61 protein-coding genes, 4 tRNA genes and 2 pseudogenes are annotated in these 85,924 nt (G+C 59.8%); 35 read left to right on the plus strand and 32 right to left on the minus strand.

Annotated features, from left to right (window positions below; genetic code table 11):
* Positions 1-314: 314 nt before the first annotated feature.
* Positions 315-1,757 (plus strand): magnesium transporter, encoded by a 1,443-nt coding sequence (gene mgtE / locus BMY73_RS12095; RefSeq protein WP_062389386.1) that lies wholly within the window; start codon positions 315-317, stop codon positions 1,755-1,757.
* A 178-nt stretch (positions 1,758-1,935) separates the two neighbouring features.
* On the opposite strand, the gene BMY73_RS12100 is transcribed toward mgtE, so the two are convergent.
* The 5 genes from BMY73_RS12100 to BMY73_RS12120 form a co-directional block, all read right to left on the minus strand.
* Positions 1,936-2,655: a PA1136 family autoinducer-binding transcriptional regulator gene (locus tag BMY73_RS12100; RefSeq protein ID WP_092407297.1), complete on the minus strand. Its 720-nt coding sequence runs from the start codon at positions 2,653-2,655 to the stop codon at positions 1,936-1,938.
* Complete coding sequence (gene hchA / locus BMY73_RS12105; RefSeq protein ID WP_092407299.1) at positions 2,652-3,530, minus strand: glyoxalase III HchA; 879 nt, start codon at positions 3,528-3,530, stop codon at positions 2,652-2,654. The genes BMY73_RS12100 and hchA overlap by 4 nt, the downstream gene beginning before the upstream one ends.
* A 351-nt stretch (positions 3,531-3,881) precedes the next feature.
* Entirely contained in the window at positions 3,882-4,208 is a 327-nt protein-coding gene (locus BMY73_RS12110; protein WP_062389396.1) for an Arc family DNA-binding protein, read from the minus strand.
* A gap of 446 nt (positions 4,209-4,654) precedes the next feature.
* On the minus strand, positions 4,655-4,852 hold the full coding sequence (locus BMY73_RS12115; RefSeq protein WP_062389399.1) for a PA3371 family protein: 198 nt from the start codon (positions 4,850-4,852) through the stop codon (positions 4,655-4,657).
* A 52-nt stretch (positions 4,853-4,904) separates the two neighbouring features.
* On the minus strand, positions 4,905-5,156 hold the full coding sequence (locus BMY73_RS12120; RefSeq protein ID WP_092407373.1) for a hypothetical protein: 252 nt from the start codon (positions 5,154-5,156) through the stop codon (positions 4,905-4,907).
* A gap of 314 nt (positions 5,157-5,470) precedes the next feature.
* Here BMY73_RS12120 and BMY73_RS12125 point away from each other — a divergent pair.
* From BMY73_RS12125 to ada, 3 genes and pseudogenes are all read left to right on the plus strand, one after another.
* Positions 5,471-5,547 (plus strand) — tRNA-Arg (locus BMY73_RS12125).
* A gap of 317 nt (positions 5,548-5,864) precedes the next feature.
* A pseudogene (locus BMY73_RS12130) lies at positions 5,865-6,166 on the plus strand (2OG-Fe(II) oxygenase).
* A 98-nt stretch (positions 6,167-6,264) separates the two neighbouring features.
* The gene (gene ada, locus BMY73_RS12135; protein WP_092407301.1) at positions 6,265-7,356 is read left to right on the plus strand and encodes a bifunctional DNA-binding transcriptional regulator/O6-methylguanine-DNA methyltransferase Ada; all 1,092 of its coding nucleotides are present in this window, start codon (positions 6,265-6,267) and stop codon (positions 7,354-7,356) included.
* 149 nt (positions 7,357-7,505) lie between these two features.
* Here the strand turns inward: ada and mqo are convergent, their stop codons facing one another.
* The 3 genes and pseudogenes from mqo to BMY73_RS28855 all read right to left on the minus strand — a co-directional run.
* Positions 7,506-9,146 carry a malate dehydrogenase (quinone) gene (gene mqo / locus BMY73_RS12140; RefSeq protein WP_092407303.1) on the minus strand — a complete coding sequence of 547 codons (1,641 nt, stop codon included), beginning with the start codon at positions 9,144-9,146 and terminating at the stop codon, positions 7,506-7,508.
* Positions 9,147-9,631: 485 nt separating this feature from the next.
* A complete protein-coding gene (locus tag BMY73_RS28850; protein ID WP_370588397.1) occupies positions 9,632-10,510 on the minus strand; it encodes a methyl-accepting chemotaxis protein in 879 nt (292 codons plus the stop codon).
* Positions 10,490-11,272 (minus strand): annotated as a pseudogene (locus tag BMY73_RS28855) (MCP four helix bundle domain-containing protein); the annotation flags it as partial. The pseudogene BMY73_RS28855 and the gene BMY73_RS28850, both read right to left, overlap by 21 nt.
* 463 nt (positions 11,273-11,735) lie before the next feature.
* Between BMY73_RS28855 and BMY73_RS12150 the strand changes: the two are divergent.
* Both BMY73_RS12150 and BMY73_RS12155 read left to right on the plus strand, forming a co-directional pair.
* Positions 11,736-13,340: a response regulator gene (locus BMY73_RS12150; protein ID WP_092407307.1), complete on the plus strand. Its 1,605-nt coding sequence runs from the start codon at positions 11,736-11,738 to the stop codon at positions 13,338-13,340.
* A complete protein-coding gene (locus tag BMY73_RS12155; RefSeq protein WP_062390210.1) occupies positions 13,337-14,029 on the plus strand; it encodes a sensor histidine kinase in 693 nt (230 codons plus the stop codon). Before BMY73_RS12150 ends, BMY73_RS12155 begins: the two co-directional genes overlap by 4 nt.
* Before the next feature lie 639 nt (positions 14,030-14,668).
* Here the strand turns inward: BMY73_RS12155 and BMY73_RS12160 are convergent.
* Both BMY73_RS12160 and BMY73_RS12165 read right to left on the minus strand, forming a co-directional pair.
* Positions 14,669-15,391, minus strand: a complete 723-nt coding sequence (locus BMY73_RS12160) for a FadR/GntR family transcriptional regulator (protein ID WP_062390212.1) — start codon at positions 15,389-15,391, stop codon at positions 14,669-14,671.
* Positions 15,392-15,588: 197 nt separating this feature from the next.
* A complete protein-coding gene (locus BMY73_RS12165; protein ID WP_092407309.1) occupies positions 15,589-17,331 on the minus strand; it encodes an IlvD/Edd family dehydratase in 1,743 nt (580 codons plus the stop codon).
* Between the two features lie 221 nt (positions 17,332-17,552).
* On the opposite strand from BMY73_RS12165, the gene BMY73_RS12170 reads away from it, so the two are divergent.
* The 9 genes from BMY73_RS12170 (at position 17,553) to BMY73_RS12210 (ending at position 26,399) form a co-directional block, all read left to right on the plus strand.
* Entirely contained in the window at positions 17,553-18,866 is a 1,314-nt protein-coding gene (locus tag BMY73_RS12170) for an MFS transporter (RefSeq protein ID WP_062390216.1), read from the plus strand.
* A 182-nt stretch (positions 18,867-19,048) separates the two neighbouring features.
* Complete coding sequence (araD1, locus tag BMY73_RS12175) at positions 19,049-20,041, plus strand: AraD1 family protein (RefSeq protein WP_062390218.1); 993 nt, start codon at positions 19,049-19,051, stop codon at positions 20,039-20,041.
* Between the two features lie 161 nt (positions 20,042-20,202).
* Complete coding sequence (locus BMY73_RS12180) at positions 20,203-21,786, plus strand: aldehyde dehydrogenase (NADP(+)) (protein WP_092407311.1); 1,584 nt, start codon at positions 20,203-20,205, stop codon at positions 21,784-21,786.
* A 183-nt stretch (positions 21,787-21,969) separates the two neighbouring features.
* Positions 21,970-23,295 carry an MFS transporter gene (locus tag BMY73_RS12185; RefSeq protein ID WP_062390222.1) on the plus strand — a complete coding sequence of 442 codons (1,326 nt, stop codon included), beginning with the start codon at positions 21,970-21,972 and terminating at the stop codon, positions 23,293-23,295.
* A gap of 225 nt (positions 23,296-23,520) precedes the next feature.
* Entirely contained in the window at positions 23,521-23,820 is a 300-nt protein-coding gene (locus BMY73_RS12190; protein ID WP_062390224.1) for a DUF5629 family protein, read from the plus strand.
* A 109-nt stretch (positions 23,821-23,929) separates the two neighbouring features.
* On the plus strand, positions 23,930-25,096 hold the full coding sequence (locus BMY73_RS12195; protein ID WP_062390226.1) for a lactonase family protein: 1,167 nt from the start codon (positions 23,930-23,932) through the stop codon (positions 25,094-25,096).
* 189 nt (positions 25,097-25,285) lie between these two features.
* A complete protein-coding gene (locus tag BMY73_RS12200; protein WP_092407313.1) occupies positions 25,286-25,468 on the plus strand; it encodes a hypothetical protein in 183 nt (60 codons plus the stop codon).
* Between the two features lie 512 nt (positions 25,469-25,980).
* Positions 25,981-26,172 (plus strand): hypothetical protein, encoded by a 192-nt coding sequence (locus tag BMY73_RS12205; protein ID WP_062390229.1) that lies wholly within the window; start codon positions 25,981-25,983, stop codon positions 26,170-26,172.
* The gene (locus tag BMY73_RS12210) at positions 26,169-26,399 is read left to right on the plus strand and encodes a hypothetical protein (RefSeq protein ID WP_092407315.1); all 231 of its coding nucleotides are present in this window, start codon (positions 26,169-26,171) and stop codon (positions 26,397-26,399) included. The genes BMY73_RS12205 and BMY73_RS12210 overlap by 4 nt, the downstream gene beginning before the upstream one ends.
* A gap of 47 nt (positions 26,400-26,446) precedes the next feature.
* Here the strand turns inward: BMY73_RS12210 and BMY73_RS12215 are convergent, their stop codons facing one another.
* From BMY73_RS12215 to BMY73_RS12260, 10 genes are all read right to left on the minus strand, one after another.
* A complete protein-coding gene (locus BMY73_RS12215; protein WP_092407375.1) occupies positions 26,447-27,043 on the minus strand; it encodes a glutathione S-transferase in 597 nt (198 codons plus the stop codon).
* Positions 27,044-27,045: 2 nt separating this feature from the next.
* A complete protein-coding gene (locus BMY73_RS12220; RefSeq protein WP_092407317.1) occupies positions 27,046-30,687 on the minus strand; it encodes an AAA family ATPase in 3,642 nt (1,213 codons plus the stop codon).
* Positions 30,684-31,925, minus strand: a complete 1,242-nt coding sequence (locus BMY73_RS12225) for an exonuclease SbcCD subunit D C-terminal domain-containing protein (RefSeq protein ID WP_062390235.1) — start codon at positions 31,923-31,925, stop codon at positions 30,684-30,686. Before BMY73_RS12225 ends, BMY73_RS12220 begins: the two co-directional genes overlap by 4 nt.
* A gap of 187 nt (positions 31,926-32,112) precedes the next feature.
* Positions 32,113-33,795 carry a BatD family protein gene (locus BMY73_RS12230; RefSeq protein WP_092407319.1) on the minus strand — a complete coding sequence of 561 codons (1,683 nt, stop codon included), beginning with the start codon at positions 33,793-33,795 and terminating at the stop codon, positions 32,113-32,115.
* Positions 33,792-35,525 carry a vWA domain-containing protein gene (locus BMY73_RS12235; RefSeq protein ID WP_092407321.1) on the minus strand — a complete coding sequence of 578 codons (1,734 nt, stop codon included), beginning with the start codon at positions 35,523-35,525 and terminating at the stop codon, positions 33,792-33,794. Before BMY73_RS12235 ends, BMY73_RS12230 begins: the two co-directional genes overlap by 4 nt.
* Positions 35,522-36,589 carry a vWA domain-containing protein gene (locus tag BMY73_RS12240; RefSeq protein ID WP_092407324.1) on the minus strand — a complete coding sequence of 356 codons (1,068 nt, stop codon included), beginning with the start codon at positions 36,587-36,589 and terminating at the stop codon, positions 35,522-35,524. The genes BMY73_RS12235 and BMY73_RS12240 overlap by 4 nt, the downstream gene beginning before the upstream one ends.
* Positions 36,582-37,076 (minus strand): DUF4381 domain-containing protein, encoded by a 495-nt coding sequence (locus tag BMY73_RS12245; protein WP_092407325.1) that lies wholly within the window; start codon positions 37,074-37,076, stop codon positions 36,582-36,584. The genes BMY73_RS12240 and BMY73_RS12245 overlap by 8 nt, the downstream gene beginning before the upstream one ends.
* The gene (locus BMY73_RS12250; protein WP_062390245.1) at positions 37,073-38,017 is read right to left on the minus strand and encodes a DUF58 domain-containing protein; all 945 of its coding nucleotides are present in this window, start codon (positions 38,015-38,017) and stop codon (positions 37,073-37,075) included. Before BMY73_RS12250 ends, BMY73_RS12245 begins: the two co-directional genes overlap by 4 nt.
* Positions 38,018-38,021: 4 nt before the next feature.
* Positions 38,022-38,981 carry an AAA family ATPase gene (locus BMY73_RS12255; RefSeq protein ID WP_062390247.1) on the minus strand — a complete coding sequence of 320 codons (960 nt, stop codon included), beginning with the start codon at positions 38,979-38,981 and terminating at the stop codon, positions 38,022-38,024.
* Positions 38,982-39,167: 186 nt separating this feature from the next.
* On the minus strand, positions 39,168-39,530 hold the full coding sequence (locus BMY73_RS12260) for a hypothetical protein (RefSeq protein ID WP_092407327.1): 363 nt from the start codon (positions 39,528-39,530) through the stop codon (positions 39,168-39,170).
* A gap of 1,016 nt (positions 39,531-40,546) precedes the next feature.
* On the opposite strand from BMY73_RS12260, the gene BMY73_RS12265 reads away from it, so the two are divergent.
* Positions 40,547-45,403, plus strand: coding sequence for an NAD-glutamate dehydrogenase (locus BMY73_RS12265; RefSeq protein WP_092407329.1), 4,857 nt, complete (start codon positions 40,547-40,549; stop codon positions 45,401-45,403).
* Positions 45,404-46,516: 1,113 nt separating this feature from the next.
* Here the strand turns inward: BMY73_RS12265 and acnB are convergent.
* Positions 46,517-49,117 carry a bifunctional aconitate hydratase 2/2-methylisocitrate dehydratase gene (gene acnB / locus BMY73_RS12270; RefSeq protein WP_062390253.1) on the minus strand — a complete coding sequence of 867 codons (2,601 nt, stop codon included), beginning with the start codon at positions 49,115-49,117 and terminating at the stop codon, positions 46,517-46,519.
* Positions 49,118-49,521: 404 nt separating this feature from the next.
* On the opposite strand from acnB, the gene BMY73_RS12275 reads away from it, so the two are divergent.
* Positions 49,522-49,989 carry a DUF1289 domain-containing protein gene (locus BMY73_RS12275; protein WP_062390256.1) on the plus strand — a complete coding sequence of 156 codons (468 nt, stop codon included), beginning with the start codon at positions 49,522-49,524 and terminating at the stop codon, positions 49,987-49,989.
* Between the two features lie 67 nt (positions 49,990-50,056).
* Here the strand turns inward: BMY73_RS12275 and BMY73_RS12280 are convergent, their stop codons facing one another.
* The gene (locus BMY73_RS12280) at positions 50,057-50,932 is read right to left on the minus strand and encodes a universal stress protein (protein ID WP_092407331.1); all 876 of its coding nucleotides are present in this window, start codon (positions 50,930-50,932) and stop codon (positions 50,057-50,059) included.
* Positions 50,905-51,042, minus strand: coding sequence for a hypothetical protein (locus BMY73_RS28320; RefSeq protein ID WP_162770568.1), 138 nt, complete (start codon positions 51,040-51,042; stop codon positions 50,905-50,907). Before BMY73_RS28320 ends, BMY73_RS12280 begins: the two co-directional genes overlap by 28 nt.
* A gap of 82 nt (positions 51,043-51,124) precedes the next feature.
* Here BMY73_RS28320 and BMY73_RS12285 point away from each other — a divergent pair, with 82 nt between their 5' ends.
* The 5 genes from BMY73_RS12285 to BMY73_RS12305 all read left to right on the plus strand — a co-directional run bounded on the left by BMY73_RS12285 (position 51,125) and on the right by BMY73_RS12305 (position 56,965).
* On the plus strand, positions 51,125-51,733 hold the full coding sequence (locus BMY73_RS12285) for a MiaE family protein (protein WP_062390260.1): 609 nt from the start codon (positions 51,125-51,127) through the stop codon (positions 51,731-51,733).
* A gap of 381 nt (positions 51,734-52,114) precedes the next feature.
* On the plus strand, positions 52,115-52,588 hold the full coding sequence (locus BMY73_RS12290) for a MarR family winged helix-turn-helix transcriptional regulator (RefSeq protein ID WP_092407333.1): 474 nt from the start codon (positions 52,115-52,117) through the stop codon (positions 52,586-52,588).
* Positions 52,585-54,081, plus strand: coding sequence for an efflux transporter outer membrane subunit (locus BMY73_RS12295; protein WP_092407335.1), 1,497 nt, complete (start codon positions 52,585-52,587; stop codon positions 54,079-54,081). The genes BMY73_RS12290 and BMY73_RS12295 overlap by 4 nt, the downstream gene beginning before the upstream one ends.
* A 10-nt stretch (positions 54,082-54,091) precedes the next feature.
* Positions 54,092-55,369 carry an HlyD/EmrA/EmrK family protein gene (locus BMY73_RS12300; protein WP_092407337.1) on the plus strand — a complete coding sequence of 426 codons (1,278 nt, stop codon included), beginning with the start codon at positions 54,092-54,094 and terminating at the stop codon, positions 55,367-55,369.
* A gap of 63 nt (positions 55,370-55,432) precedes the next feature.
* Positions 55,433-56,965 (plus strand): DHA2 family efflux MFS transporter permease subunit, encoded by a 1,533-nt coding sequence (locus tag BMY73_RS12305; protein ID WP_092407339.1) that lies wholly within the window; start codon positions 55,433-55,435, stop codon positions 56,963-56,965.
* Between the two features lie 66 nt (positions 56,966-57,031).
* Here BMY73_RS12305 and lpxH read toward each other — a convergent pair whose 3' ends face one another.
* Together lpxH and BMY73_RS12315 are read right to left on the minus strand one after the other, a co-directional pair.
* Positions 57,032-57,790, minus strand: a complete 759-nt coding sequence (gene lpxH / locus BMY73_RS12310; protein WP_092407341.1) for a UDP-2,3-diacylglucosamine diphosphatase — start codon at positions 57,788-57,790, stop codon at positions 57,032-57,034.
* Positions 57,787-58,290 carry a peptidylprolyl isomerase gene (locus BMY73_RS12315; RefSeq protein ID WP_062390272.1) on the minus strand — a complete coding sequence of 168 codons (504 nt, stop codon included), beginning with the start codon at positions 58,288-58,290 and terminating at the stop codon, positions 57,787-57,789. Before BMY73_RS12315 ends, lpxH begins: the two co-directional genes overlap by 4 nt.
* 271 nt (positions 58,291-58,561) lie before the next feature.
* Here BMY73_RS12315 and BMY73_RS12320 point away from each other — a divergent pair, with 271 nt between their 5' ends.
* Both BMY73_RS12320 and cysS read left to right on the plus strand, forming a co-directional pair.
* Positions 58,562-60,262, plus strand: coding sequence for a glutamine--tRNA ligase/YqeY domain fusion protein (locus tag BMY73_RS12320; RefSeq protein ID WP_062390274.1), 1,701 nt, complete (start codon positions 58,562-58,564; stop codon positions 60,260-60,262).
* Between the two features lie 9 nt (positions 60,263-60,271).
* Positions 60,272-61,654, plus strand: a complete 1,383-nt coding sequence (gene cysS / locus BMY73_RS12325; RefSeq protein WP_062390276.1) for a cysteine--tRNA ligase — start codon at positions 60,272-60,274, stop codon at positions 61,652-61,654.
* A 175-nt stretch (positions 61,655-61,829) separates the two neighbouring features.
* On the opposite strand, the gene BMY73_RS12330 is transcribed toward cysS, so the two are convergent.
* Positions 61,830-63,683 carry a sigma-54-dependent Fis family transcriptional regulator gene (locus BMY73_RS12330; RefSeq protein WP_092407343.1) on the minus strand — a complete coding sequence of 618 codons (1,854 nt, stop codon included), beginning with the start codon at positions 63,681-63,683 and terminating at the stop codon, positions 61,830-61,832.
* 342 nt (positions 63,684-64,025) lie between these two features.
* Here BMY73_RS12330 and BMY73_RS12335 point away from each other — a divergent pair, with 342 nt between their 5' ends.
* From BMY73_RS12335 to BMY73_RS12360, 6 genes are all read left to right on the plus strand, one after another.
* Entirely contained in the window at positions 64,026-65,120 is a 1,095-nt protein-coding gene (locus BMY73_RS12335; protein ID WP_092407345.1) for an ABC transporter ATP-binding protein, read from the plus strand.
* Positions 65,120-66,250 carry an ABC transporter ATP-binding protein gene (locus BMY73_RS12340; protein ID WP_092407347.1) on the plus strand — a complete coding sequence of 377 codons (1,131 nt, stop codon included), beginning with the start codon at positions 65,120-65,122 and terminating at the stop codon, positions 66,248-66,250. Before BMY73_RS12335 ends, BMY73_RS12340 begins: the two co-directional genes overlap by 1 nt.
* Entirely contained in the window at positions 66,243-67,109 is an 867-nt protein-coding gene (locus tag BMY73_RS12345) for a carbohydrate ABC transporter permease (protein WP_092407349.1), read from the plus strand. Before BMY73_RS12340 ends, BMY73_RS12345 begins: the two co-directional genes overlap by 8 nt.
* Positions 67,110-67,119: 10 nt before the next feature.
* A complete protein-coding gene (locus BMY73_RS12350; protein WP_371914971.1) occupies positions 67,120-67,938 on the plus strand; it encodes a carbohydrate ABC transporter permease in 819 nt (272 codons plus the stop codon).
* A gap of 11 nt (positions 67,939-67,949) precedes the next feature.
* Positions 67,950-68,222 carry a DUF2160 domain-containing protein gene (locus tag BMY73_RS12355; RefSeq protein WP_062390287.1) on the plus strand — a complete coding sequence of 91 codons (273 nt, stop codon included), beginning with the start codon at positions 67,950-67,952 and terminating at the stop codon, positions 68,220-68,222.
* Positions 68,223-68,378: 156 nt separating this feature from the next.
* A complete protein-coding gene (locus tag BMY73_RS12360) occupies positions 68,379-70,184 on the plus strand; it encodes an ABC transporter substrate-binding protein (protein WP_092407351.1) in 1,806 nt (601 codons plus the stop codon).
* A 60-nt stretch (positions 70,185-70,244) separates the two neighbouring features.
* Here BMY73_RS12360 and folD read toward each other — a convergent pair whose 3' ends face one another.
* On the minus strand, positions 70,245-71,099 hold the full coding sequence (gene folD / locus BMY73_RS12365; RefSeq protein ID WP_092407353.1) for a bifunctional methylenetetrahydrofolate dehydrogenase/methenyltetrahydrofolate cyclohydrolase FolD: 855 nt from the start codon (positions 71,097-71,099) through the stop codon (positions 70,245-70,247).
* 308 nt (positions 71,100-71,407) lie between these two features.
* Here folD and BMY73_RS12370 point away from each other — a divergent pair.
* From BMY73_RS12370 to BMY73_RS12390, 5 genes are all read left to right on the plus strand, one after another.
* A tRNA-Arg gene (locus BMY73_RS12370) sits at positions 71,408-71,484 on the plus strand.
* Between the two features lie 61 nt (positions 71,485-71,545).
* Positions 71,546-71,621, plus strand: a tRNA-His gene (locus BMY73_RS12375).
* Positions 71,622-71,678: 57 nt separating this feature from the next.
* A tRNA-Leu gene (locus BMY73_RS12380) sits at positions 71,679-71,763 on the plus strand.
* Between the two features lie 221 nt (positions 71,764-71,984).
* Complete coding sequence (locus BMY73_RS12385) at positions 71,985-73,436, plus strand: hypothetical protein (RefSeq protein ID WP_092407355.1); 1,452 nt, start codon at positions 71,985-71,987, stop codon at positions 73,434-73,436.
* A gap of 52 nt (positions 73,437-73,488) precedes the next feature.
* Entirely contained in the window at positions 73,489-76,044 is a 2,556-nt protein-coding gene (locus BMY73_RS12390; RefSeq protein WP_092407357.1) for a hypothetical protein, read from the plus strand.
* Positions 76,045-76,081: 37 nt separating this feature from the next.
* On the opposite strand, the gene BMY73_RS12395 is transcribed toward BMY73_RS12390, so the two are convergent.
* The 5 genes from BMY73_RS12395 to BMY73_RS12415 form a co-directional block, all read right to left on the minus strand.
* On the minus strand, positions 76,082-77,182 hold the full coding sequence (locus tag BMY73_RS12395; protein ID WP_092407359.1) for a fimbrial protein: 1,101 nt from the start codon (positions 77,180-77,182) through the stop codon (positions 76,082-76,084).
* A gap of 66 nt (positions 77,183-77,248) precedes the next feature.
* Positions 77,249-79,768 carry a fimbria/pilus outer membrane usher protein gene (locus BMY73_RS12400; protein ID WP_256571171.1) on the minus strand — a complete coding sequence of 840 codons (2,520 nt, stop codon included), beginning with the start codon at positions 79,766-79,768 and terminating at the stop codon, positions 77,249-77,251.
* A 30-nt stretch (positions 79,769-79,798) separates the two neighbouring features.
* Complete coding sequence (locus BMY73_RS12405) at positions 79,799-80,551, minus strand: fimbrial biogenesis chaperone (RefSeq protein WP_175500175.1); 753 nt, start codon at positions 80,549-80,551, stop codon at positions 79,799-79,801.
* 130 nt (positions 80,552-80,681) lie between these two features.
* A complete protein-coding gene (locus tag BMY73_RS12410; protein WP_062390584.1) occupies positions 80,682-81,233 on the minus strand; it encodes a fimbrial protein in 552 nt (183 codons plus the stop codon).
* 377 nt (positions 81,234-81,610) lie between these two features.
* On the minus strand, positions 81,611-85,924 hold a 4,314-nt coding region (locus tag BMY73_RS12415; protein ID WP_092407363.1), incomplete at its 5' end, for an RHS repeat-associated core domain-containing protein.

The raw sequence follows: 85,924 nt of genomic DNA on the forward strand, positions 1-85,924 counted from the left end.
TCCTCCGTGACAGGTGTCGGTGCAGACTAGCCACGCAAATTTTTTCAGGCGAGCGTGTTTTCCTCTCCGGATGTGACGTCGGAGCAATGACGACTCGGACAATGGTTAACATTGTGTTGCAACCGATTGTTCCGCGTTGAATTTTTAACATGAAGACCCGGCAAGCGGTGTATGATTGCGCCCGTCAGCCCCGCCGGGGCTTGTGGAATACCTCCATGGACTTACCCAGTAGCAACTCAGCCTTAAGCTTTACCAATCAAGAATCGACTGATTGATCTTCCGGCGTGGTCCACTGCTGGGAGTGGAGTTCGCCTATGACCGAAATCGAAGTAAAAAAGACGCAGGAAAGCCTTCAGGACCGCCTTGCGCAGGTTGTCGACCTGCTGCAACGTCAACGTGTCGTCGAAGACTTGACTCATCGCCAGGAAGGCCAGCACCAGGACCGCGTTGAAAATCTGGTTCACCGGCAGAATCTGGTCGAGCTGCAACGCAAGCTCGATGATCTGCACTCCGCCGACGTTGCCTACATTCTCGAAGCGCTGCCGGTCGAAGACCGTCTGACGGTCTGGCAACTGGTCAAGGCGGAGCGTGACGGCGACATCCTTCTCGAAGTATCCGATTCCGTTCGTGAAACCCTGATCGCCGACATGGACGATCACGAGCTGCTGGCTGCCGCCAAGGAGATGGACGCCGACGAACTCGCCGACCTTGCACCTGAGCTGCCGCGTGACGTCGTCCATGAGTTGATGGAAGCGCTGGACAGCCAGCAACGCGAACGCGTGCGGTCAGCGCTGTCGTACGACGAAGACCAGGTCGGCGCGCTGATGGACTTCGAGATGGTGACCATCCGCGAAGACGTCAGTCTCGAGGTGGTGTTGAGGTATCTGCGTCGTCTCAAGGAGCTGCCGGGCCACACCGACAAACTGTTCGTGGTGGACTATGACGGCGTGCTCAAGGGTGTGCTGCCCATCAAGCGTCTGTTGGTCAACGACCCTGAAAAACAGGTGTCGGAGGTCATGGCCAGCGATCCGGTGAGTTTCCACCCGGACGGTGATGCCTATGAAGCGGCCCAGGCCTTTGAGCGTTACGACCTTATTTCCTCGCCGGTGGTGGACAAGAACGGCAAATTGATCGGCCGTCTGACCATCGACGAAATGGTCGACCTCATTCGCGAAGAAAGTGAGACCGAAGTCCTCAACATGGCCGGTCTGCGTGAAGAGGAAGACATATTCGCATCCGTGTGGCGCTCGTTGCGCAACCGTTGGTCATGGCTGGCGGTGAACCTCATCACGGCCTTCCTTGCCTCTCGGGTGATTGGTCTGTTTGAAGGCTCCATCGAGAAACTGGTGGCACTGGCTGCCTTGATGCCAATCGTTGCCGGGATCGGCGGCAACTCGGGCAACCAGACCATTACCATGATCGTTCGCGCCATGGCGCTGGACCAGGTCAGCACCGGCAATACCTCACGCCTGATGCGCAAGGAACTGGGCGTTGCATTGATTAACGGCCTTGTGTGGGGCGGGGTGATTGGCATTGTGGCTTACTTGCTTTATCACAGCTGGTCGCTGGGAGTGGTCATGACCGCTGCGATGACGCTCAACCTGTTGTTGGCGGCGTTCATGGGCGTGTTGATCCCCATGACACTGGCGCGGTTTGGGCGCGATCCTGCCATGGGCGCCAGTGTGATGATCACGGCCATGACGGACAGCGGAGGGTTCTTTATTTTCCTCGGTCTGGCGACACTGTTCTTGCTCTAGCCGCATCGGGCACACAAATACCGCCCTTGATAAGGAGTGGTGGTCGGTCAGACCCGCTTGCTTGACCTTCGCGGGAAGAAATCGAAATCCGATGCCTGAACGGGCATCGGATTTTTTATGCGTTCTGCTTGGACACGGGAGCTGGCCTAAAGCGCTGCTTTCTTCTTCAAGCGATACGTCAACCTTCAATCTCGCCATTACGGATCGCTATCCGGATGGCCTGTGCGGTCGTGGTGACGCCTAGCCGACGACGCGCTGAACGCAGGTGGTTCTCCACCGTACGCTCCGATAAGCCGAGCGTCGCTGCGATATCGGCTTGCCGTCGTCCGGCAGCGGTCCATGCCAGCATTTCACGTTCTCGGCGCGAGAGCGTTCTAAGAACGTCCCCGAGGGGCACTTCAAGTAATCGACGCGCCGAGAAAAAAGCCGCCGCTGCGACGATGCTCAATCCAAGGCGCACTCGCGCGCCCCCGTCCACCCGTTCACCGCCATAGCTCATTGCGCCTTCAAGCCCTTGGGGGCCAAAAACCGGGACCTGAAATCCCTGCACCCCCGGCCCACCTGGATAACGAATCACTTGATAGCATTCCTCTCCGTGTTTCTGCTCTTTCTTCCAGAAGAAGGGCTCACGTGTACTCAGGATATGGCGGGTGACCGGACAACGCCGAATATAAGTCAGTGCATCAACACCCTGACCTTCGTCGAACCAGTCACCTTCGACCCAGTACAGGCGTTCAAGTACGTCTTCACTGGCTGATGAAGCGGAAAACAGGACGAATCGATCATAGCCGCAGGGCGCTGCGAACTCTCGGACAGCGTTCTGGATAGATTCAAGGTCAAGCGCCGCCTCTATCTCGAGAGCGGCGCGCATGGCTGCCTCGGCAAGCCCGTTATTCACCTCGTAGCGACCTCTTTGAGAAGGGTGTCAGCGGCCAGCTTGCCGAGGTTATTACCCGCCAGCGGGCTGTCGCCGGTCAGCAACTTACGGTCTTTGAATGTCGCTCCGGAAATATCCTGATTGACGATCTCAACCCCTAACGCTTGCAGTCGCTCGCCGAATTTCCAGGTCAGATGCCCCGGCATGTAGCCGATATCAGGCGTCTTTGCATCAAGAGCGTCGGGAAACGCACAGATCTTATAGCCGTTGAACAGGTAGGAATTCTTAGATTCGCCGAGAGCCGCCGCCAACAGTGCCGCTGGGCCGTGGCACAAGGAAATTACAAACTTATCCTGGGCCATGGCCCACGCCAGAACGGACTTCACGTCAGCACTTTCCGGTAATCCGATGAGGGCGCCGTGCCCCCCTGGTATGAAGACGCCGATGTAGTCGGATTCCTCGCCCAATGCATTTTCAATCACGTCGGCCAGTTTGAGAGGCTTTTTGAACTGCTCACGGTACTTGGCGTAGAACCCTTTCACTTCGGTGTCTTCGGAGGGCATCGCCCACAACTCGAACTTCACGGGATTTCCCGACAGCGTAGCAACGTCAAAAGCAAAACCCGCTTTGTCGAGGTGGTACATGGGCAGCAACGTTTCGACCGGATGATTACCGGTTGAAAACATCGTTCCATTGTCCGTAAGCAGATAGCGCTCATCCGCACCAATCATCAAAACCTTCCACCGTCCTCCTTTATAAGGAGTGGGGTATTCAGCGTCACCGAGATCTGATTTAGGCGCGGTGAATTGGCTCAACGAATAGGGTGAGGGGAAAAACGCGTTGTCCTCCGCTTGATCCGGGGTGGGGCGTTTGTCTTCATTTTGCACGCTTGTCATGGTTTTCTCCTTCGGATGGGTGATTGCCTTGATCGATGCTAGTAGCGTGGTCTGGCCCTCGCAATGAGGGGATTCCCTCAATAAGACACGCCGACATCGGATAGGTGCGGGCTTCAATTGCAGCGCCAACTCTGTTGAAACGGACTGAATTAAGCCGTCTGCACCGGGGCGTACCCAGTGGTGGCCAGTCTGGGCTTGTTAACGGATGGTCGGTTCACGCTTCAAGCGACTTCGAAGGGATCAGCAATAAGGGACAGTGCAACGGGGGTGTGCGCGGAAGGCGAAGTCTCGAATCATGGGCACAAAAAAGCCAGCTCGACGCTGGCTTTTCTGGGGCTGGGAGGCGCCGACTTACTCGTCGTCGTTCCCCAGGCTGGTGTCGTGTGCAATCAGCGACACGAGGGCGTTCTGCTGGCGATGAGCGAGCTGGCGGAAACGTTGCAGCAATTCACGCTCATGCAGTGACAGCTCAGGGCTGTCGAGGCGCAGTTTAGGTTCGTCACCCAGAGCGCCTTCCTGAATCAGGCTTTGCTCAAGACGCGCGATGATTTCAGAGTTCATGCTGCGGTGGTTGTCTTTGGAAACCTCCGCAATGCGCTCGCGCATACCTTCCGGAAGACGGACAACGAACTTGTCAGCTGTGCGACTGGAATAATTGGCCTGTTTCATAGGGCTCATATATTTAACCGATTTAGTTCAAAGGGGGAGGCGGTTCATGCATTAGGCCGCGAGATGTCAACCTCTGACTGTCATTTTGGCTAAATGTTCAACCGTCCAACATAAAGGCCCGCCATCATGCATCAATCCGTCGGAACCTTGGCGTCAAATCTGTGACAAATATTGAACTAGATAAAGGCGTTTAGCCAGCACCAATTATCAGAAATGCGTTCTGGTTTGCAAAGTTCCCGACCACCGTTCATCCGATCAACGGCCGCCAAGGACGCGGGTTTGCGCGGTGATGGCTATCTGTCTTCAGCGTAGAGGGATCTGCAGATAATTTCGAGAAAGGTGGCAAGAAAGAGACGAAGGGTCAGTCAAGGGATGGAGCGGCCCTTACATTCGCGAGCAAGAAAGCCGGATCGGTGGGGGCTGCACGTACCCATCAGCCCGTCGGCACAGGAGGCTCAGGGCTTGGCTTGGCGCAACACCGGATCGAACTTGATTCTACGGCCTACGAACAACGCTGCAAGGAACAGGCTCGCGAACACGCCGCTGGCCGTTTTGGCTGCAGTGCTCAGCGTGTCCATCGAAGGTGGAAGCAATTGGTCAACGGCGATGGCCATGATGGCCAGGATCAGAAAGGACAGTGCTGCTTTTGACATGGCGGTTCTCTAAACGAAAGACTGACTGGCAAACCCGACTTCACAGACCGTATCAGAATACCCAGCGTTCGGAGCGTTCCACCGGGATCGCTTCATCGGTGTCGTTCGCCAGCATTGCATCCGAGCGATGCGCGGGTTGTGCGACGAAGCGCGGTGCCTGTTTGATGAGGTAATGCGGTTGAGCTTGAACAGCGACGCTTTCTGTATGGGCAGCATTGCTGGTCTTGTTGCCGTCGTCCTGAAAGTGGAAAGCCACGAGAGCGACGAGGGCTGCTGCGTTCAACAGAGAGAGAGTCATGTTCATCTCGATTACCTTCGCTTGGAATTCGGTTTTTGAAGGAGGGATTGCTCGAAGATGAGTAATGCAGCCTGCATGCCAAGCGTTAATCAAAAAAAATATCAACAAAATCAGAAGGTTATAGGTGAATTGGCTGGCCTTCAGGTTGCAGTTTGCAATGATGTCATTTTGCGGCATTGCAATTTGCATGGTGTCCTGAAGCTGCCGGGTTAGGGTGTTGTGGACTACACCCTAAAAAGACAATGACGACATGACAAAACAAGGGCTTGCCGTTAACATGCTCGCCGTCCCGCTGGCGCCATTCTGGGTGCCGGCCCCGTGTCTCAGTAGCTCAATTGGATAGAGCATCCCCCTCCTAAGGGGAAGGTTGCAGGTTCGAACCCCGCCTGGGACACCATATAATCAAGCCGTTTAGCTGGATTTCCTGATAGCTCGTCGATTGAGTCTTCTCACGAGTTCCCATTCTGGGTCCCACTTCCGTGGGCGTTCGGTATTCAGTCAACTTTTCAATGGAATCGGATTCTTCTGGTCGATTTCGAAATTGATGCCCTGGCCGTTCTCCCTCCCTGTGTAATCGAACCCCAATGGAAAAGTCATTGTGTATTCGACTGACCCCTGCGTCGGATTTGACCCGCACGCTGCGTAAAAATGATGACTGTTTCCTGCGGTGGCGCCAGGCTGTAATCGACCAAAAGCGAGCACAAGAGGTCGGTAATCCTGCACCGCGACCTCTATGGAGACATTATGTTTCCCGTGCAGATGGCTATCCTCCTGTCTGAGCCTGATGACGATTTTAGCGGCGGCGAATTCGTGCTGACCGAACAACGGCCACGGATGCAGTCCAGGGTCAGCGTAGTGCCGTTGCGCAAGGGCGATGCCGTGATTTTTTCTGTCAATCGCAGGCCCGTGAAGGGGGGGGTAGAGGCTTCTACTCCGTGTTCACCCGCCACAGCGTGAGCGAGGTGCGGGCGGGGGACCGGTTTACCTTGGGGGTGATATTCCATGATGCGCAGTGATGGAACGGCCAATGTGTCGGATTTGAAAGCAAGACTCGGAGTTTTAAGGCAGCTTATTAGCGATAGGTTGTTACAAATCGCGAACATAGGGCATTGCCATGGACTGCGTTGAAGACCAAACCATCCAACCGGTACTGAGGTCCGAGGACGATCCGCGCTGGAATATCCTCGTAAACCGTCAGGCTGACGCGAATCTCGATTTTGTCTACGGAGTTCTGACCACCGGGGTTTATTGCAGGCCCTTCAGTCCGACCAAGCTGCCTCGGCCAGAGAATGTCCTGTTTTTTGACACCGCAGCAGAAGCCGAGAGGGCTGGGTTTCGCCCCTCCAAACGCAACAGCAGCAACCCGGAGGTCGTCGCTCAGAAGCACGCCGCGGCAGTTGCCGAAGCGTGTCGGCTCATCGATACATCGGACACGGTACTCAACCTGGGCGATCTGGCCGAGCAGGTGGGCATGAGCAGCTTCCACTTCCACCGCGTGTTCAAGAAGCTTACGGGCCTGACGCCTAAAGCCTACAGCGTCGCTTCATTGCGTTCGCGCGTCAGAGACCAGCTTTCGCTGAGTGGCACCATTACCGACGCTCTCTATGAGGCTGGCTATAACTCCAATAGCCGATTCTATGAGGCGTCACAAAACATCCTCGGCATGAAGCCCTCCGAGTACCGCGCCGGGGGCGCCAACGTGGATATCAAATTTGCACTGGGCGAAAGCTCGCTGGGTTCGATTCTGGTGGCCACCAGTGCGCGTGGTATTTGTGCCATTTTGTTGGGCGATGACCCCAATGCGCTGGTAGAGAGCTTTCAGGACCAGTTTCCCAACGCCAACCTTATCGGCGGCGACGCCGAGTTCGAGGCGATGGTGGCCATTGTCGTCGGCTTTGTCGAATCGCCAGGTACAGGCCTTGCGCTTCCGTTGGATATCCGTGGCACCGTATTCCAGGAGCGGGTGTGGCAGGCGCTTAGGGATATTCCCGCGGGAACGACCGAAACCTATTCTCAGGTCGCCGCGAGAATAGGCATGCCTGCCGCAACCCGTGCAGTGGCCAACGCATGCGGGGCCAACAAGCTGGCGGTGGCGATCCCCTGTCACCGCGTGGTGCGCAGTGATGGATCGTTGTCCGGCTACCGATGGGGAGTGGAGCGTAAGCGCAAGTTGATCGAGCGCGAGAAGAGTATGCACACTTCATAGATGAACGAATGAGCAGCCCCGACAATGACCGCTACCCTCAGCGATTGTTGCCTTTCACTGATACGCACCGTATGAACAAAAAAGCCACGGGCTTTCAACCCGTGGCTTTTTCTTTACCGCGTATCAATGCCGGCAGGCGGCAGCGGGGTTTACAGTGCCATGTCGTTCGCTGGCTTGCTTTCAACCGGCGTGGACGGCGTCGCTGTGCTGGTGCCAACGCTCTGGTCAATGACCGGAGGCTTGCCCAGTTGCAGGACTTCAGCGGTGTAGTTCCACTCTTGCTGAACAGCAGCTGGCGAGTCGTTCAGCTTGGTGCCGTAGCTCGGCACGATCTGACGGATTTTCGCTTGCCACTCAGGTGTTGCTACCTGGGTTTTGAAGATCTTTTCCAGCACGTTCAGCATGATCGGAGCGGCGGTCGAAGCGCCTGGCGATGCGCCCAGCAGCGCAGCGATGGTGCCGTCCTGAGAAGAGACAACTTCGGTACCCAGCTTGAGCACGCCGCCCTTGTCCGCGTCACGCTTGATGATCTGCACGCGCTGACCGGCCTGCCACAGGCGCCAGTCTTCTTTTTTGGCGTGCGGGAAGTACTCCTGCAGCGCCTTGAAGCGGTCGTCGTCGGACAGCATCAGTTGACCAGCGAGGTACTCGACGAGCGGGTACTGGTCGATACCGACCTTGGTCATTGGCCAGAAGTTGTGTGTGGTCATGCTGCTGAACAGGTCCAGGTACGAACCTTCTTTCAGGAACTTGGTGGAGAACGTGGCGAACGGGCCAAACAGGATCACGCGCTTGCCGTCGAGCACGCGGGTGTCCAGGTGTGGCACCGACATCGGTGGCGCGCCGGTGGAGGCGATGCCATAGGCCTTGGCCATGTGCTGCATGGCGACGGTCGGGTTCTCAGTCACCAGGAACGAACCGCCGACCGGGAAGCCTGCGTAGTCGCGAGCCTCGGGGATGCCGGATTTCTGCAGCAGCTTCAGTGCGCCGCCGCCGGCGCCGATGAACAGGAACTTGGCATCGGTACCCGAGGTGGTGCCGTCTTTCAGGTTCTTGTACTCAACGTGCCAGGAGCCGTCTTCGTTACGCGTGATGTCGTTGACTTCGCTGGACAACTTCAAGTCGAAGTTCGGGCGGGTCTGCAGATAAGACACGTATTGACGGGTAACTTCGCCCCAGTTGACGTCGGTACCGATCGGGGTCCAGGTGGTCGCCAGCTTCTGGGAAGGGTCGCGGCCTTCCATCATCAGGGGAACCCACTTGGCGATCTGTGCCGGGTCTTCGGAGTACTGCATCGGGCGGAACAGCGGGCTGGCTTGCAGCGCGTCGTAACGCTTCTTCAGGAATTTGATGTTGTCATCGCCCCACACGAAGCTCATGTGCGGTGTGGTATTGATGAACGAAGGCGGGTTCTTCAGAACGCTCTGGCGCACTTGCCAGGACAGGAACTGACGCGTGACCTGGAAGGCTTCGTTGATCTCGATGGCCTTGGAGATGTTGACGTTGCCGTCTTTGTCTTCTGGCGTGTAATTCAGCTCGGCCAGGCCCGAATGACCGGTACCGGCGTTGTTCCAGCCGTTGGAGCTTTCTTCGGCGACGGCGTCCAGGCGCTCGACCATTTCCATCGACCAGCCCGGCTCCAGCTCGTTGAGCCAGACACCCAGGGTCGAACTCATGATGCCGCCACCGATCAACAGGACATCGACTTTCTTGCTTTCGGCAGCATGGGCTTGCAGGAAGGTTGCCGAAATCGCCAGGCCCAGCAGGGCCTTGCTCGTTTTCTTGAACATTGAGTCATCCAATAGATAGAAAGTTATCCACCTGCAACCTTCATCAGGCAACGTTCCGCCAGGCTGCAACCCTGTTCGGGGTACATGTGGCTGAAGGCTTCGCTCTCAGAAGACGAGGAGGCAGGGTCGGGAAGTCGGTGAATCGGGGACCTCCCGTTCTATGTCCCTCGGCGCTGGCTTTTTATTCGATCATTGGATTCAGCAGCTTGAGTAAACATCTATACCCCCTCAGGACTCGGTCATCAGGTCCAAGCAATCTGCGGGAGGGGCCGGGATTGTACCCGAAATGAGATTCGCGACAAATCAGACGACCATTTAGTCAATTAGCCAATTTGTCTCAGGGGGCTAAAGGGTGGCTGCGGTGTCTGCATTCACGCAGTTTTGTGGAAGCCGGCTTGCTGGCGAACGTATCCTTTCAGCCACATCGACAGTGGCTGACAGTTATCCATTCGTCAGCAAGCTGGCTCCCACAGGGCGACCGAGAATCAAAGGGTGAACTTGCCCACCATGGCGTTGAACGACACCGCCAGACGCGACAGTTCCTGGCTGGAGGCGTTGGTCTGGTTGGCGCCTGCGGCGGTCTGGGCCGACAGGTCCTGAATGTTCACCAGGTTGCGGTCTACTTCACGGGCCACCTGGGCCTGTTCCTCGGCGGCACTGGCAATGACCAGGTTGCGCTCGTTGATCTGGCTGACACCCTCGCTGATGCGTTCCAGCGCCAGACCTGCTTCGGTGGCCAGCGTCTGGGTATTGACGGCAATGGACTGGCTCTTGCCCATGGCCTGCACGGCCTCGTCGGCGCCATTACGCACTTGGGTGATCATCGATTCGATTTCGCCGGTCGACACCTGAGTACGATGGGCGAGGGCACGGACTTCGTCGGCGACCACCGCAAAACCGCGGCCCTGTTCACCGGCGCGCGCCGCTTCGATGGCGGCGTTGAGGGCCAGCAGGTTGGTCTGTTCGGCGATGCCGCGAATCACATCCAGCACCTTGGTGATGTCACGAATCTGGCCGGCGAGGGCTTCGACACGTTGCGTCGAATCGTTGATTTCCAACGTCATGGTGTTCATTGCGCTCACCGCTTGCTGCACCTGATGCTGGCCTTTCACCGCGTCGTCGGCGGTCTGGGCCGATACTTGCGAGGCGCTGGCAGCGTTCCGGGCAACTTCTTCCACTGCGGCGGTCATCTGGTTCACCGCGGTTGCCGCTTGCTGGATCTCGTCGTTCTGGCGCTGCAAGCCTTGGGTGCTGTCCTCGGTGACTGCGGTCAGCTCTTCCGCAGCGGACGCCAACTGATCCGACGCGTTGGCAATCTGCTGCACTGTGCCTTTAAGGTTGCCCTGCATGTTGGACAACGCCATGAGCAACTGACCGGTTTCGTCCTGTCCGCCCAGAGCGATGGCTTGGGTCAGGTCACCGCTGGCCACTCGTGCTGCGCTTTCCACGGACTGGTAGATCGGGCGGGTAATCATGCGCGTCACGATCAGGCCCAGCGCGATGGCGCAAATCACTGCGATCAGGGAGCCGACAATCAGCACCCAGGTGATCTGACGGTCCAGGTCTACCCCGGCCTGATTCGCTTCGGCGGCCTGACGAATGTTGGACTCGAGCATGACTTTCAGCTCACCGATGGTCTTGCGGTACGGCGGCGTGACGCTGCTGGCGGCCAGTCTGGCAGCCTGCTCGATGTCGCCGCTTTGCAGCACTGTCAGCGCGTTTTGTGCAGCATTAACGTAAGCGACCCAGTCACGTTCGAAATCGTCGCCAGCGGTTTTTTCATCAGCCTCCAGAGGCGTCGACCGATAGATGCGAAATTCATTCTCTGCCTGCGCCTGGTTCTCCTTGAACGATTGAAGGGCCGAGCTGATTTCTTCCGGACTGGCTTTGAGTGCGCTCAGGCTAATGGCCTTGAAAAAATCGCGGTTGGTGGCGATGACGTTGGCTTTAACGGAGTCCACCTTGACAATCGTTGTCAAATTATCGCTGACAGTGTTCTGAAACAGGTCGTACAGGCGCGACACACCATTCTGTCCCAACATTCCCACCGCGATGGTGATCAAGGCGCACAGGCTAAACGCGAACAACAGTTTGGACTTGAGTTTCAGATTGATTAGCCAGGTCATGACGATTACTCGGAGCAGGATAAGAGTGGGTGACGTAGAGACACCGCTTTCATCCCTATCGGCGGGGCAGTGAGGGACTTTACATAAATTGAGATTCTGTTGATGAGCGTCACTGTCCGGTCGCTTTAAACGTGATAACGGGTCCCTGCGCGCGCGTCGCTGCGGCGCTCATCTTTCCCGATTCGGGACTGAGATTGGCGTTACGGCGCTGTCGCCAGGATCGGAGTGCGGCGTCTGGCATTCGCATTTTCCCGCTGCGATCTCCTAAGCTTTACCCCCGCGCCGCCGATAACCCGGACAAGCGGCGTCTTGCCGCACCTGAACAGGCCAGAGCTTTCGTGAAATAGCTTGATGGCAAATTGATGTTGGCTATCATTCGCCCGCCAAAAAAACGGGAGCGATGAAGCTGACCCGTTGTGTAATTGCCCCTGGGCTGATTTTCTCTCCCGTGACAGGAATCTCGATGCTGGCGTGGAACCAAAAAAGCTTTCTGATCGTCGATGATTTCTCCGATTTCCGCAGTTCGGTCAGGTCGATGCTGCGCGAGTTGGGCGTCAAGGAAGTGGACACCGCCGACACCGGCGAACAGGCGCTGAAGATGTGCTCGCAGAAGCGCTATGACTTCATCCTGCACGATTTCAACCTGGGCGATGGCAAGAAGAACGGTCAGCAGGTGCTCGAAGACCTGATGACTGACAAATTGATCAGTCACGAAAGCGTCTTTGTCATGGTCACCGCTGAAAACAGTCAGGCGATGGTCATGAGTGCGCTGGAGTGGGAGCCCGATGCTTACCTGACCAAACCGTTCAACCGCGCAAGCCTGGCGCAGCGCCTGGAAAAGATCGTGCAGCGCAAGAACCTGCTCAAGCCGATTCTTCAGGCACTGGACCGCAGCAAGCCCGCCGAAGTGCTGGCAGCGTGTGTGAACCTGACCAAACAGGACCCACGGTTTGCGCCGCTGTGCCTGCGATACAAGGCTGACGCCCTGCGTGATCTGAACCAGCATGAGCCGCTGGAAGCGTTTCTCAAATCGATCCTGGCCGACCGACCACAACCTTGGGCCTACGCGGCACTGGGGAAATTGCTGTTCAAGCGCGGGCGCAACGCCGAGGCGCAGGCGGTCTACGAGGAAGCCATCCGTGCGTTCAACGCGATGCCAGTGTTGTTCGACGGTCTGGCCGATGTGCTGATCGCCAGCGGTGACAAAAAACGCGCACAGAAGATGCTCGAAGAGGCCGTCCGGCTTTCCCCTTACGCGGTACGGCGTCAACGCCTACTCGGCCAGTTGGCGCTGGAAAACCAGGATTTCGATGGCGCTTCCAAGGCGTACCGTCAGGCGGTTGCGCAAGGTCAGTTTTCGCGATTCAAGGACCCGGAAACCAACCTCGGCCTGGCCCAGGCGTTGATCAGTCGTGGCGGTGAGCGTGGTCTGGACGCGCGCACCCGTGTCGAAATCAACACGACGCTCAGTGAAGTCGCCAAGGAGCACACCCACGATGCCGGCCTGCAAGTGCGGGCACGTTTGATGAAAGCCACCAGCGTGGCGGGTTCCGATCCGGAAATGGCGGCCAAGCTGACCGAGCAGGCCATGGCGCGTCTGGAAGGCATGGAACAGTTTCTGAGCGCCGACGCGGCGCTGGCCGTGGCGGCGCAGCTTAAACAGCTGGGCCAGGAATCCGCAGGGGCCGGCATTCTGAAAAGCTGCGCGGAAATCTACGGTGACGATCCGCAGGTCATGCAGGGCATCGCCAGGCAAACCGACGATCCGGAAATCCTGAGCGCGGGCAAGGCCGCCATTGACCTGAACCTGCAGGGCATTCGCAGCTACCGCGCGGGCAAGCTCGGCGAGGCGCAGGACCTGTTCCGTCAGGCGCTGGCGCTGCAACCGAAGAACATCAGTATTGCGCTGAACATGGCCCAGGCGCTGCTGCACGTGGGTGTGCAGAACCTCGATACGGCCAGCCTGCTGGAGTGCCAGAACAGTCTGAAAATGGTGGGCAAGATGCCCGAGACCGATCCACGTTACGACCGTTATCAAAAACTGCGACTCAGGGCGTTTGGCGAATGAGCGATCAGGAAACGGGGCTCGATTTCTCCATGGTGATTGCCTCCACCGTGCATGACATGAAGAACTCGCTGGCGTCGTTGATTCAGGCGCATGGGCAGTGGGTCAAGGCGCTCCCCGAGGCGCAACGTGGCACGGCGGAGCAGGGCGTGATCGACTACGAGTTCGCGCACCTGAACGGTAAGTTGGTGCAGCTGTTGGGCCTGTACAAGCTGGGTATCAACCAGTTGCCGTTACGCCCGGACTACCACGAACTGGACGACTTCATCGAGGCACAACTGGCATTTCATCAAGAGGTGCTGGACAGCCGTGGCATCATTGCGCGTTTGCGCGTGGATGACTTCGGCTTGCCGGGTTTCTTCGACCGCGAACTGATCGGCTCGGTGGTGTCGAACGTGGTCATCAACGCGATCCGGTTTGCCCGTGAGCAAGTGCTGATCAGCGCACGTCAGGTCGGCGAGCAATTGGTGATCAGCATCAACGACGACGGCCCGGGTTTTCCAGAGCCGATGATCGAACACCAGACCGACTATGTGCTGGGCATCAATCCGAGCAGCGGCAGTACCGGCCTTGGTCTTTATTTCGCGGCGAATATCGCCAAACAGCATCAGCGCCAGGGCGTGAAGGGGCACATCGAGATCGCCAACGGCGGCGAGCTGGGCGGCGGGTTGTTCAGCCTGTATTTGCCGTAATTGAACCTATCTGCAAGGACGCGCTTGTAGGGTGTGCCTTTCCACTATTCGGGGTGACACCAATGGTTTGTCCTAACGGCCAAACTGTTCCGCCTTCGGCGGGTTACTTGAAAGGACACCCCTCTTTGTTTCAAGAGGCAGCCAAGTGTCCTAGCTCCCGGCTTGGCCCTCCTGCGTCGGGTTCCTTCACTCCGGCGACGCTCCGTGGGCCCGCGCCGAACGGACATCCATGTCCTGACGGCGCTCTCGCGGCATCCATGCCGCTCGGCCCACTGCGCGTCACCTGCGTTCAGCCTGCACCCAAGTCGCACTTTGTGGTGTCTGGCCTGCTGCGGTATGAAGATCAAAAGCCAGAGCGCGCTTTGCGCTGATAGATTCAACACCGAAATCGTTGAATAAACATAGAACCTGTGGAAGTCAGCTTGCTGACGAATGCGGTGTGTCATTCACCCTTGATGAAACTGACTCGCTCCTATCGCGAGCAACCTGATTGTTGCCCTGCTCCGCGTGGTAACAATATTCTATGACGCTCTGCGTCATCCGGGATGTGGTGCATGCTGCGAGGCTTTGCGACCCTCAAGAAACGGACTGACACCACTGGTTTGAGACCCACAGAACCTCCCACGGGAGCAATGCGGCCTACAGCTTCAATCCTTTGCCCAGCACCACGTTCAGGGCGTTACGCGCGTCGTCCAGTTGGACCAGCGTGGCGTGATGAGCGCCGAGGGCGTCGCGGTTTTCGATGGCGGTCAGAATTGCCTTGTGCCGAGGCAGGGCCAGTTCGTGCAGGTTTGGTCGCTTGTTGGAGTGCTTCAAGGCCTCGCGCAAGGCCAGCGACAGCATGTTGCACAGATGTGCCAGCAGATCGTTGTGGGTGGCGTCGGCAATACGGCTGTGAAAATCCAGATCCGGTTGCAGCACGGCCTCCACCGTCGGCGCGGCTTCCATCCGTTGATAGGCCTCGCCGATGGCGGCGATTTCATCGTTGGTGGCGTGTTGCGCGGCGAGGGCGGCAGCGGCGGGCTCGATGATGCTGCGCACGCTGGTCAGCAGGGCGAAGAATTCATTCTGCGGTGAGCTTTGCATCAGCCAGTGAAGGACGTCCGGGTCCAGGATGTGCCATTCACGACGCGGTTTCACCACGGTGCCGACACGCGGGCGGGAGTAGACCAGGCCCTTGGCGACCAGCACACGGGTGGCCTCGCGCAACACCGGGCGACTGACGGCATATTCTTCACAGAGCAAGGCTTCGGCGGGGAGCTTGTCGTCAGGTTTGAAACGGCCTGAAACGATCTGCATGCCGATGTCCTGGACAATGCGTGAGTGCATGCTTTTGCGGTCGGAGGGCTTACGGTAATCCATGGGGGCGCGGGGCGATCCTGAACGGTGAATGCCGCGCATCATAGCATTGGCGGGGAGTGGACGGCGCGACGCGAAATTCCATGGCACACCCGGACTGTAGGAGCGCGCTTGCCCGCGATCAGGGTGTGTCAGGTTCAACTGAGTGACCTGACACACCCTGATCGCGGGCAAGCGCGCTCCTACAGGTTCTGCGTCGGTCAGTGAGAATGCCTTGGCACTTCCGACCCGCGCGTCCCCACCAGGAAGTCGAAATCGCAACCCTGATCGGCCTGCATCACATGGTCGATGTACAGCTGACGATACCCGCCGATCAGCAGTTGCGGCGGCGCTTGCCAGTCGGCCAGACGCGCTTCCAGTTCTTCTTCCGCGATGTCCAGGTGCAGCCGTCCGGTTGCGCAGTCCAGCTCGATGTAGTCACCCTCCTGAACCACCGCCAACGGACCGCCCGCGGCCGCTTCCGGCGCAACGTGCAGCACGACGGTGCCATAAGCGGTGCCGCTCATGCGTGCATCGGAAATTCGCACCATGTCCGTTATACCCTGAGCCAGCAGCTTGGCCGGAAGGCCCATGTTGCCGACCTCCGCCATGCCTGGATAACCCTTGGGCCCGCAGTTTTTCATGACCAGAATGCTGTTGGCGTCGACGTCCAGATCCGGATCGTTGATGCGCGCCTTGTACATGTCGAAGTTCTCGAACACCACCGCACGACCCCGATGCTTCATTAGCGCCGGGGTGGCGGCGGACGGTTTGAGTACCGCGCCCAGCGGCGCAAGGTTGCCGCGCAACACGCAGATGCCGCCATCGGCCACCAAGGGATTGTCGATGGCCCGGATCACTTCATCATCGCCGTAGATCGGCGAGTTCTGCACGTTTTCCCAAAGCGTCTTGCCGTTCGCGGTCAACGCTTCAGGGTGGGGAATCAGGTTGTTTTCGCCCAGACGACGGAGCACGGCTGGCAGGCCGCCCGCATAGTAGAACTCTTCCATCAGAAAACGCCCCGAGGGCTGAAGATCGACCAGGGTTGGCGTGCCACGCCCGATGCGGGTCCAGTCGTCCAGTTCCAGGTCCACACCGATACGACCGGCGATGGCCTTCAAGTGAATCACGGCGTTGGTCGAACCACCGATGGCGGCGTTGACGCGAATGGCATTTTCGAACGCTTCTTTCGTCAGGATCTTCGACAGGCGCAGGTCTTCGTTGACCATCTGTACCGCGCGCATACCGGACATGTGCGCCAACACGTAGCGACGGGAATCGACCGCCGGAATCGCCGCGTTATGCGGCAGTGACGTGCCGAGCGCTTCCGCCATGCAAGCCATGGTCGAGGCGGTACCCATGGTGTTGCAGGTGCCTGCCGAGCGCGACATGCCGGCTTCGGCGGAGAGGAATTCATCCAGGCTGATCTGTCCGGCTTTATAGGACTCGTGCATCTGCCAGACGATGGTCCCGGCGCCGATGTCCTTGCCTTTGTGTTTGCCGTTCAGCATCGGTCCGCCGGTGACGACAATGGCTGGCACGTCGCAGCTCGCCGCGCCCATCAGCAGCGCAGGCGTGGTCTTGTCACAACCGGTCAGCAGCACCACGCCGTCAATAGGGTTGCCGCGAATCGCCTCTTCCACGTCCATGCTTGCCAGGTTGCGGGTCAGCATGGCGGTGGGACGCAGGTTCGATTCGCCGTTGGAGAAAACTGGGAATTCAACCGGGAAACCACCGGCTTCGATCACGCCGCGTTTGACGTGTTCGGCGATGGTGCGGAAGTGGGCGTTGCACGGAGTGAGTTCGGACCAGGTGTTGCAGATGCCAATGATGGGCTTGCCCTGAAACTGGTGGTCGGCAATGCCCTGGTTCTTCATCCAGCTGCGGTACATGAAGCCGTTCTTGTCGGCGGTACCGAACCATTGGGCAGAACGCAGAGCGGGTTTCTTATTGGAATCAGACATAAATCAGCACTCTTATTGTAAGACTAAAGGCATCGCGTGCTGACTAAAATAGGCCGAAAATCGGCTGAGTGGAAGTGTTGTAACGTTAAATAGTAATACTATATAGTCGGATTCCATCGAGGGACGACCCTGCCAGCCGACTCATTGCAGTAAGGCACACACGAAGGCAGAGGCGATCCCCGGAAAGCTTCCATAACAAAAACAACGTGGAGACCGCATACATGAGCCAGGAACTCAGGCTTATTCGCCGCATCACCTTGAAACTCATCCCTTTTTTGATCCTGTTGTACCTGATCGCGTATGTGGACCGTTCCGCCGTGGGCTTTGCCAAACTGCACATGGGCGCAGACGTCGGTATCGGTGACGCGGCCTATGGCATGGGCGCCGGGCTGTTCTTCATCGGCTATTTCCTGCTGGAAATCCCCAGCAACCTGATGCTCGAACGCTTCGGCGCGCGGCGCTGGTTCGCCCGGATCATGATCACCTGGGGTGCCATCACCATGGGCATGGCCTTCGTTCAAGGGCCCACCAGCTTCTACGTGATGCGCTTCCTGCTGGGCGCGGCCGAGGCGGGCTTCTTTCCGGGCGTGCTGTACTACATCACTCAGTGGTTTCCGGTGCGCCATCGCGGCAAGATCCTCGGCCTTTTCATCCTCTCCCAACCCATCGCGATGATGATCACCGGGCCGATCTCTGGCGGTCTGCTGGGCATGGAAGGCATTGGCGGCCTGCATGGCTGGCAATGGTTGTTCCTGTGCATCGGCGCCCCGGCGATCCTGCTGACCTGGCCGGTGCTGCGCTGGTTGCCGGACGGTCCGAAAGACGTGAAATGGATGGACCCGGTCGAGAAAGACTGGCTCGCCGGTGAGCTGAAAAAGGACCTCGAAGAGTACGGCCAGACCCGTCACGGCAATCCATTGCACGCCCTGAAGGACAAACGCGTGCTGTTGCTGGCGCTGTTCTATCTGCCGGTAACCCTGAGCATCTATGGCCTGGGCCTGTGGTTGCCGACGCTGATCAAACAGTTCGGCGGCAGCGACCTGGTCACCGGTTTCGTCTCGGCCGTGCCTTACATCTTCGGCATCGTCGGTCTGCTGATCGTGCCGCGCAGCTCCGACCGCCTGAACGATCGCTACGGTCACCTGGCCGTGTTGTATGTGATTGGCGCATTGGGTCTGTTCCTGTCGGCTTACCTGACCGTGCCGGTGCTGCAACTGGCTGCGTTGTCGCTGGTGGCGTTTTCCCTGTTTTCCTGCACTGCCGTGTTCTGGACCTTGCCGGGCCGTTTCTTCGCTGGCGCCAGTGCGGCGGCCGGTATCGCGCTGATCAACTCGGTTGGCAACCTCGGCGGTTATATCGGCCCGTTCGTCATCGGCTGGCTCAAGGAAATCACCGGCAACCTGGCCACCGGCTTGTATTTCCTGTCGGGCGTGATGATCTGCGGATTGATCCTCACCGGCGTCGTGTACCGCGTTCTGGAACGCAAACACGTCTTGCCGCAATCCGAATTCGCGGCCAGCGCGCGCTCGCGTTAACCGCACGACGTCTTGTAGGAGCGTGGCTTGTCCCGCGATCGGCGACGGAGTCGTCGTCAAATCAGATAGCCAGGTGTGTCAGGCATACCGCGTTCTCTGGATTTGCTACCGGTTCCCGGTAGATCGCGGGACAAGCCACGCTCCTACAGAGGTCCGTGTAGACCTTAGAAAGGAGTATTCATATGCATTTGGTTCAATTCGAATTGGGTAACGGCGAACGCCGTGTCGGTCTGGTGGACGGTGCGTTGGTGCGCGAAATCCAGGGTGCGACCAGCACCCGTGAGCTGGCGCTGGCGGCCATCGACAAGAAAATCTCGCTGGCCGAACAGGTTGACAGCCTGGGCCTGGGCGACAGCCACGATTACTCGCAACTGCGTGCGGACCTGATGATCCTGCCGCCGCTGGATCACCCGGACCCTGCGCACGTATTGGTCAGCGGCACAGGCCTGACCCACCTGGGCAGCGCCTCGGCCCGTGACAAAATGCATCAGCACGGCAATGACGAGTCGGCCATGACCGACACCATGCGCATCTTCAAATGGGGCATCGAAGGCGGCAAACCGGCGCCCGGTCAGGCAGGCGTGCAACCGGAATGGTTCTATAAAGGCGACGGCGGCATCGTGGTTCGTCCGGGCGCCGCGTTCCCGCAACCCCCGTTCTCCGAAGACGCAGGCGAAGAGCCTGAGCTGAGCGGCCTGTACGTGATCGGCAACGATGGCAAACCGTATCGTCTGGGCTTTGCAATTGGCAACGAGTTCTCCGACCACGTCATGGAGCGCAAGAATTATCTCTACCTGGCGCATTCGAAACTGCGCGCCTGCTCATTCGGCCCGGAACTGCGCGTCGGTGATCTGCCGCAGAACCTGGCCGGCACCAGCCGCATCCTGCGTGACGGTCAGGTGTTGTGGGAGAAGGAGTTCCTCAGCGGCGAGGCCAACATGTGCCACAGCCTGGAAAATCTCGAATACCACCATTTCAAATACAGCCAGTTCCTGCGTCCGGGCGACGTGCATGTGCATTTCTTCGGCACCGCGACGCTGTCCTTCGCCGACGGTATCAAGACCCAGCCGGGTGACACCTTCGAGATCAGCCAGAGCGAGTTCGGCGCGCCCTTGACCAACGGCATTGCACCGACCGAGGGCGTGTTCCAGCCCGGCGGTATCAAGCAGCTTTAACGCAATGACTGATGATCGTTCCCACGCCGAGCGTGGGAACGATCAAAAATGGAAATCCTTCGGATGCACCGACCCCTTGGCGAGCAAGCACGCTCCCACAGGGCTGCAATGGATGGACAGTGTCGGCGCCTTTCTCGCACGCCTTAAAGGAAAACGCATTCATGACCCAGATTCTCGGCCACAACTACATCGGCGGCCAGCGCAGTGCCGCTGGCACCGTCATCGTTTACAGCGTTGACGCCAGCACGGGTGAAAACCTGCCCTACGACTTCTTTCAAGCCACGGTCGAAGAGGTCGACGCAGCGGCGAAAGCGGCGGCTTCCGCATACCCGGCGTACCGTTCGTTGAGCGCAGAAAAACGCGCACAATTCCTCGACGCCATCGCTGACGAACTGGACGCACTGGGTGACGACTTCATCGCCACCGTTTGCCGCGAGACGGCGCTGCCGACGGCGCGGATTCAGGGCGAGCGCGGGCGCGTGACCGGGCAAATGCGCCTGTTCGCCAAGGTCCTGCGTCGCGGTGATTTCTATGGCGCACGCATCGATCTGCCGTTGCCGGATCGTAAACCCGCGCCGCGCCCGGACCTGCGCCAATACCGCATTGGCCTCGGTCCTGTGGCCGTGTTCGGTGCGAGCAACTTCCCGCTGGCCTTTTCCACCGCGGGTGGCGATACCGCTTCTGCCCTGGCGGCCGGCTGCCCGGTGGTGTTCAAGGCACACAGCGGGCACATGGCCACGGCAGAGCAGGTCGCCGACGCGCTGCTGCGTGCCGCCGATAAAACCGGCATGCCGAAGGGCGTGTTCAACATGATCTATGGCGGCGGCGTCGGCGAGTGGCTGGTCAAGCATCCGGCAATCCAGGCGGTGGGCTTTACCGGTTCACTCAAAGGCGGTCGCGCGCTGTGCGACATGGCCGCTGCCCGCCCGCAACCGATTCCGGTGTTCGCGGAAATGTCGAGCATCAATCCGGTCATCATCCTGCCTCAGGCATTGGGTCTGCGCAGCGAACGCATTGCAGCTGAACTCGCCGGTTCCATCGTTCAAGGGTGCGGGCAGTTCTGCACGAACCCTGGCCTGATCATCGGCCTCAGCTCACCGGCCTTCAGCGAATTTCAGCAGCGTCTGGCCGCACAGATAAGCGAACAGCCGCCACAAACCATGCTCAACGCTGGCACCCTGAGCAGCTACAGCCGTGGCCTCAAAGCGCTGCACGCTCATGCCGGCATCCAGCATCTGGCCGGGCAAGAACAGCAGGGCGATCAAGCCCATCCGCAACTGTTCAAGGCCGATGTCAGCCTGTTGCTGGAGGGCGACGAATTACTTCAGGAAGAAGTGTTCGGGCCGACCTCCATCGTGGTCGAAGTCGCCGATCAGGCGCAGTTGACCGACGCCTTGCTCGGGCTTCATGGTCAGCTCACGGCGACGCTGTTGGTCGACGGCGACGACATGCAGCGCTTCAGCGAATTGACCGGCCTGCTGGAGCAGAAGGTCGGCCGCATCCTCATCAATGGCTACCCGACGGGCGTTGAGGTGGTGGATTCGATGGTTCACGGTGGCCCGTATCCCGCGACCTCCGATGCACGCGGAACCTCGGTCGGCACACTGGCGATCGATCGTTATCTGCGTCCGGTGTGCTTCCAGAATTACCCCGACAGCGCGTTGCCCGACGCTTTGAAAAACGCCAATCCGCTGGGGATTCAGCGTTTGGTGGACGGGGTGAATACCACCGCGGCCATCGGATAAACCCCTGATCGCTCCCACGCTCCGCGTGGGAGCGCCGTTCGTGACGCTCCGCGTCCTGGTGACGCCGAGCGTCACGGGCTGCATGCCCACGCAGAGCGTGGGAGCGATCACATCACAGAATTGTGCAACGCCGGATCAACGCAACACACCGACACCCACATAAAAATAAACGAGGTGCGCCCCATGACCGCCAACGCCATACCGCTGGAACAGCTCGACACCGACGCGCTCGAGGACAGCATTTACCGAAAGGTGAGTTGGCGCATCGTGCCGTTGTTCATCTGCTGTTTTCTGTTCGCGTATCTGGACCGGGTCAACATCAGTTTCGCCAAGCTGCAAATGGCCAGCGACCTGGGCTTTAGCGAGACGGTTTACGGCCTGGGCGCCAGCCTGTTCTTTGTCGGCTACTTTCTTTTCGAAGTCCCCAGCAACGTGCTGCTGCACAAGATCGGCGCGAGAATCTGGATCGCCCGGATCATGGTGTCGTGGGGCATCGCTTCGGCCTGCATGATGTTCGTGCAGACCGAGTTCTGGTTTTACACCCTGCGTTTTCTGATTGGTGTGATGGAAGCCGGCTTCGTCCCGGGCGTGCTGTATTTCTTCACCCAGTGGTACCCGAGCACACGACGGGCCCGGGTCAATTCCTACTTCAAGAGCTCCATTTGCCTGTGTGGCATCGTGGGTGGTCCGATTGCCGGCCTGATCCTCGGCCACTTCGACGGCGTGATGGGGCTGGCCGGCTGGCGTTGGTTGTTCCTGCTGGAAGGCATTCCGTCGGTGCTGCTGGGCGGCGTGGTGTTCTGGCTGGTGAAAGACCGCATCGAAGACGCGCCCTGGCTGAGCGCCGCAGAAAAAGAGGTGGTGCTGTCGCGCATGGCCAAAGAAGCCAGACCCGCCACGCCGCAGAAGGTCAAGGACATCTGGAAACACCCGACGACCTACGTCATGTCGGCGATCTACCTCTGCCTGGTGATGGCGCTGACGGGCCTGTTGTTCTGGATGCCGCAACTGATCAAGAGCGCGGGCGTGACCGACACCATGAACATCGGCTGGCTGACCGTGATTCCCTACGTCGGCGCGGTGGTCGGCAACCTGTTGATCGGCGCCAGCTCCGACCGTCATCGCGAACGTCGCTGGCACATGGCGGGCTGCGCCACCCTGACGGCGGCCGGGTATCTGGTGTGCGCCCTGTTCCCCGGCCAGTTGCTGCCCTTGATGATCGGCATGACCATGATCATGACCGGCATCATTGCCTGGATGCCGATCTTCTGGACCATCCCGCCACGCTTTTTGACCGGTATTGCGGCCGCCGCGGGCATCGCGCTGATTAACTCCCTCGGCCAGTTGGGCGGGATCATCGCGCCGTTCATGGTCGGTCGCATCAAAGACCTCACCGGCACCGCCACGCCGGCACTGTTCGCGTTGTTTGCGGTGAGTGTATTGGCCATTGCGTTGATCGTCTGGGGCATTCCGAAGCGTTACTACGCGAAGGAGGCGCTGCAGGATTGATGAGGGGCCGGCATCGCGGGTTCTGGCTAAACCCTAAACCCTGTGGGAGCGAGCTTGTTCGCGAAATCGATGTGACAGCCGACGGTAATGTATTGGCTTCACTGATGTCTTCGCGAGCAAGCTCACTCCTACAGGGGATCACGCAAATCCTGAACTTACGCACCCGCCGCAAGCGTGTCTTTTGCCCTATCATTCGCGCTTTCACCTACTACGCGACCGACTGCCATGACCGACACACCCGAAACTCTGCGCACCGCGCTGCAAACTGCCCTGACGTCTCACAGCATGCTCGAGATCGACGGTCTCCACGCCTTCGAGTTCACGCTGGACGAGATGCTGCAAATCGAAAGCATGGACGGACGTGAACGCAAGGTCTGGCGTTTTTCGCTGGCGCAAATCGATTCCGCCGAGTTCGATCCCGAATTGCAGAGCTGGGTCATCAACGAGGGTAATGCCGATCACCGCATCGTGGTGCTGAACGCCTTCGCTGCGAGTGATGAAGACGAGGAAGACGAGCAGGATTGACTTCATCCAGGAGGAGCGTGGTCAGGCAACTACTGCGCTGAACGCGCTGTCATAGATCTGATTCTCGCGTCTGTTGCGTACCAACAATTCCAAAAAAAGAGATCGCCCAATGACTCCAAGACTCCTACCGTGGCTGGTGCTTGCCAGCAGCCTCAGCGTCCTTTCTGTTCAGGCCCAATCCATGACCGACTATGACGTACTGGTCGGTGCCTACACCGCTGGCGCCAGCGAAGGCATCTACCGTTATGGCTTCAACACCCAGACCGGCCAGCTCGAAGCACAGCCGCGTCAAGTGATCAAAAGCGAAAACCCGTCCTGGCTGACCCTCTCCAAAGACCAGCGTCACCTGTTCGCCGTCAATGAAAACGGACCGGGTCAGACTGACGTAGTGGGCAAGGTCAGCAGCTTCGCCATCGACCCCAAAACCCATGCGGTGTCCTTCATCAATCAGGTCGAAAGCCAGGGTGAGGAACCGACGCATTCCAACCTGAGTCCTGACGGACGCTTCCTGTTCGTGGCCAACTACGCGGTGCATCCCGATCCGGGCGGTTCGCTGGCGGTCGTGCCGGTCGGCAAGGACGGCAAACTGGCTGCCGTGGTGCAGACCGCGACGCATGAAGCCAGCAAGGTCAACCCGGAACGTCAGGCGTCGTCTCACGTCCATGCCGCGGTACCGACCCCTGACGGCAAGTACCTGATCGCGATGGATCTGGGCGCCGACAAGATGTTCGTCTTCAACTACGACGGTAAGAAAACCCAGCCGTTGACGCCTGCCAAGGTGCCCTCGGTTGACCTGCCACCGGGCAGTGGGCCGCGCCATTTGCTGTTCAGCAAGGACGGTAAACACGCCTGGCTGACCATGGAAATGAGCGCGCAGGTGGCCGTGTTCGATTACCACGACGGCGCGTTCAAGCGCACGGCGTTAGTGGACCTGGCCAACAAGGACGGTCAGCAATACCGCGCTGCCGGGGGCTTGCACACGTCCCCGGATGGCAAATTCCTCTACGTTGCCAACCGGGGCGAGGTCAACGAACTGCTGGTCTTCAGCATCAACCCGAGCAACGGCCAGTTGAAGGAAATCCAGCGTCGCTCTGTGGAAGGCAAGGAGCCTCGTGAATTCAGCTTCGACCCCAGCGGTCACTTCTTGCTGATCGCCAACCAGAAGAGCAACCAGATCGTGACGGTCCGTGTTGACCCGAAAACCGGTTTGCTGGGCGATACCGTGCAGAAAATCGACTTCGATTCACCGTCGGATTTCCGGTTTCTCACCCGTTGATATGCGGCATGTGACACGTTGACGCAGGCTGGAGCCCTTGTAAATCAAGGGCTCCAGCCATGTATTAATTGAAGTGATAAGGGCTAGTGGCAGAAAAGATTTTTTCTGAAAGCTTCTCGGGCGTACTTTCAATTCCACGGCCAAGACGGTCAAGACTTGAAACGAAACATCGACACCGAGGTACACCCCATGAACTTCAATATCTTCTCCATCATCGCCGCGTCTGCCATCTCCGCCACCGTCGCATTGCCCGCCAGTGCCAGTGTCGAAGTGACTGAAAAAAAGATCAGCTCGACCCAGAGCTACACCCCGAAGTACCTGCAACAAAGTGCCAACTTCTATGCGGCTCTGGATCATAAGACCCAGCAATGAATAGAACGCGATGTGAATCCATTCCCCGTTAACGAAAGTTACGATACCGGGGAATGGGTTTCTAAGAAATGAAGTAGCTTGATGGTTATATCGGCTCCGAGTGCAAGAACGCTTTCGCGAGCAAATTCGCCTTCAACAGGTTGATGCGACCCACTGACCACTGCGTGTCAGGCCATGCATCAAATGTCGGCGAGCTTGCTCGCGAAAGCGTTGAATTTCCTCCCCCCTTAGTCCCCGCCTGCTGAATAAGCGACGGGGATTTTTTTTGCCCGATTAGGTGTCTCCGGCAGGAGTGAGGTTGCTCGCGATCAGGATACACTCGTGAAATTATTATTAGTTGACGGGTCCTGATCGCGGGCCAGCGCTCCTGTAAAAGGCATCACACTATCGGCCTGATTAACTTCATAAATAATTAACCGAATCGATCTTTTGAATCGTTGTACATCGTTTTTCAATAATAAGGACTCCGGGCATTCTGGGCGCCAGAAACGAAACATCCTGGAGTTACTGTCATGGCCACTGCCATTCTTCATTCACTTAAACAAGGCGCCTATACCGCCCTGGCTTTGTATGTTGTTTTCATCGCAGTGGTCACGGTCACCAGCATGAATCCGCAACTGACCGCACCGGCATCGGTGTCGGCTCAATCGTCCGTCGTCGAGCTTGATCGTGCCGCCGCGAACACGAAGGAGCGTGCGTCGTGAGAGGCGTGAATTTCTGGGTGATCGTGTTTTTTGCGCTGATCAATAACGGTTGCTCGTTGCTGGGTCACGGCGAAGGTTCGGTGGGCGGCGTGGCGCGCAGCATGGAGTTCAAGACCGAAGTCGCCGAGGCCATCGAAATGCAGCGGTCGCAGAAGCTGAATGCTGGCAACCCGCCACCGAAACACGGCGAGTTGTTTTCCGAGATCTTCCAGTGGACGGTGGTTTGACTGCGTCACGCAACGTATACGCCTGGCGCGGCCCCTGTGGGAGCCTGTTATTTTTGCATCACCCGCGCGAACAATGCCGATTCAAGAAACCGCTGCAACCATCCCTGCAACTTCGGATAAGGGCTCTGCCAGAACCAGTCCGGGTCGACAAAGCAGAACTGCCGGACGAAAGGCGCGAGCGCAATGTCCGCCAGCGTCAGGTGATCGGTTACCAGAAAGTCGCGATCGTTCAACAAGCCTTCCAGCGTGTTCAGGAACACCTCGCCCCGTGCGCGGTACTCGGCCTGGGTGAATTCCGGATAGCGCACCGCGTATTTGTAGTGATCCAGATCGGTCTTGAAACGGGTGTCGTTTTCCTCGATCAGGGCAGCGATCTGCCGCTGCGCTTGCGAATCAGAGGCCATGGACCAATCGTCCGGATCATTTTGCGCCAGTGCCCAGCGCATGATGTCCAGACTCTGTTCCAGCACCTCATCATCGAGCACCAGAACCGGCACGGTGCCCTTGGGTGAACGTTCGAGCATTTCCGGCGGCTTGGCCTTGAGACTGACTTCAATCAGCTCGACCGGAACGCCTGAATACGCCACTGCCATCCGCGCACGCATCGCATAAGGGCAGCGGCGAAACGAGTAGAGCAGGGCCAGCATCAAGTGACCTCCAGCGTGCTCAGGCCATTGCCTTGGCGGCGCACCTGAATCTGCACCGGAATCCGCTCATGCATTTCCTGTACGTGGGAAATCACCCCCACCTTGCGTCCCTGCGCTTGCAAGCCGTCGAGGGCATCCATCGCCAGTTGCAGCGACTCGGGGTCGAGACTGCCGAAACCTTCATCGATGAACAGCGACTCGATCTTCAAGGTGCTGGACGCCATGGACGCCAGGCCCAGCGCGAGGGCGAGCGACACCAGAAAGGTTTCGCCACCCGACAACGAATGCACGGAGCGCAGTTCATCGCCCATTTCGGTGTCCATCACCAGCAAGCCGAGCATGCTCCCACCGCGCTTCAGGCGATAACGCCGTACCAACTGTTTGAGCTGCGCATTGGCGTGATGCACCAGCAGGTCGAGGTTGTACGTCTGGGCGATCTTGCGGAAGGTGTCGCCCGTGGCCGAGCCGATCAGGGCATTGATCCGGCCCCAACGCTGGAACTCCGAGTAGGCGGCAGCGATTCGCGCCTGCAATTCGCTGCTGGCAGTGCGACGGCGGTCGTCCTCGCTCATCTGCGCGCGCAAATCGGCGCACAACTGATCGTGAGTGGCCGACAGGTTCTGGGCCTCCGTCAGCGCTGACGCCAGTTGCTCGCCATCCGTGATGTCGTTGTGTTGCGCCTGATGCTGTTGCAACTGGGCGTCGCGCTCTTGCACCAGCACTCTGGCCTGCTCCAGGGCTTTTTCACTCAGTTGCAAGCGCTGGCGTAATTGTCCGACGCTGTCGTCGTTCATGCCCAGCAAAGTGTCCAGCGCCGCGTCGTCCAGCTCGCTGTGCTGACTGCGCCACGCGTTGATCTGCCCGTCGAGGTCGGCCAGTTCTTGCTCCAGACCTTGCAGACGCTGACGCTCACCGTCTAGCTCAGTGCTCAACTTGATCAGTCCGCTACGCGCCTGCTGCAAGGCCTCGGCCGTGGTCGCCTGGGCCTGCCGCGCTTGCTCCACCGTGCGTTCCAGGTGTTGCTGCCATTGCTCGGCGCTGGCCTGCTCGCCGAGAATTTCCTGCAAGCGCTGCTGAACGACACGCTGTTGCTGCTGGCTGGCGTCGAGTTGTTTTTGCAGCTTCTGATGCTCGTGCAGACGACCCTCTTGGGTGATCTGCTCACGCTCGATTTTCAGCGCGCGGTCGCTGTGTTCCTGTTGTTCGTCCTTTTGCTGATCGAGCTGCTCGATACGGCGGGCAATGTCGTTGTCCAGTTGCAGAAAGCTTTCGGTGGCCGACTCACGCCACAGCGACAGGCTCTCGGCGGGCAACAACGGCTCGAATTCCTGCAATGCGGTTTCGAATGTCTGGTTGTCGAGGGCGATGTTGCGCTGTTGATCGTCCAGCAGCTTCATCGCCTGCTGGCTGGCCTCGCGCGCCTCCTGGACCTGCTGCTGCAAGGATTCCGCGTCGCGCTGCACCTTGAGCAGGCGGGTCTGACGTTGCTCTGCGGTGAGGATTTCCTGCGCCAGTTGATGCAGGCGCTCGCTTAGCCAATCGGTACGCAAGTGCTCAGGCTGTTCCAGCAAGCGTACGTACAGGGGATGGGTTTCGAGTTCTGGCGTGAGCTTCTGCAACTGTTCGCTGAGTTGATCCAGTTGCGGTTTGGAGGCCTTCAACTGGTTGTTCAGCTCACCGACTTCGGCACGCAATTCAGCGAGCTTTTCGCTGAGTTGGCCGACCTTCAGCCGCGCCTGGGCTTCTTCGCTGTCGTCATGCCCGGACAGCGCTTCGAGCAACGCCTCGGACTGGTGATACGGATGGTCTTCGCTGCCGCACACCGGGCACGGCTGTTGATCCATCAATTGCCCACGCAGTTGCTCGACGCTCGCACTGCGTGCCAGCCGTTGGCGTTGCAGCAGTTCGACGGTGACCTTCAGCGCCTGCTCGGCGGCCTCGTGTTCGCCCTTGAGCTTCAAGCCCTGAGCGATGCCTTGCGCGCGGCGCTCGGTGGCCTGCTGTTGACTGTTCTGTACGTCCTGCAGGCGCGTGGTGATGTCTTGATAACGCTGCCACAGTCGCTCGAGCGAGTTGGTGGCGGTGTGCTGCTGACGGTTTTCCTGCAACAGCACGCCGAGGCGTTCGATCTCCTGACTGACGGCGTCGGCCTTGACCTGGGCATCGTCATACAGCGCCTGCAAGGCGGTCCGGCGTTCGCTCAAGGCCTGTTCGGCCCGTGTGGCCCCTTGCTCCAGTGCCGGCAGTTCTTCACGGCCCTTGTTCAGGCGCGAACTGACCAGCACGATCTGTTGCAGGCGCGGCCGATAGGCGTCCCACGACTGGCTGAGCGAGCTCAGTGCGGCGCTGTTTTGCAACTGTTCGGCGATGGATTGCAGACGGGTTTCGACCTGCCGTTGCTGCTCGCTCATCTGATTGAGCAGGGCCTGGCCGTCGAGGCTGGATTGTTCGGCGGCGCGGGCCTGCTCACTGACCTTTTGCAGGTCCTGATTCAGGTGATTGAGCTGAACCTGCTGCTCGAACGCCTCGCGCAAGGCAGGCGCGCAGGCCTGCTGGTGTTCCTGTGCCTGTTGCAGCGTGGCAAGCGCGCTGGCGAGCTGTGTTTCCAGCGCGTCCAGACGGGCCTGGGCCTCGGTCTGGTGCTGAGCATTTGCCTGGATAGCCGCTGTGAGCGGACTGAGTTGAGCATCCAGCTTCTTGCGCTGAGCGAACAGGTGGCGCTGTGGCGCAAGGCGTTCCAGCTGGCCCAGTTGCTGACGCTCGCCGGACTGGCTATCCCAGGTCTGTTGCGCCGCGATGAGTGTTTCATTCGCGGCCTGGTGGCTGTCACGCAGGCGGTTCAACTCTGTCAGCCATTGCTGTTTGAGTTCCAGCTGACGCAGTTGGGCCTGTGCCAGCTTCAGCTGTTGCTGAGCGTCGGCGAACCGTTGTTCGAGCTCGGTGCGCTGTTCGGGCTCCAGCGGGGTCAGGTTGCCCGCCTGCGCATTCAGGGCTTTCAGCGTTTCTTCGGCTTCCCTGCTTTTGCTGAACGCGCGACGCCCGAGCTGGCTGTAGATGGCGGTGTCCGTGAGCTTTTCCAGCAGTTCGCTGCGCTCTTTATCGTCGGCCTTGAGGAAGGCGCTGAACTCGCTTTGCGCCAGCATCACCGCGCGGGTGAACTGCTCGAAATTAAGTCCCAGCCGGGCTTCGAGCAGGGTCTTGTATTCGGTCTTGTTCTGGCTGCTGAGAATCTGCTCGCTGTCCAGATCGGTCAGTGTCTGACGGCTGGCCTGAAGCTTTTTCGTGGCGTTGTCACGGGCGCGGTTGGTCTCCCAGCGGGCGCGATAACGACGCTTGTCGATGCCGACGAAATCCACCTCGGCGTAACCACTGCCGGTGCCGCGCCGCAGCAGGTTGCGTGGATCGCTGGTGCTGATGTCGCCGTCGATTTCCGGCACCCTGGACTGGCCGACGTCGTTCAGCCGCGGGATCGCGCCGAACAGCGCCAGGCACAGCGCGTCGAGCAATGTGCTTTTGCCCGCGCCGGTCGGGCCGGTGATGGCGAACAGGCCCGCGCTGGCCAGTGGCTCGGCGGTGAAATCCAGTTCGAACGGGCCTGCCAGCGAGGCGAGGTTCTTCAAGCGAATGGCGAGGATCTTCATGGCTGTTCGCTCTCCAGTTGCACGTCCTGCAGCAGCATGGCGAAGTCCTGCAACGTCTGTTCGTCGACCTCGCTGCCGTAGTTATCAAGCCAGGCGCGGCTGAACAATTCCTGCGGGCTGAGTTGATCCAGCTCGATCAGGTCCTGATTGCCGTCTTCGTCGCGGGCGCCTTTGCCCGCGTATTCGGCGGCGATACGCACCAGACGCACAGCCTTGTTCTCCAGGGCCGCCTCGATCTGGTTGCGCAAATCAGGCTGAGGCTCGTCCAGGCGTACGCGGACTTCGAGCCAGGGCTGGCGGTCGACGTCGGCCAGCAGGTCGATGTCCGGCAGGTCCTTGAGTTGCAGCAGCAGTTCGGCCAGCGGTGCCGGGCCGATCCGTTGCAGGTTGACCGCGCGGGGGATCAGCAGCGGTTTGACGCTGGCGAGCGTCTCGCCCTCGCATTCGATTTCGAGGATCTGGTGCTGATAGCCAATTTCCGAGAACGACAACGGGATCGGCGATCCGCTGTAACGGATGCGGTCTTCGCCATTGACCCGTTGTGGCTTGTGCAGGTGGCCAAGGGCGACGTAGGTGATGCTCTCGCCAAACAAGCTCGCGGGCAGGGCTTCGGCGTTGCCGATGATCAGGCTGCGCTCGGAGTCTTCCGAGACCGAACCGCCCGCCATGTGGGCATGGCTGATGGCGATCAGCGCCTGACCTTTTTTGCGTTTCAGGTTCGCGGCGGCAATCAGTCTCTCGTGTACCTGACCGATGCCGCGCAGGTAATTGTCACCCAGTGCCGGGCCGGTGACTTCAGCGGGACGCAGGAACGGCAGTGCCAGGCACCAGCCGAGCACTTTGCCTTTGGCGTTGGTCAGGGGCAGCAACAGACGCTCGACATCCAGCACACCGTCATCCAGCCACAGCACACGGCCCAGCGCATGGGTGCGCAGGCGTCGCATCAGGGGCGCGGGCAGTTCGATCCGCGAGCCGGAGTCGTGGTTGCCGGCGATCATCACGATGGTCAGTTGCGGGTTCTGTTCGTGAGCGCTGACGATGAAGTCGTACAGCCGCTCCTGGGATTTGACCGGCGGGTTGACGGTGTCGAAGATATCGCCGGCGATCAACAGGACATCGGGCTTGCGCTCGGCCAGACGGGCCAGCAGCCAGGTCAGGAAACTGGCGTGTTCGAAGTCCCGTTCCTGGCCATGGAGGTTTTGGCCCAGGTGCCAGTCGGAGGTGTGGAACAGACGCATGGGGGTACCTTGTGTTGAATGGGTTTCAGATGGCCGCAAGCCAACCCGACTGATCGTTCCTCACGCTCCGCGTGGGAATGCCGGGTCGGCCGCTGCGGCCAATGTGACGCGGAGCGTCACGGGTTGCGTTCCCACGCGGAGCATGGGAACGATCGATGCGCGATAATTACGCATCGATCCAGAGAAGTTATTTCGGATAAAGCGGCGGCAGGCTGTCTGCGCCGTTCGGGTCCTGCGGTCGTTCGACCGCTGGCAATGCCTTGACGGCGCGCCACAAGTCCTCACCGAGCCACAGCTTACCGGTCTCACTGTAAAGCGCACCGTTCAGGCCATCCAGGGCGTCGGACAACGGCACGAACCGCGCGGCCATGTCAGCGAGCGTTTCCGGTTGCTGCCGGGCCCAGGCATCCAGCGCCTGCCGGGTCGCGTGCGGGTCATTGGCCAGACTGGCACGTTTCAGGTCGTCAAGCACGGTACGTGGGCTGGGGCCGGCTTGTGCGACGCGGGTCAGCGCCGGTTGCCAACGCGCCCGCCACCACAGGCCGAAGCCCAGCAGCGTGGTAAAACTCAACAGCACCGTGCTCAGTTGCCACGGCCACACGGGCGGTCCGATCACCGTTACACCGGTGTTTTCACTGACCGGCATGTCCACCGCCAGCGCCGGGTTGATGCTCACCTGCAACGTGCGAGCGGGCAGGGCGCTGTGCTCCAGATGGTCTTCCTGAGTGTTCCACCAGACCACATCGACCGCCGGAATATCGATGGCGCCAGGCCGGTTGGGGACCAGTGCCTCGCGCTCTTCGCGCACGCCGACCAGTCCCCGTTCGCTCGCCTGATTGCTCAGTTGCGGCTGATCCGGGTAGCGGCGCAGGGCGCTCACGTCGGTGGCTGGCAAGGGGGGCAGTTGTGCGCTGGACAACCCTTCAGCCTTGATCACCATCGTGCGGGTCAAGGAATCACCGATCTGACTGTGAGCAGGATCCGGGCTCCAGTTCTCGCTGAGGCTGATGCTGCGCGCGGGCAACCACGGTGTGTTGGCCGGGTAATGTTCGGGTTGTGGCTTGACCTTCAGCACCAAAGGGTCGGACGTCACGCGCATCAGCTTGCCCGGCTTCGGACTGGTGGCCATCGCCGGCTGGCTGGTTGCAGCCGCCTGGGTATCAGGGATGTCCTGCACCATCGTGGCGCTGAACTCCTGGGCCGGAATCGTCAGTTCACCGCTGTGCTGCGGGTACAGCGCGTAACGCATTTCGATGACGCCGTGGCGAATGCCATTGATCTGCTTCTCGTACGTGCGTGTGTCGCCAAGCTTCTCAATGCGCGCGTCCGGGACCTGCAACGGGGTCAGGTTGCTGTCATCGAACAGCGACACCGAGTGATAGACGCGCACCGTGAGCACGGCCTGCGCCTGCACGTAAACGGTGTCTTGGTCCAGGCTGGCCTCCATGAACACCGGCGCCAGCTTCTGTTCCTGAGCCTGACCCGACGGTTCGACCTCCACCACCTGCAAGGCGATGGGCTGGCTGACCAGCGCCCCCAGTTTCAGCGAGGGAATGTCGATCGAGCCGCTGTGCCGGGGCAGCAACGTAATCAGCCAACGGGTGGTCGCATGAACGTTGCCTTCGAGGGTGGTCAGGCTGTTGAGCTGGCGGGTGTCGCGCACCTCGAAATCGGCATCCAGCGCGCTCATGTCAGGCTTGCCGAACAGCGTCGCATCGTCGGATTCGAGGGTCAGTTCAACCGTTTCGCCGGTGTTGACGCGTGTGCGGTCGACGCTGGCCTGCAACGTTGCAGCAGGGGTGTCAGCCTGTGCCGCGAGCGCGAACAGGCACAACAACCAGGCGATTATCACTGTGTGCACACGACTCATCGGGCTTTGTCCTGATGCTGCTGTTGTTCGTACCAGAATTTGCGTCGCAGCAGCTCGCCGGGTTCGTCGGGGATCTGTCGCAGCCATTGTTCCAGCGCCTGGCGCTGTTCGCCGTTGAGGTGACTGTCGGCCGGACGACCGGGCGCCCGGGTAGGCTCGTCGTCATCCGGCATCGCGTCGGCGTTGCCGGTGCCGCCGGACAGGTTCGGCGTGCCGCGGGTGTCGTGGTCATCGTCCGCGTTCTGAACCGGCGCCTGGGGATTCGTTTGCTGTGGCTCTGCGCTGCCCGAGCGTTGCGTGTTGGCGGCGTCATCGCCTTCCGTTTTACCTTCACTGGCGTCTTCAACGGCCGCCTGCCTGTTCTGTTCCTGCATCTGTTCCACCAGTGCCTTGTTCGCGGCAGCGGCGGGAAAATCCGGCTGACGTTCGAGTGCCTGTTCGTAGGCGTCGATGGCTGCGGCCAGTTCGCCGCTTTTGGCCAGCGCATTGCCGCGATTGTAATGGTCGGCGGCGCTGTTGCCTTGGGCAAAACGCTGAGCGGCACCGGCATAGTCGCCTGCTTCGTACAGCGCGATGCCTTGCCATTGAACGTCTTCGAAGTGCCGCGCGGCTTCGGCGGGGCGATGGCGTTGCAGCAGGTGCTGTCCCTGTTGGTCGGGACGCAGAAACAGGTCTTTGAGCTCGAAGGCATAGCTGTGCTGTGGAACCAGCATCAACAATGGCAAACAGAGGACCCACCCGCGTCGACCGGCACAGGCAGCCAGCAACAGCAGGGGCAGTAACAGCCAGTAACCCTGATCGGCCCAACTGTCCAGCTGCACGGTCTGGCCCTGGCTGCGCAAGTTTTCCGGGCCATCGAGCAACCCGAGTTCGCGCAAGTCGTCATCCTCCAGCCTCAGCGGGGTGTAATGACCCCCGAGCTCTTCAGCGAAGTCCTTGAGGCTGTTGCCATCCAGGCGCGGCACCAGAATGCCGCCCTGCGCGTCCTTGAGGAATCCGCCTTTCTCCTGCGCAACCGGCGCACCTTCGGCGGTGCCGACACCGAGCATCAGCAGTTGTGGCGCATGGCCGGTCATGACCGAGCGGATGCCCTGGCGCTCGGCGTCGTTCAGCGACGAGCCGATCCACAGCAGGCGTCCCACGCCCAGATCGCCTTGTTTGAGCAGGGCGAGGGCCTTGATTACCGCCAGGTCGGCGCGCTGACCGGCTTCGGGCATGATCGAGGGCTTGATGGCGTCCAGCAGGTTCTTGCTGGTGGACAGGTCATCGGACAGCGGCACAAGAGTGTGCGCGCTACCGGCGTAGACGATGATCGCCGTCTGCGCGTCGCTGCGCGCCTGCAACAGGTCCAGCAATTTGCGCCGCGCCTGCTCCAGGCGTGTGGGCGGGCTGTCGGCGGCGAGCATTTCCGGGGTCAACTCCAGCAGCACCACCAGCGGGTCCACGGGCCTTTGGCTGGTCTGCTCGACCCGTTGCCAACTCGGTCCCAGCAGTGCCAGCAATGCCAGCAGCCAACCGAAACCCAGAGCGATCCACGGCAATTTGCTCTCGCGACCGCTGCCCCCACTGAGCAACGTCGAGTGGAACGCGCCGGGCAGAATCATCTGCCAGCGACCGACTCGTTTCTGCCGGTTCCACAGCCGCCACAGCAGCCAGCCGAGCAACGGCAAGAGCGCCAGCCACCCGAGTCGCAGCCAGTGCGGCCACAGCGCGAAAAGAGAGGCGATCATCGGTGCCTCCTTAAGCGCTTGAAGCGTTGCCGCCATTGCGGACCCTGATGCAAGACCGGCTGACGGGCGAGGAAGCGGTACACCGGGTTCTGCGGCCAGCGTTCGTGAATCACCAGCACAATGCTCAGCAGCAGTGCCATTGCCAGTGGCCAGTGATAGAGGGGGACGGCGGGACGGGCCTGAGTCGGTTGTTGGGCGACGGGTTCGAGGGTGTCGAGGGCCTTGCCGATCTTTGCCAGTTGGGCACCGTCTCGGGCGCGGAAATATTGCCCACCGGTGATCTCGGCGATTTCGCGCAGGGCGGGCTCGTCCAGGTCGAGGCTGGGATTCAGCCCGAGAATCGTGGTCGCGCCCTTGTCGGGGTCGGCCCCGATGCCGATCGGATAAATCTTCACGCCTTCTCCCGCCGCGAGGCGCGCCGCTGTCGCAGGATCGATCTGACCGGCATTGTTGGCGCCGTCGGTTACCAGAATCAGCACGCGGCTCTGCGCGGGACGTGAGCGCAGGCGTTTCAGCGCCAGACCAATGGCATCGCCGATGGCCGTGTTTTTACCGGCGATGCCGATGCGTGCCTCGTCCAGCCAGACGCGCACGGTTTTGCGGTCAAAGGTCAGCGGTGCTTGCAGATACGCTTGGCTGCCAAACAGGATCAGCCCGACGCGATCCCCCTGACGGTGTTCGAGGAAATCACCGAGCAATTGCTTGACCAGCGTCAGGCGGCTGACTTCATCGTTCTGCCAGACCATGTCCGGGTAATCCATCGATCCCGACACGTCGACCGCCACCAGCAGGTCGCGCCCGCTGGCGGCCACCGGCAACGGATCGCCCAGCCATTGCGGGCGCGCTGCCGCTACCAGCAGCAACAGCCACAGGGTGACGAAGGGCAGTTGCCGGCGCCACCCGGGCAGATGCGCGCGGGCACGACGGCCAGCCAGGCCTTCCAGTTCGCTGAGAAAACTCACCTTGAGCGCGGCCTCGCCGCTGTCGGCCACCGGCAGCATGAACCTCAGCAGCCAGGGCAGGGGCAGCAAGGCGAATACCCACGGCCAGGCGAACTCAAACATGTTTGCGAATCCAGGTTTCGACGGACTGGGTCAGGCCATTGATGGCCTTGTCGTCGAGCTTGCACTCAGGCTTATAGGCGCCTTCGACCAGAATCATCCACCGTGTCAGGCCCGCCGCAGGGCAGCGATTGTCGAGGAATGCCAGCCATTTACGGCCGTTGAGCGTGTGGCTCTGGCTGTAGGGGTAGTCGTTGCGGCACAGGCGTTTGAGCAAGCCATTGATCTGCTGCAACCAGGCGCCGGCAGGGGCACCGTCATAAGGTTTGGGCAACTGCGCGAGTTCGATCAATGCGGCCTGGCGCAGTGGGTCAAGGGGCTGCTCGCCTGCCTCGTCAGCCGCCTTTTTCGGCAAGAAAACCCGCGCCCGCCACAGGCCGTAACCCAACAGCGGGATCAGTGCCAGCAGCAACCACCAGCCGGGCGCGGGTGGCCAAAGACTCACCGGCTCGGGAAGCATCATCGGCTGCAACTGATCCAGCAGGCTCATTTTGGTTTAACCGGTTGCTGGGCGTTCAAGTAGTCGCGCAGTTGCTCCACCATCTCGTGCTGTGTACTCAGCGGAATCATCAGCACGCGCAGCTTCTTGGCCAGCAACGCCCAGCGTGCCTGCCGTGTTTCACCCTGTGCCCGGTAGGTCTGACGCAAGTCGGGGTTGAGGGTGTCGAGCTCAAGCTGCGCCCCTTTCTCGGCGAACCTCAATAGTCCGGCGGCGGGCAGCGCGTGATCCAGCGGGTCGGACAGGGGCAGCAGCAACAGGTCGCAGTGCCGCGAAAGCAATGTCAGTTGTTGTTCGGCCGAGTCCGACAGCGCGCGCTCGTCGCACAGGATGAACACCAGGCTGCCTGGCCGCAGGACTTCGCGAGCGCGCCGCAAGGCGACACCAAAGGTGTCCCGGTCCGCCGCAGCCTCGGTGTGCAGCGACTGATTGACCCGCACCAGCCGGTTGAGCAACTGCAGCAGACTTTGCTTGCTGCGTCGCGGCTTGATTTCATAGTGTTCGTTGTCGCCGAACACCAGCCCGCCGACACGGTCGTTGTGGCCCAGTGCCGCCCAGCCGATCAAGGCGGCAGCCTGCGCCGCGAGCACCGATTTGAACATCAGGCCCGTGCCGAAAAACAGGCGGCGGCTCTGTTCGACCATGAGGAAAATCGGCCGCTCACGCTCCTCGTGGAACAGTTTGGTGTGCGGCTCCTGAGTGCGGGCGGTCACGCGCCAGTCGATGGTGCGCACGTCGTCACCGGCTTGATAAACGCGGACCTGATCGAAGTCGACACCGCGCCCGCGCAGCTTGGAGTGGTGCAGGCCGATCAGCGGGCTGCGTCGGCCGGGTGACGAAAACAGCTGCACTTCCCGCACGCGATGCCGCATCTCGATCAGCTCGGCAAGGCTGATGCGGATGCCCGGTTGGGAAATCAGGTAGGGTTGCATGGGCTCAGGCGACGGCAACGACGTCGAGAATGCGCTGGATCACGCGGTCCTGATCAATGCCGGCGGCTTCGGCTTCGAACGACAGGATGATGCGATGACGCAGCACATCGAAGACCATCGCCTGAATGTCCTCGGGGCTGACGAAGTCGCGGCCGGCCAGCCACGCGTGGGCGCGTGCGCAACGGTCCAGGGAAATCGATCCCCGGGGGCTGGCGCCGTAACCGATCCACTCGGCCAGTTCCGCGTCGAACTTGGCGGGGGTCCGGGTCGCCATGACCAGTTGCACCAGGTATTCCTCCACTGCGTCGGCCATGTACAAACCGAGGATTTCCTTGCGCGCGGCGAAAATCGCCTGCTGGGTCACACGCCGCTCCGGCTTGGTTTCACCGTTCAAGGCTTCGCCGCGGGCCTGTTGCAGAATCTTGCGTTCGACGTTGGCATCGGGGAAACCGATCTTGACGTGCATCAGAAAGCGGTCGAGTTGAGCTTCAGGCAGCGGATACGTGCCTTCCTGCTCGATCGGGTTCTGCGTGGCCATCACCAGAAACAATGGGGACAGGTCGTAGGTGCTACGCCCCACGCTGACCTGACGCTCAGCCATCGCTTCGAGCAAGGCCGACTGGACTTTGGCGGGTGCCCGGTTGATTTCGTCCGCCAGGACCAGGTTGTGGAAAATAGGACCCTGTTGAAAGACGAAGCTGCCGGTTTCCGGACGATAGATCTCCGTGCCGGTGATGTCGGCGGGCAGCAGGTCGGGCGTGAACTGGATGCGATGGAACTGGGCCTCGATGCCTTCGGCCAGCTCCTTGATGGCTTTGGTCTTGGCCAGGCCCGGCGCGCCTTCGACCAGCATGTGGCCGTCGGCAAGCAGCGCGATCAACAAGCGCTCGACCAGTTTCTCCTGCCCCAGAATCTGAGTGGAGAGAAAGGTTCGCAGCGCGATCAACGCTTCACGATGTTCCATCGATGACGGTTCCTGGCAGGTTCGCAGCAGCGCCAAAAGGGCACCGAAGCTGGGGGCGTTACTTTAATGCATCCGAGGGGGTGGCGACTAACCGGCCAAAGGGTTTTTTCAGCGTTTGGTGGCGTTCATGGGGTAAAAGTGAGAATTGTCTGACAGATTGCGAGCATTCCCGCTGTTACGTGGGATTCATGGCGTGATCTCGCTGACGTATGTCCCCACCTCCTTGAGAATGATCTTCAGCGTTTCATCCAGATCCCTCAGCTCGTGGGGAGGCGTACTGTGGGCGATTTCGTAAACGGTGTCGCCGCCCAACGGTTTGGCGTCGTTGGCATCGATTTCCACGACCAGCCGGGTCGCCGTTAACGTCACTTTCAGATTCGAATCGACGTGAATGGTGTCGTCGCGGAAGGTGATGTCGACCTCATCCTCATCCGGGAAGCGCGCCAGCAGGAACAGGTCGCCGTTCGTGGCATGGCAGCAGGCCAGCGCCATGTCATCTTCTTCTTCATCGCAAGGGTTGTGGATGAAGCTGTCAGTGATCATCTTCATGGGCGTGGGTCCAGTGGCTCGGTTCGGGGCAGGGGGAGATTTTGCCAGTCCTGAACAATTTTTGCTGCACATCACGCTATTACCCGTGTAGCCGGCCTGCTGGTGAATGCGGTGGTTCAGCGACATCACCCGTGACTGACACACCGCGTTCGTCCGAGTGCGGCCCAGACCCTCGTAACCTCGGACGGCTCCTACAGGGTCTGGGTTGCTGCGCGAACCAGTGTTCAGACCTCAGACCTGTGCCGGCTTGCTGGCGAATGCGGTGTTTCAGCGACATCACCCGTAACTGACACACCGCGTTCGTCCGAGTGCGGCCCAGACCCTCTTAACCTCGGACGGCTCCTACAGGATCTGGGTTGCTGCGCGAACCAGTGTTCAGACCTCAGACCTGTGGGAGCCGGCTTGCTGGCGAATGCGGTGTGTCAGCGACATCACCCGTGACTGACACACCGCGTTCGTCCGAGTGCGGCCCGGACCCTCGTAACCTCGGACGTCTCCTACAGGATCTGGGTTGCTGCGCGAACCTGTGTTCAGACCTCAGACCTGTGGGAGCCGGCTTGCTGGCGAATGCGGTGTTTCAGTGACATCACCCGTGACTGACACACCGCGTTCGCGGCCCTTGTAACGTCAGACGTCTCCCGCAGGGTCCGCGTCCATGCAAGCACCTGCGTCCAGATCGCGGCCGAGGGAATCAGTCTGTGCGGGCATCAATGTCCGAATATGTCGCAGGACCGCAAGCAGTCGCGTGGCTGCTGTCGTTAAGCTGCGTAGCAGATGAACGGATGTGTGGCCGAGCCTGCCTGGGCAGACGTCACATGAATCGTCATTGGGGGCGGATCAATGTGACGACGCACACACGACGAGCGTTAGTACTAAGGCAAGTGTGAACACGCGCTGCGCCTTGTCACGTTTTGCTGACTATCATCGAACAGACGCAAAACGGGCACACACATGCACGACCCCGAAACACGCATCTCTCCTATATATAAAAGCCCAAGCCAAGCGGAGTACCACAGATGGCGTTCTTCACCGCAGCCAGCAAGTCCGACTTCCAGCATCAACTGAGAGCGGCACTGGCCCAGCACATCAGTGAACAGGCACTGCCACAAGTGGCGCTGTTCGCCGACCAATTCTTCGGCATCATTTCCCTCGACGAACTGACCCAGCGCAGACTGTCCGACCTCGCCGGCTGCACCCTGTCGGCCTGGCGCCTGCTCGAGCGCTTCGAACACAGCAAGCCTGAGGTTCGGGTCTACAACCCTGACTACGAGCGTCACGGCTGGCAGTCGACGCACACCGCGGTAGAAGTGTTGCACCACGACCTGCCGTTCCTGGTCGACTCGGTCCGTACCGAATTGAACCGTCGCGGTTACAGCATTCACACGTTGCAGACCACCGTGTTGAGCGTGCGCCGCGACGAGAGAGGTCAGTTGGTCGAGTTGCTGCCCAAAGGCACCACCGGCGAGGACGTGCTGCAAGAATCGCTGATGTACCTGGAGATCGATCGCTGCGCCAACGCCGCAGAATTGAACGTGCTGGCCCGCGAGCTCGAGCAAGTGCTCGGTGAAGTCCGCGTGGCCGTTGAAGACTTCGAACCGATGAAGGCCAAGCTGCACGAGCTGTTGGCCGGCATCGACGCCATCGAGTACAACGTTGACCCGGACGAAAAAGCCGAGGTCAAGGTGTTCCTCGAGTGGTTGGTGAACAACCACTTCACCTTCCTGGGCTATGAAGAATTCACCGTCAGCGGCGGTGGTGATGGCGGTCAGCTGACTTACGATCCGTCGTCCTTCCTGGGCCTGACCAAATTGCTGCGTGCCGGGCTCACGGCTGAAGACCTGCACATCGAAGGCTATGCCGTGAACTACCTGCAGGAGCCGACCCTGCTGTCCTTCGCCAAAGCCGCGCACCCCAGCCGTGTTCACCGCCCGGCGTACCCGGACTACGTGTCGATCCGCCAGATCGACGCCGACGGCAAGGTCATCAAGGAATGCCGTTTCATGGGCCTCTACACCTCGTCGGTGTACGGCGAAAGTGTGCGCAATATCCCTTATATCCGCCGCAAGGTCGCGGAAGTGGAGCGTCGTTCCGGTTTCGACGCCAAAGCGCACCTGGGCAAGGAGCTGGCTCAAGTCGTTGAAGTGCTGCCCCGCGACGACCTGTTCCAGACCCCGGTGGACGAGTTGTTCACCACCGTCATGTCGATCGTGCAGATCCAGGAGCGCAACAAGATTCGCGTCTTCCTGCGCAAAGACCCGTACGGCCGTTTCTGCTACTGCCTGGCCTATGTGCCGCGCGACGTCTACTCCACCGAAGTGCGTCAGAAAATCCAGCAAGTGCTGATGGAGCGTCTGAAGGCCAGCGACTGCGAGTTCTGGACTTTCTTCTCCGAATCGGTACTGGCCCGCGTGCAGTTGATCCTGCGTGTGGACCCCAAAGTCACGCTGGACATCGACCCGCAGCAACTGGAAAACGAAGTCATCCAGGCCTGCCGTTCGTGGAAGGACGATTACGCGAGCCTGGTCATCGAAAGCTTCGGCGAGGCGCAAGGCACCAACGTACTGGCCGACTTCCCGAAAGGCTTCCCGGCAGGCTATCGCGAGCGTTTCGCCGCGCATTCAGCCGTGGTCGACATGCAACACCTGCTGAACCTGTCCGAGGCCAATCCGCTGGTCATGAGCTTCTATCAGCCATTGTCGGGTGACAAGGCGCAGCTGCACTGCAAGCTGTACCACGCCGACACTCCGCTGGCGCTGTCCGACGTCCTGCCGATTCTGGAAAATCTCGGCCTGCGTGTGTTGGGCGAGTTCCCCTATCGCCTGCGGCACAACAACGGCCGCGAGTTCTGGATTCACGACTTCGCCTTCACCTACGGCGAGGGTCTGAACCTGGACCTGCAGCAGCTCAACGACACCCTGCAGGACGCCTTTGTCCACATCGTTCGTGGCGAAGCCGAAAACGATGCGTTCAACCGTCTGGTGCTGACCGCCGGTCTGCCGTGGCGCGATGTGGCGCTGCTGCGTGCTTACGCCCGGTACCTGAAACAGATTCGTCTGGGCTTCGACCTGGGCTACATCGCCAGCACCCTGAACAACCACGCCGACATCGCGCGTGAGCTGACCCGCCTGTTCAAAACCCGCTTCTACCTGGCGCGCAAGCTGAGCGGCGGCGATCTGGATGACATGCAGCAACGCCTGGAACAGGCAATCCTCTCGGCGCTGGACGATGTCCAGGTGCTCAACGAGGACCGCATCCTGCGTCGCTACCTTGATCTGATCAAGGCGACCATGCGCACCAACTTCTACCAGACCGACGCCAACGGTCAGAATAAGAGCTACTTCAGCTTCAAGTTCAATCCGCGTCTGATCCCCGAGCTGCCCAAGCCGGTGCCGAAGTTTGAAATCTTCGTGTATTCGCCACGCGTCGAAGGCGTTCACCTGCGTTTCGGCAATGTGGCGCGCGGCGGCCTGCGCTGGTCCGACCGGGAAGAAGACTTCCGCACCGAAGTCCTGGGCCTGGTCAAAGCCCAGCAAGTGAAGAACTCGGTCATCGTGCCGGTGGGCGCGAAGGGCGGTTTCCTGCCGCGCCGTCTGCCGACCACCGGCACCCGCGACGAGATCCAGGCCGAAGCGATCGCCTGCTACCGCATCTTCATCTCGGGCCTGCTGGACATCACCGACAACCTGAAAGAAGGCGCGCTGGTGCCGCCCGCCAACGTCGTGCGTCATGATAGCGATGACCCGTACCTGGTGGTGGCTGCGGACAAAGGCACCGCGACCTTCTCCGACATCGCCAACGGCATCGCCATCGACTACGGTTTCTGGCTGGGCGATGCGTTTGCCTCGGGCGGTTCGGCCGGTTACGACCACAAGAAGATGGGCATCACCGCCAAGGGCGCGTGGGTCGGCGTGCAGCGCCACTTCCGCGAGCGCGGGATCAATGTTCAGCAGGACTCGATCAGTGTGATAGGCGTCGGTGACATGGCCGGTGACGTGTTCGGCAACGGCCTGTTGATGTCCGACAAACTGCAATTGGTGGCGGCGTTCAACCACCTGCACATTTTCATCGACCCCAATCCCGATCCGGCCACCAGCTTCGCCGAGCGCCAGCGTCTGTTCGACCTGCCACGCTCGGCCTGGACCGATTACGACACCAGCATCATGTCCGAGGGCGGCGGCATTTTCCCGCGCAGCCTGAAGAGCATCACCATCACGCCGCAGATGAAAGCGCGCTTTGACATCAGTGCCGACAAGCTGACCCCGACCGAACTGATGCACGCGTTGCTCAAGGCGCCGGTGGACCTGCTGTGGAACGGCGGTATCGGCACCTACGTCAAGGCCAGCTCCGAAAGCCATGCCGACGTCGGCGACAAAGCCAACGACGCCCTGCGTGTCAACGGCAACCAGTTGCGTTGCAAGGTGGTGGGCGAGGGCGGCAACCTGGGCATGACCCAATTGGGACGCGTCGAGTTCGGCCTGCTGGGGGGCGCCACCAACACCGACTTCATCGACAACGCCGGTGGCGTGGACTGCTCCGACCACGAAGTGAACATCAAGATCCTGCTCAACGAAGTGGTGCAGGCCGGCGACATGACCGAGAAGCAGCGCAACCTGCTGCTCGAAAGCATGACCGATGAAGTGGGCAATCTGGTACTCAGCAATAACTACAAGCAGACCCAGGCCCTGTCGTTGGCCGCGCGTCGTGCGTACGAGCGCATCGCCGAATACAAGCGTCTGATGAGCGACCTGGAATCTCGCGGCAAGCTGGACCGTGCCATCGAGTTCCTGCCGGCTGAAGATCAACTGGCCGAGCGCATCGGCGAGCAGCAGGGCCTGACCCGCGCCGAACTGTCGGTGCTGATCTCGTACAGCAAGATCGACCTCAAGGAAGCGCTGCTGGAGTCCCGCGTACCGGACGACGATTACCTGGCGCGTGACATGGAAACCGCATTTCCGCCTTCACTGGGCGCGAAATTCTCGGAATCCATGCGCCGCCACCGCCTGAAGCGCGAAATCGTCAGCACGCAGATCGCCAACGATCTGGTCAACCACATGGGCATCACCTTCGTGCAACGGCTCAAAGAGTCAACCGGCATGAGTGCGGCCAACGTGGCCGGGGCTTACGTGATCGTGCGTGACATCTTCCATCTGCCGCACTGGTTCCGTCAGATCGAGGCACTGGACTACAAGGTCCCGGCTGAAATCCAGCTGGCGCTGATGGATGAACTGATGCGCCTGGGCCGCCGTGCCACGCGCTGGTTCCTGCGCAGCCGTCGCAATGAACTGGACGCTGCACGCGACGTCGCGCATTTCGGTCCGCACATCGCCGCGCTGGGCCTGAAACTGGACGAACTGCTGGAAGGCCCGACCCGGGAAGTCTGGCAGGCGCGTTATCAGGAGTACGTCGAAGCGGGCGTGCCTGAATTGCTGGCGCGAATGGTTGCCGGGACGACGCACCTGTATACCCTGTTGCCGATCATCGAAGCCTCCGACGTGACGGGCCAGAATGCGGCCGATGTGGCGAAGGTGTACTTCGCGGTGGGCAGCTCGCTGGACGTCACCTGGTACCTGCAGCAAATCAGCGCGCTACCGGTCGAGAACAACTGGCAGGCCCTGGCCCGCGAGGCGTTCCGCGACGATATCGACTGGCAGCAACGGGCGATTACGGTGTCCGTCCTGCAGATGCCGAACGGCCCTGCGGATGTGGAAGAGCGTCTGAACCTGTGGCTGGAGCAGCACATGCCGATGGTCGAGCGCTGGCGCGCGATGTTGGTCGAACTGCGTGCGGCGAGTGGTAATGACTACGCGATGTACGCCGTTGCCAACCGCGAGCTGCTGGACCTGGCCATGAGTGGGCAGACGGCTGTGGTGTGATGGTTGTTTGAGTGGTAACCGGAGCCCTGCATCGAGAGATGTGGGGCTTTTTGTTTTGTGGTGTTTGGTTTGTCAGGGATTGGGAACGTTAAAAGCGGATGTTTGTTGGAGCCTGGATTGGGGGCATATCCGTTTCTGCGGTAACGGCGGCTTAGGGTTCCGCTCTTACAGCGGGTCACTTTTGTAAAAAAGCGACAAAAGTAACCAAAAACGCTTTGCTCCCGGCTTGGCCCTCCTGCGTCGGGTTCCCGCACTCCGACGACGCTCCGTGGGCCCGCGCCGAACGGACATCCATGTCCTGACGGCGCTCTCGCGGCATCCCTGCCGCTCGACCCACTGCGCGCCGCCTGCGTTTGGCCTGCACCCAAGTCGCGTTTTGCGGCGTTTGGACTGTCGCGCATGAAAGCAGAGCAGAAGCGGGTGCGTTCACCGAACCCGTAGCAGTCCGGCTTGCCGACGGTAGCGAACTCACGTATGTCGCTGCTTCTGCCCGGAGGGCGTAGGAGCGCGCTTGCCCGCGATCTGCCGCGCAGCGGCAGTAAAATCAGTCACCTTGGCTGTGTCAGGTAGACCGCATTCTCAGGGTTTACTGCCGGTTCCCGGCAGATCGCGGGCAAGCGCGCTCCTACGCCCTCCGGGCAGAGTCAAAAGCAGAGAGGTCTTGCGCCGCTGTTGCGTTCACTGTTGCCGTTGCCGTTGCCGTTGCCGTTGCCGTTGCCGTTGCCTCTGCTTTTCATACCTCGCCAGCCTAGACACCACAAAACGCGACTTGGGTGCAGGCCAAACGCAGACGACGCGCAGTGGGCCGAGCGGCATGGATGCCGCGAGAGCGCCGTCAGGGCATGGATGCCCGTTCGGCGCGGGCCCACGGAGCGTCGTCGGAGTGCGGGTACCCGAGGAACGAGGGCCCAACCAGGAGCAGGGCACTTTTGGTTACTTTTGGGGCCTTTTCAAAAGTGACCCGCTGTAAGAGCGGAACCACTATCCGCGCCACCCCAAATCACGGATATACACCCACCACCCAGAGCCACCAAAATCCAAGCCCCAAGCCCCAAAACCAACCCATAAAAAAACCCCACCGAAGTGGGGTTCTCTCAACGCTCTGTTTCGATCTTACGCTTGAACAACCGGAATATTGGCGTTCGCTGCGATTTCACGGAACTCGGCGATCTGGTCGAAGCTCAGGTAGCGGTACACATCGGCAGCCATGCTGTCGATCTTACCCGCGTATTCCATGTACTCCTCGACGGTCGGCAGGCGACCCAGGATCGACGCGACGGACGCCAGCTCGGCCGAGGCCAGGTAAACGTTCGCACCATCGCCCAGACGGTTCGGGAAGTTACGGGTCGAGGTCGACACCACGGTGCTGTTCGGCTCTACACGTGCCTGGTTACCCATGCACAGCGAGCAGCCCGGCATTTCCATGCGCGCGCCTGCCTTGCCGTAGATGCCGTAGTAGCCTTCCTCGGTCAGCTGGTGAGCGTCCATCTTGGTCGGTGGCGACAGCCACAGACGGGTTGGCAGCTGACCTTTGACCTGATCCAGCAACTTGCCGGCTGCGCGGAAGTGACCGATGTTGGTCATGCACGAACCGATGAACACTTCGTCGATCTTCTCGCCAGCCACGCTGGACAGAAGACGGGCGTCGTCCGGGTCGTTCGGCGCGCAGAGCACAGGCTCCTTGACGTCGGCCAGGTCGATCTCGATGACTTCGGCGTATTCGGCGTCGGCATCGGCCTCCAGCAGCTCCGGATTGGCGATCCAGGCTTCCATCGCCTGAGCGCGGCGTTCCAGAGTACGTGGGTCGCCGTAGCCTTCGCCGATCATCCAGCGCAGCAGGGTGATGTTCGACTTCAGGTATTCGGCAATCGACTCTTTGGACAGTTTGATGGTGCAACCGGCGGCAGAGCGCTCGGCCGACGCGTCAGACAGTTCGAAGGCTTGCTCGACGGTCAGGGTTTCCAGACCTTCGATCTCCAGGATCCGGCCGGAGAAGGCGTTCTTCTTGCCTTTCTTCTCGACGGTCAACAGGCCTTTCTGAATCGCGTAGTAAGGAATGGCGTGAACCAGGTCACGCAGGGTGACGCCCGGTTGCAGCTTGCCTTTGAAGCGAACCAGGATCGACTCCGGCATGTCCAGCGGCATGACGCCGGTGGCGGCGGCGAACGCCACCAGACCGGAACCGGCCGGGAACGAGATACCGATCGGGAAACGGGTGTGCGAGTCACCACCGGTGCCGACGGTGTCCGGCAGCAGCATGCGGTTCAGCCAGCTGTGGATGATGCCGTCGCCCGGACGTAGCGAAACGCCACCACGGGTCATGATGAAGTCAGGCAGGGTGTGGTGAGTCTTGACGTCGATTGGCTTCGGATACGCCGCGGTGTGGCAGAAGGACTGCATCACCAGGTCGGTCGAGAAACCCAGGCACGCCAGGTCTTTCAGTTCGTCACGGGTCATTGGACCGGTGGTGTCCTGAGAACCGACGGTGGTCATCTTCGGCTCGCAGTAGGTGCCCGGACGGATACCGTCGGTGCCACAGGCCTTGCCAACCATCTTCTGTGCCAGGGTGAAGCCTTTGGTGCTGGCCGCAGGGACTTCAGGCAGCTTGAACAGCGTCGAAGGCGGCAGACCCAGCTCGGCGCGCGCCTTGCCGGTCAGACCGCGACCGATGATCAGCGGAATACGGCCACCGGCACGGACTTCGTCCAGCAGGACCGGGGTCTTCAGTTCGAAGGTGGTGATCACTTCGTCGCTGTCGTGCTTGCAGACCTTGCCCGCGTAGGGATAGACGTCGATCACGTCGCCCATGTTGATGTTGCTCACATCGAATTCGATCGGCAGTGCGCCCGCATCTTCCATGGTGTTGTAGAAGATCGGTGCGATCTTGCTGCCGAAGCAGAAGCCGCCAGCGCGCTTGTTCGGGACGTAGGGAACGTCGTCGCCGAAGAACCACAGCACCGAGTTGGTCGCCGATTTACGCGAGGAACCGGTACCGACCACGTCACCGACGTAAGCGATAGGGAAGCCCTGACCGCGCATTTCTTCGATCTGCTTCATCGGGCCGATGGAGCCTTGCACGTCCGGCACGATGCCGTCGCGGGCCATTTTCAGCATGGCCAGGGCGTGCAGAGGAATGTCCGGACGGGACCAGGCGTCAGGCGCAGGGGACAGGTCGTCGGTGTTGGTTTCGCCGGTCACCTTGAAAACGCGCAGGCTGATTTTCTCGGCCAGGGTAGGGCGCTTCTGGAACCACTCGCCGTCAGCCCAGGATTGCAACACGGCCTTGGCGTGTGCGTTACCGTTCTTGGCTTTCTCGGCGACGTCGTGGAAGGCGTCGAACATCAGCAGGGTGTGCTTCAGTTGCTCGGCGGCAACCGGTGCCAGCTCGGCGTCGTCCAGCAGTTCGACCATGGTCACGATGTTGTAGCCGCCCTGCATGGTGCCGAGCAGTTCTACCGCGCGTTTCTTGTCCAGCAGAGGGGAAGTGACTTCGCCCTTGGCCAGGGCGGAGAGGAAACCGGCTTTGACGTAGGCAGCTTCGTCAACGCCAGGTGGAACGCGATTGGTGATCAGGTCAAGCAGGACAGCTTCTTCGCCAGCCGGTGGGTTTTTCAGCAGCTCGACCAGGCCTGCGGTTTGTTCGGCGTTAAGCGGCTGGGGCACGATACCCTGGGCGGCACGCTCTTCGATGTGTTTACGGTAGGCTTCAAGCACAGTATTACCCTCATCAGTGGTCCCAAATGGGTGTCCGGGACGCTCATCCAGAGAAGGTCCGCGACCGTGCATGTCAAAACTTTTTGAGTTTCTTGGCAGGAAGCTGACGATCTCCAACAGAAGCTGTTTTCAAAGTTTTACGCCTGCATGAACGGTTCTGAGGAGGGGACGCAGGCGAACCTGCGTCGGGAACCATCTGCGGGGTAGGCTCTATTAAAAGCCCTGACTGTGCTCGTGACGCTTTGAAAACAGCTTCCAACGGACATTGGCGCCTTAAAAGGCCCGGTGATTCTACGGCAAAAAAAAGGTAAAGGTAAGTTAGACCCTACATCTTCGGGGGTGTACCCCGTTAGACAAAGGGCTAACATGCGGGCTTGTTTCGTTTGCCGCCGTGTTTTCCCGCCATGTCCAGTCAAGTCATCAAGACGCCCTGCGTGGGCTTGTGTTCCACCGTCTACGGCGACCTGGTGTGCCGGGGTTGCAAGCGTTTCCACCATGAAGTGATTCACTGGAACGGTTACAACGAGGACGAGAAGCGCGCGGTCTGGCTGCGGCTGGAGCAGCTGCTGGTGCAGGTGATGGCGGCCAAGGTTGAAGTGTTTGACGCCGAGAAGCTGCGCGCTCAACTCGAACTGCGCAAGATCCGTTTCGTGCCGAATCAGTCCGAATACTGCTGGGCGTACCAGTTGATCGCACGCGGTGCGCGGGTCATCAACCAGTTGGAAGCCTACGGTATGGTGCTGCTGCCTGAATTTCGCGACTGGCCGCTACCGGATCTGCGCGATGCCATTGATCGGGAATTTTTCCTGCTGTCCGAGGCGCACTATGAGCGCTACATCGCCCCTGGGTTTCTGAAGGATGCGATGGGGTGAGTGCGCCATCCTGTTCTTGATTCAGGTCTTTGTTCCGACCACAGGACAGAGGCGAAACCGCAGCGCTTTACGTCTTCGTCAACCCCTCTTCCAGGTGCGCGAGCGCTTCCTCGCTCTTGAGCACCAACACGTCGCTCTCCAGTGAATCCAGCACCACTTCGGCGGTATTGCCGATCAGTGCACCGGGAATACCCGTGCGCCCGACCGTGCCGATGACCGTGACGGCTGCTTTCAGATGGTGGGCGGTAAAAGGAATCAACACGTCCGCCGGCCCTTCGGCAATGTGGAAGTGGGCATCGTCGATGTTGAATTCGGTCTGAAAGACCTGACATTGTTCGCGGTACCGTCCTTCCACACTCGACGACAACTGATAGACAGGATCGGCGGCCGACAGCAGGGGTGAAGGGTGGGCGGCGATCACGTGCAGGTCTATCCCCGTGATTTGAGCAAGCTGGTGGCCATGCTCGATGATGCTGTAGTGCAGGGCGCTGTGTTCGCCGTCGGGATTGCCTACATCCACAGCCGCCAGAACGGCCGAACCTTTCCAGGGGCGATCGGATTTAACCATCAGTACCGGGCAAGGGCAGTAGCGAAGCAGCTTCCAGTCGGCGGGCGTCAGCAGGGCGCGCTTTAGCGTACTGTCGGGAAAGTGCTGTTTGATGACCAGATCAGAGCCTTCTGCCTGTTGCACCTTGATGATGGTCTGATGAACGCTCTCATGCCATTCCTGTTGCGCCGTGACGTTGAAGTCGTCGGCCTGGAGGTCCTGTTTGAGGGTTGCGAGCAGCTCGGAATGGTCGAACTTTTTGTCGCAAATCAACAGATGGAGGCTGGCCTCTGTCGCGTTGGCGATCAGACAGGCCCGTCGCATGGCCAGGCTTTCGACCGTGTCCGTTTCCGCGCTGGGTTCGATGATTACCAGAATCCTGCGAATCGATTGCATGAGCTGATCTCCCTGGAGTGTTCCATGAAGTATCCGACCACCTGGGCGCCAGGCTGTTCGATGAGTTCACTATAGGTGCCGTCGTCGCCCGTTGCGTTGATCGCGGTCATGCTTTTTCCGGCCAGAGACACTGGTTCTGTGCCTCAGGGCCCGTATAATGCTGCGCCTTGTCTTCCAGCCAGTTGTGAAACCATGCAGATTTACCCGGACGTCAATGCTTTTCTGCTTTGCCCCACCCCTGACCGCTGGGTGCAGACCGCGTTGCAGAATCTGGATATTTTGCTGATCGACCACGCCAACAATGAAAAGAAGGCCGCCGGTGCGGCGTTTCAATTCATGTTTCAGTACAACGACAAATTCGATCTGCTGGCCAAGATGTCGCGTCTGGCGCGTGAAGAGCTGCGTCATTTCGAACAAGTGATCGGCATTATCAAGAAACGTGGCATCCCCATGGCCAATATCAGCTCGGCCCGTTATGCCGGTTCGTTGCGCAAACGGGTGCGCAACCACAACCCGTATCGCCTGACCGATGCGCTGGTGGTCGGCGCCATCGTCGAGGCGCGTTCGTGTGAACGGTTTGCGGCGCTGGTGCCGCACCTGGACGCTGACTTGTCGAAGTTCTATGCCAGCCTGCTCAAATCCGAAGCGCGGCACTTTCAGGACTACCTCAAACTCGCCTACCTCTATGGCGATGAGGCGGACGTCAACGCCAAGATCGAAGAAATCCGGCTCGCCGAGCGCGAGCTGATCGAAAGTCCTGACGAGGATTTCCGCTTTCACAGCGGCGTGCCTGCGCTGTAACGCCTTTTTATCGCTTACACCCGTACCGCTAGACGCCGGCTCCTGCCCGCCCCGGAGTATGTTGACGCCACAACACCTGTAGGAGCCGGCGGAGGTTACGACGGTTTGGGCCGCATTCGCCAGCAAGCTGGCTCCCACAGATCGCATCTTCCGCACGCCCCGTCGGCAAGCCTGACGCCCACGCCCTCCGTGCAAATACGCACTCGTTCAAATCTCCTGCCCTCCAGGCAGAAGCGCATTCGCGCAACACTCCCGCCACCGATTCGGGCAACCACGCCGGTCAGGAACTCTGCATCCTAAAAATTGTTTCATTGTGTGTTAGCTGCTTAGGCAGTAATATTCGAGGCATTCACTGCCTAGGCAGATAATTGGTGGCTATCAATGGCGCATTTCACCCCCGAAAACTTTAACGACAGCTTTCTCGGCATGCTGCTTGGTCGAACCGAACAGCTGAAAAACCGCATCCTCGAAAAACACCTGGAACCCCATGACGTCACCGCTCAGCAGTTCAAAGTGTTGGTGATCATTTCCAGATTCAATACCGATACCCCGGCCGAGCTGTGCCGTTCGCTGTCGCTGGACAGCGGTTCGATGACGCGCATGCTCGATCGTCTTGAGCAGAAGGATCTGTTGGTCCGCACGCGCTGCGCGTCGGATCGTCGTCAGGTTCGGCTGGTGCTGACGGAGTCGGGGCAAGCGCTTTCCGACCTGTTGCCCGAGGTCGGTGCTGCCGCGATGAACGAGATGGTCGGCGTGCTGGAGCACAGCGAACTGGTCACGCTGGAGAAAATCCTCACCAAGATTCTGGTGGCCTCGGCTGATCCCATCACACTCGCGCGGTTGGCAGGAAAATGAACATTCAAGCCAGGCAGAGCTCGGCTCTGCGCACTTCACTAAGCCTGGTATTCGTCGCACTGGTCATGGCCGGTTGCGCGAATTCCAAGGGCCTGAGCACCGAAGGGGTCGGCATTGATGCCAACAGCCTTCAAGCCGGACACAGCCTGCGGGGCGTCAGCCTGTCGCCGGCTGCCTGGCCCAGGCGCGACTGGTGGACGAGCCTCGGCGATCCGCAACTCAACGGTTTGATCACCGAAGCGTTGCGCGACAGCCCGGACATGCAGATCGCAGCGGCCCGCACCCATCAGGCGACCGCTGCGGCGTATGGCGCCGATGCCGAGCGCATGCCGAGCGTCGACGCCAGTGCCAGCGTCAGCCGTTCGCGTCTGGCGCGCGATCAGGACCCACTCGGGCAAGGTGGCCGTTACAGCACGCTGCGCAGTCTGGGCGCCACCTTCGATTACACCTTTGATTTGTGGGGCGGCCAGCGAGCCGCCTGGGAAGCGGCGTTGGGGCAGGCTCGCGCCACCGAGATCGACCAGCGCGCCGCGCAGTTGACCCTGGCGGCCGACGTGGCCCGTGCTTACAGCGACCTCGGCCAAGCCTACGTCGTCCGCGATCTGGCCGCGGAAGACCTGAAACGCACCCGGCAACTGCTCGAACTGGGCGAACGTCGTTTCAAATCGGGGATCGACAGCGAGTATCAGTACCAACAGACCCAAAGTCTGGAAGCCAGCGCCCGGGAATCCCTGGCTGACGCTGACAAGCGCTTGCGCACCGCGAAGATTTCCCTTGCCGTGTTGATGGGTAAAGGCCCGGATCGCGGTGAAGAGCTCGCTCGGCCCACGGCGCTGAAACCGGCGGTGGTGCAGTTGCCGTCAGTGGTGCCTGCCGAACTGCTCGGTCGTCGTCCCGATCTGGTGGCGGCCCGCTGGCGTGTGGAGGCGGCGAGCAAAAACATCGACGTCAGCAAAACGAATTTTTATCCGAACCTGAACCTCAGTGCGTCGGCGGGCGTTGAATCCCTGCTCGGTGATGCGATGTTCGGTTCGGCCAGCCGTTTCTTCAATGTGGCGCCCACCGTGTCCCTGCCGATTTTCGATGGCGGTCGTCGTCGCGCCGATCTGGATGCGCGGGACGCCGATTACGACCTCGCGGTGGCGCAGTACAACAAGAGCCTGGTGCGTGCGTTAGGCGATGTGAGCGACAACATCGGTCAGCTGCGCTCGATCAGCAGCCAGATCGATGCGCGTCAGGAAGCGACCGACGTCATTCAGAAGTCCTACAACACCGTCGTTCAGCGTTATTCATCAGGCATCGGTAACTACCTGGATGTGCTGTCCGTCGAGCAACAACTGCTGCAATCGCAACGCCAACTGGCTGATCTCAACGCGGAACGAATCGATCTTTCGATCCAGTTGATGCAGGCCCTGGGGGGAGGCTTCGAAGAAAGCACACCTGGCGAAAACGCCGCCCCGGCTGTCCCGTCAACTGCGTCGCTGAACCCTTAAGGTAATCGTCATGGCCACTGCCACTACCGAAAACAACGCTGCAAATGAACAAAAGTCCCCTGATGGCCAGCAAAAGGCAGGCCAGAGCCAGGCTTCCCAGGATCAGTCTGCCCCAGCGGGTCAGCCACAGAAAAACCCGCGTAAGCGCAAACTGCTGTTGATCGGTCTGGCGGCCATCGTGATCCTCGGCGGCCTGGGTGTCTGGGCCTGGTACGAAGTCTATGGCCGCTGGAACGAAAGCACTGACGATGCGTACGTCAATGGCAACGTGGTGGAAATCACCCCGCAAACGACGGGCACGGTCGTCAGCATTGGTGCGGACGATGGCGATCTGGTCCGTGAAGGCCAGGTGCTGGTGCAGTTCGACCCCAACGATTCGCAAGTCGCGCTGCAGAGCGCCGAAGCGAATCTGGGGAAAGTCGTGCGTCAGGTGCGTGGTCTGTACAGCAACGTTGACGGCATCAAGGCGCAGTTGGCAGCCCAGCGCGCCGAAGTGAAAAAGGCGCAGGACAACTACACCCGTCGTCGCAACTTGGCGGCGGGCGGGGCGATCTCCCAGGAAGAGCTGTCCCATGCCAAGGATGACTTGACCAGCGCGCAAAACGCGTTGGCGAACATCCAGCAGCAACTGGCGACCAGCACTGCACTGGTCGACGACACAGACGTTGCTTCGCACCCGGACGTCAAGGCGGCTGCCGCGCAATTGCGTCAGGCGTACTTGAGCAATGCGCGCAGCACGCTGATTGCGCCGGTGACCGGTTACGTGGCCAAGCGCACCGTGCAACTGGGTCAACGGGTGCAACCGGGGACCGCGCTGATGGCGGTGATTCCGCTGGATCAGCTGTGGATCGACGCCAACTTCAAGGAAACCCAGCTGGGCAAGATGCGGATCGGCCAGCCGGTGGACATCGAAGCGGACCTGTATGGCAGTGACGTGAAGTACAGCGGCACCGTAGACAGTGTGGGGGCCGGTACGGGCAGCGCGTTTGCATTGTTGCCGGCGCAGAACGCGACGGGTAACTGGATCAAGATCGTGCAGCGGGTGCCGGTGCGGATTCACATCAACCCGGATGAACTGGCACAACATCCGCTGCGTATCGGCCTGTCGACGGTGGTCGACGTCAACCTGCACGACCAGAGCGGTCCGGTCCTGGCGCAGCAGCCACCGAAGCAGGCGTCGTTCACCACCGACGTGTACGTCAAACAACTGGCTGACGCCGACAGCTTGATCAATCGTCTGATCCATGAAAACAGCGCCTCCGCCTCCGGCAATACCGCCCAGCGCTGATTCGCCGATCCATCCGCTCCGGCGTGACCGCCGGAGCCCTCTTCGAGTGTCAAAGGATTCGCGATGAGTAACAACGCTCCCGCTTCTTTTACGCCGCCCAGTCTTTTGTTGACGACCATCGGTCTGTCGCTGGCGACGTTCATGCAAGTGCTCGACACCACCATTGCCAACGTGGCGCTGCCGACGATCTCCGGCAACCTGGGGGTCAGTTCCGAGCAAGGCACCTGGGTCATCACCTCGTTTGCCGTGAGTAACGCGATCGCCTTGCCGTTGACGGGCTGGCTGAGCCGACGCTTTGGCGAGGTCAAGCTGTTTATCTGGGCCACGATCCTGTTCGTGATGGCGTCGTTCCTGTGTGGTATTTCCACCTCGATGCCGGAACTGGTGGGCTTCCGTGTCGTACAGGGCGTGGTGGCGGGGCCGCTGTACCCGATGACCCAGACGCTGCTGATTGCGGTGTATCCGCCAGCGAAAAGGGGGATGGCTCTGGCCTTGCTGGCGATGGTGACAGTCGTCGCGCCCATTGCCGGGCCGATCCTGGGCGGCTGGATCACCGACAGTTACACCTGGCCGTGGATCTTCTTCATCAACGTGCCGATCGGGCTGTTCGCCGCGTTCGTGGTGCGTACGCAGATGGCGGCTCGCCCGGTGACCACCAGCCGTCAACCGATGGATTACGTGGGGCTCATCACCTTGATCATTGGTGTGGGTGCTCTGCAGATCGTGCTCGATAAAGGCAATGACCTGGACTGGTTCTCCTCGAACTTCATCATCATCGGCACGGTGATCTCTGTGATCGGGCTGACGGCGTTCGTGATCTGGGAAATGACCGACGAGCACCCGGTGGTGAACCTGCGCCTGTTTGGTTTCCGAAACTTCAGGGTGGGCACGATCTGTCTGGTGATGGGGTATGCGGGGTTCTTCGGCATCAACCTGATCCTGCCTCAGTGGCTTCAGACGCAGATGGGGTACACGCCCACCTATGCCGGGCTTGCGGTGGCGCCGATCGGGGTTCTGCCGGTGTTGATGTCGCCGTTCGTGGGACGTTACGCCAACAAGTTCGATTTGCGCATATTGGCCGGTCTGGCGTTTCTCGGGATTGGCATGAGCTGTTTCATGCGCTCGAACTTCACCAGTCAGGTGGATTTCGAGCACATCGCGCTGGTGCAGTTGTTCATGGGCGCGGGCATTGCGCTGTTCTTCATGCCGACCCTGAGCATCCTGTTGTCGGACTTGCCGCCGTCACAGATTGCCGACGGTTCGGGCCTTGCCACCTTCCTGCGTAACCTGGGCGGCAGCTTCGCGGCCTCGTTGACGACCTGGATCTGGATTCGGCGGGCCAACATGCACCATGCCTACCTGAGTGAAAACGTGAACAACTACGAGTCGACGACCCGACAGGCGCTTGACACGCTGGGTGGGGCGAGCAATCAGGCGTATGCACAGCTTGACGGCATGATCACCAGTCAGGCCTACATGATGTCCACGGTGGACTATTTCTACATGATGGGCTGGGTCTTCTTAGCACTGATCCTGATCATCTGGATGGCCAAACCGCCGTTTGCAGCGAAGGCCGGGCCCGGGGCAGGGCATTGATAGGGTTCAGCTCTCACACGGAATATGATTGTTCCCACGCGGAGCGTAGGGACGATCATGTGTTTGTCAGTCGGGTGTATGCCCGATCGCCAGCGGCTTCTCGGGCACGAACCCGAAGGAGGTCAACTGAAAGCCCTGTTCGTCGACTTGCAACGCCCAACCTTCGCGGTCCCAGTCTCCCAGCACGATCCGTTGAGCGGTCTGGTCGCCGATCTGCAGCTTGTGAATGGCGGGGCGGTGGGTGTGGCCGTGGATCAGCGTCTTGACGCCGAACTCGGTCATGATGCGCGGGACTTCTTCGGGGGTTACATCAACGATGTCGTTGGCTTTCATGCGGGTCTGCGCGCGGCTTTCGCTGCGCAGCTTGCGCGCCAGCTTGTGCCGGGTGCTCAGCGGCAGGTGACGCAGAACCCATAAAGTCAGGGGATTGCGCAGGTAGCGGCGCAGGCGCATGTAGGCTTCGTCGCGGGTGCACAGGCTGTCGCCGTGCATCAACAACACCGGCTCACCGTTGAATCGCACGACGCTCGGGTCGCTCAACAAGGTGCAGCCAGCGGCTTTGCAAAACGCCTTGCCGATCAGAAAATCGCGATTGCCATGCATCAGAAACACCTGCGTGCCGCTGTCGCTCAAGGCACGCAGGGCATCGCAGATCGAGCGCTGGAAGGGCGACATCGCATCATCGCCGATCCAGGCTTCGAAAAAATCCCCGAGGATATACAGCGACTCGGCGCCACGGGCGCGGTCAGTCAGCAGATCCAGAAACGCCCGGGTAATGTCCGGACGTCCTTCTTCCAGATGCAGATCGGAGATCAGCAGTATCACTCAACGATCTCTGCTTTCTCGATGATGACGTCATCAGCAGGAACGTCCTGGTGGCCAGCCTTGGACGTGGTGGCGACGGCCTTGATCTTGTCGACGACGTCCTGACCTTCGATCACCTCACCGAATACCGCGTAGCCCCAGCCCTGAACGGTCTTGGCGCTGTGGTTCAGGAAGCTGTTGTCAGCGACGTTGATGAAGAACTGCGCGGAGGCCGAATGCGGCTCCATGGTACGGGCCATGGCCACCGAGTACTTCTTGTTCGGCAGGCCGTTGTCGGCTTCGTTCTGGATGCTTGGGCGCTTGTCTTTCTTCTCTTTCATGCCTGGCTCGAAACCGCCGCCCTGGATCATGAAGTTGCCGATAACGCGGTGGAACACGGTATTGGTGTAATGACCGGCGTTAACATACTCAACGAAGTTGGCGACCGTGATCGGCGCTTTTTCAGCGTTCAGTTGCAGGACGATGTCACCGTGGTTAGTGGTCAGTTTTACTTTGGACATGTGCAAGTCGCTCTTTTGGAATTCGTGGTTGGACGTGTCGATCACGGCTTACAGCGTAAATAAGTGCCGACGATTTCACCCAGGCGCGCAGTTTACAGAGGCTAGTCGCTTAACGGGTAGTCGCTGTTTAGTGGCGACCCGAAATGACCGATGGTACATCTCGGCTGTTTTGTCATTGCACGCTGTCAGGGGCTTGACAGGTTCGGCTATGATAGGCGCTTTGATTTATTCGGCCTACCCTGGCCAAGACTGTCAGGTTTTCAAGGATCCTATGAGCAAGCCCACTCAAGACGCTAATGCCAACACCAAGGCAGGCCCTGCAATTCCCACCAACTTCCTGCGCCCGATCGTGCAGGCGGACCTGGATTCGGGCAAGCACACCAAGATCGTGACCCGTTTTCCGCCGGAGCCGAACGGCTACCTGCACATCGGTCATGCCAAGTCGATCTGCGTCAACTTTGGTCTGGCTCAGGAGTTCGGCGGCGTCACGCACTTGCGTTTCGATGACACCAACCCGGCCAAGGAAGACCAGGAATACATCGACGCGATCGAAAGCGACGTCAAGTGGCTGGGCTTTCAGTGGGCCGGGGAAGTGCGCTATGCCTCGCAGTATTTCGACCAGCTGCACGACTGGGCGGTCGAGCTGATCAAGGCAGGCAAGGCCTATGTCGACGACCTGACCCCGGAACAGGCCCGCGAATACCGCGGCACCCTGACCGAGCCTGGCAAGAACAGCCCCTTCCGTGATCGCAGCGTCGAGGAAAACCTGGACCTGTTCGCCCGCATGAAAGCCGGTGAGTTCGAAGACGGCGCCCGCGTGCTGCGCGCCAAGATCGACATGGCCTCGCCAAACATGAACCTGCGCGACCCGATTCTGTACCGCATCCGTCACGCCCATCACCATCAGACCGGTGACAAGTGGTGCATCTACCCGATCTACGATTTCACCCACGGTCAGTCGGACGCTATCGAAGGCATCACGCACTCGATCTGCACCCTGGAGTTCGAAAGCCATCGCCCGCTGTACGAGTGGTTCCTCGATAACCTCCCGGTGCCGTGCAAGCCGCGCCAGTACGAGTTCTCGCGCCTGAACCTGAACTACACCATCACCAGCAAGCGCAAGCTCAAGCAACTGGTCGATGAGAAGCACGTCAACGGCTGGGACGATCCGCGCATGTCGACCCTCTCGGGCTTCCGCCGTCGCGGCTACACCCCGGCGTCGATCCGTAACTTCTGCGAAATGATCGGCACCAACCGTTCCGACGGCGTGGTGGACTTCGGCATGCTCGAATTCAGCATCCGTCAGGACCTGGACCACAACGCCCCGCGCGCCATGTGCGTGCTGCGTCCGTTGAAAGTCGTCATCACCAATTACCCGGAAGACAAGGTCGATCACCTCGAACTGCCACGTCATCCGCAGAAAGAAGAACTGGGCGTGCGCAAGCTGCCATTCTCCCGTGAAATCTACATCGATCGCGATGACTTCATGGAAGAACCGCCCAAGGGCTACAAGCGCCTGGAGCCCAACGGTGAAGTGCGTCTGCGTGGCAGTTACGTGATCCGCGCCGACGAAGCGATCAAGGACGCCGACGGCAACATCGTCGAGCTGCGTTGCTCCTATGATCCGGACACCCTGGGCAAGAACCCTGAGGGTCGCAAGGTCAAAGGCGTGATTCACTGGGTGCCAGCGGCTGAAAGCGTCGAGTGTGAAGTGCGTCTGTACGACCGTCTGTTCCGCTCCGCCAATCCTGAGAAAGCCGAAGATGGCGCCAGTTTCCTGGACAACATCAACCCCGACTCTCTCCAGGTGCTCACCGGTTGTCGTGCCGAGCCTTCGCTGGGCGACGCACAGCCGGAAGACCGTTTCCAGTTCGAGCGCGAAGGTTACTTCGTGGCTGACATCAAGGACTCCAGACCTGGTCATCCGGTATTCAACCGTACCGTGACCCTGCGTGATTCCTGGGGTCAATAAGGAATAGCCGTGCTTTCTATCTACAACACGCTCACCAAGAGCAAAGAAGTCTTCAAGCCGCTGGATGGCAACAAGGTGCGCATGTACGTCTGCGGGATGACCGTGTACGACTACTGCCACCTGGGCCACGGCCGCAGCATGGTCGCGTTCGACCTGGTCACGCGCTGGCTGCGTTTCAGCGGGTATGACCTGACTTACGTGCGCAATATCACCGACATCGACGACAAGATCATCAATCGTGCCCGTGAAAACGGCGAAGCGTTCGATGCACTGACGGCCCGCATGATCGATGCCATGCACGAGGACGAAGCGCGCCTGAACATCCTCAAGCCGGACATGGAGCCGCGTGCCACCGATTACATCGGCGGCATGCACGACATGATCCAGAGCCTGATCGACAAGGGTTATGCCTATGCGCCGGGCAACGGCGACGTGTACTACCGCGTCGGCAAGTTCCTGGGTTACGGCAAGCTGTCGCGCAAGAAGATCGAAGACCTGCGCATCGGTGCGCGGATCGAAGTCGACGAAGCCAAAGACGATCCCCTGGACTTCGTGCTGTGGAAAGGCGTCAAGCCGGGCGAACCCAGCTGGGAATCGCCATGGGGGCCGGGCCGTCCGGGCTGGCACATTGAATGCTCGGTGATGTCCACCTGCTGCCTGGGCGAGACCTTCGACATTCATGGTGGCGGCAGCGATCTGGAATTTCCGCACCACGAAAACGAAATCGCCCAAAGCGAAGCGGCCACCGGCAAGACCTACGCCAACGCCTGGATGCATTGCGGCATGATCCGTATCAATGGCGAGAAGATGTCCAAGTCCTTGAATAACTTCTTCACCATTCGCGACGTGCTGGACAAATACCATCCGGAAGTCGTGCGTTATCTGCTGGTGTCGAGCCACTACCGCAGCGCGATCAACTATTCCGAAGACAGCCTGAAGGAGTCGAAGGGCGCGCTGGAGCGGTTTTACCACGCCCTCAAAGGCCTGCCGGTCAGCGAACCCGTGGGCGGCGAAGCGTTCGTCGAGCGTTTTTCTGCGGCCATGAACGACGACTTTGGCACGCCGGAAGCCTGCGCAGTGCTGTTCGAGATGGTCCGCGAGATCAACCGTCTGCGCGACAGCGATGTCAACGCGGCAGCCGGTCTGGCGGCACGTCTGAAGCAGCTTGCCAGCGTGCTGGGTGTGTTGCAGCTCGAGGCCGACGACTTCCTGCGCGCAGGGGCTGAAGGTCGTGTCGATGCGGCAGAAGTGGAGGCGCTGATTGCCGCGCGTCTGCAAGCCCGCGCCGACAAGAACTGGGCCGAATCCGACCGTATCCGCGACCAGCTCACCGCCATGGGTGTGGTGCTGGAAGACGGGAAGGGCGGGACGACGTGGCGTCTGGCGGATTGACCTGATTCGTCATTGACCGTACTCACGCGCCGCGCGGATACGTTCGCGTTTGATCGTTCCCACGCTCCGCGTGGGAATGCATCCTCTGACGCTCCGCGTCACAGTCGACGCAGAGCGTCAGGGGCGGCGTTACCACGCGGAGCGTGGGAACGATCATGGACGCCGCTTCTCCCTATCAGAACCCTTGTTCCCGAAGCCGCTTGTACAGCGTATTCCGGCTCACCCCCAGCCGCTTGGCCAGCTGCGAAATATTCCCGCCGGCTGCCTGCAACAGCTCGTTCAGTTCCTCCGGCGTATCCAGCACGGCCCGGCGGTTGAACGGGATCTCCTGCTCGTTGTGCTCAGTGTCCATTTCCAGATCGGCAAAAAAATCCTCCGGCAGGTGTTCGGTGGAAATCGGCTGATCGTCCGCCAGCGCCAGCGCGACCTGAATCACGTTGCTCAACTGCCGCAGGTTTCCTGGCCAGGGATGACGTTCGAACAACGCCAGGACCGATGGCTCGAAGCCCGCCGTCTGTTGCGGTTCACGGTGCTGATCCCAGATCGCCTGGACCAGCGCGGCCTTGTCAGTCCGTTCCCTGAGCGGTGGCAATTCTAGGTTCAACCCGCTGATGCGGTAGTAAAGGTCCTGACGGAAGCGGCCGCTCTGCACCTGTTCGCGCAATGAACAGTGAGTGGCGGAGATGACGCGGATATCCACCGGGAACAATTCGCTGCTGCCCAACGGTTGAACGCAGCGTTCCTGCAACACCCTCAGCAGGCGTGCCTGAACCGGCAGCGGCATGTCGCCGATCTCGTCCAGGAACAGCGTGCCTTTGTCCGCCTTGCGAATCAGCCCGATGCTGCCTTTGTGGTGGGCGCCGGTGAACGCGCCTTTCTCGTAGCCAAACAGTTCCGCCTCGACCAGCTCGGAGGGGATCGCCGCACAGTTCACCGCAATCAGCGGCTGATCTGCTCGCGAGCTTGCCTGATGCAAGGTTTTGACGAACACCTCCTTGCCAGCCCCGGTCTCTCCGAGAATCAGCAACGGAACGTTTTTCTCCAGAAGACGCTGCGCCTGGCGGACTGCTTTTTCGACCTTCTCGTCCCCATGACCCAGCCCGCTCGAGGCCGATGCTAACGGGCCGGGTTCGGCTTTTTTCGGCGTCTGCACAGTCCTGAACTTCAACACCGATGCCTTCGGTCGTTTGATCAGGCAATGAAAACGGTTATGCCCCGAGGCCTGAAGCGGGAAGGGTTGGCCTTCCTGCTGATCCAGCAGATGGGTAATCGGTGCCTTGAACAGGTCTTCGATATTGGCCCGCAACAGGCTGACCCCCAGCAGGTTGTCGGCACGGCGGTTGGCGCAAAGGACGCGACCGCTTTCGTCGAACACCAGCAGGCCCGCCCACTGGCTGTCGAGGTTGTTGAGGCCGGTGTTGAACGTCAACTGGAAATGCGTGTGCTGGAACTGGTCGAGGATCAGCCGGTTTTCGATGGTCTGGCTCATCATTTTCACCATCCCGAGGGTGTGGGAGGGCGGCAGGAAGCTGTCGCTGGACACATCAAGCACCGCGATCATGCGCCGAGACGCATCGAATATGGGCGCGGCCGAGCCGGTCATGAAGCGGTTGGCTTTGAGAAAGTGTTCATCGTGTTCAATGTGAACAGCCTGTTCACACGCCAGTGCCGTGCCGATGGCGTTGGTGCCGACACCCCGTTCCAGCCAGCTGGCGCCTGCGACGAAGCCCATTTGCTGGGCCGGCTCGACAAAGCGCTTGGTGCCCCATGAATTGAGCACCTGGCCTTGCTGGTCAGCCAGCAGAATCAGGCAATTGGAGTTACTAAGGATGTTTTCATAGAACGGCAGAACCTGCTGGTGGGTGGTCTGCACCAGCGACTGGTGCCGCTCCAGCAGTTGTGAAACCTGCTGTTCCGGCAGACGGCCAAAGGCAGGTCGGGACTGGTGATCGAGCCCGAACTCGCGGCAACGGGCCCATGAGTCCTGAATGATGGTGTCGTGAGCAGTGGATACGCCTGGTGTGGCCATGAAAATGGCTCCGTCCGAGTTCTTTTATTGTTTTTGGGATACGGCTTTGGCAGAGCGTCCGTGCTCGAAACGTTCACCCATTGTTGTTCAGGATTGTTCAAAGTCAATGTTCATTTTGTTCAGGTGTTCAGTCTTTTTCTGTTCATTTATGTTCAGCAACGAATGTGGTGATGCTTCGTTTTAAGCGCTGAAGGCTCTATTTCGGGCTTTTGGTACGGATGCGCGATTACGAACGCTGATTGGCACGATTGTCGCTATCCAACAATGGGTCGACGAATGTCATGACCCTGAACACGCTCCACCTGAGCAACACCCTAATAAGAACAGATAAAAGGGCACGCCATGTCTCTCACGCTTGAGCACGTCAGCCGCGCCGTCGACGGTCAGATCTGGATCGACGATGCTTCGCTGAGCTTCGAACCCGGCTCATTCAACGTATTGCTGGGGCGCACCTTATCAGGCAAAACCAGCCTGATGCGCTTGATGGCCGGTCTGGACAAGCCAGACAGCGGCCGAGTACTGATGAATGGCAAAGATGTCACCCAGGTTGCGGTGCGCCGTCGCAACGTCTCAATGGTTTACCAACAGTTCATCAACTACCCGAGCATGACCGTTTTCGACAACATTGCCTCGCCCTTGCGTCAGGCGAAGATGTCGAAGGACGAAATCGAAAGTCGCGTGCGGGAAACCGCCAAGATGCTGCGGATCGAAAAATTCCTCACCCGTTACCCGCTCGAACTTTCCGGCGGCCAGCAACAGCGTACGGCCATGGCGCGTGCGCTGGTCAAGGATGCCGAGCTGATTCTGTTCGACGAGCCATTGGTCAACCTTGACTACAAGCTGCGTGAAGAGCTGCGTCAGGAAATGCGTCAGTTGTTCGAGACCCGCAACACCATCGCGGTGTACGCGACCACCGAGCCCAACGAGGCATTGGCGCTGGGCGGGACGACGACGATCCTGCACGAAGGCCGGTTGATCCAGAGCGGCAAGACGCCCGAGGTCTACCACCAGCCGAAAACCGTATTGGCCGCCGAGCTGTTCTCAGAGCCGCCGATCAACCTCATGCCGGGCCGCATCGATGGCAATGAAGTGAGCTTCGCCAACTTCGTGCACTTTCCGCTCAATGTCGATCTGCGCAAGATCGGCGACGGCGATTACCGCTTCGGCGTGCGCCCCAGCCACCTGAGCCTGGTGCCGTCCAACGATGACGACCTCGAACTGGCGGTGACCGTGGAACTCGCGGAAATCAGCGGTTCGGAAACCTTCCTGCACGTGCGCAATGAGCACTTTTCGCTGGTGCTGCACCTGCCGGGTGTTCACGAGTACGACGTCGATACGCCGATCCGCGTGTACATCCCGACTCATAAACTGTTCGTATTCGATCAGCAGGGCGGCCTTATCCAGGCGCCGGGCCTGCGCATGGCGAGGGTTGCCTGATGGCCGAGATCCGCTTGCAACAACTCGCACACAGTTACAGCGCCACGCCGAGCGGCCCTGAAGACTATGCCATTCGCGAGATGACTCACATCTGGGAGCAGGGCGGCGCTTACGCCTTGCTGGGGCCGTCCGGTTGCGGCAAATCGACATTGCTCAACATCATTTCCGGCCTGCTGAGCCCGTCGGAAGGCCAGGTGATGTTCGATGCCACGGTGGTGAACGACCTGTCGCCCGAGCAGCGCAACATCGCTCAGGTTTTCCAGTTCCCCGTGGTCTACGACACCATGACGGTGTACGACAACCTCGCGTTCCCGTTGCGCAATCAGGGCATGGCGGAAGCGAAGATTCAGACCAAGGTGCAGGAAATCGCCGATGTTCTGGACCTGCAACCGCTGCTGAAGAAAAAGGCCAAGGGCCTGACCGCTGACGAAAAGCAGAAAGTCTCGATGGGGCGCGGTCTGGTGCGTGACGACGTCTCGGCGATTCTGTTCGACGAACCGCTGACCGTGATCGACCCGCACTTGAAATGGAAACTGCGGCGCAAACTCAAGCAGATCCACGAGCAGTTCAACATCACCATGGTCTACGTCACTCACGATCAACTGGAGGCGTCGACCTTCGCCGACAAGATTGCGGTGATGTACGGCGGCCAGATCGTGCAGTTCGGCACACCGCGCGAGCTGTTCGAAAAGCCGCATCACACCTTTGTCGGTTACTTCATCGGCAGCCCCGGCATGAACCTGATCGAGGTCACGCCGGAACCGGGCGGCGTAGGGTTCGGCGGTATTCATCTGCCATTGGCGGAGGCCTTGCAACAGCGTCTGGCGGCCACCCGCTGGAGCACGCTCAAGGTCGGGATCCGTCCCGAGTTCGTGCACGTATGGGACGGTCCGTTCGATGACGCGATGTGCGCCGACGTGACCTACGTCGAAGACCTGGGGACCTACAAGATCCTCACCCTGAACCTGGCCGGACAGTCATTGAAAGTCCGGCTGCCGGAGGACAAGCCCGTGCCGCAAGGTCAGGCCTGGATCAGTTTCCCCGCGCAGTGGTTGATGCTGTACGCCGACGAATTTCTGCTGGAAGCCGACGCGAATCAAGCGCCGGTCAGCGAGGTGCCCCATGAGTAAGGTGCAGAACAACAAAGCCTGGTGGCTGGTGCTGCCGGTGTTTCTGCTGGTGGCGTTCAGCGCCATCATTCCGATGATGACCGTGGTCAACTATTCGGTGCAGGACATTTTCGACCAGTCCAGCCGGTACTTCGTCGGCACCGACTGGTTCAGGCAAGTGCTGCGGGACCCGCGCCTGCATGATTCGCTGCTGCGTCAATTCATTTATTCGGCGTGTGTACTGCTGATCGAAATCCCGCTCGGCATCGCCATCGCCCTGACCATGCCCACCAAGGGCCGCTGGTCCTCGGTGTGCCTGATTGTCATGACCCTTCCGCTGCTGATCCCTTTCAACGTGGTCGGCACGATCTGGCAGATCTTCGGCCGTGGCGACATTGGCCTGCTGGGCTGGTTTCTCAATGACATCCTGCACATCAACTACAACTACGCGGCCAATGCCTCGGACGCCTGGGTCACCGTACTGATCATCGACGTCTGGCACTGGACCTCGCTGGTCGCGTTGCTGTGCTACTCAGGTCTGCGGGCGATTCCGGACGTTTACTACCAGGCTGCGCGTATCGATCGGGCGTCGAACTGGGCCGTGTTCCGGCACATCCAGCTGCCGAAGATGAAAAGCGTGCTGCTGATTGCGGTGATGTTGCGCTTCATGGACAGCTTCATGATCTACACCGAGCCGTTCGTGCTCACCGGGGGCGGCCCGGGTAACTCGACGACGTTCCTCAGCCAGACCCTGACCACCATGGCGTTGGGGCAGTTCGACCTGGGGCCGGCGGCGGCGTTCTCGCTGGTGTATTTCCTGATCATTCTGTTGGTGTCGTGGGTGTTCTACACCGCGATGACCCACGGCGAAAAGAACTGAGGAGCGGCTCATGAACAAGCGCGAAACGCTGCCGTGGAAAAAGGTTGTGCCGTTGTGGATCTACCTGCTGTTCCTGTTGGTGCCGATCTACTGGCTGGTCAACATGTCGTTCAAGACCAACACCGAGATACTCGGCGGTCTGACCCTGTATCCGCAGGATTTCACCTGGGCGAACTACAAGGTGATTTTCACTGACGAAAGCTGGTACAGCGGTTACATCAACTCGCTGTACTACGTTTGCCTGAATACCGTGATATCGCTGAGCGTGGCATTGCCAGCGGCCTACGCGTTTTCACGCTATCGTTTTCTCGGTGACAAGCACCTGTTCTTCTGGTTATTGACCAACCGCATGGCGCCACCGGCCGTATTTTTGCTGCCGTTCTTCCAGCTCTATTCGTCCATCGGTCTGTTCGACACCCATATTGCCGTCGCGTTGGCGCACTGCCTGTTCAACGTGCCGCTGGCGGTGTGGATTCTTGAGGGGTTCATGTCCGGTGTACCGAAGGAGATCGACGAAACGGCCTACATCGACGGTTACAGCTTTCCCAAGTTCTTCGGGAAGATTTTCATCCCGTTGATTGGTTCGGGCATCGGCGTGACCGCGTTCTTCTGCTTCATGTTTTCCTGGGTCGAGCTGTTGCTGGCGCGCACCCTGACATCGGTCAACGCCAAGCCCATCGCCGCCGTCATGACGCGCACGGTGTCAGCTTCGGGGATCGACTGGGGCGTGCTCGCGGCAGCTGGAGTGTTGACCATTCTGCCGGGCATGCTGGTGATCTGGTTCGTTCGTAATCACGTGGTCAAGGGTTTTGCCCTTGGCCGTGTCTGAGGAGTCGAAAAATGGAGTGGATGTCCTGGACACTGCCGACCGCCATTTTCTTTGCGTCCATCGCCGCCATTCTGGTTGCGATGACCGTCTGGGAATTGCGCTCGGCGAGCATCGAACGTCGCGGCTTCCTGCCGATTGCCACGACCCGTGGCGACCGGTTGTTCATCGGTCTTCTCGGCAGCGCCTACCTGCATCTGCTGGTGATTGGTGCAACCGACTGGAGCGTTTGGGTCGCCTCAGGGCTGTCTCTGGTCTGGTTGTTGGTGGTCATGCGGTGGGGTTGAAGGTCTGAAACGCGTTCTGGTGTAGGAGCGCGCTTGCCCGCGATTGCGGTCTGTCTGCGAACGATGCGTCAACCGACACGCCCTATTGCGGGCAAGTGCGCTCCTACAAAGCAAAGGCAAAGCAGGAATACATAAGAATCAACACTGGAGGTGTCTATGTTCAATAAGAAAAACAAGCTGCGACATAGTGTGACGGTAGCAACGATGGCGATGCTCAGCGGATTGAGCGTTTCGGCTTGGGCCGATCAGTACGAAGATGCGGCCAAGAAGTGGGCGGCCAGCGAGTTCAAGCCGACGACCCTGTCCGACGCTGACCAGCTCAAGGAACTGGAGTGGTTCATCAAGGCTGCCGAACCGTTTCGCGGCATGGACATCAAGGTGGTTTCCGAAACCTTGACCACCCATGAATATGAATCGAAAACCCTGGCCAAAGCCTTCACCGAAATCACCGGCATCAAAGTGACCCACGACCTGTTGCAGGAAGGTGATGTCATCGAGAAGCTGCAGACCGCCATGCAGTCCGACAAAAGTATCTATGACGGTTGGGTCAACGACTCCGACTTGATCGGTACCCATTTCCGTTATGGCAAGGCGCTGTCTCTGACCGACCTGATGGCAAGCCCGGAAGGCGCCAAAGTCACCTCGCCGACGCTGGACATCAAGGACTTCATCGGCACCTCGTTCACCACCTCGCCTGAAGTCAAAGATGCCTCGGGCAAGGTCATCACCCCGGCCAAGCTGTATCAACTGCCTGACCAACAGTTCGCCAACCTCTACTGGTTCCGCGCGGACTGGTTCGAGCGTCCTGACCTGAAAGAAAAATTCAAAGCCAAATACGGGTATGAGCTGGGCGTTCCGGTGAACTGGTCGGCGTACGAAGACATTGCCAAGTTCTTCAGCGAAGACGTCAAGGAAATCGATGGCAAGAAAGTCTACGGCCACATGGACTACGGCAAGAAAGACCCGTCGCTGGGCTGGCGCTTCACCGACGCGTGGTTCTCCATGGCGGGCAGCGGCGACAAAGGCCTGCCGAACGGCCTGCCGGTGGACGAGTGGGGCATCCGTGTCGAGAACTGCCATCCGGTCGGTTCGAGCATCACCCGTGGCGGCGACACCAACGGCCCGGCCGCTGTGTATGCCACGCAGAAGTACATCGACTGGCTGAAGGCCTACGCGCCGCCGGAAGCGGCCGGCATGACCTTCTCCGAATCGGGTCCGGTGCCGTCTCAAGGCAACGTCGCTCAGCAGATTTTCTGGTACACCGCGTTCACCGCCGACATGACCAAGCCAGGTCTGCCGGTGATGAATGCCGACGGCACGCCGAAATGGCGCATGGCGCCTTCGCCTAAAGGCCCGTACTGGAAAGAAGGCATGAAACTGGGTTACCAGGACGTGGGGTCGTGGACCTTCCTCAAGTCTTCCGACGAGAAGAAGCGTCTGGCGGCCTGGCTTTACGCGCAGTTCGTGACCTCCAAATCGGTGTCGCTGAAGAAAACCATCGTCGGCCTGACGCCTATTCGTGAGTCGGACATCAACTCCAAGGAGATGACCGCGCTGGCGCCGAAACTGGGTGGTCTGGTCGAGTTCTACCGCAGTCCGGCCCGCGTGCAGTGGTCGCCGACCGGCACCAACGTTCCGGATTATCCGAAACTGGCACAGCTGTGGTGGAGTCACGTGGCTGAAGCGGTCACCGGCGAGAAAACCGCGCAGGCGGCGCTCGACGGTCTGGCCAAGGACCAGGATGCGATCATGACCCGCATCGAGCGCTCCAAGGTTCAGGAGGCCAGCGGTTGTGCGCCGAAGATGAACCCGGAAACCTCGGCTGAAGAGTGGTACACCAAGGCCGAGAAGAGCAACGGTGCCTTCCTCGCGCCACAACGCAAGCTGGCTAACGAGAAACCGAAGGGCGAAACCATCGCGTACTCCGATCTCCTGAAAAGCTGGGAAGCAGCGAAGAAGTAAGCAGTAGGGAAACAAAAAACGGCACCTTCGGGTGCCGTTTTCGTTTGCGCCGTTTGCCGATCAGCCGTGCAACGTTTCTGCCGCGTACAGCGTGTTCTCAAGCAGGCAGGCGCGGGTCATCGGGCCTACGCCGCCCGGAACCGGCGTGATCCAGCTGGCGCGGGGCAGGGCGGTTTCATAGACGACGTCGCCGACCAGCTTGCCATCGTCCTGACGATTGATGCCGACGTCGATGACGATCGCGCCTTCCTTGATCCACTCGCCCTTGACCAGGCCCGGTTTGCCGGCGGCTACCACCACCAGGTCGGCCCGGCCCACGTGTCCGGCCAGATCCTGGGTGAAGCGATGGGCCACGGTCACGGTGCAGCCCGCCAGCAGCAACTCCATCGCCATTGGACGACCGACGATATTGGACGCGCCGACCACCACTGCGTCCTTGCCGTACAGATCGACACCGGTACTTTCCAGCAAGGTCATGATGCCTTTGGGTGTACACGGGCGTAGCAGCGGGATGCGCTGGGCCAGACGGCCGACGTTATAGGGGTGGAAACCGTCGACGTCCTTATCGGGCCGAATGCGTTCCAGCAGGCTGGAGGACTCCAGATGTTCCGGCAGGGGCAGTTGCAACAGGATGCCGTCGATGGCCGGATCGTCATTGAGGCGGTCGATCAGATCGGTCAGTTCGGTCTGGGTGGTTTCGCTGGGCAGGTCGTAAGCGCGGGAGATGAAACCGACTTCTTCGCAGTCTTTGCGTTTGTGCGAGACGTAAACCTGAGAGGCGGGGTCGCTGCCGACCAGAATCACCGCGAGGCCCGGCGTGCGCAGCCCTTGCTCGCGACGTTCGGCGACTCGTTGGGCGATCTGCTGGCGCAGGTTGGCTGCGATCGCTTTGCCGTCTATTAGTTTTGCAGTCATTACGCGTGATTAACCATCGGAAGGGAGGGAAAAAGAGCGCGTATTCTCGCATGACCTGACGCAAGGGCAAAGGCGGTTGGTCTGCTTAATAAGCTAACCCCTTTAATTAACTGAATTTTTTAGAAAAAAGTGTTGACGACCTTTCGGGCCGTCTATAAGATTCGTCGCACTTGTCGGGCACAACCCCACACAGGATCAGCCGGAAGCGGCTAATCAGGTCGAAAGGTTGATTAAGTCAGGTAGAGTTCAGATCGGCTCAGCGTGATTGAAAGCTCTTAATTTGCAGTCGCGAGACGCAGATTAAATAAGCGCCCGTAGCTCAGCTGGATAGAGCATCCGCCTTCTAAGCGGATGGTCGCAGGTTCGAGTCCTGCCGGGTGCGCCATTAACGGCAGCTTTGGCACAAGTAGCGTTCAGGTTGAATGCGTCGGTTACAACGCAATATGGTGGGCGTAGCTCAGTTGGTAGAGCACGGGATTGTGACTCCCGTTGTCGAGGGTTCGATCCCCTTCGTCCACCCCATATTCGAAAAGGCGCCAGATTCATAATCTGGCGCCTTTGCTTTAAGCGCTTCAAAACGCGGATGTGGTGGAATTGGTAGACACACTGGATTTAGGTTCCAGCGCCGCAAGGTGTGAGAGTTCGAGTCTCTCCGTCCGCACCAGCTACAAACCCTGAGAAGTGCCATCAGCCTTCAATGGGATCAAAAAGCCGCCTGGTGCGGCTTTTTTTATGCCTGCTGTTTCCCCTCCCGACGTCACCCAACCTGATACTTCTGCTAGTAGGCAGCCGCCGTGCTCCGGTGTTCAATCCCCTTGACGCTTGCGGGTTTTGCCGGTCGCTTCATCCGCTTGTGGATGAAGCGTTCGCCAGGGATTCAACATCATGCCTAGAAGCCGCTCCGACATTGACGCCAATCCGCCTCAGGCTCTGCTTGCCGCGCCGAGGGTACCCCAAGCGCTGCCCGACGTACCCGGCGGGGAAGCAAACCTCCTGCCGGTCAGCGCATTGTCCGCGCCTTTGAACGTCACGTTCGAGAAGTGGGCCAACAGCGGTAATGGAGGGACGCTGACGCTGTTCTGGAACAATACCTCCATTGAAACCAAATGTTGGGACACCGACATCCCGGAGGATGAGTTGTTCATCCTGGTGCCTCAGGCTTTTCTGGTCGAAGGGCACCCCAACCTTCGGTATGAGGTGATCACGGATGCCGGCGTGACAACAGATTCGCAAACACTGACTCTCACCATCGATACCACATCGCCATTTTTGAACCCGATCAGCGAGTTGAGGTTTCCTCCGGAGGTGATCAGCGATGGTGTCACCGCGGACTGGCTGGTTGGCCATGGCGATACGCTTCAGGCGCAGGTTCCTGATTACGTCCAGATCAAGCCCGGGGATGTCATACGCTTTTACTGGAGCGATGACGCTACGACGTCGACGCTTGCCGGTGAGAAGACCGTCGAGCCACTGGATATCGGCTCGCCGCTGACCGTCATGTTCGAGGGCATAACGATCCGGGACCGGGGGGACGGAAGGCGGTTTGCCGTTTATGACGTGCGTGACCGCGCCGGAAATCTAAGCCAGTCATCGACACCGGTAGAACTGTTGGTCCTGGCACAGTCCCGCGTGTTGCCGTGGCCCACGGTCATGGAGGCGCCGGGCGCAGGGCCAAACGTCAGCCTGAATCCCCTCAATGCGACCTCGGGGGTGGTGGTACAAGTGCCGACCAGCGCGGTGATCAATCCCAATGAGGAGATCACCGTCATATGGAGGGGCACCGGCGTCACCGGGCAGTACGAAACCAGCGTTGCGCAGCCGCCGGGTTCTCTTGAATTTCCCGTGCCTGCGAGTGCGGTGCCTGCCAACTTTTTAAAGACCGTTGAGGTGTATTACCAATTGAATGCTCCGGGCAGTGGTGTCGTCGGTCGCTCGCCGTTCCTGCATCTGTCCGTAGGGGCGGTGCTTCCGGTCAGTCGCTTTTCACAGATTCGATGCGACGAGGCCCCTGGCGGCACGCCGCTGTCCTTGTCTGCGGTGCCTGATGGTTGCCACTTTTCTCTCGATAAATGGGTGTTCATTGCAGCGGATCAAAAGGTCTCGGCCTGGATCGAGGCCGTAGACCCATCGGGTCTGGACTTCATCTATGAGCTGGTGGTCGAGCGTCCGGTGAGCGCCAGCGAAGTGACGGCGGGGGTCAAGGGCATCGCGTTACCCCGTGATCAACTGGCGCGCATGAAGGTCGACGAGTCCTTCACGGTGTGTGTCACCGTCCGGTTTGACGACGCGGTGGAGCCCACGGACTTCCCCGTCCTTTCCAAACTGCTGGTGGATTGAAGGCGGCCTATTCAGCAAGGTCCGCCGACTGGGCGCACCGAGGACCATCAAGATGGCGAACTACTCAAAAGGCGAGCTGCTTGAGTGGCTGTCGGGCGGCACCAGAACCTTCGGCTGGGATGCGGTGATTGCTTATAGCCGCAAGGAGGCCAATGCATTGCTCAGGCAGCAGTTCATCGCCCATCTCGCCGACGCTCCGGTCTTTCCCTTGATGCAGGGGGACATAAATGGTGGGGGTGTCGTCAAGCACCTGCGCAATGTGCAGTTGGGGCCGCCCTTGCTGTCATTCGAGGACGCTGACCTCGATGAATCCAGCGCACGCATCACCTTGCGTATTGTGGGGGGGCAAGTCGTGACGGTGGGTGAAAGTGGCGTCGTGCAAAAAATCCAGGAATTGATACCGCTCTTCAGTCCAGAACTGTTCATGCACATCGACCTCGGCAAAACCGACGGAAACAGCACGAGGGCGGGTGAGTTGTACCTGGACCTGACCGGCGCGTATGGCTTCTCCACCAGCCTGTTTGAAGCGAACGATGAGGTGGGGCAGATCCAGACGGGGTTGTTCTTCAAGGACCGCTTTGCCGAGTTGCCCCAGAGCCGGCGTTTTAACCTGGGGACCATTGCCCGGGGTGACGGGTCGTTTGCGGTCGACAGTTTTGAGATCAGGACGCAATGCGCACCCGGTGCAAGCGTGAGAAGTGCGCAGAACTTCGGTGACGGTGCCGTGCTGATGTTCATCAACTTTGCAGGGAACGCGCCGGGGAGGATGCCAACGCCGGAGGGCTTCAGGTATCTGATTCCAGAGGAAGCATTCGGAGCGGTGCTGTTGCTGTCGACGCGTAAACTGCTGACGCTGCTAACCGAGCCGATTGGCGCTCACATTGATGAAGGAGTCAGTTTTCAGGTCACCACGGCGTCCAATACCGGGGTGTATGCTGAAGCCAATGGCGATTGGACTCATTTCAGTCTGGAAACTTACAGAATCGGATGGCAGAGCGGGCCGTCCTGTTCCACGGCGAGTGTGACCGACTACACTAAAACCTTTTCAGTTTCATCGCTGAGGCTTTCAATCGACGGTGGCACGTTAGGGCTGGCCTGGGACCAGAAACATCAGAGACCGTGGTACTCCTTCGGAATGGGCTGGCCGTGCTCCCATCCCGCATCGGTTTATTCGGAAACGACCAGTAACTCGGGGGAGTATCTTGCTGATCTCACGGTGACCGCCGAGTTTGTTGCGGCGCTGAAACCTGACAGTGCGGCCATTGTATTTGAACAGTCTTCATACGCATCCTCGGTCACTTGCTCCGGCATGCATGCGCCTTCCCCTATAAACAGTGCTGAGGTCGAGTCTCATTTTCGGGCACGTATCGCGAGCGAAGTGAAGCGCACCTTCGACTCTTTTCCCTCTATGACGCTGCCCGTAGGAGAATTGATTGCAGTGCTGTTTGCTGACACGAAAAGTATCCGCACGAAAGAGGTGGACGTTCCTCAGGATCTGGTGTGTTTTGGCGATATCAATGCCAATGAAGACACGCCGTCTCTGTCTCCCGATGATTCAGTGCTCAGTGCGAACGGCACCCTGAATTTCACCTGCAATGTACCGGTTGCCCAGTGGATGCTGCGCAGCAGCGACGGTGGTGACGATCCGAAGAACGTTGGCCTTATCGATGCTGGTCGCTATCGGGCCCCTGACATGGCGGACGCGGACGAAACGAGCCGACGTATCGTCGTGACGGCTCACGATCAGCAGGGCCGCCAGGCACACGCCTTGATCACCGTGCTCAAAACACCGATTGCCGTGGACCCGGTTTTTCAAATAGTCCGTCCTGGTGATCGCTGTGAGGTGATGGCGGGTGCGCTCGACAGGTCGGCGGTGGAGGCGCGTCTCATACCGCAGTGGCCAGCGATTGCACCTTCCTTGGCGGCCAACGCTGACAAGCCGGGCAGTTACCGCTTCGATCCCGGCACCACTGACAAGATCAATGAGTTGAGCCTGGACCGGATCGAGTTCACCAGCAACACCTATCCAGGTGCGCTTTCGCGTTCGTTTGTCCTGACCCAGTGGCGACCTGATACAGCCCGCATCATCGTCGACCCGCAATGGGAAGGGCCGCCCGGCAGCGCAAGGTTGCTGCTGCTCGCGGAAAATGAAGACTGGGAGTTGGTGCCTTACGATGGCGCGGACTGGACGCTGTTTGCCGGTGACGGTTCAGTGGACGAAAACGGGATCTATCGCTATCCACACATCGCTGATTGTGGTTTCGGCATCGTGCGGGCGCGACTTGATGATGACGGCTACGAGCTGCGTGCTCATCTTGTCATTCCACGACAGCCGACGGCATCCAGGTACGTTACCCGGTTCAGGGCGCTGGCCGTGGGCATTGGGAGCATCACCCTGACGTGGGAACCACCGACCACGTCTGAAAAGCCTTGTTATACGCTTCTGTGTGATGGGACCTTGATGTTCTGTGGCTTTTTTCCGCCTGTCCCATACCTGATACACCTGGAAGCCGGGAAACGCTATCAACTGATCCTCAGGACAACCTATGGAGACGACCCACAGCCCTATGATTGTGGGCCTCTTACCGTGACTGTTCCGTTGACCTGAGTCGAGGCTGCCGAGGTGAACGACGGCTGCTGACCGCTCACTTGTACGTGATGGTAAAGTCCAGCGCGCCTTTGGCCTGGCCGGCCTTGACCAACGCGTCCGTCTGGTAGAACCGGGCATTGAACGGCAAAACGGTGTCCCCGCTCGGGCTGATGGCCTGCAACGGCACCTCGACGCCGAGGCCCACCGGCGTGCTGGCGTCCGCGAGCAGCAGTTGTATGCCTACACCTTCGGCGGTTGAATCGGTGCTCAGGCTGAAAACGCCATTCATTGGATCGCCGATGGGGACCGAGCCGTTGACGCCGTCCAGGCGAATATTGGCGGTGGTGACGCTGCCGCCGCTGGCCGGATCGGAGATGCAACTGTTCAAGGTGAGGGTGAAGGGGGTTGCCCGGGTCGTGTAGCCCGGACCTGTGAAGTCCGACTGTTGCCACTCGCCCAGATCCACGGGATCGGCACTGACCGGCGTACTGGACACTGAGCATTCTGCCTGGGTCACCGTGCCGGTCACCGACAGCGACCAACCCTTGCCGACACCGGTGTATAAACCCTGGGCCAGTTCGCGTCCATCCAGCATCTGCGGACCCGGCGCAATATCTCCGATTTTCACCAGCGTGATGTAGGCATCCATTGAACTCTGCTGCCAGTAGAAAAACATGGAGCCGTCGATATAGCCGTTGTAAGGAACGATGGGCGGGCCATCCAGGTTCCACAGGTCTTGAGGCCCGCTGACAGGTTGGCCCAGTTTCACCCGGATGCCGACGCCGGGAATCGACGTCGTGAGAATCTTTCCGTCGCTGTTGTCACCTCCGATCGGTGGCAAGCTGCCGGAGAAGGCCGGTGCGGTGTTCCGGACATTCAGATTGATGACGGGCACGACCTGAGTATGGCACAGGAGTGTTACGGCGCCGGGACCCTGCCTCACCCAGATAAGCTTGTCGAGCGTGCCGATGACGTCACCGATGGCCGCGTCTCTGGGCACGAAAACCGGGCCAATGTCAGCCGTAAACTGCATGGGGCCGTACTGGTCGTTTTGCCAGAAACAACCGTCGTTAATGTCATTGGCCTGGGCGTGAGAGAACGGCAGCAGGCTGCTCAGTGCCGAAATCGCCATCAGCGATGGGAGAAGTCTGTTCATGTGTGTCCGAATCCAGGAAGCAGCAACCGTGCAAGGCCGGCTGCTACTGAAGTAAAAAGATGCCACTCAAGCGTTTTCATTGGCTGCGCAGATCAGGGTTTGCAAGCGATAGCCCTGCTGTTCTGGCAACTCATCGGGATCGATCTCGAATTCGCACCGCTGTGTGGCTTTCTCGCCCCATTTCACGACCAGACCCTGTTTGCCGTGGCCGACATTCAGAACGGCCTGGCCTGCCTGACCGACTATGCCCAGTGCCTGCCCGTCGGTGGTGTGAACCTGGGCGCCGAAGGGCAGCGGAGATCCTGTGCTGTCGTGGAAGGTCGCCACCAGTCGTTTCACCACCTGTGCGGCGAAAGTGGTTTTAACCACAGCACCGCGTCGCGGCACCAAGTGAGTGACACCGTTTTCGATCTCGACATCCGGCCCGAGGTTATCGGTATTGAGCACCACTCTATTGACTCGATAAGGGCGCATGTAGGGAACAAGGGCATAGCCGCGTTCATTGGTTCTGACCTGACCTGCGTTCAATACGCCGACATCCGCAACGCCCGGGACTTCGATCAGAGCCGCGGTCTCGCCGATGTACGGGCCAGTTTCAAGCCCGTCCTCGTGCAGCAGCAAAGCCCCGCTGGCGTTGACAGACGCTTGTGAGTAATGGCTTGCCTGAGTCATGCCGGCGCCCACGTTGCCGAAAGGCGCCTGATAACCGACGCTCAGTGAGGTGGATTTCTCCCTTGTTTCGCTGTTCGCCAGACCGGCGCGGTAGCTCAGACGGTCATCCAGGGTCCGGCCCGACAGGCTGGCGCGCTGGCTGAGCGCTTTGCCGTTGTCCAGCAGGTCGAACGTGGCGGTCGTGCTGCGCCGGGTCGAGCCCAGCGGCATGCTGATGCTCAGGCCAATCTGACGATCATCGTAGCCACGATCAGTCAGTGACTTTGAAGCGTACAGGTTGTAGCTGATGTCGTTGTGTTGCGTGTTGAAGCTGAATTGAAACTGGCGTTGTTCCTGACTGAGGCCCCAGTAGTTTTCCTGAGACAGCGTCAGGCTTAGCGCACTGGCCTTGCCCAGGTTCTGGTAGACCGCAGCTTCCAGCCGGCTGCGGCGGTTGCCTTGGTAACGTTGGTCCTGGCTGCGCTGACGCACCGCTTCGTCGAAATCGCGATAGCCTTCGGTGGAGTAGCGATAGCCGGCGAAACGCAGGTTGGTCCGGGTTTCGAACGATTTGCCGTATTTAAGCGCATAGCTGCTGCCCTGGACCTTGCCGACACCTCGGGTATCGATGTCGGTGCTGGAGCGTGTCACGTCGAAGGAAAGCGCGCCGAACCGGCCCAGGCTTTGACCCACGCCCAGATTGCTCGCGGTGTAGAACGCATTGCCGAGCAGCCCGCCGTACAGCGTCGTGCCGCCAGGCAGTCCGGTTGCCACGGTACCTTGCCAGAACAGCGGATTTTGCTGACCGGCCGGGTCGTTGTAGCGACCCAGGCTGGCGCTGTAGCGCCAGACCCCTTCGCGAAGCAGGTTGCCCAGTGTGGCGTAGGGTTGTGTGAAGCGCTGGACGCGACCGTCGTCCTCGGTCACCACGATCTCGAGCTCGCCACTGCCACCGGCGACATTGAGGTCGTTGATCTCGTAAGGTCCGGGAGGCACGTAGGTGGAGTAGATGGGATAGCCGTTCTGGCGAATCTCGACCTTGGCCCGTGTCTGGGCAACACCGCGGATGACCGGGGCATAACCTTGCATCGAGTCGGGCAGCATGCCCATGTCCGATTGCAGATTGATTCCCTGGATCGGCAGGCTGCGAAAGACGTCGCCGGGGGTGAAGGTCTCGCCCAGCGTGAGCTGGCCGAACGTCCCGGGCAGATCGTGCTGGGCATAGGTATAGGCGCTGTTCCAGTCACGCGAGCCTTGTGAGTCGTGCCGCAGAGAGTGGTTGCTGCGCAGGCGCCAGCCACCCAGGTTGACGCCACTGTTGAGGTACAGATCAGCACCGTGCTTGCGTCCGTTGAGGTCGCTGCGGCTTTGCTGGGCCGAAGCCTGATAATTGACGAAAGCGGTGTTAATGCCTTGATCCCAGCGCGAGGGATCGACATACCCGGCTGCATCTCGTCGCATGGCGATCTGCGGGATCGAGATGTTCAGCTTCAGACGGCTGCCGTCGAACTCGACGGTCGCGCCCGGAATCAGTCGCGGCAGGTCGATACAGTCTGTTTGCAGCCCTTCGTCGGTGGTGAGCGCATCGAGCCTGGCGCCCATCTCTTCCAGCAACGGGCGAGACAGACAAGCGCTCAGCCGCTCATCGCTGCCGGCGGTAAACGCCAGTTCGCGGTGATCGAAATACTGTTGGTTGACGCTGATGCTCACTTGATAGCGACCTGGCGCCAGCGCATCGTCGTTAGACAGGCTGCGCAGAGCCAGCGCTCCATCTTGTTCGTCGCCGAGCTGGCGCATGAAGGAGGACTGAAATTCGAGGGGGGCAGCGGTGGCAGAACCGCTGAACGGCAGGCTCAGCCCGCTGCCGACGATCATTGCGCAGTGCAGACGGGACGGCCTGCCGGGGTGTCGCAGACGTCTGAAGAAGAGAGGCATAGTGGTATTCCGCAAGTAACAGGGCGACCGTCAACGGTTCGCAGTAAGCGATTGCGTGAGGGGTTTGCTGAAACCGCCGTAATCGGAAATCACCGAAAATCTGACCTGCGCCTCGGCGCCTGGCACGAAGCTTCCCAGCGGGTAGGTCTGGCGCGAAAAGGGAGCGGCCATGGGGGTGTCGTCGATTTTGTGGATGCGGCCCTTGTCCAGCAGGTCCAGGGTGATGAACGAGACATGAAACGGCGTGGGGTTATCGACGACCAGATGACGTTCCTTGTCGGTCGTGATGAGCGACCAGGTCAGCCGCTCAAGCGCGTCCAGCGGGTTTTCCTTCAGCTCGACGGGGCGGTAGAAAAACTTGATGCGTGAGCGCAGGGCGATGGTCAGCTTGTTGCCTTCGCGGGTGTCGGTCTGCGGGATTTCCTGGGCGTTGAAAAAGAACAACGACTCCCGGTCCTTGGGCAATTGATGGGGCAGGGCGCTGATCTGCACGTGTTGCTCCTTGCCGGGGCCTAACCGGAACAAGGGAGGGGAGGCCAGGAAGGGAACGGGCGTAAGGTGGTCGTCTGCGGCGGTGTTGATCCATGTCTGCACCGCGTAGGTGGCGTTGCTGGGGTTGGCCACGGTCAGCGAAACGCTGCGTTTGTCACTCTGAAAGATCACGCGTGTGCCGCTGAGGGTCAGGGCGCCGTGGCTGGCGGGAAGGTAAGCCATGAAAAACAGTGCGGCGCACAGGCTGCGCAAGGGCTGGGAGGGCACGAATCGCCCTTTGTACATCGGCATGAGAGGCTGTCTTTGAAGTGGGGCGTTAACGCGCCGCAGAGCGATACCGGCCTTTGGCCTGAATCAATGGGCGCGGGCAACCGCGCCCGGTGCTGACTGCACACCGGACCGGTTGCCTGGCAGGCCGTGATTACTGGAAGTGAACGGTGAAATCGGCGTCGGCGTCAGCCTGACCTGGTGTCAGCGTGCCAATCCGTTTGTACAAGGCCGTGAAGTACAGCAGGCTCTCGTTGGTGTCATCGATGGGGTAGACCGAGGACTGCAGGCCGTTCTTGACCGGCAGTCCCTTGGCGTCCTTGATCACGATGGCCACACCGTCCGCAGCGCCGGCACCGGTTTTGATGGCGTAGTTTTCACCGCTGGGGTCGCTACCTTGCACAGCGTTGAAGGTCACGGTGGCGGTTTTGCCCGGGCCCACCACGCAATTTGCATCCGGGGAAATCTTCAACTGGAACGCGCCGCCGCCGGCCTCGTCACCGACAGACGCCAGTGAGCCGGTGCTCACTTCACCCATGGACACGTTGCTGCTGACATTGCCGCTGCCCGGATCGATGACCTCGATCGGACAGGTGTTGGCAACGATCTTGCCCACGAAGTTGATGGTTCCGTCCTTGGCCATGGCCGAAGAGGTTGCAAAGCCCAGGAGCAGCCCCAGGGGCAGGATCGCGAATGACTTTTTCATGACACCTATAATTCCTTGAAAGTGTGGCTCGATACCTGAACCAGCACGTTGAAGCCGTGTGGCCTCACGCCGGACAGCAGACGAGCAATGCTGCCGGGCACGTTGCTGGTGGGGGCGCACTTTAAGGAGATGGGCGTCACGGCAATATGAGAGAACTCTCAAAGTGAGCGCGGTGGTTGTAGCAAGGTGTTACTGCGATGGATGCAAGGTGTAACTTTTCATCAAGCGAGTGGCCGTTGAGAGGCTGTGCTGTGATGCAGCAAACGGCAATGGTGGACTTGCGTGACCGCCCAAGGCCATGGTTGTTCTCCGTAAAACTACGTCCCTGCCACCCCTTCTTTTGGGTGAGGAGGGGGCAGGGCATTACGTTTTTTGACTCAGGATTGTGGGCCTCTTCGTATGTTGCGCGCCCGGTCAATCGTTTTTGAACCATTCACGATTTTGTCTGACGTCTGATAAGGCCAGAACCTGTCTTTCTCTGGGATGGATTGTTTTACCGGAACTGCAGGCGCGGGCTTGGGAACAGGCGTATCCACGTCAATCGCAGTTTGCGTGCTTGCATGACCAAACTCGACAGTTTCCGTTTGCGTGCCGACCACTGCGGTGTTCGTTTCCGTCTGTGTACTCGAGATTCCCGTTTTCGGTATCGTTTGTGCCACTTTTTCGGGAGTCTTTACGCCTCCGGGAGGCGTCAGAGGTGCGAATTCATCGCTCGATATGCTCGTAGCGGAACGGACGGAGGATCTTCTAGATGAGTGTGGTAAGGTCAGTTCAGGACGGGGGATACGATACGTAGTCGCCTTAGCCTCAAATTTTTCAGGCAAGACGTCCCAGTCCTCTAGGCCGAACGATCCTCTCGAAGCGCCACCCGCAGCATCATCCGCCCCTTCTTTCGCCGAACCCACAAAACCATGAAGCTTCCCGGTCTTGCTGAAGTTCGCCGCCGCTGAAAACGCGCTGAACAGCATCGATACCACGCCGGTAATGATGCTGACGTTATCCAGCGTTCGGGCGTGTTGCCGGTCTTCGTCCATCGACCCCATGATTCCGGTCACGCCGGAAGCAACGCCGGTACCGACACCGGCCCCCCATAGGCCCCATGCGACCAGGCCTCCAGCGACAGGGGTCATGCCGCCCGCGGTGACCACTGTTGCGGCAATGCCGATCAGACCCAGTGTTACGCCAATCCAGCTTTTGAGTGAGTGCCCGCTGGGGTCGACGGCGTTGATCGGATCGCTCAGGCAATACACGTAGGGATTGACGCCGCCCGCACCGAAGGGGCTGAGGGAATCAGGGCTGTGGAACCGCATCAGGGTCGGGTTGTAGGCGCGATAACCCTTGCCCAGCAAGTACCAGCCGCTTACGGCATCGCGCACCTCGCCGTTGAAGGCCAGCAAGCTTTGCAGCGGCTCGTCCCCATGTGGTTCACCGTACGGGTCGTATGTCACATGGCGCGTGGTTTTTTGTTGGCATTCGCCAATAACCGAATATTTTGGATCGGTCATCAGCAGCAGCGTCTGGCTGTCGTCGCCCGGTGTCTGTTGCCCCAAGGGCCGTCCGCTTTCCCTCAGGTAGCTGATCGCTGTGCCGGCCTGCAGCGTGTTGGTCAGTTGGCCCTCTTGATAAAAGCGCAGCGATTCGGGCTGTTGCCCATGCGTAACGGCCATGAGCTGATTGTGCCCGTCATAGCGGTACCGGGCTTTTATCTGACCCACCTTGTCGGCAACACTCAGCAAACGGCCCTGACTGTCGTACGCCAACTGCTGATCATGCTCATCCCTGGTCAGGTGGCCGTTGTCGTCGTATACAAGCTGGACGGCCGGCTTCTTCGGATCGTCATAACGAATCTCGGTCAACTGGCAGGGGTCTGCCGGATTGAAGTGGTAGGTGGTTTTATCAGTGCGACCGTCGGCATAGGTCGTGGACAAGGCGGTGATGTTGTCCAGAGTGTCGAAGGAGAAGTCCTGCCGGGCGATGGTTTCGGCAGGGCTCGACGCTGCGGGCTCGGCGCAGGTGTACACCTTGAGGCGTCCACGCAGGTCGTAACTGAAGGTTTCCGCCTGTAGCGTCACATCACCTTCGCGCAACGTGCGCGCCATCAGTTTGCTGTCCGCTTGATAATGCTGCTCGATGCTGCGCGGTACCTGGCCGTCAATGCTCAGCGTTCTCAGAATTTCGCGACCCAGGTCGTCATGTTCCAGCGCAGTGTGGATCTGTTCTCCGCTGCCGAGATCGGTGCAGGTGGTCGAGCTCAGCCAACCTTGCGCCGCGTAGCTGAACTCAGCCTGCAACTGGCCTTGAAATATGGATTTTACCCGGCCCTGCGCGTCTTGTTCGTACCGGGTTTGCAAGCCGCTCACATCGATACGGCTGATCTGCCGTCCCCTCAACGAGTTGTTGTAGGTCACCGAAAACGGTTCGGCCTTGCCGCTGTCTGTTGCGCGTCCTGCCAGACGGTTGATATCGGTCCAGCTCTCGCTGCTCAGGTTCCCGGCCAGATCATATTTGAAAGCGTGCACACCCTGTTTGCTGCGGGTCGCGGTCAGTTGGGCGGTCTTGAAGTCATAGCTGAAGGTGGCGTCTTCATCGGATGTGGTACAGGTTTGCGGCAGACTGGTAAGACCCAGCTCATAGCTGTACTGCAGCCGCTCGCCAGCCGGGGTCACGTATTCACTCACGTTCATCTGGCTGCCGTTGTAACCGTATGTGCTCGTCCGCGGGCCGACCTTGAGCTGTACCTGCCGGTTGAGCCCGTCAAACAGTCGTTCACCTGCCAGCACGCTGGGCAATGCTTCGTTGTCCGGCACGATCCGCACGCTGATCGGCAGGGCTTCGCGGGTATGCGGGGCATACGTCTTGCTGACCACGGTCATGTCGGGCAGATGAGTGTGCAGCAGCCGTCCCCATGCGTCGTACTCGAAACCGCTGGTGTGGTCCATGGGGTCCGTGCTTTCGACACACCGGCCAAGACCATCGTAGGCGTAAGTCTGCTCCAGGTAGTGTTCACCTGTTTTTTGCCTGACGCTAAGGGGTTTGTCGAAGCCGTTGCTGACGGTTTCACTCCAGAGTGAAAGGGTTGTTTCCGTTTCTTGCCAGTGGGTTCGTTTCAGGGTGATCGGGTCGAATTCGCTGACGTCCACCACCGCATCCGGGCGCGTGATTCGGGTTACTGCCCCCCAGTCGTTGTAGGCATAGGTCGATGTCAGTTCCAGCGTTTGCAGTGTCTGTCCCTGGTCCGGTTGCCAGTGATCCCAGGATGTTTCCTGTTCCAACTGGCCATAAGCGTTGTACTTCCACGCCTGAACCTTCAAGAAGTCGGGGACTGACTGATAAATTTTCTGATGGTATTCAGCAATCGCCCGACGCCGCATGGCCTGGTCCGTAGGCACGGTGCCGTCATTGGCGGTCTTCGTCTGAGCTTTCGGGAGCTCGGGTGCTGGCTGATAAATGTTTTGATGGTATTCGGCAATCGCCCGACCCAGCCCGTCTAGTTCCGTATGCGTGGTGACGTCATTGACGTCCATGGCTGACTGTAAGGCCTTGTCGCCTGGCTGGCTGCACAGCGTGTAAGTGTAAAGACGACGGGCTTCATAGGAGGTGCCGGGGGAAACAATCTCTTCGACGACTCTGCCCAGGGCATCGTAACGGTAGTTGATTTCGACGTCGTTCTCGTCCTGATCAAGCAACGGCAGACCGGTCAGCAATGAGTGTTCGAGCGTGACGGTTTTGGTTGCGTTGAGGTCAGGATTCGAGAACGCGGTCGACAGGGTTTTCGTCGTTTTCTGAACCTGCTCTGCACCGCGTTTTTGAATGGTATTCACATAGCTGTAGTCGGTGTGCGACGTTTCACCGTTGAGGGTTTGTGATTCTCGCCTGATGCGCCCGAACAGAAACGGCTCACTTACATCATCGATGTATTGCGTTTCGGTGCGTTGCAGTTCGACGTCCTTCTGGTCCTTCACGTCCACCTTTTCCGCCACTTGCAGCAGGGTTTCGCTGTCCAGCGCCAGCCACTTGCTCAGCGTGCTGCCCAGGGTGGGTTTTTCACTGTAGCGGTAGACGCTGAGCAGGGTCGGTGCCGGAACGCCGAAGTCGCGTTTCGCCTTTCTGGACTTGGCGAAGGCGGTTTGAAGGCCTGCCACCACGCAATGCGTGCGCGTGTCGCGTAGCCGCAGGTCATGCCGGGTGCTGGCCGGTTCAACCCGTTTTTCCTTCAGTGTGCGCACGAAGCCGTCCGGGTCCTCTGGGCAGCCATCGCCACCTTCCTTAGGGTAATAGCTGCTGATCTCCCGGATGCCGGTGGGCAGGGTCTGCACCAGCAGGTTGCCGTAGGCGTCGAACTCGGTGAGGGTGGTTTCCACCCGTTTGTTGGCCGAGCTGCTGCGCAGGTACCAGGTCTTGCGCACTTCGGTGACCAGTTGGCACTGGGCCGGCTGCTGATCGAAACTCAGGTTGGGACTCTGGTCGGCGTAGTAGCTGTTTTCCAGCAACAGGACGTTGTCGTTCTGCCGGGTTTCTTCACTGACCAGCAGGTGAAAGCGGTTGAAGACCCGGTGAATGCGCCGCACGTCGCGCTTCTGGACGTTGTCGTAAAGGATTTCGGTGGTGGTGTACTGATAGGGGATGCTGACCTTGTACAGGTTGTCCTGACCGTCATCGCTCCAGATCAGGCCCTGGGCGCCAAAGCCGAG

Origin of the sequence: Pseudomonas sp. NFACC02 (genome assembly GCF_900110765.1) — a bacterium.
In the GTDB taxonomy this organism is placed as follows: Bacteria; Pseudomonadota; Gammaproteobacteria; order Pseudomonadales; family Pseudomonadaceae; genus Aquipseudomonas.

Excerpts from the sequence above, each read along its gene's own strand:
- mgtE (WP_062389386.1), top strand. The coding sequence starts at position 315 with ATGACCGAAATCGAAGTAAAAAAGACGCAGGAAAGCCTTCAGGACCGC.
- hchA (WP_092407299.1), bottom strand. The coding sequence starts at position 3,530 with ATGACAAGCGTGCAAAATGAAGACAAACGCCCCACCCCGGATCAAGCG.
- BMY73_RS12110 (WP_062389396.1), bottom strand. The coding sequence starts at position 4,208 with ATGAGCCCTATGAAACAGGCCAATTATTCCAGTCGCACAGCTGACAAG.
- BMY73_RS12115 (WP_062389399.1), bottom strand. The coding sequence starts at position 4,852 with ATGTCAAAAGCAGCACTGTCCTTTCTGATCCTGGCCATCATGGCCATC.
- BMY73_RS12120 (WP_092407373.1), bottom strand. The coding sequence starts at position 5,156 with ATGAACATGACTCTCTCTCTGTTGAACGCAGCAGCCCTCGTCGCTCTC.
- ada (WP_092407301.1), top strand. The coding sequence starts at position 6,265 with ATGGACTGCGTTGAAGACCAAACCATCCAACCGGTACTGAGGTCCGAG.
- mqo (WP_092407303.1), bottom strand. The coding sequence starts at position 9,146 with ATGTTCAAGAAAACGAGCAAGGCCCTGCTGGGCCTGGCGATTTCGGCA.
- BMY73_RS28850 (WP_370588397.1), bottom strand. The coding sequence starts at position 10,510 with ATGGCGTTGTCCAACATGCAGGGCAACCTTAAAGGCACAGTGCAGCAG.
- BMY73_RS12150 (WP_092407307.1), top strand. The coding sequence starts at position 11,736 with ATGCTGGCGTGGAACCAAAAAAGCTTTCTGATCGTCGATGATTTCTCC.
- BMY73_RS12155 (WP_062390210.1), top strand. The coding sequence starts at position 13,337 with ATGAGCGATCAGGAAACGGGGCTCGATTTCTCCATGGTGATTGCCTCC.
- BMY73_RS12160 (WP_062390212.1), bottom strand. The coding sequence starts at position 15,391 with ATGGATTACCGTAAGCCCTCCGACCGCAAAAGCATGCACTCACGCATT.
- BMY73_RS12165 (WP_092407309.1), bottom strand. The coding sequence starts at position 17,331 with ATGTCTGATTCCAATAAGAAACCCGCTCTGCGTTCTGCCCAATGGTTC.
- BMY73_RS12170 (WP_062390216.1), top strand. The coding sequence starts at position 17,553 with ATGAGCCAGGAACTCAGGCTTATTCGCCGCATCACCTTGAAACTCATC.
- araD1 (WP_062390218.1), top strand. The coding sequence starts at position 19,049 with ATGCATTTGGTTCAATTCGAATTGGGTAACGGCGAACGCCGTGTCGGT.
- BMY73_RS12180 (WP_092407311.1), top strand. The coding sequence starts at position 20,203 with ATGACCCAGATTCTCGGCCACAACTACATCGGCGGCCAGCGCAGTGCC.
- BMY73_RS12185 (WP_062390222.1), top strand. The coding sequence starts at position 21,970 with ATGACCGCCAACGCCATACCGCTGGAACAGCTCGACACCGACGCGCTC.
- BMY73_RS12190 (WP_062390224.1), top strand. The coding sequence starts at position 23,521 with ATGACCGACACACCCGAAACTCTGCGCACCGCGCTGCAAACTGCCCTG.
- BMY73_RS12195 (WP_062390226.1), top strand. The coding sequence starts at position 23,930 with ATGACTCCAAGACTCCTACCGTGGCTGGTGCTTGCCAGCAGCCTCAGC.
- BMY73_RS12200 (WP_092407313.1), top strand. The coding sequence starts at position 25,286 with ATGAACTTCAATATCTTCTCCATCATCGCCGCGTCTGCCATCTCCGCC.
- BMY73_RS12205 (WP_062390229.1), top strand. The coding sequence starts at position 25,981 with ATGGCCACTGCCATTCTTCATTCACTTAAACAAGGCGCCTATACCGCC.
- BMY73_RS12220 (WP_092407317.1), bottom strand. The coding sequence starts at position 30,687 with ATGAAGATCCTCGCCATTCGCTTGAAGAACCTCGCCTCGCTGGCAGGC.
- BMY73_RS12225 (WP_062390235.1), bottom strand. The coding sequence starts at position 31,925 with ATGCGTCTGTTCCACACCTCCGACTGGCACCTGGGCCAAAACCTCCAT.
- BMY73_RS12230 (WP_092407319.1), bottom strand. The coding sequence starts at position 33,795 with ATGAGTCGTGTGCACACAGTGATAATCGCCTGGTTGTTGTGCCTGTTC.
- BMY73_RS12235 (WP_092407321.1), bottom strand. The coding sequence starts at position 35,525 with ATGATCGCCTCTCTTTTCGCGCTGTGGCCGCACTGGCTGCGACTCGGG.
- BMY73_RS12240 (WP_092407324.1), bottom strand. The coding sequence starts at position 36,589 with ATGTTTGAGTTCGCCTGGCCGTGGGTATTCGCCTTGCTGCCCCTGCCC.
- BMY73_RS12245 (WP_092407325.1), bottom strand. The coding sequence starts at position 37,076 with ATGAGCCTGCTGGATCAGTTGCAGCCGATGATGCTTCCCGAGCCGGTG.
- BMY73_RS12250 (WP_062390245.1), bottom strand. The coding sequence starts at position 38,017 with ATGCAACCCTACCTGATTTCCCAACCGGGCATCCGCATCAGCCTTGCC.
- BMY73_RS12255 (WP_062390247.1), bottom strand. The coding sequence starts at position 38,981 with ATGGAACATCGTGAAGCGTTGATCGCGCTGCGAACCTTTCTCTCCACT.
- BMY73_RS12260 (WP_092407327.1), bottom strand. The coding sequence starts at position 39,530 with ATGAAGATGATCACTGACAGCTTCATCCACAACCCTTGCGATGAAGAA.
- BMY73_RS12265 (WP_092407329.1), top strand. The coding sequence starts at position 40,547 with ATGGCGTTCTTCACCGCAGCCAGCAAGTCCGACTTCCAGCATCAACTG.
- BMY73_RS12275 (WP_062390256.1), top strand. The coding sequence starts at position 49,522 with ATGTCCAGTCAAGTCATCAAGACGCCCTGCGTGGGCTTGTGTTCCACC.
- BMY73_RS12280 (WP_092407331.1), bottom strand. The coding sequence starts at position 50,932 with ATGCAATCGATTCGCAGGATTCTGGTAATCATCGAACCCAGCGCGGAA.
- BMY73_RS28320 (WP_162770568.1), bottom strand. The coding sequence starts at position 51,042 with ATGACCGCGATCAACGCAACGGGCGACGACGGCACCTATAGTGAACTC.
- BMY73_RS12285 (WP_062390260.1), top strand. The coding sequence starts at position 51,125 with ATGCAGATTTACCCGGACGTCAATGCTTTTCTGCTTTGCCCCACCCCT.
- BMY73_RS12290 (WP_092407333.1), top strand. The coding sequence starts at position 52,115 with ATGGCGCATTTCACCCCCGAAAACTTTAACGACAGCTTTCTCGGCATG.
- BMY73_RS12295 (WP_092407335.1), top strand. The coding sequence starts at position 52,585 with ATGAACATTCAAGCCAGGCAGAGCTCGGCTCTGCGCACTTCACTAAGC.
- BMY73_RS12300 (WP_092407337.1), top strand. The coding sequence starts at position 54,092 with ATGGCCACTGCCACTACCGAAAACAACGCTGCAAATGAACAAAAGTCC.
- BMY73_RS12305 (WP_092407339.1), top strand. The coding sequence starts at position 55,433 with ATGAGTAACAACGCTCCCGCTTCTTTTACGCCGCCCAGTCTTTTGTTG.
- BMY73_RS12315 (WP_062390272.1), bottom strand. The coding sequence starts at position 58,290 with ATGTCCAAAGTAAAACTGACCACTAACCACGGTGACATCGTCCTGCAA.
- BMY73_RS12320 (WP_062390274.1), top strand. The coding sequence starts at position 58,562 with ATGAGCAAGCCCACTCAAGACGCTAATGCCAACACCAAGGCAGGCCCT.
- BMY73_RS12330 (WP_092407343.1), bottom strand. The coding sequence starts at position 63,683 with ATGGCCACACCAGGCGTATCCACTGCTCACGACACCATCATTCAGGAC.
- BMY73_RS12335 (WP_092407345.1), top strand. The coding sequence starts at position 64,026 with ATGTCTCTCACGCTTGAGCACGTCAGCCGCGCCGTCGACGGTCAGATC.
- BMY73_RS12340 (WP_092407347.1), top strand. The coding sequence starts at position 65,120 with ATGGCCGAGATCCGCTTGCAACAACTCGCACACAGTTACAGCGCCACG.
- BMY73_RS12345 (WP_092407349.1), top strand. The coding sequence starts at position 66,243 with ATGAGTAAGGTGCAGAACAACAAAGCCTGGTGGCTGGTGCTGCCGGTG.
- BMY73_RS12350 (WP_371914971.1), top strand. The coding sequence starts at position 67,120 with ATGAACAAGCGCGAAACGCTGCCGTGGAAAAAGGTTGTGCCGTTGTGG.
- BMY73_RS12355 (WP_062390287.1), top strand. The coding sequence starts at position 67,950 with ATGGAGTGGATGTCCTGGACACTGCCGACCGCCATTTTCTTTGCGTCC.
- BMY73_RS12360 (WP_092407351.1), top strand. The coding sequence starts at position 68,379 with ATGTTCAATAAGAAAAACAAGCTGCGACATAGTGTGACGGTAGCAACG.
- folD (WP_092407353.1), bottom strand. The coding sequence starts at position 71,099 with ATGACTGCAAAACTAATAGACGGCAAAGCGATCGCAGCCAACCTGCGC.
- BMY73_RS12385 (WP_092407355.1), top strand. The coding sequence starts at position 71,985 with ATGCCTAGAAGCCGCTCCGACATTGACGCCAATCCGCCTCAGGCTCTG.
- BMY73_RS12390 (WP_092407357.1), top strand. The coding sequence starts at position 73,489 with ATGGCGAACTACTCAAAAGGCGAGCTGCTTGAGTGGCTGTCGGGCGGC.
- BMY73_RS12395 (WP_092407359.1), bottom strand. The coding sequence starts at position 77,182 with ATGAACAGACTTCTCCCATCGCTGATGGCGATTTCGGCACTGAGCAGC.
- BMY73_RS12400 (WP_256571171.1), bottom strand. The coding sequence starts at position 79,768 with ATGCCTCTCTTCTTCAGACGTCTGCGACACCCCGGCAGGCCGTCCCGT.
- BMY73_RS12405 (WP_175500175.1), bottom strand. The coding sequence starts at position 80,551 with ATGCCGATGTACAAAGGGCGATTCGTGCCCTCCCAGCCCTTGCGCAGC.
- BMY73_RS12410 (WP_062390584.1), bottom strand. The coding sequence starts at position 81,233 with ATGAAAAAGTCATTCGCGATCCTGCCCCTGGGGCTGCTCCTGGGCTTT.